The sequence below is a fragment of the Nocardiopsis sp. YSL2 genome (assembly GCF_030555055.1).
In the GTDB taxonomy this organism is placed as follows: domain Bacteria; phylum Actinomycetota; class Actinomycetes; order Streptosporangiales; family Streptosporangiaceae; genus Nocardiopsis.
The window spans coordinates 3545363-3660705 of record NZ_JAMOAO010000001.1 but is presented as its reverse complement, the minus strand read 5'-3'; the positions used below and the strand labels follow the sequence as shown (position 1 = coordinate 3660705).

General features: G+C 70.7%; 79 protein-coding genes, 1 tRNA gene and 3 rRNA genes (1 of these 83 cut by a window edge). 31 read left to right on the top strand and 52 right to left on the bottom strand.

From position 1 onward, the window contains the following. Positions 1–77: 77 nt before the first annotated feature. Entirely contained in the window at positions 78–1445 is a 1368-nt protein-coding gene (locus M1P99_RS16325; RefSeq protein ID WP_304453477.1) for a cystathionine beta-synthase, read from the bottom strand. A gap of 376 nt (positions 1446–1821) precedes the next feature. On the opposite strand from M1P99_RS16325, the gene M1P99_RS16320 reads away from it, so the two are divergent. The 3 genes from M1P99_RS16320 to M1P99_RS16310 all read left to right on the top strand — a co-directional run bounded on the left by M1P99_RS16320 (position 1822) and on the right by M1P99_RS16310 (position 4926). After that, positions 1822–3018: an SGNH/GDSL hydrolase family protein gene (locus M1P99_RS16320; protein ID WP_304453476.1), complete on the top strand. Its 1197-nt coding sequence runs from the start codon at positions 1822–1824 to the stop codon at positions 3016–3018. A 134-nt stretch (positions 3019–3152) separates the two neighbouring features. Further along, positions 3153–4373, top strand: a complete 1221-nt coding sequence (locus M1P99_RS16315; protein ID WP_304453475.1) for an acetyl-CoA C-acetyltransferase — start codon at positions 3153–3155, stop codon at positions 4371–4373. A 301-nt stretch (positions 4374–4674) separates the two neighbouring features. Beyond that, the gene (locus tag M1P99_RS16310) at positions 4675–4926 is read left to right on the top strand and encodes a DUF4287 domain-containing protein (protein WP_304453474.1); all 252 of its coding nucleotides are present in this window, start codon (positions 4675–4677) and stop codon (positions 4924–4926) included. A 114-nt stretch (positions 4927–5040) separates the two neighbouring features. Here the strand turns inward: M1P99_RS16310 and M1P99_RS16305 are convergent, their stop codons facing one another. From M1P99_RS16305 to pruA, 3 genes are all read right to left on the bottom strand, one after another. After that, positions 5041–5964, bottom strand: a complete 924-nt coding sequence (locus M1P99_RS16305; RefSeq protein ID WP_304453473.1) for a Bax inhibitor-1/YccA family protein — start codon at positions 5962–5964, stop codon at positions 5041–5043. A gap of 179 nt (positions 5965–6143) precedes the next feature. Further along, entirely contained in the window at positions 6144–7070 is a 927-nt protein-coding gene (locus M1P99_RS16300) for a proline dehydrogenase family protein (RefSeq protein WP_304453472.1), read from the bottom strand. Positions 7071–7219: 149 nt separating this feature from the next. Beyond that, the gene (gene pruA, locus M1P99_RS16295; protein WP_304453471.1) at positions 7220–8845 is read right to left on the bottom strand and encodes an L-glutamate gamma-semialdehyde dehydrogenase; all 1626 of its coding nucleotides are present in this window, start codon (positions 8843–8845) and stop codon (positions 7220–7222) included. Between the two features lie 141 nt (positions 8846–8986). Here pruA and M1P99_RS16290 point away from each other — a divergent pair, with 141 nt between their 5' ends. Then, on the top strand, positions 8987–10894 hold the full coding sequence (locus M1P99_RS16290; protein ID WP_304453470.1) for a helix-turn-helix domain-containing protein: 1908 nt from the start codon (positions 8987–8989) through the stop codon (positions 10892–10894). A gap of 308 nt (positions 10895–11202) precedes the next feature. Here M1P99_RS16290 and M1P99_RS16285 read toward each other — a convergent pair. The 7 genes from M1P99_RS16285 to M1P99_RS16255 form a co-directional block, all read right to left on the bottom strand. Next, positions 11203–11276: transfer RNA gene (locus tag M1P99_RS16285), tRNA-Leu, on the bottom strand. A gap of 125 nt (positions 11277–11401) precedes the next feature. Beyond that, on the bottom strand, positions 11402–12778 hold the full coding sequence (locus tag M1P99_RS16280) for an NAD(P)/FAD-dependent oxidoreductase (RefSeq protein ID WP_304453469.1): 1377 nt from the start codon (positions 12776–12778) through the stop codon (positions 11402–11404). A gap of 327 nt (positions 12779–13105) precedes the next feature. Continuing rightward, a complete protein-coding gene (locus M1P99_RS16275) occupies positions 13106–14092 on the bottom strand; it encodes a Ppx/GppA phosphatase family protein (protein WP_304453468.1) in 987 nt (328 codons plus the stop codon). Further along, positions 14089–14700, bottom strand: coding sequence for a DUF501 domain-containing protein (locus tag M1P99_RS16270; protein WP_304453467.1), 612 nt, complete (start codon positions 14698–14700; stop codon positions 14089–14091). Before M1P99_RS16270 ends, M1P99_RS16275 begins: the two co-directional genes overlap by 4 nt. 412 nt (positions 14701–15112) lie before the next feature. Further along, a complete protein-coding gene (locus M1P99_RS16265; RefSeq protein WP_304453466.1) occupies positions 15113–15523 on the bottom strand; it encodes a septum formation initiator family protein in 411 nt (136 codons plus the stop codon). Between the two features lie 111 nt (positions 15524–15634). Then, entirely contained in the window at positions 15635–16918 is a 1284-nt protein-coding gene (eno, locus tag M1P99_RS16260; RefSeq protein ID WP_304453465.1) for a phosphopyruvate hydratase, read from the bottom strand. 104 nt (positions 16919–17022) lie between these two features. Beyond that, on the bottom strand, positions 17023–17574 hold the full coding sequence (locus M1P99_RS16255; protein WP_304453464.1) for a TetR/AcrR family transcriptional regulator: 552 nt from the start codon (positions 17572–17574) through the stop codon (positions 17023–17025). A gap of 270 nt (positions 17575–17844) precedes the next feature. On the opposite strand from M1P99_RS16255, the gene M1P99_RS16250 reads away from it, so the two are divergent. Further along, on the top strand, positions 17845–19308 hold the full coding sequence (locus tag M1P99_RS16250) for an FtsW/RodA/SpoVE family cell cycle protein (RefSeq protein ID WP_304455716.1): 1464 nt from the start codon (positions 17845–17847) through the stop codon (positions 19306–19308). 126 nt (positions 19309–19434) lie between these two features. On the opposite strand, the gene M1P99_RS16245 is transcribed toward M1P99_RS16250, so the two are convergent. Together M1P99_RS16245 and cysC are read right to left on the bottom strand one after the other, a co-directional pair. Further along, positions 19435–20208 carry a MazG family protein gene (locus M1P99_RS16245; RefSeq protein WP_304453463.1) on the bottom strand — a complete coding sequence of 258 codons (774 nt, stop codon included), beginning with the start codon at positions 20206–20208 and terminating at the stop codon, positions 19435–19437. 87 nt (positions 20209–20295) lie between these two features. Then, positions 20296–21852 (bottom strand): adenylyl-sulfate kinase, encoded by a 1557-nt coding sequence (gene cysC, locus M1P99_RS16240; RefSeq protein WP_304455715.1) that lies wholly within the window; start codon positions 21850–21852, stop codon positions 20296–20298. Between the two features lie 648 nt (positions 21853–22500). Between cysC and mfd the strand changes: the two genes are divergently transcribed. Continuing rightward, on the top strand, positions 22501–26106 hold the full coding sequence (gene mfd, locus M1P99_RS16235; RefSeq protein ID WP_304453462.1) for a transcription-repair coupling factor: 3606 nt from the start codon (positions 22501–22503) through the stop codon (positions 26104–26106). Positions 26107–26183: 77 nt separating this feature from the next. On the opposite strand, the gene lon is transcribed toward mfd, so the two are convergent. Together lon and M1P99_RS16225 are read right to left on the bottom strand one after the other, a co-directional pair. After that, positions 26184–28589, bottom strand: a complete 2406-nt coding sequence (lon, locus tag M1P99_RS16230) for an endopeptidase La (protein ID WP_304453461.1) — start codon at positions 28587–28589, stop codon at positions 26184–26186. A gap of 253 nt (positions 28590–28842) precedes the next feature. After that, positions 28843–30399, bottom strand: coding sequence for a DUF6350 family protein (locus M1P99_RS16225; RefSeq protein WP_304455714.1), 1557 nt, complete (start codon positions 30397–30399; stop codon positions 28843–28845). A 237-nt stretch (positions 30400–30636) separates the two neighbouring features. Here M1P99_RS16225 and M1P99_RS16220 point away from each other — a divergent pair, with 237 nt between their 5' ends. Continuing rightward, positions 30637–31161 carry a DUF1707 domain-containing protein gene (locus tag M1P99_RS16220; protein ID WP_304453460.1) on the top strand — a complete coding sequence of 175 codons (525 nt, stop codon included), beginning with the start codon at positions 30637–30639 and terminating at the stop codon, positions 31159–31161. Between the two features lie 91 nt (positions 31162–31252). Here the strand turns inward: M1P99_RS16220 and sucD are convergent, their stop codons facing one another. The 3 genes from sucD to M1P99_RS16205 all read right to left on the bottom strand — a co-directional run bounded on the left by sucD (position 31253) and on the right by M1P99_RS16205 (position 34172). Next, a complete protein-coding gene (sucD, locus tag M1P99_RS16215; protein ID WP_304453459.1) occupies positions 31253–32131 on the bottom strand; it encodes a succinate--CoA ligase subunit alpha in 879 nt (292 codons plus the stop codon). Between the two features lie 14 nt (positions 32132–32145). Then, positions 32146–33327 carry an ADP-forming succinate--CoA ligase subunit beta gene (gene sucC / locus M1P99_RS16210; RefSeq protein ID WP_304453458.1) on the bottom strand — a complete coding sequence of 394 codons (1182 nt, stop codon included), beginning with the start codon at positions 33325–33327 and terminating at the stop codon, positions 32146–32148. Between the two features lie 434 nt (positions 33328–33761). Next, the gene (locus M1P99_RS16205; RefSeq protein ID WP_121187922.1) at positions 33762–34172 is read right to left on the bottom strand and encodes a cobalamin B12-binding domain-containing protein; all 411 of its coding nucleotides are present in this window, start codon (positions 34170–34172) and stop codon (positions 33762–33764) included. A gap of 146 nt (positions 34173–34318) precedes the next feature. Between M1P99_RS16205 and M1P99_RS16200 the strand changes: the two genes are divergently transcribed. The 4 genes from M1P99_RS16200 (at position 34319) to M1P99_RS16185 (ending at position 38025) form a co-directional block, all read left to right on the top strand. After that, a complete protein-coding gene (locus tag M1P99_RS16200; protein WP_304453457.1) occupies positions 34319–34669 on the top strand; it encodes a hypothetical protein in 351 nt (116 codons plus the stop codon). 100 nt (positions 34670–34769) lie between these two features. Then, complete coding sequence (locus tag M1P99_RS16195; protein WP_304453456.1) at positions 34770–36350, top strand: DNA-3-methyladenine glycosylase 2 family protein; 1581 nt, start codon at positions 34770–34772, stop codon at positions 36348–36350. 62 nt (positions 36351–36412) lie between these two features. After that, positions 36413–37003, top strand: a complete 591-nt coding sequence (locus M1P99_RS16190; RefSeq protein WP_304453455.1) for a methylated-DNA--[protein]-cysteine S-methyltransferase — start codon at positions 36413–36415, stop codon at positions 37001–37003. A 122-nt stretch (positions 37004–37125) separates the two neighbouring features. Next, complete coding sequence (locus M1P99_RS16185; RefSeq protein ID WP_304453454.1) at positions 37126–38025, top strand: hypothetical protein; 900 nt, start codon at positions 37126–37128, stop codon at positions 38023–38025. Positions 38026–38159: 134 nt separating this feature from the next. Here the strand turns inward: M1P99_RS16185 and rrf are convergent. From rrf to M1P99_RS16165, 4 genes are all read right to left on the bottom strand, one after another. Next, positions 38160–38275 (bottom strand): 5S ribosomal RNA (gene rrf, locus M1P99_RS16180). A gap of 118 nt (positions 38276–38393) precedes the next feature. Beyond that, positions 38394–41485 (bottom strand): 23S ribosomal RNA (locus tag M1P99_RS16175). A 323-nt stretch (positions 41486–41808) separates the two neighbouring features. Then, positions 41809–43341: ribosomal RNA gene (locus M1P99_RS16170) — 16S ribosomal RNA — on the bottom strand. Together the 16S, 23S and 5S rRNA genes form the textbook arrangement of a ribosomal RNA operon. Before the next feature lie 679 nt (positions 43342–44020). Next, positions 44021–46396 carry a UvrD-helicase domain-containing protein gene (locus M1P99_RS16165; protein ID WP_304453453.1) on the bottom strand — a complete coding sequence of 792 codons (2376 nt, stop codon included), beginning with the start codon at positions 46394–46396 and terminating at the stop codon, positions 44021–44023. A gap of 156 nt (positions 46397–46552) precedes the next feature. Here M1P99_RS16165 and M1P99_RS16160 point away from each other — a divergent pair, with 156 nt between their 5' ends. Beyond that, positions 46553–47482 carry a nucleoside hydrolase gene (locus M1P99_RS16160; protein WP_304453452.1) on the top strand — a complete coding sequence of 310 codons (930 nt, stop codon included), beginning with the start codon at positions 46553–46555 and terminating at the stop codon, positions 47480–47482. Between the two features lie 17 nt (positions 47483–47499). Here the strand turns inward: M1P99_RS16160 and M1P99_RS16155 are convergent, their stop codons facing one another. Beyond that, entirely contained in the window at positions 47500–48171 is a 672-nt protein-coding gene (locus M1P99_RS16155; protein WP_304453451.1) for a response regulator transcription factor, read from the bottom strand. Between the two features lie 82 nt (positions 48172–48253). Beyond that, positions 48254–49459: an ATP-binding protein gene (locus tag M1P99_RS16150; protein ID WP_304453450.1), complete on the bottom strand. Its 1206-nt coding sequence runs from the start codon at positions 49457–49459 to the stop codon at positions 48254–48256. A 184-nt stretch (positions 49460–49643) separates the two neighbouring features. Here M1P99_RS16150 and M1P99_RS16145 point away from each other — a divergent pair, with 184 nt between their 5' ends. Continuing rightward, the gene (locus tag M1P99_RS16145; RefSeq protein ID WP_304453449.1) at positions 49644–51110 is read left to right on the top strand and encodes a PspC domain-containing protein; all 1467 of its coding nucleotides are present in this window, start codon (positions 49644–49646) and stop codon (positions 51108–51110) included. Then, complete coding sequence (locus tag M1P99_RS16140) at positions 51097–51330, top strand: hypothetical protein (RefSeq protein ID WP_304453448.1); 234 nt, start codon at positions 51097–51099, stop codon at positions 51328–51330. Before M1P99_RS16145 ends, M1P99_RS16140 begins: the two co-directional genes overlap by 14 nt. 74 nt (positions 51331–51404) lie before the next feature. On the opposite strand, the gene rsmA is transcribed toward M1P99_RS16140, so the two are convergent. Together rsmA and M1P99_RS16130 are read right to left on the bottom strand one after the other, a co-directional pair. Then, on the bottom strand, positions 51405–52295 hold the full coding sequence (gene rsmA / locus M1P99_RS16135) for a 16S rRNA (adenine(1518)-N(6)/adenine(1519)-N(6))-dimethyltransferase RsmA (RefSeq protein ID WP_304453447.1): 891 nt from the start codon (positions 52293–52295) through the stop codon (positions 51405–51407). Between the two features lie 84 nt (positions 52296–52379). Then, positions 52380–53480 carry a resuscitation-promoting factor gene (locus M1P99_RS16130; RefSeq protein ID WP_304453446.1) on the bottom strand — a complete coding sequence of 367 codons (1101 nt, stop codon included), beginning with the start codon at positions 53478–53480 and terminating at the stop codon, positions 52380–52382. 383 nt (positions 53481–53863) lie between these two features. Here M1P99_RS16130 and M1P99_RS16125 point away from each other — a divergent pair, with 383 nt between their 5' ends. The 3 genes from M1P99_RS16125 (at position 53864) to M1P99_RS16115 (ending at position 58295) form a co-directional block, all read left to right on the top strand. After that, complete coding sequence (locus M1P99_RS16125) at positions 53864–54967, top strand: CaiB/BaiF CoA-transferase family protein (protein ID WP_304453445.1); 1104 nt, start codon at positions 53864–53866, stop codon at positions 54965–54967. Between the two features lie 170 nt (positions 54968–55137). Beyond that, entirely contained in the window at positions 55138–57396 is a 2259-nt protein-coding gene (locus M1P99_RS16120) for a hypothetical protein (RefSeq protein ID WP_304453444.1), read from the top strand. A 545-nt stretch (positions 57397–57941) separates the two neighbouring features. Next, positions 57942–58295, top strand: coding sequence for an STAS domain-containing protein (locus M1P99_RS16115; protein WP_304455713.1), 354 nt, complete (start codon positions 57942–57944; stop codon positions 58293–58295). Positions 58296–58316: 21 nt separating this feature from the next. Here M1P99_RS16115 and M1P99_RS16110 read toward each other — a convergent pair whose 3' ends face one another. Further along, positions 58317–59012: a M50 family metallopeptidase gene (locus tag M1P99_RS16110; protein WP_304455712.1), complete on the bottom strand. Its 696-nt coding sequence runs from the start codon at positions 59010–59012 to the stop codon at positions 58317–58319. Between the two features lie 260 nt (positions 59013–59272). On the opposite strand from M1P99_RS16110, the gene M1P99_RS16105 reads away from it, so the two are divergent. Further along, positions 59273–59533: a hypothetical protein gene (locus tag M1P99_RS16105; protein WP_304453443.1), complete on the top strand. Its 261-nt coding sequence runs from the start codon at positions 59273–59275 to the stop codon at positions 59531–59533. Positions 59534–59586: 53 nt separating this feature from the next. Here the strand turns inward: M1P99_RS16105 and M1P99_RS16100 are convergent, their stop codons facing one another. From M1P99_RS16100 to ectA, 11 genes are all read right to left on the bottom strand, one after another. Beyond that, positions 59587–60051, bottom strand: coding sequence for an SRPBCC family protein (locus M1P99_RS16100; protein ID WP_304453442.1), 465 nt, complete (start codon positions 60049–60051; stop codon positions 59587–59589). 67 nt (positions 60052–60118) lie between these two features. Next, positions 60119–61084: an NUDIX hydrolase gene (locus tag M1P99_RS16095; RefSeq protein WP_304453441.1), complete on the bottom strand. Its 966-nt coding sequence runs from the start codon at positions 61082–61084 to the stop codon at positions 60119–60121. Then, positions 61081–63186 (bottom strand): RNA degradosome polyphosphate kinase, encoded by a 2106-nt coding sequence (locus tag M1P99_RS16090; RefSeq protein ID WP_304453440.1) that lies wholly within the window; start codon positions 63184–63186, stop codon positions 61081–61083. Before M1P99_RS16090 ends, M1P99_RS16095 begins: the two co-directional genes overlap by 4 nt. Before the next feature lie 349 nt (positions 63187–63535). Then, complete coding sequence (locus M1P99_RS16085; protein WP_304453439.1) at positions 63536–64471, bottom strand: CPBP family intramembrane glutamic endopeptidase; 936 nt, start codon at positions 64469–64471, stop codon at positions 63536–63538. 164 nt (positions 64472–64635) lie between these two features. Continuing rightward, positions 64636–65460, bottom strand: a complete 825-nt coding sequence (gene ehuA / locus M1P99_RS16080; RefSeq protein ID WP_304453438.1) for an ectoine/hydroxyectoine ABC transporter ATP-binding protein EhuA — start codon at positions 65458–65460, stop codon at positions 64636–64638. Then, on the bottom strand, positions 65447–66082 hold the full coding sequence (ehuD, locus tag M1P99_RS16075; protein ID WP_304453437.1) for an ectoine/hydroxyectoine ABC transporter permease subunit EhuD: 636 nt from the start codon (positions 66080–66082) through the stop codon (positions 65447–65449). Before ehuD ends, ehuA begins: the two co-directional genes overlap by 14 nt. Beyond that, positions 66083–66811, bottom strand: a complete 729-nt coding sequence (gene ehuC / locus M1P99_RS16070; protein ID WP_304453436.1) for an ectoine/hydroxyectoine ABC transporter permease subunit EhuC — start codon at positions 66809–66811, stop codon at positions 66083–66085. It lies immediately after the preceding gene. Between the two features lie 7 nt (positions 66812–66818). Next, positions 66819–67670, bottom strand: coding sequence for an ectoine/hydroxyectoine ABC transporter substrate-binding protein EhuB (gene ehuB, locus M1P99_RS16065; protein WP_304455711.1), 852 nt, complete (start codon positions 67668–67670; stop codon positions 66819–66821). Positions 67671–68444: 774 nt separating this feature from the next. Then, positions 68445–68861 (bottom strand): ectoine synthase, encoded by a 417-nt coding sequence (locus tag M1P99_RS16060; RefSeq protein WP_304453435.1) that lies wholly within the window; start codon positions 68859–68861, stop codon positions 68445–68447. A 138-nt stretch (positions 68862–68999) separates the two neighbouring features. Then, the gene (gene ectB, locus M1P99_RS16055; RefSeq protein ID WP_304453434.1) at positions 69000–70265 is read right to left on the bottom strand and encodes a diaminobutyrate--2-oxoglutarate transaminase; all 1266 of its coding nucleotides are present in this window, start codon (positions 70263–70265) and stop codon (positions 69000–69002) included. An 89-nt stretch (positions 70266–70354) separates the two neighbouring features. Next, positions 70355–70864 (bottom strand): diaminobutyrate acetyltransferase, encoded by a 510-nt coding sequence (gene ectA / locus M1P99_RS16050; protein ID WP_304453433.1) that lies wholly within the window; start codon positions 70862–70864, stop codon positions 70355–70357. Positions 70865–71667: 803 nt separating this feature from the next. Between ectA and M1P99_RS16045 the strand changes: the two genes are divergently transcribed. From M1P99_RS16045 to M1P99_RS16035, 3 genes are all read left to right on the top strand, one after another. Next, complete coding sequence (locus tag M1P99_RS16045) at positions 71668–71931, top strand: WhiB family transcriptional regulator (RefSeq protein WP_053616404.1); 264 nt, start codon at positions 71668–71670, stop codon at positions 71929–71931. Positions 71932–72031: 100 nt separating this feature from the next. Beyond that, the gene (locus M1P99_RS16040) at positions 72032–72685 is read left to right on the top strand and encodes a copper resistance protein (RefSeq protein WP_369696561.1); all 654 of its coding nucleotides are present in this window, start codon (positions 72032–72034) and stop codon (positions 72683–72685) included. Between the two features lie 87 nt (positions 72686–72772). Then, a complete protein-coding gene (locus tag M1P99_RS16035; protein WP_304453432.1) occupies positions 72773–73387 on the top strand; it encodes a copper resistance protein CopC in 615 nt (204 codons plus the stop codon). 117 nt (positions 73388–73504) lie between these two features. Here the strand turns inward: M1P99_RS16035 and M1P99_RS16030 are convergent, their stop codons facing one another. Beyond that, positions 73505–74266, bottom strand: a complete 762-nt coding sequence (locus M1P99_RS16030) for a PP2C family serine/threonine-protein phosphatase (RefSeq protein WP_053616403.1) — start codon at positions 74264–74266, stop codon at positions 73505–73507. Between the two features lie 812 nt (positions 74267–75078). Here M1P99_RS16030 and M1P99_RS16025 point away from each other — a divergent pair. From M1P99_RS16025 to M1P99_RS16015, 3 genes are all read left to right on the top strand, one after another. Next, positions 75079–76356 (top strand): glycosyltransferase, encoded by a 1278-nt coding sequence (locus M1P99_RS16025; RefSeq protein WP_304453431.1) that lies wholly within the window; start codon positions 75079–75081, stop codon positions 76354–76356. Positions 76357–76505: 149 nt separating this feature from the next. Then, positions 76506–77426: an anti-sigma factor RsbA family regulatory protein gene (locus M1P99_RS16020; RefSeq protein ID WP_304453430.1), complete on the top strand. Its 921-nt coding sequence runs from the start codon at positions 76506–76508 to the stop codon at positions 77424–77426. A 257-nt stretch (positions 77427–77683) separates the two neighbouring features. Further along, positions 77684–78952 (top strand): aminotransferase class I/II-fold pyridoxal phosphate-dependent enzyme, encoded by a 1269-nt coding sequence (locus M1P99_RS16015; RefSeq protein ID WP_304453429.1) that lies wholly within the window; start codon positions 77684–77686, stop codon positions 78950–78952. A 73-nt stretch (positions 78953–79025) separates the two neighbouring features. Here the strand turns inward: M1P99_RS16015 and M1P99_RS16010 are convergent, their stop codons facing one another. Together M1P99_RS16010 and M1P99_RS16005 are read right to left on the bottom strand one after the other, a co-directional pair. After that, positions 79026–79388 (bottom strand): STAS domain-containing protein, encoded by a 363-nt coding sequence (locus M1P99_RS16010; RefSeq protein WP_304453428.1) that lies wholly within the window; start codon positions 79386–79388, stop codon positions 79026–79028. 92 nt (positions 79389–79480) lie between these two features. Continuing rightward, positions 79481–80242: an ANTAR domain-containing response regulator gene (locus tag M1P99_RS16005; protein WP_304453427.1), complete on the bottom strand. Its 762-nt coding sequence runs from the start codon at positions 80240–80242 to the stop codon at positions 79481–79483. A 164-nt stretch (positions 80243–80406) separates the two neighbouring features. Here M1P99_RS16005 and M1P99_RS16000 point away from each other — a divergent pair, with 164 nt between their 5' ends. Continuing rightward, positions 80407–81582 (top strand): GAF domain-containing protein, encoded by a 1176-nt coding sequence (locus tag M1P99_RS16000; protein ID WP_304453426.1) that lies wholly within the window; start codon positions 80407–80409, stop codon positions 81580–81582. 719 nt (positions 81583–82301) lie between these two features. Here the strand turns inward: M1P99_RS16000 and M1P99_RS15995 are convergent. Together M1P99_RS15995 and M1P99_RS15990 are read right to left on the bottom strand one after the other, a co-directional pair. Next, a complete protein-coding gene (locus tag M1P99_RS15995) occupies positions 82302–82949 on the bottom strand; it encodes a two-component system response regulator (protein WP_304453425.1) in 648 nt (215 codons plus the stop codon). 5 nt (positions 82950–82954) lie between these two features. Beyond that, positions 82955–87304 carry a HAMP domain-containing protein gene (locus M1P99_RS15990; protein WP_304453424.1) on the bottom strand — a complete coding sequence of 1450 codons (4350 nt, stop codon included), beginning with the start codon at positions 87302–87304 and terminating at the stop codon, positions 82955–82957. 166 nt (positions 87305–87470) lie between these two features. On the opposite strand from M1P99_RS15990, the gene M1P99_RS15985 reads away from it, so the two are divergent. Continuing rightward, positions 87471–89618 (top strand): SpoIIE family protein phosphatase, encoded by a 2148-nt coding sequence (locus M1P99_RS15985; RefSeq protein WP_304455709.1) that lies wholly within the window; start codon positions 87471–87473, stop codon positions 89616–89618. 24 nt (positions 89619–89642) lie between these two features. On the opposite strand, the gene M1P99_RS15980 is transcribed toward M1P99_RS15985, so the two are convergent. After that, positions 89643–90248 (bottom strand): response regulator transcription factor, encoded by a 606-nt coding sequence (locus M1P99_RS15980; protein WP_304453423.1) that lies wholly within the window; start codon positions 90246–90248, stop codon positions 89643–89645. 314 nt (positions 90249–90562) lie between these two features. Between M1P99_RS15980 and M1P99_RS15975 the strand changes: the two genes are divergently transcribed. The 3 genes from M1P99_RS15975 (at position 90563) to M1P99_RS15965 (ending at position 94630) form a co-directional block, all read left to right on the top strand. Continuing rightward, a complete protein-coding gene (locus M1P99_RS15975) occupies positions 90563–92113 on the top strand; it encodes a S1C family serine protease (RefSeq protein WP_304455708.1) in 1551 nt (516 codons plus the stop codon). 390 nt (positions 92114–92503) lie between these two features. Next, positions 92504–93817 carry a glycosyltransferase gene (locus M1P99_RS15970; RefSeq protein WP_304453422.1) on the top strand — a complete coding sequence of 438 codons (1314 nt, stop codon included), beginning with the start codon at positions 92504–92506 and terminating at the stop codon, positions 93815–93817. 120 nt (positions 93818–93937) lie between these two features. Next, the gene (locus M1P99_RS15965) at positions 93938–94630 is read left to right on the top strand and encodes a haloacid dehalogenase type II (RefSeq protein WP_304453421.1); all 693 of its coding nucleotides are present in this window, start codon (positions 93938–93940) and stop codon (positions 94628–94630) included. A gap of 56 nt (positions 94631–94686) precedes the next feature. Here the strand turns inward: M1P99_RS15965 and M1P99_RS15960 are convergent, their stop codons facing one another. The 3 genes from M1P99_RS15960 to M1P99_RS15950 form a co-directional block, all read right to left on the bottom strand. Beyond that, a complete protein-coding gene (locus M1P99_RS15960; protein WP_304453420.1) occupies positions 94687–96228 on the bottom strand; it encodes a HAMP domain-containing sensor histidine kinase in 1542 nt (513 codons plus the stop codon). Between the two features lies 1 nt (position 96229). Then, positions 96230–96928 (bottom strand): response regulator transcription factor, encoded by a 699-nt coding sequence (locus M1P99_RS15955; protein WP_304453419.1) that lies wholly within the window; start codon positions 96926–96928, stop codon positions 96230–96232. Between the two features lie 94 nt (positions 96929–97022). Continuing rightward, positions 97023–97982, bottom strand: coding sequence for a CoA ester lyase (locus tag M1P99_RS15950; RefSeq protein ID WP_304453418.1), 960 nt, complete (start codon positions 97980–97982; stop codon positions 97023–97025). Positions 97983–98119: 137 nt separating this feature from the next. Here M1P99_RS15950 and M1P99_RS15945 point away from each other — a divergent pair, with 137 nt between their 5' ends. Both M1P99_RS15945 and M1P99_RS15940 read left to right on the top strand, forming a co-directional pair. Beyond that, on the top strand, positions 98120–100441 hold the full coding sequence (locus tag M1P99_RS15945; RefSeq protein WP_304453417.1) for a molybdopterin-dependent oxidoreductase: 2322 nt from the start codon (positions 98120–98122) through the stop codon (positions 100439–100441). Positions 100442–100483: 42 nt separating this feature from the next. Next, the gene (locus M1P99_RS15940) at positions 100484–100765 is read left to right on the top strand and encodes a type II toxin-antitoxin system Phd/YefM family antitoxin (RefSeq protein ID WP_304453416.1); all 282 of its coding nucleotides are present in this window, start codon (positions 100484–100486) and stop codon (positions 100763–100765) included. Between the two features lie 460 nt (positions 100766–101225). On the opposite strand, the gene M1P99_RS15935 is transcribed toward M1P99_RS15940, so the two are convergent. The 5 genes from M1P99_RS15935 to M1P99_RS15915 form a co-directional block, all read right to left on the bottom strand. Beyond that, entirely contained in the window at positions 101226–101495 is a 270-nt protein-coding gene (locus M1P99_RS15935; protein ID WP_304453415.1) for a hypothetical protein, read from the bottom strand. Beyond that, positions 101483–108418 carry an RHS repeat-associated core domain-containing protein gene (locus M1P99_RS15930; protein ID WP_304453414.1) on the bottom strand — a complete coding sequence of 2312 codons (6936 nt, stop codon included), beginning with the start codon at positions 108416–108418 and terminating at the stop codon, positions 101483–101485. Before M1P99_RS15930 ends, M1P99_RS15935 begins: the two co-directional genes overlap by 13 nt. Positions 108419–108423: 5 nt before the next feature. After that, a complete protein-coding gene (locus M1P99_RS15925) occupies positions 108424–111999 on the bottom strand; it encodes a LamG domain-containing protein (RefSeq protein WP_304453413.1) in 3576 nt (1191 codons plus the stop codon). Between the two features lie 997 nt (positions 112000–112996). Next, positions 112997–115183 carry a PrsW family intramembrane metalloprotease gene (locus M1P99_RS15920; RefSeq protein ID WP_304453412.1) on the bottom strand — a complete coding sequence of 729 codons (2187 nt, stop codon included), beginning with the start codon at positions 115181–115183 and terminating at the stop codon, positions 112997–112999. Between the two features lie 122 nt (positions 115184–115305). Further along, positions 115306–115343: the 3' portion of an isoprenylcysteine carboxylmethyltransferase family protein gene (locus M1P99_RS15915; protein ID WP_304453411.1), read on the bottom strand. Its footprint extends 1249 nt past the window's final position; the window shows 38 of its 1287 coding nt (coding positions 1250–1287); the start codon falls outside the window, past its right edge; it ends in the stop codon at positions 115306–115308.

The window sequence follows — 115343 nt, the reverse complement described above, 5'->3', positions numbered from 1 at the left end:
GAGCACCGAGCGCGGGCGCAAGCGCGGGGCGCGGGGCGGGGGACCGCCGTCGTCCCCGGCCCCGCGCCCGGACACCTCTACCCCGACAGGTGCGCGAGCAGGTCCTGGCGGGTCAGGATGCCCGCCGGACGCCCGTCGCGCAGCACCACCAGGGCGCCCGACGAACGCAGCAGGCGCGCGCAGTCGCTGACCGGGGTCCCCGTACCGACCGTGGACAGCGGCGGCCCCATGTGGGTCTCCACGAGGTCGTCGAGCTCGGCGCGCCCGTCGAAGAGCGCGTCCAGCACATCGCGCTCGGCCACGGAGCCGACCACCTCGGCCGCCATGACCGGCGGCTCCTCCTTCATCACCGGAAGCTGCGAGACGCCGTACTCGCGCATGATCGCCACAGCGGTACCGACCGTCTCGTCCGGGTGGGAGTGCACGAAGTCGGGCATCTCCCCGCCCTTCTCGGCCAGCACCTGACCGGCCGTGGCCTCCTCCGTCGCGGTGGACAGGAACCCGTAGTCCGCCATCCACTCGTCGTTGAAGATCTTGCCGAGGTAGCCGCGACCGCCGTCCGGCAGCAGGACGACGATGACGTCGTCGGGCCCCGCGTCCTTGGCCACCTTGAGCGCGGCCTCCACCGCCAGGCCGCAGGAGCCGCCCACCAGCAGGGCCTCCTCGCGCGCCAGGCGCCGGGTCATCAGGAAGGAGTCCTTGTCGCTGACCGCCACGATGTCGTCGCACACGGACGTGTCGTAGGTTCCCGGCCAGATGTCCTCGCCCACACCCTCGACCAGGTACGGGCGGCCCGACCCGCCCGAGTACACCGAGCCCTCGGGGTCGGCGCCGATCACGCGCACCCGGCCCTCGGAGACCTCCTTCAGGTAGCGGCCGGTCCCGCTGATGGTGCCGCCGGTCCCGATCCCCGCCACGAAGTGCGTGATCCGGCCCTCGGTCTGCTCCCAGATCTCGGGGCCGGTGGAGTGGTAGTGCGACTCCGGGTTGTTCATGTTCTCGTACTGGTTGGGCTTCCACGCGCCGGGGATCTCCGCGGCCAACCGGTCCGAGACCGAGTAGTAGGAGTCGGGGTGGTCGGGAGCGACCGTGGTCGGACAGACCACGACCTCCGCGCCGTAGGCCCGCAGGACGGAGAGCTTGTCCGGCCCCACCTTGTCCGGGCAGATGAAGACGCAGCGGTAGCCCTTCTCCTGCGCGATCATCGCCAGCCCGATCCCGGTGTTGCCGGACGTGGGCTCGACGATCGTGCCGCCGGGCTTGAGCTTCCCGCTCTTCTCGGCCGCCTCGACCATGCGCAGCGCGATGCGGTCCTTGACCGAGCCGCCGGGGTTGAAGTACTCGACCTTGGCCAGGATCGTCGGCGCGAGCCCCTCCGTGACCTTCTTCAAACGGACAAGCGGGGTGTCCCCGACCAGATCGATCAGTGAATCGTGTACCCGCATGGTGGCTCCTCAACGTCGTGGCGACCGGGTCCTCGGCCCGCCGTTTCCGCGCCCCGGCGGTGCCCGGGGCCCTGGGCCGGTCCGGCCCATCCCAACCAGACTCTAACGCCACCACCAGGCGCTTTCAGGAACGTTCTCCCCACCCGTCTCCCACCGCTCTCCCTGGGGGGCGCTACGCCCGGGGAAGGGGCTTGCACTCCCGACCGGCAGCCTCCGGCTCCGGTCTCGCGCACCTGGTCCGGGTCGTTGGAATTTGCTCACTCAACGGACCCGATGGTGTGCCGCGAAGGTACGTGACCCCGGGGTTTCCCGCCGGTAACCTCGCTTCCAACCGGCTCGCCGAGAGCAGGCGGGTCCGACGCTCGGAGGTTGTCCGATGCTGCGAGCCGCTCGCGCACGGCGCATTGCCGCGGCCACCGCGTTCGGCGGGGGCGGGATCACCCTGGTCGGCGGCGGCACCCTGGCGCTCCTGTACCTGCAGGTCCGACTCGCCAGACGCGCGGTCGGCGTCACCGCGTGGCAGCGGCCGAAGGTCAACGGAGTCTACGGCGACGGCCCCGGCACTCCCCTGCGCATGCTGATGATCGGCGACTCGACCGCCGCGGGCTTCGCCGTCCCCGAGGCCGCTCAGACACCCGGTGTGCTGCTCGCCTCGGGCCTGGCGGCCGCGGCCGACCGGAGGGTCCGGCTCCGGTGCACGGCCTCCCCCGGCGCCACCTCGGCCAACCTCGCCGCGCAGATGGCGCACTCCGGTGCCCTGGACCCGGCCTCCCGCTACGACGTGGCCGTGATCTTCATCGGCGCCAACGACGTCATCCGCCGGGTACGGCCCAACGACGCCGTCGCCCAGCTGCGCGAGGCGACCGCCGCCCTCGTCGCGCACGGTACCGCCGTGGTGGTGGCGACCTGCCCCGACCTGGGCACGGTCCGCCCCATCGGCTGGCCGCTGCGCTCGGTGGCGCGCCGCGCCTCGCGCCAGCTCGCCGCCGCCCAGACCATCGCGGTCACCGAGGCCGGCGGCCGCACCGTCTCCCTGAGCGATCTGCTCGCCGACGACTTCCGGTCCGACCCCGCCGCCATGTTCGGACCGGACCGCTTCCATCCCTCTGCCCGCGGCTACGTCCAGGCGGCCTCCGCCGTGCTGCCCTCGGCCTGCGCCGCGCTGGGCCTGCTGCCGGAACTGGAGGAGGCCGAGCGCACCTCGGGCGTGCTGCCCGTGGACCAGGCCGCCGTCATGGCCGCCGAGACACCGGGCACCGAGGTCGCCCCGGCCGAACCGGCCGGACCGACCCGGACCGGCGGCCGTACCCGGTGGACCGCGCTCGTGCGCCTGCCCTTCCGCGGCCGCGAGCGCGACCCCCACCAGGGGGACGGGCCGGTGCCCGGGCCGCGGTCCGAGCGGGGCCCCGCCTCGGGAACCGACGCCTCCCCGGGCGATCCGCGGGCCGCAGGGGACGCGGCGGCGCACGCCGGCGCCACCGCCCCCACCGACACCGCACGCCATCCGGGAAACCACCGTACCGACACGCGAAGGCAGACCCCGGGTGGCGGCGGAAGCGAGCCAACAGGTTAACTGGGCAGTAACAAGACGTGCCGTGGCCAGTCACGCGAGGCACCAGCGTTCGGGACGGCCGGGGCACGCACAGACGTACGAGGCCGAACGTCCGCCCGGCGCGGCCGCACTCCACACCGACAGGGACCAAGACCATGCCCGAAGCAGTCATCGTCGCCACAGCACGCTCCCCGATCGGCCGCGCCTTCAAGGGCTCGCTCAAGGACCTGCGCCCGGACGACCTCACCGCGCAGATCGTCGGCGCCGCGCTGGCCAAGGTGCCCGAGCTCGACCCCAAGCAGATCGACGACCTCATGCTCGGCTGCGGTCTGCCCGGCGGCGAGCAGGGCTTCAACCTGGCCCGCATCGTCGCCGTCCAGCTCGGTCTGGACACCGTGCCCGGCACGACCGTCACCCGGTACTGCTCCTCCTCCCTCCAGACCACCCGGATGGCCTACCACGCGATCAAGGCGGGCGAGGGCGACGTGTTCGTCTCCGCCGGCGTGGAGACGGTCAGCCGCTTCGCCAACGGCAGCAGCGACAACCCGGAGAACGAGAACCCGCTCTTCGACGACGCCAAGGCCCGCACCGTCAAGCGCGCCGAGGGCGGCGCCGAGGCCTGGACCGACCCCCGCGAGAACGGCGCCCTGCCCGACGCCTACATCGCCATGGGCCAGACGGCGGAGAACGTCGCCCAGATCACCGGGATCTCGCGCCAGCGCCAGGACGAGTTCGCGGTCCGCTCCCAGAACCTCGCCGAGAAGTCCCTGGACAACGGCTTCTGGGAGCGCGAGATCACCCCGGTGACCCTCCCCGACGGCACCGTGGTCAGCACCGACGACGGCATCCGCCGCGGCACCACCTACGAGAAGGTCTCCGGCCTCAAGCCGGTGTTCCGCCCCGACGGCACGGTCACCGCGGGCAACGCCTGCCCGCTCAACGACGGCGCCTCCGCGGTCGTCATCATGAGCGACACCAAGGCCGCCCAGCTGGGCCTGACCCCGCTGGCCCGCATCGTCTCCACCGGCGTCACCGGACTGAGCCCCGAGATCATGGGCCTGGGCCCCGTCGAGGCCTCCAAGCAGGCCCTGGCGCGCGCCAACATGGCCATCGGCGACATCGACCTGGTCGAGATCAACGAGGCGTTCGCCGCCCAGGTGCTGCCCTCCGCCGACCAGCTGGGCATCGACATCGACGGCCAGCTCAACGTCAACGGCGGCGCCATCGCCGTCGGCCACCCGTTCGGCAGCACGGGCGCGCGCATCACCGGCACGCTCCTGAACGGCCTGCGTTTCCACGACAAGACCTTCGGTCTGGAGACCATGTGCGTGGGCGGCGGCCAGGGCATGGCGGCCGTCTTCGAGCGACTGAGCTAGTCCCGCTCGTCGGACACGGCACACGTCGGGGCCCGGTGCGCACTCGCGCGCCGGGCCCCGCGGCGCGTACGCGGCCGTTTCCGGGTCCGGCGCGCTCGGCATTCGCGTCCCGGTTCGATGCGGTTCGTCGCGCGACACACCGAACCCCCGGATCCGTGCCGCCGTGCGCCGCACTACACCGTCTGAACCAACGATCTCCCACCTGCAAGGTAAAAGCTGGTGGCCGGGGCTTGTCCAAACCGTGATCCTGATGCAGGGTCACAGATAAGTGCCATTCGCCAACGCACTGCCGGAGGTGCCTATGTCGGTTACCCACTCGCCGGAGATCCACGCAAAGCTCATCGAACGCATCCCGGCCGTCACCGGCCGAGGACTCCACGAGTGGTTCAACGCTCTCGACAAGGGCCCCGGGCTGGTCCGCTGCTCGGACCGGTCCACCTGGCTCGCCGACGAGTACGGTCTGCCCCAGTGGTACGCGCAGGCCATCGTCACGGAGCACGACCGCCGCCGCAGGAACCGATCCATCCCCGCCCCGCGTCCCGAAGGGGCCTGAGCGCGACCCGAACGTCACCGCAGCCGCACGGACGAAGGGCCACCCCCGGGGATGTGTCTCCCGGGGGCGGCCCTGTCCGTCCTCCGCCCGCACTCACGCGGGCCGACGGTGACGCTACTCGGCGAAGATCGTCTTGAGGATCCAGAGCAGGCGCAGGATCTCGATGTAGAGCCAGACCAGGGAGACGGTCAGACCGAAGGCGAACTGCCAGGCGAACTTGTCGGGGATGCCCGCCTGCACGCCCTCCTCGATCCCGCGGAACTCGATGGCCAGGGTCAGCGCCGCGATGACGACGAAGACCAGGCTGACCCCCAGGCCCAGGAAGCTGGGCTCACGCAGACCGAGGCCGCCGCTGATGAAGAAGCTGAGCACGAAGTTGACCAGCATCAGCGCGGCCGCGCCGAGCACGGCGAAGCTGACGGCCTTGACGAAGCCGTCCGTCACCTTGATGACGCGGAACTTGTACAGCGCGAGCATCACACCGAAGACCGCGACGGTACCGATGACCGCCTGCGTCACGAGCGAGCCGCCCGCGCCGGCCTCACCGGTGCTCGCCTCGAGCTGCCACGCCAGGAGGGCCGAGAAGCCGCCGACGAGCAGGCCCTCGAGACCCGCGTAGGTGAGGATCAGCCCCGGGTTGGTGCTCTGCTTGAACGCGATGACCAGGCCGAGGACCAGGCCGCCGAGCGCGCCCAACAGGGTCAGGCCGAGGGCGAGACCCGGGCTGCCCTGGAAGAGGAAGTAGTTGATGACGGCGAACAGGACGACGACGCCGAGCGTCATGCCCGTACGCATGACGACGTCGTCGATGGTCATGCGCCCGCCGCCGACCCCCTGCGCCGGAGCGGCCGGGTAGCCCTGCTGGGGAGAGGGCTGGCCGTATCCCTGCTGGGGGTAGCCGGACTGCGGGTACGGCTGTCCGTACCCCGGCTGCGCATAGCCCTGCTGACCGTAACCCGGCTGGCCGTAGCCCTGTCCGGCTCGGCCGGACTGCTGAAGAGCCCGCTTGAGGACGGGGTTGGAACTCCGCATCCGCATGTCTAGTAATGGCCTTTCACGCGTGGATTGCTGCCCACAAGGTAACGTACGGCCCCCACACGGGGGTTCCGGGCCCAGGGTCACCGTTGGGACACGGTGGGCCCGGGTCCATCCCCCTGGACCCGGGCCCACCCGTCTGTTGCCGCTGTCCGCCCTCGCCCGGCGGCGCCGTGCCGGTGTCAGTTCCGTGAGATGACCGACCGGGCCAGGAACAGCATGTTCGCCGGACGCTCGGCCAGGCGGCGCATGTAGTAGCCGTACCACTCGTCGCCGTAGGGCACGTAGACGCGCATGCGCTTGCCCTCCGCGGCGAGGCGGACCTGCTCGGCGTCCCGGATCCCGTAGAGCATCTGGTACTCGTAGTCGTCCGCGGAACGGCCGTTGGCCGCCGCCAGCTCACCGGCGATCGCGACCATGCGCGGGTCGTGGGTGGCCACCATCGGGTAGCCGTCGCCCTCCATGAGCACACGCAGCGCACGCACGTACGCCTTGTCCACCTCGGCCTTCTCGCGGAAGGCCACGGAGGCGGGCTCGTCGTAGGCGCCCTTGCACAGGCGCACGCGCGAACCGGCGCCGCTGAGGTCGCGGCAGTCCGCCTCGGTGCGGTGCAGGTAGGCCTGGAGCACCGCGCCCACGGACGGGAAGTCCTCGCGCAGCTCGCGCAGGATGCCCAGCGTGGAGTCGGTGGTGGTGTGGTCCTCCATGTCGAGGGTCACCGTGGTGCCGATCGCCGCCGCCGCCTCGGCGATGCGGCGCGCGTTGTCGAGGGCGATCTTCTCACCGTCGGCGCTGAGGAACTGGCCCACCGCCGAGAGCTTGACCGACACCTCGGCCCGGTCGCCCAGACCGGCCTCGCCCAAGGCGGCCAGCAGGTCCTGGTAGGCGGTCACCGTCGCCGTGGCCTGCGCCAGGTCGGTGGTGTCCTCGCCGAGGAAGTCCAGGGTGATGTAGCGGTCCTGCGCCAGGTTCGCGACGGCGGGCAGAGCCTCGTCGAGGGTGGATCCCGCCACGAACCGGTGGACCAGGCCACGGGTCAGGGGCGTGCGCTCGACGATGGTGCGGCAGGTCGCGGACCGGGCCGCGAGCAGCAGTGGCTTGCGAAGCATGGAGACCTCGAAGAAGACATGCGCGAACCGGTCGGTCAGCGCGGGCGGTGAAGTGGCGGGGCCGGGGATCTGCCCGGTCGCACCGGTGGATTCCTCGGGGGGTGATGTGGTGCGCCCCCTCAGTGGCCCGAGGGGGCGCGGACCGGGAGCTACCCCATGTGGGGGTAGGAGGAGTTCGTCGGCGCGACGAAGGTCTCCTTGATGGCGCGCGGGCTCGCCCAACGCGACAGGTTCTGCGCGGAACCGGCCTTGTCGTTGGTGCCGGAGGCGCGCCCGCCACCGAACGGCTGCTGGCCCACGATGGAGCCGGTCGGCCGGTCGTTGATGTAGAAGTTGCCCGCGGTGAAGCGCAGGGCCTCGGTCGCCTTGGCCACGGCGGCGCGGTCGTTGGCCAGGATCGCGCCGGTCAGGGCGTAGGCCGACCCCTGGTCGACGATGTCGAGGACCTCGTCGAACTTCTCGTCGTCGTAGACGTGGACGGCGACGATCGGACCGAAGTACTCGGTGCGGAACACGTCGTGTGTCGGGTCGGTGCCCTCGATGATGGTCGGGCGCACGAAGTAGCCCACCGAGTCGTCGGCGGTGCCGCCGGCGGCGATCGTCAGGGTCGGGTCGGACTTGGCGTCCTCCAGGACCTTGGCGAGTTTGTCGAACGCGCGGCGGTCGATGACCGCGCCCACGAAGTTCGACAGGTCGGTGACGTCGCCCATCTTGATGGCCTCGGTCTCGGCGACCAGGTCGTCGCGCATCTTCTCCCACACCGAGCGGGCGACGAAGGCACGCGAGACGGCCGAGCACTTCTGGCCCTGGTACTCGAAGGCGCCGCGGACGATCGCGGTGCGCAGGATCTCCGGGTCGGCCGACTTGTGGGCGACGATGAAGTCCTTGCCGCCGGTCTCGCCGACGATCCGCGGGTAGCTGCGGTAGTGGGAGATGTTCTCGCCGACGCTCTTCCACAGGTGCTGGAAGGTCCGGGTGGAACCGGTGAAGTGCACACCGGCCAGGTCCGGGTCGTTGAGCGCGACGTCGGAGACGGCCAGGCCGTCACCGGTGACCATGTTGATGACGCCGGCGGGCATGCCGGCCTCCTCCAGGAGGCGCATGGTCAGCTCGGCGGCGAACTGCTGGGTCGGGGACGGCTTCCACACGACCACGTTGCCCATCAGCGCCGGAGCGGTGGGCAGGTTCCCCGCGATGGCGGTGAAGTTGAAGGGCGTGATCGCGTAGACGAAGCCCTCCAGCGGGCGCTGCTCCATGCGGTTCCACACGCCGCGCACGCTCAGAGGCTGCTGCTCGATGAGCGTGCGGGCGTAGGAGACGTTGAAGCGCCAGAAGTCGATGAGCTCACAGGCCGAGTCGATCTCCGCCTGCTGCACCGTCTTGGACTGGCCGAGCATGGTGGCGGCGTTGATCGTGGCGCGCCAGGGGCCGGCCAGAAGCTCGGCGGCACGCAGGATGATGGCGGCGCGGTCGTCGAAGGACATCGCGCGCCAGGCCGGGGCGGCGGCCTTGGCGGCGGCGATCGCGTCGCGCGCGTCGTCGTGGGTGGCGTTGGCCATAGTCCCCAGGACGGCGGCGTGGCGGTGCGGCTGGACGACGTCGATGCGCTCGCCGCCGCCCATCCGGCTCTCGCCGTTGATGCGCATGGGCAGGTCGATGCTCTGGCTGCCGAGTTCCTCGAGCTTGGCGACGAGCTCGGCACGCTCGGCGCTGCCGGGCGCGTAGCTCAGAACGGGTTCGTTCTTGGGCTGCGGGACGTTGGTCACGGCGTCCATGGGCACCTCCCTGAAAAGAATGTCCCTGAGTGAAGCAGGGTTGGGCTGACTCAACGCTCTCAGACCAAGGCCGTGCGAACCTTGTGGGGCAGGCCACTCTTTGCCCGCCTTATTTGTTCGCTAGGACAAAATGGGACTCATATGAGTACTGATGCCCCACGACCCAGCCCGCATCACCCGCAGTCTGGCCCGTCACACACGTCCGACGCCGGGTCCGCCATCGTTCCTGGTCATTCGGAATCCGAGGACCAGGACAACCCGGGTCTACCGCTGCGCAGGCTGCTGCTGGCCCTCGGTGACCCGGTCGTCGACGTGGCCGCGGCACCGCTCGGTCTCGATGTTCAGGTGGACAACGTCGTCATCGTGGATCCGGAGGACCCCTCGGAGGCGCGGTCCGGGGACCTGGTGCTGCTGATCGGGGTGCGCGGAACGGCGGCGCGGCGGCCGATCCGGGCGCTGGCCGAGCAGGGGGCCACGGCCGTCGCGGTCAAGACGAGCGCCCACACGCCCCCCGAGGAGGTCCTGCCGCCTCCCACGCGTCGCCCTCCCTCGCCCCTGGGCCGCTTCGCGGAGGGTCGGGGGCCCGCCTCCGGGTCGGATGCCTACGGCGGTGGCCCCTCCTCCGGGGCCAGGGCCGGGCGCGCGATGCGGGCCAAGGCCGTCGATGAGATGCGCGCTCTGCGCACGGAGGCGCAGGAGGCGGGGATCGCGCTGCTGTCGGTGCGTCCCGAGGTGCGCTGGGACCAGCTGCAGTCGGTGTGCCAGAGCATCGTCGACGACGCCCGGCTGAACGTGACGGCCGACGTCGGCGAGTCCAGCGGCGACCTGTTCTCCATGGCGCAGACGATCGCCCAGATCACCCGCGGCCTGGTGGCCATCGAGGACTCGGCGAGCCGGGTGCTGGCCTACTCCTCGGGCTCGGAGGTCGACGAGCTGCGCCGCCTGTCGGTGCTGGGCCGCCAGGGCCCCGAACCCTATCTGGCGCTGCTGCGCGAGTGGGGGGTCTTCGCCAAGCTCCGCTCCGGCGAGGAGGTCGTCCGCATCGACGAGCACCCCGAGCTGGGTATCCGCCGCCGGCTCGCGGTCGGGATCCACGCCGGCCGGCAGCCGCTGGGCACGATCTGGGTGCAGGAGGGCTCCGAGCCGCTGGCCGAGCACGCCGAGGAGGCCCTGCTCGGCGCCGCCCGCACGACCGCGCTGCAGATGATCCGCCAGCGCACCCAAGCCAGCGCCGGCCTGCGCCTGCGCGAGGACCTGCTGTCGAGCCTGCTGGAGGGGCGCATCGATGCCAGTGCCCTGGCCGACACGGTGGAGGTGCACGCCGACCGGGGGGCGCTGGTGGTGGCGTTCCTGCTCACCGAGCGGGATGTCGAGGAGCGCCCGGACCGGCCCGAACGGGAGCTGCGCCGCCGCCAGCTCATCGACCTGGTGTCGGTGCACACCGCGGCCTATCGTCGCAGCGCGCTGGTCACGGAGCTGCAGGGACGGGTCTACGTCCTGCTGCCCGACCTGGCCCGCTCGCGCGAGGGGTGGCGCGGCGTGGAGCGGTCGGTGCTCGCGCTCACCCGCAAGACGGTGGCCGCGGCACGCGCCGCGCTCGGACTGGAGGTGCAGGCGGCCGTGGGTTCGCTCGTGGAGAGCCTCGCCGAGGTGCCCGACTCGCGCGCCGAGGCCGACCGTGTCCTCGACGCGATGAGCCGTGACCTGGACCGGGACGTGGCCACCATCTCCGACGTGCGCTCGCGTGTGCTCATCAGCGAGACACTCGCCCAGCTGCGCGCGGACCCGTCGCTGCGCGACCCCCGGGTGAGTCGCCTCGTCGAGCACGACCGCGCGGGCGGCGCCGACCTGGTCCACTCGCTGCTGGCCTACCTGGAGGCCTTCGGTGACGCCCGAGCCGCCGCCGAGCGGCTGCACATCCACCCCAACACCCTGCGCTACCGGGTCCGCCGCGCCGCCGCCGTCAGCGGGATCGACCTGGCCGACCCCGGAGAACGGCTGTTCACGCAACTCCAGCTCCTCATGGAGCAACAGCTCCCCGACCACTGACCCCACAACGAGTCTGCGGCGTTGCAGGCCGTTCCGCCCGCGGGTGTGCAGGGGTGGGAGGTGGACCGTCCAGGCTGCCCGGACCACAGGGGGGTTGGTCCGGGCCAAAGCAGGAAGGACCGCGCCGCAGGCGTCCGTTGAGGGTGGCGGCGGGCGACGGTGTGGGCACGAGCGGAGGCCCAAAGAGAACACAGGTGTGAGGGGCGCGCCGGTGCCTGCAGGAGGAGTCTCTGCCGCCGGCGAGCCTGCGAGCCAGGCAGTAGCGACGACGAAGGCCCCGGCATCAAGCGCCCCGATCACACCCCGAGTACCCCCGGTCGGACTCGAACCGACACTTGTGACCCTTTTAGGGGGCCTGCCTCTTCCATTGGGCTACGAGGGCGTGCCCATCATACCGGCCGGGTCGATTGCCCACTTTGGTTCGGCTTGGCCGGATGGGGACACGAAACGACCGGCTTCCCAAGGAAACCGGTCGTTTCTCGCGTGGCGCCGCGCGGCGGCCCCGGGTCAGCTGACCCGGCGCAGCTGCCCGTCCTCGACCTGCGGCTGGCTGGCCTCGGCGAAGGCCTGACGGGGCTCGGCCATCTCCGGCAGAGCGGCGAAGTCGCGGCGCAGGAAGAAGGCGAGCGTCCAGTCCGACAGGACGCGCATCTTGCGGTTGAAGGTCGGGACCGCGAACAGGTGGTAGGCGCGGTGCGCGTACCAGGCCAGACGGCCGTTCAGCTTGACCTTGCCGAAGAGCTGGGCGGCGCCCTTGTGCAGACCGAGCCCGGCGACCGCGCCGAGGTTCTTGTGCCGGTAGGCCTTGAGCTTGCCGTTGCGCAGGCTCGCGATCACGTTGTCGGCGAGCACGGGGGCCTGGCGGACCGCGTTCTGGGCGTTGGGCGGGTAGAAGCCGCCGTTGCCGTCGGGCACCTGGGCGTTGTCGCCGCCGGCGAAGGCGTTCTCCACACCGTTGACGGTGAGGAACTCACTGGTGTCGATGTGGCCCTTGGGTCCGAGGGGCAGGTCGCTGGCGGCGACGACCGGGCTGGGCTTGACGCCCGCGGTCCACACCAGGGTGCCCGCGTCGAACTCGGCGCCGTCGCTGAGCTTGATGCGCTGGTCGACCGCCGACTCCAGGAAGGTCTTGAGCCGGACGTCGATGCCGCGCTGGCGCAGCTGGTTCAGCGCCTTGGTGCCGACCTCCGGGCCGACCTCGGGCAGGATCTTGTCCGCGGCCTCGATGAGGTAGAACTGCACGTCCTCGAGCCCGATCGAGCTGTACATCCTGATCGCGTCGCGGACCAGGTCCTCCAGCTCGGCGATGGCCTCGGCACCGGCGAATCCGCCGCCGACGAACACGAAGTTCAGGGCCTTGGCGCGCACGGCCTCGTCGTCGGTGGAGTCGGCGATGGCGAGCTGGTTGAGCACGTGGTTGCGGAGGTAGGTGGCCTCCTCCACGGTCTTGATGCCGATGCCGCACTCGGCCAGGCCCGGGATGGGCAGGGTGCGCGAGACGGCGCCCGCCGCGAGCACGATGTGGTCGTAGTGGAGGGTCTCCGGCTCGCCGACGTTGGGCTCGTAGCGGACGGTGCGGTCGGCGTGGTCGATGCGGACGACCCGGCCGCCCAGGACGCGCACGCGGTTGAAGACCTTGCGCAGCGGGACGACGACGTGGCGGGGCGAGATGTTGCCGGACGCGGTCTCGGGCAGGAACGGCTGGTAGGTCATGTAGGAGTTCGGGTCGATGACGGTGATCCGCGCCTCGCCGGTCCCGAGCTTCTTCTCCAGTCGCCTCGCGGTGTACATCCCGAGGTACCCACCGCCGACGATGAGGATGTGCGGGATCTCCGCTTCGTCCCCGCCACCGTGCACCAGCCGGTAGTTCCTGCTCTCGGTCATCGCATATCCGCCCTTGGGGTTCTCCGCTTCCCCTACCGGGGTCGCTGCGTGTGTTCTTGGTCTTCGCTCGCCCTGCCGTGGTCCAGCCGGGGTCCCGTCCGAGCCGCGGTGGGTGACCGCGACTCTGCGGCGCCTGCTTGTGCATTCTTTCACAAGCCCCCGCCGACAGAGAAGGTTCACATCTGATCACCTTCGCACCACTTTCCCCTTAACCTGAACGACATATTCGCAGGTCAGAGGGGTTGTGAAAGCTTTCACAAGGGTGTTCCGCGGTGACGCGTCTCACCCGTGAGTCCTTGCTGCGAGGCCCGAAAGCCCCTAGCCCGACTACACGATGAGGCTCCAGGCGACACCGTCGAGGATGTCGTGCTCACTGGCGGTGAAGCGGTCGGCCCCCGTGCGGTCGAGCACACGGGAGAGCACCAGCGCGCCCGCGGCGATCACGTCCACCCGGCCCGGGTGCATGACGCCGATCTCCGCCCGCTCGGCCGAGGTGGACTTGAGCAGTTCCTCGGTGATCCGGGTCAGGTCGCCGACGCCCACGTCGGCGTGGTGGATCCGCTCGGGGTCGTACTCGGGCAGCTCCAGCGCCATCCCGGCGACCGTGGTCGCGGTGCCCGCGACGCACACCACCGAACCCGCCTCGCGCAGCGGCACCACCTTCTCGACCTGGTCGAGCGCGGCGTCGATGTCCGCCGTGGCCGCCGCGATCTGCTCGGCGGTGGGCGGGTCGTCCCGCAGGTGGCGCTCGGTCATCCGCACACAGCCCACGTCGACCGACAGGGACGCGCGGACCAGTGCGTCCTCCTCGCCTGAGCCGCCGCCCAGGACGAACTCGGTGGACCCGCCGCCGATGTCCACCACGAGGAAGGGCGGGGTCAGGCCGCTGTCGCCGCCCTCGGCCGCCTCGACCGCGAACTCGGCGGTCGCGCCCACGAAGGACAGCTCCGCCTCGTCCAGGCCCGTGACCACCTCGGGCTCCACCCCGATGATCTCGCGCACCCCGTCGATGAACACCTGCCGGTTGGCGGCGTCCCGCGTGGCGCTGGTGGCGACCATGCGGACCGTGTCCGGTCCCGGCTCGATGCCGTGGGCCCGGATCTCCTCGGCGTAGCCGCGCAGCGCCTCGAAGGTGCGCTCCAGGGCCTGGGGCGCGAACGACCCGGTCTCGTCGACGCCCTCGCCCAGGCGCACGACCTCCATACGGCGGTCGAGGTCGACCACCTGGACCTCGTCGTCGCCCACATGGACCACATCGGCGATCAGCAGCCTGATCGAGTTGGTTCCGCAGTCGATCGCCGCGACACCGCTCATGACCCGTTCCCTTCGTCGCCCTCACGGGCGTCCTCGTCGACGCACACGCACGCGCCCTTGTCCCACCAGTGCGGGAGTTCCTCCAACGCCTCGGCGCCGAAGGGATTGGTCCCCGGCGCGGCGAGCTCGTGGGCGACCAGCGCGTGCAGGCACTTGACCCTGGTCGGCATGCCCCCGGTGCTCTGCATGCCCTCGGGCAGCGGTTCGACACCGTCGATCCGCGCCTGTTCGGACCGCTCGGCGATGTAGGACTCGTGCGCCTTGGTGTAGGCGGCCCGCAGGTCGGGTTCCTCCTCCAGGCGCTCCTGCATGCGCCGCATCCGGCCCTCGTTCTCCATCCGGCCGATCGCCGACGCGGCGCGCGGGCACGTCAGGTAGTACAGCGTCGGGAAGGGCTCACCGCTTTCCAGACGCGGCGCGGTACGCACCACATCGGGCAGTCCGCAGGGGCACCGGTGGGCGATCCCCCGCACACCGCGCGGAGTGCGTCCGAGTTGGAGTTCGATGGCGGCGACGTCGCGGTCGGAGACCTGGCCGTCGGCGGCCCCGCCACTGGCGCGGGGGGCGTCGTCGTTGTGCCCCGGAACGGGCTGATCTGCGGAAGTCATGGCGCACCCAGGATATGCCCGCCCGTCACCCACCATCGCCGGTCCGGGGCGCTCCGCGCACCCACCGGCTACCACCCTCAACCGACACCTCCGGCGCACACCCCACGCCCGTCACCCACCATCGCCGGTCCGAGGCGCTCCGCGCACCCACCGGCTACCACCCTCAACCGACACCTCCGGCGCACACCCCACACCCGTCACCCACCATCGCCGGTCCGAGGCGCTCCGCGCACCCACCGGCTACCACCCTCAACCGACACCTCCGGCGCACACCCCACACCCGTCACCCACCATCGCCGGTCCGAGGCGCTCCGCGCACCCACCGGCTACCACCCTCAACCGACACCTCCGGCGCACACCCCACACCCGTCACCCACCATCGCCGGTCCGGCGCGCTCCGCGCACCCACCGGCTACGGCCGGGTCACCGACAGGTTCTCTTCGCTGGGGCTGTCCGCCCCGGCGACCGAGCGCCACAGCGCGGTGAACCACGGCTCGGTGGGAGCCGCCTCGGCGTGGGCGTCGGCGTCCGAGCCCGGGCGGATGACGATGTAGGCGGTCTCGTCCGGGTACTGGTAGTGCAGGCGGGTCCGGGCCTCCTGCTCGACGTACTCGTCATCGCCCAGGGCCGCCTCGCGCTCGCGCAGCTCGCTCACGGAGTCCTCCATGCGCGCCCGTTCCTCCTGGAGCTGGGCGATCTGGGCGCGCTGCAGGATGTACTCCCGCAGCGGGTAGGCCAGACTCAGCGCGATCACACAGACCACCAGGGCCAGGATCGCGGCCCGGCTGGTGAGGGTGGGCCGCACCCGTGAGGTGCGGCCCACACCCGGGCCTGCGGCCCCCCGCTTCCGCGCAGCACGGCCCGGCCTGTCGGCTTTGGTCGCCTTCCGGGCCTTTGTGGGTGGCTGTTTGGATTCGCGGGGCACTGGGGCAGACTAGCCGCGCGCGGTGAAGCGCGGGAAGGCCGACACGCCCGCGTACACGGCGGCGTCGTCGAGCTCCTCCTCGATCCCCAGGAGCCGGTTGTACTTGGCGACGCGCTCGCTGCGCGCCGGGGCACCCGTCTTGATCTGTCCGGCGTTGGTGGCCACCGCGATGTCGGCGATGGTCGTGTCCTCGGTCTCGCCGGACCGGTGGCTGATCATGACGGTGTAGCCGCTGCGCTGGGCGAGGCTGACCGCGTCCAGGGTCTCGCTGAGGGTGCCGATCTGGTTGACCTTGACCAGGAGCGAGTTGCCGGTGTCGGAGTCGATGCCGCGCTTGAGGCGCTCGGGGTTGGTGACGAACAGGTCGTCGCCGACCAGCTGCACCTTGTCGCCGATCTGCTCGGTGAGCTTCTTCCAGCCGTCCCAGTCCTCCTCGTCGAGGGGGTCCTCGATGGAGACCAGCGGGTAGGACTCGACCAGCTCGGCGTAGTAGGCGGCCATGTCCTCGGCCGAGCGCGTCTTGCCCTCGAAGGTGTAGACGCCCTCCGAGAACAGCTCGCTGGCGGCCACGTCCAGGGCGAGCGCGATGTCGGTGCCCGGGGTGTAGCCGGCCTTCTCGATGGCCTCGACGATCAGGTCCAGGGCGGCCCGGTTGCTGTCCAGGTTGGGCGCGAAACCGCCCTCGTCGCCGACGCCGGTGCCCAGGCCGTGCGCCTTGAGAACACCCTTGAGGGCGTGGTAGACCTCCGTGCCCCAGCGCAGCGCCTCGGAGAAGGTGGCCGCGCCGATGGGCGCGACCATGAACTCCTGGATGTCGACGTTGCTGTCCGCGTGCGCGCCGCCGTTGAGGATGTTCATCATCGGGACGGGCAGCACGTGGGCGTTGGGGCCGCCCATGTAGCGGTACAGGGGCAGCTCGGCCTCCAGCGCGGCGGCCTTGGCCACGGCCAGGGACGCGCCGAGGATGGCGTTGGCGCCGATGCGGGACTTGTCGGGCGTGCCGTCCAGGTCGATCAGCGCGCGGTCGATGAGCCGCTGCTCGTCGGGGTTGTGCCCGAGCAACTCGTCGGCGATCTCGTCGTTGACGGCGGTGACCGCCTTGGTCACGCCCTTGCCCCCGTAACGGTCGCCGCCGTCACGCAGTTCGACGGCCTCGAACTGGCCGGTGGAGGCGCCGCTGGGCACACCCGCGACAGCGCTGATGCCGTCGTCGAGGACGACCTCGACCTCGACGGTCGGGTTACCGCGGGAGTCAAGGATCTCCCTTGCGTGTACTGACTCGATGGACGCCACGGTGTCTCTCCGTCTCTAGGGGTGTTCGGTCCACAGATCCAGGACCATCCAAGAGACTAGCGACCCTGCGGTCCGACGTGGGGTGCCCACCCCGTCGAATTGGTCTAGTCCATACCGGAGGCCCCCGCCTCCAGCGCGGCGAGCGCGACACGCACGGCGCGGCCCCGGTAGGCCGCGGCCGTCTCGGCGTCGAGCACGACCGCGATGTCCTGCAGCCCCCCGAGGGCCATGACGGCGCCCATCCGCGCGGGCATGGGGGCGTCCCGCCCCACGAGCAGCGCGTCCAGGCGGTCGCGCCACCGCAGGAACGAGTCCATGAGTCCGATCTGTCCCAGGGCCCCCAGATCCGCGAGCACCGCCGGCAGCAGGCCGCTGTGCCGCACGCAGACGTCGAAGTAGGCGCCGAAGACCAGGGACGGCTCGACGGGCCCGTCGCCGAAACCCGCGACGAGCGCGTCCATGTCCTCGCGCAGCGGAGTGACCAGGGCCACCAGCAGGTCCTTCTTGGAGGGGTAGTGGTAGTAGAGCGCCGCCTTGGTCACGCCCAGGCGCTCGGCGATCTCACGCAGACTCGTCTTCTCGAAGCCCTGTCGAGCGAACAGCTCCAGGGCCACGCTCCGGATCTCCGCCTTGGTGTCGCTCTGCGGCCTCGGCACGCCCACCACTCCCGTCCTCGTGGTTCCCGTGGCCGCAGTGTATCCCCAACCAACCGACCGGTAAGTTACTTGCCGCACGGTCAGTGGCGCGCCTGTGAGGGATCCGGGCGGGGCCGCCCCGCCACGCCGACGGCGGTGCTCCGCGGCACGCCTGACACCGATCTGACACCGCCGCGCCTACAGTTGAACCCGATCTGCCCCTCACGATGAGCCGGACCGGACCCCGGGCCCGGTGACGGGTTACTCAGGCGGATGGTGGACGACAACGACATGGGCAGCCCTCAGAGCGATCCGGAGACCGCGGACGGCACCCTGGCACCGGTCCCCCAACGCGGCTCCGAGCTCCGCCTGCTCCTCGGCGCCCTCACGGTCGTCGCGGCCGCCCTGGCATCGGCGTCGCTGTCGGTGACCGGCGGCCTGGACCCCTCCGTGGTCTGGTACCTCGCCGTCCTCGGAGGCGGCGCCACCGCCCTCCACGTGCTGCTGCGCTTCGTCGCCCCCTACGCCGACCCCGTGGTCATGCCCCTGGCCATGGCGCTCACCGGCCTGGGCGTCACCATGATCTGGGCCCTGCAGATGACGCGGCCCGAGGACCCCGGCCACGGCGAGGCCGACCGCCAACTCCTGTGGGCGGTCGTCGGCGTGGTGCTGTGCGGGGCGTGCGTCGTCCTGGTCCGCCACCCCCGCCGACTCACCATGTACCCGTACCTGATCGCCGCGGGCGCCCTGTTCCTGCTCCTGCTCCCGCTGTCGCCGATCGGCCACGAGGTGCTCGGAGCCCGCCGCTGGATCCTCGTCGGCCCCTTCTCCATGCAGCCCTCGGAGTTCGCCAAGGTGCTGCTGGTCATCTTCCTGGCCTCCTACCTCGGGCGCCAGCGCGAAGTCATGCGCGTGGTCACGCGCACGATCCGGATCGGCCGGGTGAAGGTCTTCAGCGTGCCGCGCGCCCGGGACCTGGCCCCCATGGCGGTCGGCTGGGGTGTGGCGATCCTGCTGCTCGTGGGCACCCGGGACCTGGGTACGTCACTGCTGCTGTTCGGCACGTTCCTGGCGGTGCTGTACGCGGCCACCGCGCGCAAGTCCTGGGTCCTCATCGGTCTGGTCGCGTTCGCGGTCGGCGCCTACGCGGCCTACCTGCTCTTCGACCACGTCAAGAACCGGGTGGAGATCTGGCTCGACGCCTTCGATCCCGAGGTCTACGACCGCCCGGGAGGCAGCTTCCAGATCGTGGAAGGCATGTTCGCGCTGGCCGAGGGCGGGATCCTGGGCACCGGCTTCGGCGACGGCTTCGTCCAGGAGATCTTCGCCGCCGACAGCGACCTGATCCTGGTGTCGGTGGGCGAGAAGTGGGGCCTGACCGGGCTGTTCGCCGTCCTGGCGCTGCTCTTCCTGCTCGCCGAACGCGGATTCCGGATCGCCCTGGGCGCCCGGGAGGTCTTCCTCAAGCTGACCGCGCTGGGATACGCCTTCCTCATCGCCTTCGACGTGTTCATCGTGCTGGGCGGCGCCACGCTCATCATCCCGCTCACCGGCATGACCACACCGTTCCTGTCGGCGGGCGGGTCGGCGCTCATGGCCAACTGGCTGGTCATCGGCCTCTGGCTGACGATCAGCCAGACCGCCCGCCGCCCCCGCGACACCTTCAGCGAGGGGCAGGCCCCGGGCGACCCCGCCACCGAGGTCATCGACGTGCGCGGCGTGCACCGCGGCGGCGGGGCCGGCCGGAGCGCCTGACCGCGAACGGCGCCGGTCCGGACTACGGGTTCGGTCCCGGCCACGCGTTCTGTCAGACCCGCGACACGGAGCACCGGATGGCCGGACACGGGTCACCTCACCCCGGCACCGCGGCGGGAGGGACGGTCAGGGCCGCGTACCGGCCCAGTAGGCGCGCCACTGCTCGTCGGAGAGCTCCCGCGGCTCGTGCCCCTCGGCCCGCGCGGCCTCCTCGGCCGCGCGCACCCGGGCGTCGAAACGGCGCGCCGCCGACCGCAGGTCGGTCTCGGCGTCCCTGCCCTGGTCCCGCTCCGCGGCCACCGCGGCGAACAACGCGCCGCCGTCCCCGCCGTCGTCGCCCACCAGATCGGCGGGAACGCCGTTGCGCACCGCCCGCTTCTGCAGCTCGTAGGCGAGCAGCACCGCGGGCTGGGCGAAGGGCACACCGTCCAGGACGGAGGTCGCGCCGTCGCCGCCGTCGCGCCGGGCCTTGGCCGACCGCTCCGCCGCCTTGATCGCCTCCCAGTTCGACCACACCTCGTCGGTGCCCGACACCTCCACCCCTCCGAACACGTGCGGGTGGCGGCGCGTCATCTTGTCGACGATGGCGTCGGCGACGTCGTCGACGGTGAAGTGCGCCGGGTCGTCCTCCGACCGCTCGGCGGCGATCGCCGCGTGGAAGACGACCTGCAACAGCACGTCGCCCAGCTCCTCGCGCAGCAGCGCGACATCACCCTCCTCGATCGTCTCCAGCGTCTCGTAGGCCTCCTGGATGAGGTACTTGGCCAGGGACTCGTGCGTCTGGGAGCTGTCCCAGGGGCACTCCCGCCGCAGCGTCTCCATCACCTCGACCAGACGCAGGATCCGGTGGCCCTGCGGCCGCTCCTGGTCGCGCTCGTCGGACGGTGGGGTCTGGGTCATCGGGGCCTTCGCTTCCTGCTCCGGTCGGTCGTGGGTGCACACTCGTCGGCGCCGGCGGGCGCTCGGCCCCGCCGGCGCGGGCCAGGGTCAGTGGTCCTGGTCGGGCAGCCAGCCGCCCTCGCGCAGGGCCGCCAGCACCTGGGCCACCGAATCGGCCGGGTCCGACCCGACCGTGTCGACCACCAGGTCGGCGTCGACCGGCTCCTCGTAGGGGTCGGAGATACCGGTGAACTCCGGGATCTGCCCCGCCCGCGCCTTGGCGTACAGGCCCTTGCGGTCGCGAGCCTCGCACACCTCCAAGGGGGTCGCCACGTGCACGAGGAAGAAGTCGCCGAACTCCTCCACCATCGCCCGCACCTCGGCTCGGCCCACCGCGTAGGGAGCGATCGGCGCGCACACCGCCACACCGCCGTGCCTGGTGATCTCGGAGGCCACGTAGCCGATCCGGCGGATGTTGAGCTCGCGGTCCGCGCGGGAGAAGGTCAGCCCGCTGGAGAGCATCCGGCGCACCACGTCGCCGTCGAGCAGCGTCACCGTCCGCCCCGCCCTGCGCACGCCGTCGCACACCCCGCGCGCGATCGTGGACTTGCCCGAGCCCGACAGGCCGGTGAACAGCAGCGTCAGCCCGCGACGCGTGCGGGCCGGGCGCAGCCGCGCCAGCTCGGCCCCCACCCGCGCCGGCGTGAACCAGGCGGGCAGCTCGCGCCCGTGCGCCAGCTCGGCGGCCAGCTCGGCGTCGGTGGGCTCGCCGCGCCGGAGATCCTCGGCCACCTCGGCGGCGGGCCGCCACAGGCCCTCCTCGGTGTCGAAGGCCCACGGCTTGGGGTCCACGACCGGCAGCGGCGAGAGGCCCTCACCGGTCTCCGCCGCCGGGGCGCCCGCCGGGCCCGCCTCGACCATCAGGTGGCTCGCCCCGTAGGCGGCGGCCACGTGCGCGGCCAGCGCCACGTCCGAGGGACTCCAGCGGCCGCCCACCGCGCCGTGCGTACGCGCGGCGGCCCGCGGCAGCGTGCACACCAGGAACCGGGTCCGCGCGGGCAGCAGGGGCTCGGCCGCCAGGACCGCGGTGGCCAGCCCTTCGTCCTCCAGCCCGGCGTCGACCAGGATCAGCAGCTCGGCCCGGCCCAGCGCGTCGGCCTCGGCCCGGATCTGGTGCAGGGCGCGATGGTGCAGCGGGCGGTCGGTGACCACGGCCAGCAGCGGACGGTCGGTGAAGGGGTCGAGTTCGCGCTGGCCCCGGACCTCGGCCGGCGACGGGCGCAGCTTGCGCAGCACCCCGTAGGTCGGCGGCCGCAGCAGCGTCACGACACCGGCCAGGTGGTGGCGCGGGGCCTCGCCGGGCTCCTCCCCCTCCTCCGACCACCGCTCGCTGACCGCCAACTCGGCCAGCGGCGCGCCCTCGGGGTCGGTCAGCACGACCCGCTCGGCGTCGGCCAGACCCGGGGGAACGTCCAGCGTGACCGGAACCGGCCACGCCCGCCCGTCGGGGAGGCGCCCCTCACGCCGTACCGACGCGGCCTCGTCGCGCGTCATGAAACCGGTCAGCGGATACGTGCCGTTGAGGATCAGCTCCAGGTGGGCCAGCCCGTCCGGCCCCGGGGCGAAGACCGGGGCGTCCGGCCGGGGCCGCGCCCCCTCCGCCACGCCTCCATGCCTGTTGGCACTCACCGCGCACGTCCTTCCTCTGTGGAGCCCGCCAAACGCCCCTAGCGTATGCCGCTCCCACCCGTCACCCACCACCGCCCGCGGGCCGCTCCGCGGAAACACGGGCCACCCTCAACCGACGCCTCCAGCGCAGCCCCCTCCCACGTCACCCACCACCGCCCGCGGGCCGCTCCGCGGAAACACGGGCCACCCTCAACCGACGCCTCCAGCGCAGCCCCCTCCCACGTCACCCACCACCGCCCGCGGGCCGCTCCGCGGAAACACGGGCCACCCTCAACCGACGCCTCCAGCGCAGCCCCCTCCCGTGACCGGCACCCGGCTCCGATGCTGGAATACCCCCAGCTCAGAGCAGGTTCTACTGACGTTGTACCAGGTCGAGGCCGCTCAGCTCCGACCGAGGCCGACGAGGAGGACGAACAGGGACACCGACGCGTCCGGCCACCCGGCCGTGCCCACCCGCCCGGCGGATCGCCTTTTCTTGCCGACACCTTGCCGACGCGGGCCCGGCGGACTCGATAGTCTGAAGGGTGCCGGGCGGCCACTCCCGCAGCCGCCGCTCCACCGTGCAGGCCGCGACAGGCCGCGATCATCCGCCTGAATTCGGACCACTCCCACTTTCTGGTGCTCATGAGCCTCATTGGACTTCTCGCCGACGTCGCCAAGGACCCGGCACTGCACAGCGCGATCGAGACCGCCCGCGGCGGCCGCGATCCCCATCTCGACCTCGTCGCCCCAGCGGCGCTACGCCCCTTCATGGTGGGGGCGCTGGCCGCCGACGCCCCGGTGGGAGCGAACCGCCCGGTCCTGGCCATCACCGCCACCGAGCGGGAGGCCGCCGACCTCACCGACGCCCTGGGCTCACTCCTGCCCCAGGACTCGGTCGCGCTCTTCCCCGCCTGGGAGACCCTGCCGCACGAGCGGCTCTCCCCCCGATCGGACACCGTCGGCCAGCGGCTCGCGGTCCTGCGCCGCCTGGCCCACCCCGACCCCGCCGACCCCCTCACCACCCCCCTGCGGGTCGTCGTCGCTCCCGTGCGCAGCGTCCTACAGCCGCTCGTGGGCGGACTCGGGGACCTGGAGCCCGTCCGCATCCGACCGGGCGACGAGATCGCCCTGGAGGACGTGGTCTCCGCCCTGGCCAACACCGGCTACGCGCGGGTGGACCTGGTCGAGAAGCGCGGCGACATGGCCGTGCGCGGCGGCATCCTGGACGTGTTCCCGCCCACGGAGGAGCACCCGCTCCGCCTGGAGTTCTGGGGCGACACCGTCGAGGACATGCGCTACTTCCAGGTCGCCGACCAGCGCTCCATCTCCCCCGACGAGGGCGGCGAGCACCAGCGCACCAGTGCCGCCTCCGGCCTGTTCGCGCCCCCCTGCCGCGAGCTCCTGCTCACCGACACCGTGCGCGAGCGGGCCCGCGCGCTGGCCGAGGAACACCCGTCCCTGGCCGAGGTGCTGCACAAGATCGCCGACGGCGTCTCGGTCGAGGGCATGGAGGCCTTCGCCCCGGTTCTCGCCGACCGCATGGAGCCGTTCTTCACCTACCTGCCCGAGAACGCTCTCGTCCTGGGCTGCGACCCCGAGCGGATCCGCACCCGCGCCGTCGAACTGGAGGCGACCAGCGCCGAGTTCCTCGACGCCTCGTGGATCAACGCCGCCTCCGGCGGCGAGGCCCCCATCGACCTGGGCGAGTCCGCCTACATGTCGATCTCCGAACTGCGCTCCACGGCGACGGGGCTGGGCCTGCCCTGGTGGGGCCTGACCCCCTTCAGCCCCGGCGACGAGGGCTCACGCGGCCCCGGCGAGGAGGAGGACGCGGTCGTGGTCGGCGCCGTGCCCGCCGAGTCCTACCGCGGGGACACCGAACGCGCCCTGGCCGACGTCAAGAGCTGGCTGCACGACAGCTGGAGCGTCGTGCTGGTCACCCAGGGGCACGGGCCGGCCGAACGGCTCGTGGCCATGCTCCGCGACGCCGGACTGGGGGCCTCCCTGGCCACCGACCTCGACGCACCGCCCGAACCCGCCGTCGCCACGGTCACCACCGGCCTGGTCGACCACGGCTTCCTGCTCCGCTCGGTCCACACGGTGGTGCTCACCGAGACGGACCTGGTGGGCCAGAAGTCCTCCACCCGCGACATGCGCCGGATGCCCAGCCGGCGCCGGGGCACCGTCGACCCCCTCCAGCTCAAGCCCGGCGACTACGTCGTCCACGAGCAGCACGGCGTGGGCCGCTACCTGGAGATGGTCAGCCGCCAGGTCCAGGGAGCCACGCGCGAGTACCTGCTCATCGAGTACGCGCCCTCCAAGCGCGGCCAGCCCGGCGACCGGCTGTTCGTGCCCACCGAGCAGCTCGGCGAGGTCACCCGGTACGTGGGCGGCGAGGCGCCGACCCTGTCCAAGATGGGCGGCGCCGAGTGGAGCAAGGCCAAGAGCCGCGCCCGCAAGGTCGTCCGGGAGATCGCCGGGGACCTCATCCGGCTCTACTCCGCACGCCAGGCCTCGCCCGGCCACGCGTTCGGGCCCGACACCCCGTGGCAGCACGAACTGGAGGACGCCTTCCCCTACGTCGAGACGCCCGACCAGCTCGCGGCCATCGACGAGGTCAAGAAGGACATGGCGCGGTCGGTCCCCATGGACCGACTGATCTGCGGCGACGTCGGCTACGGCAAGACCGAGGTGGCCGTGCGCGCCGCGTTCAAGGCGGTGCAGGACGGCAAGCAGGTCGCGCTCCTGGTCCCCACCACCCTCCTGGTGCAGCAGCACCTGTCCACGTTCACCGAGCGGTACGCGTCCTTCCCCGTCACCGTCCGGCCGATGTCGCGGTTCCAGACCGACGCCGAGGTGGAGGCCACCCGCGAGGGGCTGCGCAACGGCGAGATCGACGTGGTCATCGGCACGCACCGGCTGCTGTCGGCCGAGACCCGTTTCAAGGACCTGGGCCTCATCATCATCGACGAGGAACAGCGCTTCGGAGTGGAGCACAAAGAAGCGCTCAAGCGGCTGCGCACCCAGGTCGACGTCCTCGCCATGTCCGCCACACCCATCCCCCGCACCCTGGAGATGGGCCTGACGGGCATCCGCGAGATGACCACGATCCTCACCCCGCCGGAGGAGCGCCACCCGGTGCTCACGTTCGTGGGGCCCTACGAGGACAAGCAGATCACCGCGGCGATCCGCCGCGAGCTGATGCGCGAGGGCCAGGTGTTCTTCGTGCACAACCGGGTGGCGTCGATCGACAAGGTGGCCGCCGCCATCAAGCGCCTGGTCCCCGAGGCCCGGGTCGCCTACGCGCACGGCCAGATGAACGAGCAGCAGCTCGAACGGGTGATGGTCGACTTCTGGGAGAAGAACTACGACGTCCTGGTCTCCACGACCATCGTCGAGTCCGGCCTGGACGTGCCCAACGCCAACACCCTCATCATCGACCGCGCCGACACCTACGGCCTCTCCCAACTGCACCAGCTGCGCGGCCGGGTGGGCCGCGGCCGCGACCGCGCCTACGCGTACTTCCTCTACCCGCCGGAGAAGCCGCTCACCGAGACCGCCTACGAGCGGCTGGCCACCGTCGCCCAGCACACCGAGATGGGCGCGGGCATGTACGTGGCGATGAAGGACCTGGAGATCCGCGGCGCGGGCAACATCCTGGGCGCGGAACAGTCCGGCACCATCGCCGGCGTGGGCTTCGACCTGTACGTGCGCATGGTCGGCGAGGCCGTGGCCGAGCTCAAGGGCGACCCGGAGGCCGCCGAGGAGGTCGAGACCAAGGTCGAGCTGCCGATCAACGCCCACATCCCGCACGACTACGTCCCCGGGGAGCGGCTGCGCCTGCAGGCCTACAAGCGGATCGCGAGTGTGAACCGCGAGGAGGACGTGCTGGCCGCCTACGAGGAGCTCAACGACCGGTACGGGACGCCTCCGCAGCCGGTCGACAACCTCATGGCGGTCGCGCGCTTCCGGGTGCTGGCCAAGTCGGCCGGACTGTCCGACGTGGTCATGCAGGGCAACCAGATCCGGTTCGCCCCGGTGGAACTGCGCGAGTCGCAGGAACTGCGGCTGCGCCGGATGTACCCCAAGTCGATCCGCAAGGAGGCGGCCAAGACGCTGCTGGTCCCCGTCCCCAAGGCGGGGGGCATGGGCGCCAAGCCGCTCCGCGACCTCGAACTCCTCAAGTGGTGCACGGACCTGGTCAACTCGATCTTCGAACCGGCGAAGAAGGCGGCGGCGGAGGCCTGACGCCCGCGCCGCGGCCTCAGGACGACGCACCGCCCCCGGCGGCCCGAGGAGGGCCGCCGGGGGCGGTTCCGTGCGGCTCAGACGGCGGTGGGCACCCCGCCCGCCACCCGCTGGGGCGCCTCCAGCGCCAGCTCCAGCACCTGGCGTACGTCGCTCACCGCGTGCACGGTCAGCTGCCCCAGCACCTCCTCGGGCACGTCGTCCAGGTCCGGCTCGTTGCGCTCGGGAATGAGCACCGTGGTGACCCCCGCCCGGTGCGCCGCCAGCAGCTTCTGCTTGACGCCGCCGATCGGCAGCACCCGGCCGGTCAGGGACACCTCGCCCGTCATCGCCACGTCCGCGCGGGCCGCACGCCCCGACAGCAGCGACGCCAGGGCCGTCGTCATCGTGATACCCGCGCTCGGCCCGTCCTTGGGCACCGCGCCCGCCGGAACGTGCAGGTGGACGCCGCGCTCCTTGAGGTCGCCGACCGGCAGCTCCAGTTCGGCGCCCCGGGCCCGCAGGTAGGACAGGGCGATCTGCGCCGACTCGCGCATGACGTCGCCGAGCTGGCCGGTGATCGTCAATCCGCTCGCCCCCGACTCCGGATCGGCCAGCGACGCCTCGACGAACAGGACGTCACCGCCGGCCCCGGTCACCGCCAGACCGGTCGCCACGCCCGGCACCGACGTACGGCCCGCCGTCTCCGGCGTGTGCCGGGGCCGTCCCAGGTAGCCGCTCAGGTCGCCGGTGTCCACCCTGACCGGCGGTGACACCTCGCCCAGGGCCGCCGCCGCGGCGATCTTGCGCAGGATGCGGGCGATCGTGCGCTCCAGGCCGCGCACCCCGGCCTCGCGCGTGTACTCCGCGGCGAGCGTGCGCAGGGCGTCGTCGGTGATCTCCACCTCCGGATCGCCCCCGGCGGTGACCAGCCCGGCACGCTCGACCTGCCTGCGCAGGAGGTGGTCACGGGCGATCGCGACCTTCTCGTCCTCGGTGTAGCCGTCCAGCTCCACCAGTTCCATCCGGTCCAGCAGCGGCCCGGGGATCGTGTCCAGGGCGTTGGCCGTGGCCAGGAACACCACGTCGGACAGATCGAGGTCGACCTCCAGGTAGTGGTCGCGGAACGTGTGGTTCTGGGCGGGGTCGAGCACCTCCAGCAGCGCCGCCGTCGGGTCGCCGCGGAAGTCGGAGCCCACCTTGTCGATCTCGTCGAGCAGGACGACCGGGTTCATCGACCCGGACTCCTTGACCGCCCGGACGATACGGCCGGGAAGGGCGCCCACGTAGGTGCGCCGGTGCCCGCGGATCTCCGCCTCGTCACGGACACCGCCGAGCGCGACCCGGGTGAAGCTCCGGCCCATGGCGCGGGCCACCGACTCGCCCAGCGAGGTCTTGCCGACCCCGGGCGGTCCGACCAGCGCGAGCACCGCACCGCTGCGGCGCCCGCCGACCACGCCCAGCCCCTGGTCCGCGCGTCGCTTGCGGACCGCCAGGTACTCGGTGATCCGCTCCTTGACGTCGTCCAGTCCGGTGTGGTCGGCGTCCAGGACCTCGCGCGCCCCGGCGATGTCGTAGGCGTCCTCGGTGCGCTCGTTCCAGGGCATCCCCAGGACCGTGTCCAGCCAGGTGCGGATCCACCCGGACTCGGGAGAGGAGTCCCCGGCCCGCTCCAGCTTGTCCACCTCGGCCAGCGCGGCCTCACGGACGTGCTCGGGCAGGTCGGCCCCCTCCACGCGCACACGGTAGTCGTCCTCCTCACTGGAGGAGCGGCCGTCGAGCTCGTTGAGCTCCTTGCGGATCGCCTCCATCTGCCGGCGCAGCAGGAACTCACGCTGCTGCTTCTCCACACCCTCCTCGACGTCGCGGTCGATGGTCTCGGCGACGTCGAGCTCGGCGAGGTGCTCCCGGGTCCACTCGCTGAGCAGGTGCAGGCGCTCCAGGACATCGTGCGTGTGGAGGAGTTCGAGCTTGCGCTCGACGGTCAGGAAGGGGGAGTACCCGCCCCGGTCGGCGAGCAGGCCGGGGTCGCTGACCTGCTGTACGCCGTCCAGCACCTGCCAGGCGCCGCGCTTGTGCAGGTAGGTGGTGAGCAGTGCCTTGTACTCGCGGGCCGCCTCCTGGACGCGGCCCGGCTGGTCCTTGGGATCGCGGTGGACGGTGGCCAGGACCCACAGGGCGGCGCCCGGCCCGGTGGTACCGCTGCCGACACTGGCCCGCGCGGTGCCGCGCAGCACGGCGGCCGGCTTGCCGTCGGGGGTGCGGCCCACCTGCTCGACCACGCCGACGGTGCCCATGGCGGCGTAGGAGCCGTCGACGCGCGGCACGATCAGGACCTCGGGCCCCTTGGCGGAGTCGCCCGAGCTCGCGACCGCCTGAGCGGCCTCCACGGCCGCGCGAACGTCGGAGTTGGACATGTCGACCGGCACGACCATGCCCGGGAGGACGACGTCGTCGTCGAGGGGCAGCACCGGGAAGGTCACGCTGGCGGAAGTCTCACTCATGAATCCTCCTAGTTGAGTCAAACAGACTCAATAAAAAGGAGCCGAGTTTTCTTCCCGCCCGGTTGTTCGCCGACAGCGATCAGGCCGTGACCTGCGTGTCAGCCGCACCCGCCACCGAGCCACAGGGACCGGAGCAGCGCCGCGCACGCGCCGGCGGGCCCATCCGGACCGGTCGGCGGCTCGGCGTCCCGCGGCCCCGCGCCCGTACGGTGGGCCCCGACCTACGGGCGCGGCCCCTGACGGCCGTCGAGGATCAGGTCCTGGGGGTGTCCACCTCGTCCGCAGCCGCCTCATAGGTGATCCCGTACATCTCCTCCTCGGCGTCCTTCTTCCGCCGCCACCAACGCGACCTTTCTCGCCCGGACGCGCCCCCGGCCTCGAGCTTCGCCTGGCGCCTGGCCTCCTTGCGGGCGGCTCGCAACTCCCGGCGGGCCTCGGCACGGGCCGCGCGTTCGGCGGCCCGGTCCGCTCGCGCCTGCTCGCGCGCGCTGCTCGCCTGGGCGTGGCGTTCGGCGAGCGTCGGCTCGGCACGCTTCGGCTCGGCGGGCGACTCCTCCTCGCGGGTCCGCAGCGGCGTGACCGTGGCCAGCCCCTCGCCGACCGGGACGTCGGCGGGCAGGTCGGCCTCCGGGCGCTCGCGCTCCGCGGCGGTCGGGCCCTCGGGCACCGGAGCCGACAGGAGCAGACGGCGCGAGTACCACCAGTTGGCGATCCACGCGGCGATCGCGGCGGCCACCCCCACCTCCAGCGCGGCGACGAGACCGACCTGCCACGCCGACGGGCCCACCTGGGTGAGGCGCTGCGCACCGAGCGACCCGCCGGCCAGTTCGGCCAGCGCCGCGCACAGCAGCCCCGTCGTCACACCGCACACGAACCCCCACAGCGGCGCGGCCTCCCGGACCACGTCCGGGGCGCTGCGCTGGGTCAGCACGCCCCCGATCCCGCCCGCCACGAACGGCAGGGCCAGCGACACCAGGGACACCGCCGGAGCCGCCCCGTTGTCCGGAAGGGCCGCCAGCATCGGGAACAGGGGCAGCTGCCCCACCGACACCCCCGTCGGGGCGACCACGGTCAGCTCCCCCACCGCGAACCCCGGGCCGAGCGCGTAGCAGACGGCGAACACCACGGCGTTGGGCAGGTACGCCAGTTGGATGACGATCAGGAGCGCCCCGCCCACGACCCCCGGAGACAGCAGGCGGGTGGTCTCGACGACCTCGGGCAGGCTCACGGCGAGCGCGACCACGAACAGCAGGAGCCCGCCGAGGAGCAGGCCGGAGGTGGAGGCGAGCATGCCCACCAGGAGCGAGCGCGAACGGGCCGGCATCAGCGCCAACAGGTCGCGGACGGGCACGCCCTTGTCGCGCATCAGCTGGCGCAGCGCGCCGAGCCCGCCCGCCAGGAACGCGATCACGAAGCCCATGACCAGCGCGCGCGGCATGCTGGGTTCGATGGCCTCGGTGCGGGCCACCAGCGCCAGGGTGCCCGCGATGGCCGCGTAGGGGCCCGCGATGGCCAGGGCGGCCCGGTACACGTGCCGCAGCCGGGCGATCTCGCAGGCGCGGGCCAGCCAGCGGCCCGAACGGTACAGCAGCAGCCCCGGGAGCAGGACCAGGCCGAGCGGAAGGAGCCCGATCTGGCCGTCCGGGATCGCGAAGGACACGTGGTGCCCGACCAGCCAGGCCAGGACGGCGCCCTGGAGGAGGTCGACGATCTCCTCACCGAAGGAGGCGTGGGGTGCGGCCACCCAGCCGATGATCGTCAGCGTGACGATCACGGCCAGTCCGCTGCCCGCCGCGGTCGCCGCGGCGATCCCACCGGTCGCGTAGATCGGCCGCGACCCGCCGGGGACGGTGTCACTGGTGGGGCGGGTCCGCTCCGGGGCGCGGCCGCGGTCGGGGGGAGATCCTGGCGTACTCACCCGACTTATGCTGCCAGGCACCGGAATGCTCCGTGGCATCCCGGCCGCGCGTGTCGTGTCCCGGCGCCCGGAACCGGCTCGCCGTGGCACGCGTCATACCATGAACACTCCTGCTCGATTGGATGACGCATGGCAGGTCCCGGACCCGACCACTCGTACCGCCTCTCCGACGACGAGCGCGACGAGGCGCTCGTCCACCTGCGCACGGCCCTGGCGGAGGGGCGGCTGGACTTCGACGAGCACGAGAACCGGTCCGACGCGGTACTGCACGCGGTCACCAACACCGAGCTCGTGCCGCTCTTCGAGGACCTACCGCTACGCCTGCGACCAGGCGCGATCAGCGCGCCCCACACCGGAACAGCCCCCGCGGTACCCGGCCCCCGCCATCAGGCCCCGGTCGAGCACGGCACCGGGGACAGGCGGCCCGACCGCGCCGGACACGGGGGGAACATGGGCGGCCTGATCGCCTGGGGCGGGTTCCTGTTCTTCGTGTGGGGGCTGCCGACGCTGGTCTCGGGCAACGTCACGGGATTCCTGGTCTTCCTCGGCTTGTTCTGCATGCTCGTGATCGGTCCGGGCGTCGGACGCCACCGCCGGCACCGCCGCCGGATGGGCCGTGGCCGCCCGGGCGGTCGGGACGGGATCGAGGACTGAGGACACACGACACGGCTCCGCCCCACCGACCGGGAGGCCAGCGGGGCGGAGCCGTGTGAGTGAACGGACCCAGCGGGTCCGGCGCGGGTCCCTAGAAGAGGTCGCGCACCAGCTTCGCCGTCTCACTCGGGGTCTTGCCGACCTTGACTCCGGCGGCCTCCAGGGCCTCCTTCTTCGCCGCGGCCGTACCCGAGGAACCCGACACGATCGCCCCCGCGTGACCCATCGTCTTGCCCTCGGGAGCGGTGAACCCCGCCACGTACCCCACCACGGGCTTGGTCACGTTCGCCTTGACGAACTCCGCCGCGCGCTCCTCCGCGTCACCACCGATCTCACCGATCATCACGATCACATCGGTGTCCGGGTCCGCCTCGAACGCCGCCAGAGCATCGATGTGCGTGGTCCCGATGATCGGGTCCCCGCCGATACCCACCGCCGAGGAGAAACCGATGTCGCGCAGCTCGTACATCATCTGGTACGTCAGCGTGCCCGACTTCGACACCAGACCGATCCGGCCCGGCTTGGTGATGTCGGCCGGGATGATGCCCGCGTTGGACTGGCCCGGCGTGATCAGACCCGGGCAGTTCGGACCGATGATCCGCGTCTTATTGCCCTTGGCCTGGGCGTGCGCCCAGAACGCCGCGGTGTCGTGCACCGGAATGCCCTCGGTGATCACCACCGCCAGGCCGATCCCGGCGTCGATGGCCTCGAACACCGCGTCCTTGCAGAACTTGGGCGGCACGAAGATGACCGTGACGTCGGCGCCGGTGGCGGCCATGCCCTCGGCCACCGATCCGAAGACCGGGACCTCGGTGCCGTCGAAGTCGACCTTCTGGCCGGCCTTGCGCGGGTTGACCCCGCCCACGATGCTGGTGCCCGAGGCGAGCATGCGGCGGGTGTGCTTGGTGCCCTCAGAGCCGGTCATGCCCTGGACCAGCACCTTGCTGTCCTTGTTCAGGAAGATAGCCATGGTGTGTCAGTCCCCTACTTCGCCGCGAGCTCGGCGGCCTGTGCGGCGGCGCCGTCCATCGTGTCCACCTGTCGCACCGCGGGATGGGCGCGCTCGGTCAGGATCCGGCGGCCCAGTTCGGCGTTGTTGCCGTCCAGGCGCACGACGAGCGGCTTGGAGACGTCGTCGCCGCGCGACTCCAGCAGCTCCAGCGCCTGCACGATGCCGTTGGCCACCGCGTCGCACGCGGTGATGCCGCCGAACACGTTCACGAACACGCTCTTGACCGCCGGGTCGCCCAGGATGATGTCCAGACCGTTGGCCATCACCTCGGCCGAGGCGCCTCCGCCGATGTCCAGGAAGTTGGCGGGCTTGACCCCGCCGTGGTTCTCACCCGCGTAGGCGACCACGTCCAGCGTGGACATGACCAGGCCCGCGCCGTTGCCGATGATCCCGACCTCACCGTCGAGCTTCACGTAGTTCAGACCCTTGGCCTTGGCCTGAACCTCCAGCGGGTCGCCCTCCTCCGCGAAGGTGAGGCTCTCCAGGTCCTGGCGGAACTCGGCGTTCTCGTCCAGCGTGACCTTGCCGTCGAGCGCGACGACGCGGCCGTCCTTGGTGAGGATGAGGGGGTTGACCTCGACGAGCGTGGCGTCCTTGCCGACGAAGGCGTCCCACAGCTTCGTGATGAGCTCGGCCGCGCCCTCGGCGGCGGCCTGCGGCAGCTTGCCCGCCTTGACGATCTCCGCGGCGACGTCCTTGGGGGCGCCGGTCAGCGGGTCGACGGCGACCTTGGCGACCGCCTCGGGGTTGGTGACCGCGACCTCCTCGATCTCGACACCGCCCTCGGCGGAGCAGATCGACAGGAAGGTGCGGTTGGCCCGGTCCAGCAGGAAGGAGAAGTAGTACTCCTCCGCGATGTCGGAGGCCTCTTCGACCAGGACACGGTGGACCGTGTGGCCCTTGATGTCCATGCCGAGGATCTGCTCGGCCTTGGCCTGCGCGTCCTCGGGGCCGTCGGCCACCTTCACACCGCCGGCCTTACCGCGACCGCCCGTCTTGACCTGCGCCTTGACGACGACTCGGGGCTTTCCGGCGGCGGCGAACTCATCAGCGATGGCACGTGCCTCAGCGGCCGTGCTCGCCACCTTTCCCTGGGGTACGGGAACCCCGTACTCTGCGAAGAGTTGCTTCGCCTGGTATTCGAACAGGTCCACGAGGGTCCGTCCTTGTAACTCGCTGGCTCAGGATGTCTACCGGGGTGGCCTCGTCCGGATCGGCGGTGACGTTCTGAGTAGGTGTCACACAACGCGCAGCCCACTGGGCTGAGCCGTCTACAGAGATCGAGATCGCCGCGGCGTTGCCACCCGCGACATGCGCAAAGCTTAGTCGCCCGCGATCCGGCCGCCGGACACCGGGGGCGTGTTGCCCCCGCCGATCCGGCTCCGAAAGCCGCTCACGCGGCATCCCAGGCGCCCTCGGATGGGAATTCGTGTGACCAGAGACACGATCCATAACAGGGCAAAAGCCCGATTCGCCCCACGATGCGCCTGTCGGTGGGTGCGACGAACGTCACGGGCGGACCGGGCGCCCTGGCCGGTCTCACTGCGGCGACAGCACCGCGGTGAACTGTGCGAACGCCGAACCGGGCTCAGGCGGCGTGGGCCGGGCGGATGTTCTCGCGCACCCAGTCGGCGATCTCCGAGGTCGGTGCTCCCGGCGTGAAGACGCGGGCGACACCCATGCGTTCGAGCTCCTCGATGTCGGCATCGGGGATGATGCCCCCGCCGAACACCCGGATGTCCGTGGCGTCGTTCTCCCGCAGCAGCTCCATGACCCGGCCGAACATGGTCATGTGCGCCCCGGACAGCACCGACAGCCCGATCGCGTCGGCGTCCTCCTGCAGCGCGGCGGCGACGATCATCTCCGGGGTCTGCCGCAGACCGGTGTAGATGACCTCCACACCCGCGTCGCGCAGCACACGGGCCACGATCTTGACCCCGCGGTCATGCCCGTCCAGGCCCGGTTTGGCGACGACGACCCGTGCGGCACCCTTTGACATGGCGAAACCCCTCAGTGCGTTTCCCCGGCCTCCCGAGCTCCTTGTGAGAGCGCCGCCGGTCGGACGGGGCGGAGATGATGAACTCGTCAGCAGCGTAACGCAGGTCACTGGGGGATGGCGGGCACGGGTGCGGGTATCTTCCGACCATGGGGGAAAACAGCACCGATTTCGACCAGACCAGTACAGAGGACCTACGGGAACGCGCCGCCGAGCTGGCGCGCAAGCGCTGGGACGTGCGGTTCTTCTGGCGGCTGTTGCGGATGATCCCGGCCGCCGAGGCGGCGGCGGGCAACGAGGAGGGCAGCAGGGCGAGCATCGCCCAGGCCTCCGGCTTCCTGTACGAGGCCCTGTCCGCCGAGTCCGACCCGAAGGTGCACGAGGCCCTGCGCCCCGTCTACATCGACTACCTGCGTGAGCACGGCGGTGAAGAAGACGCCGGCGACGAACGGAACGGTGACGGGGACGCATCCGAGGCCCCGGACCGGTCGGAAGGCTGACGCCCTCAGGACCGCCGTCCGACCGCCCCGCCGCCCCTCGGACACCATGTCCGAAAACCGCCAGCACCGGTGGCCGGCGTCGGCGAACATAGGTCCCGTGATGGACGACGACCAGCGCTACCGCGCCGTACACAGCCGTGACGCCCGCTTCGACGGAGTGTTCTACACCGCTGTGCGGACCACGGGCATCTACTGCCGCCCGAGCTGCCCCGCGGTCACCCCCAAGCGGGTGAACACGCGGTTCTTCCCGTCCGCGGCCGCGGCGCAGGAGGCCGGTTTCCGCGCCTGCAAGCGGTGCCGCCCCGACCTCACACCGGGCTCACCGCAGTGGAACATCCGAGCCGACGTCGTCGGCCGCGCGATGCGGCTCATCCAGGACGGCGCCGTCGACCGGGGCGGCGTCAGCGGCCTCGCCGCGGCCGTCGGCTACAGCGAGCGCCAGCTCAACCGGCTGCTCGCGGCCGAGGTCGGCGCCGGCCCGCTGGCCCTGGCTCGCACCGAGCGCGCCCAGACGGCCAGGATCCTGGTCGAGACCACGGACATGCCGATGACGGACGTGGCCTTCGCGGCCGGCTTCGCCAGCGTGCGCCAGTTCAACGAGACGATGCGCGCGGTGTTCGACCGCTCTCCCACGCAGATGCGCGAAGCGGGACACCGCGCCACCTCCGTGGCTCCGACCGGTGCGATCACGCTCCGCCTGCCCTACCGGGCACCCATCGAACTCGGCTCGATGCTGGCCTTCCTGGGAGCCAGGGCCGTTCCCGGCGTCGAGGAGTTCGTCGAGGCCGGGGGCGTGGGCGCCGGGTCCGACGCGACCGCATCACCGACGCGGGGCGGCCGCTCCTCCCGGTGGGTGTACCGGCGGACACTGCCGTTGCCCCACGGCCCGGGCCTGGTGGAGCTGTCGGAGGGCGAGGGCCACGTGCTCTGCCGCCTCCGCCTGACCGAGCCCCGCGACCTGTCCAGCGCCGTGCGCCGCTGCCGCCAACTCCTCGACCTCGACGCGGACCCCGCGGCGGTACGGGAGGTCCTGGGCGCGGACCCGCTCCTGGGACCCATGGCCCGGGCCCGACCGGGCCTGCGGTCCCCGGGACACGTCGACCCGGCGGAGCTGGGCGTGCGCGCCGTGCTCGGCCAACAGGTGTCCGTGCCCGCCGCCCGTACGCTCGCGGGCCGCCTGGTCGAACGCTTCGGCCGGCCTCTGCCCCCGTGCCTGGCGGTTTCCGGCAGCGGACTGACCCACGTGTTCCCCTCAGCGGAGACCCTGGCCGAGGCCGATCCCGCCGCCCTGTCGATCCCGGTCGCCCGCGGGCGCGCCCTGGTCGGCCTGGCCGAGGCGGTCGTGGTCGGCAAGGTCGACCTGGGACCGGGATGCGATCGGGAGGAGACCGAACGGGCGCTCCTCGGGCTCCGGGGTATCGGACCCTGGACCGCGGGCTACATCCGGATGCGCGGTCTCGGCGACCCGGACGTGTTCCTGCACGGCGACCTGGGCGTCAGGCTCGCGCTGGAGGCCCAGGGCCGCACGGCCACTCCGGGGGCGGCTGCCCGAGCCGCCCTCGACTGGAGCCCGTGGCGCTCCTACGCCAACCATCTGCTGTGGGCGTCCCTGGCCGACGCCCCGGCCGACCACGCCCCGGTGAACGGCACCCCGGTGGGCCACGCCCGGAGCGCGGGATGACACGGGGGCCGGCGACCACGGCGCCGAACACGACAGACTCGCATCAGACGAAGGGGACCGGTATGAGCATCGAACAGGACGCACTCCCACTGGACATGGCGATCGAGCGGTCGGCTCCCCGCAGGATCGCGGTGGAGGAGTTCCGGGCCCCGCTCCCGGGGCCCACGCGCTACACCGTCATGGACTCCCCCGTCGGTGAACTGACCCTGTACGGCGACGGAGAGGCCCTCTGCGGCGTGACGACCCCCGCCAAGGACGGCGTGCCGAAACCGGTCCCCGAGGGCTGGGTGCCGGACCCCGCACCCTTCCGCGAGGCGGTGCGCCAGTTGGACGCCTACTTCGCGGGTGAGCTGACCACCTTCGACCTACCCCTGGCCCCGGCGGGCACTCCGTGGCAGCTGCGGGTGTGGGCCGGGTTGACGACGATCCCGTACGGGGAGACCTCCAGCTACGGCCAGCTCGCCGAGGAGCTGGGCCGACCGACCGCCTCGCGCGCGGTGGGCATGGCCAACGGCCGCAACCCGATCAGCATCATCGTGCCCTGCCATCGCGTGATCGGGGCGGACGGCACCCTGACGGGCTACGCCGGCGGGCTGGAGCGCAAGAAGTTCTTCCTCGCGCTGGAGGCCAGGACCGCCGCCGCACACCGCTGACCCCCGCCCCGGTCCGTGCACCCGGCCCGGGGCGGCCTGGAGCGGGAGAGACCTTCCTCGCTTCGGAGGGCCGATTTTCTCGTTCTCCGACACGGGACGCTGACTCTCTGTAGCGTTCAGCTATGCCCGGTTTCGATCACGAACTCAAGGTGCGGCTGTTCCAGAACAACCCGGAGCTGGCTCCGGTCATGCTCCGCGACACCATCGGCTTCCCTGTCCCGGACTACGCCCGGGTCGAGTTGGGTTGCACCGATCACACCAAGCTCAAACCCGTCCCCTTCAAGTCGGACAGCGTCGTCGTCCTCTACGACGAGCACGGAGCCAAACAGATGGCCATCATCGCGGAGGTCCAGCACAAGAAGGATCCGGACAAGCCCTACTCCTGGCCCCTGTACGTAGCCACCGTCTGGGAGATCATCCGCTGCCCGGTCCGACTCATGGTGGTCTGCCCGGACAGCAGTACCGAGCGGTGGGCCCGCGAACCCATCCGCTTCGAGGCCGGCGGGACCGCTCTGGCGCCCGCCGTGATGGGGCCGAGCAACACACCGGTCATCGACGACATCGAGCGAGCTCAGGCTCTTCCCGAACTGGCCGTACTGTCTGCCGCCGCGCATGGTGACGATCCTGCCGTCCTCAAGGCGGCGGAGGCGGCGCTCGATCCACTGCCCGATCACACACGTCTTATCTACAATGACTTCATCGAGTCGAAGCTCAGCGAGTCGGCTCGGCTCATGTGGGAGGAACTCATGGCGACCGGCACCTACGAGTGGCAGAGCGACTTCGCCCGCAAGTACGTCGGCCAAGGCCGCGCGGAAGGCCGTGAAGTAGGCCGTGAAGAAGGCCGTGAAGAAGGCCGACTCCTGGCCACGCATGACGCGCTCCTGCGACTGTTGGAGCGGCGGGGCATCCCCGTGAGCGAACACGAACGCTCACGGATCAACGCCTGCGACGACCTCGACCAGCTCGACACCTGGTTCGACCGTGCCATCACAGCGACCTCAACTGCAGAGCTCTTCGACTGACAACGCTACGACGGTGAAGGCCCTGGCGATACGCCCGCTGGGGCCTTTGGTCGACCTCGCCGTTCACAAACGCACGAACCCAGACACAAAAAAGGGGAGGAACCGTCAAAAGACGACCCCTCCCCCAAGAAAAACCGTGGCAGCAACCTACTCTCCCACCCCACCACAGGGCAGTACCATCAGCGCAAGGAGACTTAACGACCGGGTTCGGAATGAGACCGGGTGTGACCCTCCCACCATAACCACCACGGAAACCAACACCCATCCACGACCACGACCCACACCCCACCAACCGGCAAGGGGATCACAGCCACAACGGGAAAACCGTAGATCATGTGAAAAATATGCGCGAGCACCCAATTATCTGCAGCGGACAAGCCCTCGGCCTATTAGTACCGGTCAGCTCCACCCCTCACAGGGCTTCCACACCCGGCCTATCAACCCCGTCGTCTACAGGGAGCCTTACCCTCTCAAAGGAGGCAGGAGACCTCATCTCGAAGCAAGCTTCCCGCTTAGATGCTTTCAGCGGTTATCCCTCCCGAACGTAGCCAACCAGCCATGCCCTTGGCAGGACAACTGGCACACCAGAGGTTCGTCCGTCCCGGTCCTCTCGTACTAGGGACAGCCCTTCTCAAGTCTCCAACGCGCACAGCGGATAGGGACCGAACTGTCTCACGACGTTCTAAACCCAGCTCGCGTGCCGCTTTAATGGGCGAACAGCCCAACCCTTGGGACCAACTCCAGCCCCAGGATGCGACGAGCCGACATCGAGGTGCCAAACCATCCCGTCGATATGGACTCTTGGGGAAGATCAGCCTGTTATCCCCGGGGTACCTTTTAGCCGTTGAGCGACACCGCTTCCACACGCCGGTGCCGGATCACTAGTCCCAGCTTTCGCTCCTGCTCGACACGTCCGTCTCACAGTCAAGCTCCCTTGTGCACTTACACTCAACACCTGATTACCAACCAGGCTGAGGGAACCTTTGGGCGCCTCCGTTACTCTTTGGGAGGCAACCGCCCCAGTTAAACTACCCACCAGACACTGTCCCCGAACCGGATCACGGTCCAAAGTTAGATGCCCGAAACAGTCAGAGTGGTATTTCACCAACGCCTCCACCGCCACTAGCGTGACAGTCTCACAGGCTCCCACCTATCCTACACAAACCATCCCAAACACCAATGTCAAGCTATAGTGAAGGTCCCGGGGTCTTTCCGTCCTGCTGCGCGAAACGAGCATCTTTACTCGTAGTGCAATTTCACCGGGCCCATGGTTGAGACAGTGGGGAAGTCGTTACGCCATTCGTGCAGGTCGGAACTTACCCGACAAGGAATTTCGCTACCTTAGGATGGTTATAGTTACCACCGCCGTTTACTGGCGCTTAGATTCCTAGCTTCGCGGGCCGAAACCCACTAACCAGTCCTCTTAACGTTCCAGCACCGGGCAGGCGTCAGTCCGTATACAGCGTCTTACGACTTCGCACGGACCTGTGTTTTTAATAAACAGTCGCTTCCCCCCGCTATCTGCGACCCCACCCAGCTCAAGACGCAAAGGTCCATCACCAGACAGGGCTCCCCTTCTCCCAAAGTTACGGGGACAATTTGCCGAGTTCCTTAACCATGGTTCACCCGAACGCCTCGGTATTCTCTACCTGACCACCTGCGTCGGTTTAGGGTACTGGCCACACACGAACTCGCTAGAGGCTTTTCTCGACAGCATGGGATCACTCACTTCACCAAAAACGGCTCGGCATCACGTCTCAGCCACACGGTGTGCGGATTTGCCAACACACCGGCCTACACGCTTACCCCCGGACAACCACCGCCGGGTAGAGCTACCCTCCTGCGTCACCCCATCACTTACCTACTACAACATCGGTTCCCAGACCAGCCACCAACCTCGACCCGAAGGTCTCAGAAGGAGCCAGCGTGGTTAGCATCCGTCGCCTCGATACTGGACGCTCGTGCACGGGTACGGGAATATCAACCCGTTATCCATCGACTACGCCTGTCGGCCTCGCCTTAGGTCCAGACTCACCCTGGGCGGATTAACCTGCCCCAGGAACCCTTAGTCAATCGGCGGCAACGTTTCTCACGTTGCTTTCGCTACTCATGCCTGCATTCTCACTCGCACACCCTCCACCACACGATCACTCGGCAGCTTCTCCGGATGCACGACGCTCCCCTACCAACCCAGGCAGAACCTGGGCTTCACAGCTTCGGCGGTGTACTTAAGCCCCGCTACATTATCGGCGCAGAACCACTTGACCAGTGAGCTATTACGCACTCTTTAAAGGATGGCTGCTTCTAAGCCAACCTCCTGGTTGTCTCAGCAACTCCACAACCTTTCCCACTTAGCACACGCTTAGGGGCCTTAGCTGATGATCTGGGCTGTTTCCCTCTCGACTACGAAGCTTATCCCCCGCAGTCTCACTGCCACGCTTCACTTAACCGGCATTCGGAGTTTGTCTGACGTCAGTAACCTTGTCGGGCCCATCAGCCAAACAGTAGCTCTACCTCCAGCAAGAAACACGTGACGCTGCACCTAAATGCATTTCGGGGAGAACCAGCTATCACGGAGTTTGATTGGCCTTTCACCCCTACCCACACCTCATCCCCCAGGTTTTCAACCCTGGTGGGTTCGGGCCTCCACGAGGTCTTACCCCCGCTTCACCCTGGACATGGGTAGATCACTCCGCTTCGGGTCCACAGCATGCGACTCAGATCGCCCTATTCAGACTCGGTTTCCCTACGGCTACCCCACCCGGGTTAACCTCGCCACACACCATGACTCGCAGGCTCATTCTTCAAAAGGCACGCCATCACCAAAGACAAGCTTCAGCTCTGACGGCTTGACAGCACACGGTTTCAGGTACTATTTCACGACCCCTCACCGGGGCACTTTTCACCTTTCCCTCACGGTACTAGTGCACTATCGGTCATCAGGACGTATTTTGGCTTAGCAGGTGGTCCTGCCAGATTCACACGGAATTTCACGGGCTCCGCGCTACTCGGGAACACACCAACACCTAGCCGGAAACTTCGTCTACGGGACTCTCACCCACTACGGTACCGCTTCCCAACGGATTCAACTATCTCCGGCATCAGCGCTCCGGGCCGGCAGGCCCGAACAGATGCGCCCCACAACCCCGCACACGCAACGACTGCCGTCTATCACACGCATGCGGTTTAGCCTCTTCCCCGTTCGCTCACCACTACTAGGGGAATCACTGTTGTTTACTCTTCCTACGGGTACTGAGATGTTTCACTTCCCCGCGTCACCACCAACCACCCTATACATTCAGGTGGCGGCAACCCGACACAACTCGGGCTAGGTTTCCCCATTCGGACACCCACGGATCAAAGCTCGGTTGACAGCTCCCCGTGGCCTATCGCGGCCTCCCACGTCCTTCATCGGCGCCTGATGCCAAGGCATCCACCGTGTGCCACTATCACTTGGCCACTACAGATAATAAGATGCTCGCGCACACTATTCACAAATCAAAACACCAACCGCAGGCCCTCATACCACTCCAACACAACACGGAGAGTTCTTCGGGGCGGTCCGCGGGAGACAACTCGACCGCCCAACCCTGAGGGTCAAGGCGGTCAGAGGTTGCTTCCTCAGACACCCAACAGCGCGCCCCCCAGCGCTTCTAGTCGCTGGAGGTGAAGTTCGTTTTCTTCAAGCCACTCCCGACCACCCATCCGCTAGGGGATGGTGCCGGGTCCACTTTCGAGTCCGACCAACCATAGGAAAGAGTTGGTCTGAATAAGACTCCTTAGAAAGGAGGTGATCCAGCCGCACCTTCCGGTACGGCTACCTTGTTACGACTTCGTCCCAATCGCCAGCCCCACCTTCACTCATTCCCTCCCCGAAGGGTTAGGCCACAAGTTTCGGGTGTTGCCGACTTTCATGACGTGACGGGCGGTGTGTACAAGGCCCGGGAACGTATTCACCGCGGCGTTGCTGATCCGCGATTACTAGCGACTCCACCTTCATGGGGTCGAGTTGCAGACCCCAATCCGAACTGAGACCGGCTTTTAGGGATTCGCTCCACCTTACGGTATCGCACGCCCATTGTACCGGCCATTGTAGCATGTTTGCAGCCCAAGACATAAGGGGCATGATGACTTGACGTCGTCCCCACCTTCCTCCGAGTTGACCCCGGCAGTCTCCCATGAGTCCCCACCATTACGTGCTGGCAACATGGAATAAGGGTTGCGCTCGTTGCGGGACTTAACCCAACATCTCACGACACGAGCTGACGACAGCCATGCACCACCTGTCACCCACCAACTAAATGACCCCACATCTCTGCAGGTCCACGGGTGATGTCAAACCTTGGTAAGGTTCTTCGCGTTGCGTCGAATTAAGCAACATGCTCCGCCGCTTGTGCGGGCCCCCGTCAATTCCTTTGAGTTTTAGCCTTGCGGCCGTACTCCCCAGGCGGGGCGCTTAATGCGTTAGCTACGGCGCGGAAACCGTGGAAAGTCCCCACACCTAGCGCCCAACGTTTACGGCATGGACTACCAGGGTATCTAATCCTGTTCGCTCCCCATGCTTTCGCTCCTCAGCGTCAGGTAAGGCCCAGAGACCCGCCTTCGCCACCGGTGTTCCTCCTGATATCTGCGCATTTCACCGCTACACCAGGAATTCCAGTCTCCCCTACCTACCTCTAGCATGCCCGTATCCACTGCAGAACCGGAGTTAAGCCCCGGTCTTTCACAGCAGACGCGACACGCCGCCTACGAGCTCTTTACGCCCAATAATTCCGGACAACGCTCGGACCCTACGTATTACCGCGGCTGCTGGCACGTAGTTAGCCGGTCCTTATTCCCCACCTACCGTCAACCCCCAGAGAACTGGGAGCCTGCGTTGGTGGTAAAAGAGGTTTACAACCCGAAGGCCGTCATCCCCCACGCGGCGTCGCTGCGTCAGGCTTTCGCCCATTGCGCAATATTCCCCACTGCTGCCTCCCGCAGGAGTCTGGGCCGTGTCTCAGTCCCAGTGTGGCCGGTCGCCCTCTCAGGCCGGCTACCCGTAATCGCCTTGGTAGGCCTTTACCCCACCAACTAGCTGATAGGCCGCGAGCCCATCCCCAACCGAGAAAACTTTCCACCGGCCGCCATGAGGTGGCCGGTCGTATCCGGTATTAGACGGCGTTTCCACCGCTTATCCCGGAGTCGGGGGCAGGTTGCTCACGTGTTACTCACCCGTTCGCCGCTCGTGTACCCCGAAGGGCCTTACCGCTCGACTTGCATGTGTTAAGCACGCCGCCAGCGTTCGTCCTGAGCCAGGATCAAACTCTCCATAAAGGTCATACAACCCTGTCCCGGCCACCGTGAACGGGGCCTGGGCGGGTAAACCTAGAAGTAATCCTGACCGACCATCTTCCGATGGTCAATCAAAGGAACCCTTCACACCGAAGTGTGACGGGGCCAAAACAAACATGGCTTAAAGAAAATCAAACACGCGCTGTTGAGTTCTCAAGAAACAACCGCTCATCCCGTACAAGCTGCGAACCTCTCGGTTCGTTCGCTCTTCCGTGGAAGGCTGTCTGCGTTTCCGCTTCGTTGTGTCTTTACTTTATCAGGTGTTCCGTGTTCCGCCAACTCGGCGGTTTCGGAGCAATTGATCGGGGTAAAGCCCGTTCTGCTTCGTTGGCCCGGCGAATTCGCCTGGTTTGTGAAGCAGCTCCCCGAGCCTACCGGAACCGAATCAGTGCTCGGACCAGAAGCTCGGACCCCTACCTCGCCCCACCGTCGGGTCGTGCGAGCACGCCGAACCAGGGGTCGTGGTCTGGAAGTTCAGGGAGTGACCGGCACGCCCGCCGCTCCTGTGGAGCCGCGTTCGCCTCGCTCGGTCTTGACCAACTGTACCCCCGTGAGGGAGTGCATCGGACGCGTTTCGGTGAACTCCCGGGTGTCGTGGCCGACACACCTGGCACAACACGGGACGAACATCCACGTCACGGCCCGGCCGTACGGGGCTCCGTCAGAGCTTCTCGATCGGCGCGTACTTCACCAGGAAGTCCTTCTCGCCGATGTCGGCACCGAAGTCGATGCGGGCCTTGGTCTTGTCCCCCGCACCTTCGACCAGCTCGACCCGCCCCATGCCGAAGGAGTCGTGGTTCACCAGGTCGCCCACGCTCAGCGTCGGGGCCTCCTTGGTCGGCCTGGCCGTGCCCCCGCGCGCACGCGATCCGCCACCGAAGCCCCCGCCGAAGCCGGTGGCCGATCCCCCGCCGCCCCATCCGCCGGACAGGCCCCGGCTGGGCGGCGGCGCCAGCGTGGACTCCGCTCGCCGCCAGTCCACCAGCGGGGAGGGGATCTCGTCGAGGAAGCGCGACGCCGGGTTGTAGGACGGAGTCCCCCAGGCACTGCGCACGGCGGCCCGGCTCAGGTAGAGCAGTTTCTGGGCACGCGTGATGCCGACGTAGGCCAGCCGCCGCTCCTCCTCCAGCTCCGTCTTGTCCCCCAGCGTCCGGGTGTGCGGGAAGACCCCGTCCTCCAGGCCGGTCAGGAACACCGCCGGGAACTCCAGCCCCTTGGCCGCGTGCAGCGTCATCAGCGTGACCACCCCGCCCTCGTCGTCCGCGTCGGGGATCTGGTCGGTGTCGGCGACCAGGGCGATGCGCTCCAGGAAGTCGACGAGCGTCGGATCGCCCGGGTCGAGCGCCGATCCGGCCCCGCCGGACTCCCCGCCCGCGCCGGCCTCGCCGTCCTCCTCGTCGGAGGGCTCCTCCTCCAGCAGTGTCGCGAAGGTGTGCTCGAACTCCCGCGCCACGTCCACGAACTCCTCCAGGTTCTCCACCCGGCTCTCGTCCTGGAGGTCCTTGGACTCGGCGAGCTCGGACAGGTACCCGGTCTTGCTCAGCACCGCCTCGACGATCTCGGCCGGCGTGCCGGTCGGCACCATCTCGCCGAGTTCCTCCAGCAGCGCCACGAAGGACTGGATCGCCTTGGCCGAGCGGGTGGCGATACCGGGCGCCTCGTCCACCCGGCGCAGTGCCTGGGAGAACGTGATCCGCTCCCGGGCGGCGAAGAGCTCCACTGCCTCCTCGGCCCGCGCGCCGATGCCGCGCTTGGGCACGTTGAGGATGCGGCGCAGGCTGACCGTGTCCTCGGGGTTGGCCAGCACCCGCAGGTAGGCGAGGATGTCGCGGATCTCCTTGCGCTCGTAGAAGCGCACGCCCCCGACGATCTTGTACGGGAGCCCGGTCCGGATGAACACGTCCTCGAACACCCGGGACTGCGCGTTGGTCCGGTAGAACACCGCCACCTGGCCGGGACGGAGTGTCCCGTCGTCGGTGAGGCGGTCGATCTCCCCCACCACGAACGCGGCCTCGTCGTGCTCGTTGTCGGCGACGTAGCCGGTGATCGCGGGCCCCTCGCCCTGCTCCGACCACAGGCTCTTGGCCGGGCGGCCCTCGTTGCGGTCGATCACGGCGTTGGCCGCCGACAGGATGTTCTGGGTGGAGCGGTAGTTCTGCTCCAGCAGGATCGTGCGCGCGTCGGGGAAGTCGCGCTCGAACTCCAGGATGTTGCGGATGGTGGCGCCACGGAAGGCGTAGATCGACTGGTCGGCGTCGCCCACCACGCACAGCTCGGCGGGCGGGACGACGCTGGTGTCGGAGTCCTCGGCCGCGCCCACCAGTTCGCGGACGAACACGTACTGGGCGTGGTTGGTGTCCTGGTACTCGTCGACCATGACGTGTCGGAACCGCCGCCGGTAGTGCTCGACGACGTCCGGGAACATCTGGAACAGGTTGACCGTGATCATGATCAGGTCGTCGAAGTCCATCGCGCCGGCCTCGTGCAGGCGGCGCTGGTAGAGCTGGTAGGCCTCGGCGAGCTTCTTCTCCTGCTCGGTCTGGGCCTGCTCGGCGAACGTGTCGTAGTCGACCAGCTCGTTCTTGAGGTTGGACACCTGCGCGGAGAACGCCTTGGGCGGGAACCGCTTGGGGTCCAGGTCCATCTCCTTGCACACCAGCTGCATCAGGCGCGCGGAGTCGTTGGAGTCGTAGATCGTGAAGCTGCTCGGATAGCCGAGCCGGTGGCCCTCCCTGCGCAGCACGCGCACACACGCGGAGTGGAAGGTCATGGTCCACATGGTGTTCGCGGCGCGGGTCCCGAGCAGGGCCTCGATGCGCTCCTTCATCTCGGCCGCGGCCTTGTTCGTGAAGGTGATGGCGAGGATCTCGCCGGGGCGCACACCGCGTTCGGCCATGAGGTAGGCGATGCGGTGGGTGAGGACGCGGGTCTTGCCCGACCCGGCACCCGCCACGATCAGGAGCGGTGCGCCACTGTGGGTGACGGCGTCGCGCTGGGGACCGTTCAGACCTTCGAGAAGCTGCTCTTGGGAGGACACCGTTACAGGTTACGGGCGACGTCGGACGGGCGCCGACGCCGTAGCCGTACGGGGTCCGTCCGAGCGGTCACAACAGGGCGAATCGGGCGCCTACCCTGGTGGGTATCAAGGCCCCGGTCCGGGGCCGTGCCGTCTTTCGGGGGAGCTTCCTTGTCCATGCGCGTGTTCGTTGACTGCGACCCGGGGATCGACGACGCCGTCGCCCTCGCCTACCTCGCCGCCCGCGGCGACGTGGAGATCGCCGGTGTCGGTGCGGTGTTCGGCAACAACAGCGTCGACGTCACGGCGGACAACGCCCTGCGGTTGCTCGACCTGTACGGGCGCCCGGACGTCCCGGTCGCCGTCGGCGCCGACCGCCCGCTGGTGCAGGAGCCCCGCCTGGCCGAGCACGTCCACGGCGGCAACGGGCTGGGCGACGTCGAGCTGCCCGCGCCCTCGGGCAAGCCCGTTCGCGAGTCGGCCGCCGAACTGCTGCTGAACCTGGTGCGCGCCAACCCGGGCGAGATCGACGTGCTCGCGGTGGGCCCGCTGACCAACCTCGCGATCGCGCTGGGCCTGGAGCCGGAGCTGCCGCGCCTGGTACGCCGCCTCGTCGTCATGGGCGGCGCCGTCAGGGCGCCGGGCAACGTCACCTCGCACGCCGAGGCCAACATCAACAACGACCCCGAGGCCGCGGAGGCCGTGTTCGCGGCCGGGTTCGACCTCGACCTGGTGGCGCTGGACATCACCATGGAGACCGTGGCCACGCCGGAGTGGTTGGCGAGGCTGAAGGAGGTTCCGGGCGAGCGCGCCGAGCGCACCTCGGCCTTCCTGGACTTCTACTCGGACTTCTACGCCGGGCTCTTCGGGGTCCGCCAGTGCGCGATGCACGACCCCCTGGCCGCCGCCGTCCTCGTCGACCCGCACCTGGTGACCGGTGCGTACGAGGCGCCGCTGCGCGTGGAGCTCGCCGGAGGCCTGACCCGCGGCATGACCGTCGCCGACCTGCGTCCGCGCCCGGCGCGCGACGAGCGCCGCCCGGCCCGGGTCATCACCGGTGTGGCGGAGGCCGAGTTCCTGGGTCGGATGCTCGACGCCCTGCGCTAGGGCGTGTTCCGGGAGCGTCAGACCAGGCGGCGGGCGGTCGCCCAGCGGCTGAGCTCGTGGCGGTTGGACAACTGGAGCTTGCGCAGAACCGAGGACACGTGCGTCTCCACCGTCTTGACGGAGATGAACAGCTCCTTGGCCACTTCCTTGTACGCGTAGCCGCGGGCGATGTGTCGCAGCACCTCGCGCTCGCGCTGGGTGAGGCGGTCCAGTTCGGGGTCGACCGGCGGGGCGTCGGTGGCGGAGAAGGCGTCGAGCACGAACCCCGCCAGGCGGGGCGAGAACACCGCGTCGCCGTCGGCGACGCGGACGATGGCCCGCGCGAGCTCCGTGCCGGAGATGGTCTTGGTGACGTAACCGCGCGCGCCGCCGCGCACCACGCCGATGACGTCCTCGGCGGCGTCGGACACCGACAGCGCCAGGAAGCGGATCTGCGGGTGCTGTGCCAGGACGCGGCGCAGCACCTCCACGCCCCCGCCGCCGGGAAGGTGGACGTCGAGCAGGACCAGGTCGGGGCGCTGTTCACCGATGACGTGCACCGCGCTGTCGACGTCGTCGGCCTCGCCGACCACCTCGACCGCGTCGCCGAGCTCACCGCGGACGCCGCTGCGGAACAGCCGGTGGTCGTCCACGATCACGACGCGGGGTACCGCGTCTCCGTCGCTGAAGGTCGTGCTCTCGTCTCCCACACCGGTGACTCTACCGTTTCCGGGGTCTTCGGTCAGTGCCGACCGAACCACCGCAGACCGGTGCGGGCGCTCCCCGGACGGCTCAGGACTCCGGGGCACGGGGCATGCGCAACTGGACCTCCGTGCCCTCGCCGGGGGCGGTGCGGATGCGCGCCGAGCCGCCGTGGCGGTCCATACGGCCGAGGATGGAGCCGCGCACGCCCATCCGGTCCTCCGGGACGGACTCCAGGTCGAACCCGGCGCCGCGGTCGCGGACGAACACCAGTACCTCCTCCGGCTCGACCTCGCCGAACACCGAGATCGAGGAGGTCTCGGCGTACTTGGCGGCGTTGACCATGGCCTCGCGGGCCGCCCGCAGGACCGCGCCCAGGGAGTCGTCCATGGGGCAGTCGCCCACGCACACGACCTCGATGGGGACGCCGTGCTCCTCCTCCACCTCGGCCGCCACGCGTTCGAGTGCGGGCGAGACGGTGGTGTCGGCGTCGGCCGGCCGCCGGTAGAGCCAGGTGCGCAGGGCGCGCTCCTGGACGCGGGCGAGCCGCTGCACCTCGCGCGGGTCCTCGGCACGGCGCTGGATCAGGGTCAGGGTGTGCAGGACGGAGTCGTGGATGTGCGCGGCGAGTTCGGCGCGCTCGGCGTTGCGGATGCGTTCGCGCCGTTCCAGGTCGCGGTCGCGGATGAGGCCGATGATCCACGGCGCGACGACCAGGGACACGCCCGCGATGAGGGTGAAGGCGAAGGTCAGGCCGGCGCGGGCGTCCTGGAGCTGCTGTTGGAAGGCCAGGAAGCCGATGACGCCGACGACGATGAGGAGGACTCCGGCGCCGGCGCGCATCAGGCCCTTGCCGCCGACGCGGTGGACCGTGCTCGACATCCACTCGTCGCGCTGGGCGGGGTTGGCCTGCTGCCACAGGATGGCGGCGCCCAGGGCGCCGAAGACCACGAACCACAGCAGGGGGTCGAACACGCCGCCGAAGAGCAGGAACAGGGTTCCCAGCCCGGCGGCGAGGCCGGTGTAGGCGACCAGTTGCGACACGTCGCGGCCCTTGCGCGCGGTGGGGTCGTCGAGGGTCGCCGTGTCCTGTTTCGTCGGCTCGTTGGGGACGAAGAAGTACAGGGCGATGTAGACGGCGATGCCCATACCGCCGATCGACAGGCACATGAAGGCGAGGCGCACGACCAGGGGGTCGACGCCCAGGTGCCTGGCCAGGCCCGACGCGACGCCGAGGAGGAGTCTGCCGTCCACCGCGCGGGTCAGCCGCGGGGTGTCCGGGGCCGTTGCTGCCACCGGCTGATCACCGCTCTCTTCCGTTCCTTGGTGTCTCCAGCATGCCCTCTGGTCCCCCCGACGGGCATCGGGGGCGCGTCCCTGGTCGTGCCCTGGTCCCGGTCAGGGTGTGGTCAGGGTCGTCCCGGATTCCCCTGACCGGCGCTTTCGGGTGACCATGGTCGTGTCGAGGAAAGTGCGGTGAATGACGATGACGGACACACCGTCGCCTGCCGGGGCGGGCGAGGGCGCCCCTCCGCCGGAGACGCCCGGCGCTTCGGGGACCGGAGCGGAGGGCGGGGCGCCCGGGGCGGCGCCCGGGCGTGAACTCCGCAAGTCCGACGACCGTGTGCTGGCGGGTGTGTGCGGCGGGCTGGGCCGGTACACGGACATCGACCCGGTCGTGTGGCGGACCGGCTTCGTGCTGACCGCGTTCGCCGGCGGCGCGGGACTTCTGCTGTACGTCGCCGCGTGGATGCTGATGCGGGACTCCCAGGGCGGTCCCGCGACCATCGAGCAGATGCTCGACCGCGGCATCCCGTCCCGGGCGATCGTGAAGCTGCTCGCGGTGGGTCTGGCCGTCATGACGGCGTTCAGCCTGTTGGGCGGCTTCAGCTGGGGAACCCTGCTGCTGGCGGTACCCCTGGTGCTGGGGGTGCTGGCCGCGCGCAACCGGGGCATCGACCTGCGGGGATCGTTCACGGGCCTGCGCGAGGACCTGCGCACGCACGCTCCGCCGCCGACGCCCGCGTCGCCGGAGCCGGCCGCGGCGTACTACAACCCGGCGCAGCCGTGGGCGACCGCGCCGCACGGCCCGGTGGACCTGGCCGTGGTCTCCGAGCGCACCTCCCGGCCCGGCGGGGCGCCGAGCAGCCATGAGGACGAGGACGAGGGTGGCCCTGACGCGTACGGGGGCCCCGGCGGTGCGCCGACGAAGAACGGGAGGGGCAAGCGGCGGCGCTGCGGCGCTCCGTTGGGCACGCTCGCCCTGTGGACGGTCGTCGCCATGGCGATCGCCGTGCCGATCTCGGTGTACGGCTGGGGCTCCTCCCTGTGGAGCGCGGACACGGCCAGGCTGCTGTTCGGTCCGGAGAGCGGAGTGTACTTCCTCGCCGCCGCCCTCGCCGTGATCGGGCTCTACTCCCTGGTCGGGACGTGGGTCGGCAATCCGTCCGGGCTGATGTTCCTGGGACTGACGGTCGCCCTGGCGCTGACGGCCGCGTCGATGACCGATCTGACGCGGGTCCGGGTCGGCGGTTACTCCTGGGATCCGACCACGGTCGCCGAACTGGAGGCGGGTGACCACCGGGTGACCGTCGGCGGCGGGTTCCTGGACCTGACCGGGCTGACGGATCTGGAGCCCGGGGAGTCCGCCGACGTGGACGTGCGCGTGGGCGTGGGTGTCACGGAGGTCGCCGTGCCCGACGACGTCCGGGTCGAGTTGACGTCGCGGATCGGGTTCGGGGCGGTGGACCTCGACCCGGAGAGCAAGGAGACCCACGTGATCGGCCCCGGCATCGAGGACGAGTCCGTGATCGAGCCGGTGCCGACCGGCACGGAGAGCGAGGACGGCGGGAGCAGCGGGGGCGGCGACGGGGCCGCGCCACCGACGATCAGGATCAGCGCCGACATGGGTTTCGGGGTTGTGGAGGTACAGCATGGCGAGGCGTAGGACTGACTGGGGTTCGCTGGTCGCCGCGGTGTTGTTCATCGGCCTGGCGGTGGCGTTCGCGGTGCGTGGGTCCGGCGGCTGGGACTTCAACGTCGCGTGGGTCCTGCCCGTGCTCGCCGTGGGCCTGGGGGTGGCCGGGGTGGCGCGGGCGCTGGCCCGCTCCCGCAGGTCGAACCGGCACGACGGGGAGGTGCCCGGGCACGGGTCCGCCCCCCGCTGAGCCCTTCGTCCGGGCCGCCCCCGGCGGCTCGTCCGCCGGTGTCCGCGGCCGGGCCCTCCCTCCGGCGCGTCAGGTCACTCCGCTTGGCGCGCCGGCCGGTGTTCGGCGATGGCGGCGAACTCCTCGATGCCCAGGGACTCCCCGCGGGCGGAGGGGTCGACCCCGGCGGCGCGCAGCGCGGTCTCCGCGGCGGGAGCCGAGCCCGCCCAGCCGGCCAGGGCCGCGCGCAGTGTCTTGCGGCGCTGGGCGAAGGCGGCGTCGATCACCGCGAAGACCTCCTGGCGGGGGGCCTTGGTGTCGGGTTCGGGGCGGCGGACCAGTTCGACGAGCCCTGAGTCGACATTGGGCGCCGGCCAGAACACGCTGCGGCCGACCGCGCCCGCCCGGCGTGCCCGCGCGTACCAGGCGACCTTGGCGGAGGGGACGCCGTAGATCCGGCCGCCGGGGGTGGCGGTGATCCGGTCGGCCACCTCGGACTGGACCATGACGAGCACGCGCCGCAGCGACGGCAGGAGTTCGAGCAGGTGCAGCAGGACGGGCACGGAGACGTTGTAGGGCAGGTTGGCGACCAGCGCCGTGGGGGCGGGGCCGGGGAGTCCGGCGATGCGCATGGCGTCGCCGGGGACGACCGTGAGCCGGTCGGTGAGCTCGGGGGCGTGCTCGGCGACGGTGCCCGCCAGGGCTTCGGCCAGGGCCGGGTCGATCTCGATCGCGGTCACGTGGCGTACGTGCGGGAGCAGGGCCAGGGTGAGCGAGCCGAGTCCGGGACCGACTTCCACCACGACGTCGTCGTCGGTGACGCCCGCGACCCTGACGATCCGCCGGACCGTGCCGTGGTCGATGACGAAGTTCTGGCCCAGGGTCTTGGTGGGCCGGATTCCGAGGCGTCCGGCCAGCTCGCGCACGTCGGCGGGGGTGAGCAGGCGGGACCGGTCGGCGGGGTCGTTGGCGGGTGTCTGTGTCACCTACACATCTTGCCATCACCGAGCGACCCCTCCGGGGCGTGCCCGCGGAGGGGTGCCCGTGGGTGGACGGGTGCGGGTCCCGGTTCAGTCGAACAGGCGGGCGCCGCAGTGGGGCCACTGGCTCTGCCAGTTGCCTCCCACGGCGTTGTAGAGCTGCTGGGCCCGCTGGGTCTGCTCGCCCGCGCCGGCCTCCGACGGCAGGCCGGTGCCGCCGACCGACCGCCAGCTCGCGGTGCTGAACTGGTAGAGGCCGTAGTAGCCGCCGGCGGAGTTGACCGCGGTGGGGTCGCCGCCCGACTCGCATTCGGCGAGGGCGGACCAGTTGAGTCCCGCGGCGTCTCCGCCGCCGACCGGCGGTGAGCCGCTCTCTGGCGCCTTGGCTCCGACCTTGACGAGCCCGTCGACGGGTTCGGTGACGATCTCCTCCGACAGCCGGTGCTCGACCTCCTCGCCGTCGCGCAGGACGGTGGCGGTGACGACCTCCTTGAGTCCGTCCTCGGGTTCGGTGACCACCTCGCGCTCCCCCTGGAGCAGGTCGGGGTCGTCGCGCTCCACGGTCTCGGCCTCGATGACGACCTCTTCGGTCTCCGGTGCGGTGAGCACGGGCAGGACCTCGACGACCATGTCGGGCACGGCGGGCTCGTCCGGCCCGGGGGTGACGACGTCGTGCTCGCCCGGTGTGACCCCGGCGGCGTCGAGGACGTCCGCGACGGTCGCGCCGGTGGTGCGGGTCTCGGTGCGGACGGTGTCGTACAGGACGACCATGCGCGGGGCGCGTTCGGCGGACACCGAGAGCCCCTCGTCCGGGATGGCGGTGCTCCGGGGCGCGGAGAGCTCCACCGACTCGGGGTCGAGGCCGATCTGGTGCAGGGCCTCGCCGAGGTCGGCGGCGATGACGCTGTGGGAGAGCTCGTGCCCGTCGAGTTCGACGGTGAGGTCGCGGGGGGACCGGACGAGGACGTGGTCGCCGTCGCCGACGGGCGTGTCCGGGGGCGGCGCGACGACGTCCCCCTCCGCGGGGTCGATGCCCGCGGCGTCCAGGACGTCGGCGACGGTTCCGCCGAAGGTGTGCACGGTCCGCTCGTCGCCGTTGGCGTCGAGGACGACGCCCTTGTCCATGGCGAAGGCGGTCCCTCCGGCGGTCGCGGCCAGGACCCCGGCGACGGTGGCGGCCAGGACGGGCATCGGGAGGGGAATGCGGCGTCCGGCGCGCCTGCGCCGAAAACGCTTCCTCTGGGTACGGGGCATGACGGTCTCGCCCTTCTCGGCGCGTGTTTCCGTGGGTCGTCCTCGCTGGTGGCGGTGGTGCCTCGGCGGGGTGGCGCGGGCAGGGGGCGCGATCGGACCAGCGAGCACGGACACATTAACACTCATTCTTGAATGGCTTTTTGACCTTGACCGAAAAACCGTTGGGCGATGATTCCCTTTCGCATTTCTTGTGGCGTTTCGGGCTGGAACGCGCGCGACGGCGCCGTTCCCTCGGACCGAACGGCGTTCTAGCATGAGCGTGGTCGTCCGCCGACGGCAGACCCGCACGCTCGCACCACCGCCCCCACTGGAGGCCACCCATGGGACCCCTGCACGGCATCCGCGTCGTCGAGTTCACCGGGATCGGCCCGGCACCGATGGCCGGCATGCTCTTCGCCGACCTCGGCGCCAGCGTCATCCGCCTGGACCGGCCGGCGGCGGCCGAGGCCATGACCGCCGGCACCGCCGGGCCCCACATGAGCGAGGGGCGCACCGTCCTGGGCGCCGACCTCAAGTCGGACGAGGGCCTGGCCCTGGCCCGCGACCTCGTCGCCCGTGCGGACGTCCTGGTGGAGGGCTTCCGCCCCGGCGTGATGGAGCGCCTCGGGCTCGGCCCCGACACGTGCCTCGACCTCAATCCGCGCCTGGTCTACACGCGTGTGACCGGCTGGGGGCAGGACGGCCCGCTCGCCCGCACCGCCGGGCACGACATGAACTACGTCTCCGTCAACGGCGCGCTGCACTCGATCGGCCGCGAGGGCGGCCCGCCCGTTCCCCCGGTCAACCTCCTGGGCGACTTCGGCGGGGGCACCATGTTCGCCGTCACCGGGGCGCTCGCCGCCCTGGTCGAGCGCCAGGGCTCCGGCCGCGGACAGGTCGTCGACGCCGCCATGGTCGACGGCAGCGCCCTGCTGATGTCGATGGTCTACGAGGACCGCGCCCGCGGGGCGTGGACCGACGAGCGCGGCACCAACTACCTCGACACCGGGGCGCCCTGGTACGACGTCTACGAGTGCTCCGACGGCCGCCACGTGGCCGTCGGCTGCATCGAACCGCAGTTCTACGCCGCCTTCCTGTCCGGCGCAGGCCTGGACGGCGAGGACCTCCCCGGCCAGTGGGACCGCGACGGCTGGCCCCGGCTGCGGGCGCGGTTCGCCGAGGTGCTGCGCACCCGCACCCGCGATGAGTGGGCCGCGGTGTTCGAGGGACAGGACGCCTGCGTGACGGCGGTCCTGGCACCGGGAGAGGCCCCGGAACACCCCCACGTCCGCGCCCGCGGGACCGTCACGGACGAGGACGGCCGTCTCGTGCCCGGACCGGCCCCGCGCTTCGACCGCACGCCCGGCGGCGTCACGCGGGGGCGCCCCCTGCCCGATCCGCGCGCGACCCTGAAGGACTGGGGTGTGCCGGACCGGCTGCACTGACCGCGGCGGCGGGAGCGCGTGAGGCGAGGGTGCCGCCGGGCGTGGCCCGGCGGGTCGGGTGTCCGCGGACCGCGTCCTGGACCGGGAGGGAGGCCCGGCGCGTGGCGTCCACCGCCGGGGTGGGGGTCCTCACTAGGGTGATCACCCTCCGAACCCGAGGAGGTTGCGCCATGCCACTCAGCCCGGCGACCGTGGGCCGTACGGTCTCGGCCCTGGTCGTCCTGGTACTGGCGACCATCCTGCTGAGCGCCGCCCCCGCGGCGCCCGAGACCGCCCGCGCGCCGGGCGCCCCTCCCGAGGACTCCGCCCCGACGGTGCTCGTGGGCGTGCCCGGGTTGCTGTGGAGGGACGTGACGCCCGAGAACACGCCGACGCTGTGGGACATGGCGGCCGGGACCGCCATCGGCAACGTCTCGATCCGCACCGCGACCTCCCGCACCTGCCCCACCGACGGCTGGCTGACGGTGTCGGCCGGGGAGCGCGCCCTGTCCCTGCGGGAGAGCTTCACTGTGTGCGAGGCCGTGCCGGAGCCCGTGCGCGACGGCTCCGGCGCGGTCCTGGAGGAGCACGGGGCCTACGCCGCCCCCAACCGGGAATCGGTCTTCCAGGCCCCGGTGGGCCTGCTCGGCCAGAGCGTGCGCGACGCCGGCGGCACCACGCTGGCGGTCGGCCCCGGTGCCGCCCTGGGGGTCGCCGACAGGTCCGGGCGGGTCGACCACTACCTCGGTTCGGTCCACGACCTGACCCGCGATCGGCTGTCCGGCGTGACGCTGGCCGCCGTGGAGCTGCCGGACCTGACCCGGCTCTACCCGGATCCGCCGCACCCCGCCGACGCGGAGGCCACCGAGGAGGCCGAGGCGAACGAGCCCGATCCCGAGGACGTCCCCACGTGGGCCCGCGAGGAGGCGCTGGCCGACCTCGACGGCCGGCTGCGGTCCCTGGTGGACCTGCTGCCGGCCGGATCGTCCCTGATGGTCGTCGGCGTGTCCATGGACACCGGGCCCTCGGAGCTCACCGTGGCCGCGTCCGGGCGGGTCACCGATGGCGACGTGACCGGCACACCCGGGTTCCTCGCCTCGGACTCCACCCGCCGCCCGGGGCTGGTCGCCCTCACCGACACCACGCCCACGCTCCTGGCGCGGGCCGGGGTCTCCCCGAACGAACCCGTCGGCGGACGCGTGTGGCACCGGACCGAACGGCCGCCGACCACGGAGGCGGCCGTGCAGTGGCTGGTGGACTTCAACACCGCGGCGGTGGTGGTCGGCGGGGCCATCCCCGGGTTCTTCAGCGGGCTGGTCGCCTTCCAGCTCCTCATCTACGCGGCCGCGGCCTACTCCCTGCACCGCTACGCCAAGGGCCGGCACGTCAAGCGCGCCGTGGTCCTGACGGTGACGCGGGTGGTGGCGCTGGCGGGCGCCTCCTTCCCCGTGGCCAGCTACCTCGCCAACCTGGTCCCGTGGTGGGCCTCGCCCCAGCCGTTCCCGGCCCTGCTCGCCTGCGTGCTGACCGCGGACGCGCTCGTGGTGGCCCTGGCCATGGCGGGGCCGTGGCGCCGCACGATCCTGGGGCCCATGACGGTGGTGGCGGCCACGACCACGGTGGTGCTCTTCGTCGACCTGGCCTTCGGAGCCAACCTGCAGATGAACTCACCGACGGGCTACTCCCCGATCGTGGCCGGCCGCTTCTACGGCATCGGCAACATCGCGTTCGCCACGTTCGCCACCGGCATGCTGATGACGGTGGCCGGGGTGTCCCACGAGTTGATCTCCCGTGGCCGGCGCGGGGTGGCGGTCGCCTCGACCCTGGTGATCGGCGCGGCGTCGGTGGTGATCATCGGGTGGCCGGGTCTGGGCACCGACTTCGGGGGCGTCATCGCCCTCGTGCCCGGACTGGCGGTGACGACCATGATGATCGCCGGGGTGCGCGTCACACCGGTGCGCCTGGGCGCGGCCGGACTGGGGGCCGTGACTCTCATCACGCTGTTGGCGTGGATGGACTACCTGCGCCCGCCGCGGGAGCGCAGCCACTTCGGAGAGTTCACCGCCCAGGTGTTGAGCGGCGAGGCCGGGCCGGTCGTCGCGCGCAAACTGGGCGCGATGCTGGGGACCCTGGGCAACTGGCAGCTGACGCTGCTGGCCGCGGGGGCTCTGCTGTTCCTGTTCGCGGTGCTGAATCGGCCGACCAACTGGCGGATCGGGGCCCTGCAGCGCGCCTACGAGGACGCGCCCACGCTGCGGGCCGGTCTGACGGGTTCGCTGGTGACCGCGTTGGTGGGGTTCGCGGCCAACGACTCGGGGATCGCCATCCCGGCGATCGCTCTGACGGTAGCGGTACCGCTCACACTTTCAGCGTGTGCTTGGGCACTCCAGAAGGGACCCGAGAACCCCCCAAACAATCAGAAAACACCTGAATCGGCGCAGAAAATGTGATACGAACCTCACGTGCCGGCGACAGGACACTCCACACGGGCACGACCTTGCGTCGCTCACGTCACGAAACGGCCACAGCCCTATGGTAAAGTCCGTGGCTGTGCCGCCGGACCCCTCGGGACAGGGCCGGTCCGCCCGCGAGCACGACCCCGCGGAGCCGGTCGCCACCCCACCGGGGAATGACCGCCCGCTCCCGCGGGTTGATCGGTCTGACAAGGTCTTCGCGACCCGGAGTCGACGCACGGCGCGTGTCCGCGACGCGCCGCCCACCACCGCAGTAGCGGCGGCGGTTCCACGCCGCCCCACGGAACCCACGGTCCGGCCCCGGGCGTTAGACGGGGCAGCAGCGCCTGATCCACGAGCACTCGGTGGACGGGGCGTCTCATCTCCGGCCCAGCCCGGGGAACCACACGAGGACATTGATGAACCATCAGTTTGGCCACCGCGGCAACGCGAAGAACGCACCGGTCCGCACGCGCTCATGGAGCGCCGTACGGCCTGTCTCGCCGACCCCTCGGGCCCGGCCCGACTACGCCGGAGTCGCCATGCCCGACCTGACCATCCTCTCCACGCTGCACGACACCGGGCGGGTGCTCGCGCTCAACGGAGAGATCGACATGGCCACCGAGCACCGCTTCCAGGACGCGGTCACCGAGGCGCTCACCACACAGCCCCACGGCCGCGTGGTCCTGGACTGCTCCGACCTGCGCTTCATCGACTCCAGCGGCCTGCGCGTGCTGATCCGCGCGCACAAGACCGCCAGGGAGCAGCAGGCCGTCCTGGCGATCGCGGCCCCGGTCCACCGGGTGCTGCAGACCCTGCGCGTCACCTCGCTCGACACGCGCATCCCCGTCTTCACGACGGTCACCGAGGCCCTGTCCGCGCCGCAGATGCGCTGACCGCCTCCCGCCGACGGCCGCCTAGAAGAGCAGCAGCCAGACGCCCAGGCCCGTCACCGCGAGGTTGACCAGGCCGAACACCACGACCCACAGCGTGCCCGGCAGACCGGTCAGCCGGGCCAGTTGGTCGGCGTCGGAGTGCGGGGAGGGCTGGCGCATCCGCTGCCTCTGGAGTTCGAACACGGGCCTGATCCCCGCGAACAGCAGGAACCAGATGAACAGGTAGGCGAAGGCCGCCTGGACCTCGGCCGGGGTGAACCAGCTCACCCCGAACACCACCGCCCCGGTGCCCACGACCGACACCACGCCGTAGACGTTGCGGATCATCAGCAGCATCGCGGCGAGGACCACGATGCTCAGCCACAGCAGCGCGGTGATGCGGTCGGACATCAGCATCAGGATGCCCAGCAGCCCGATCACCGACGACGAGACGTACCCGGCGAAGACGGTCAGGATCATGCCGATACCGGTGGGCCTGCCCCTGGAGACGGTCACGCCCGAGGTGTCCGAGTGCAGCCGGATCGCGGTGAGCTGGCGTCCGCTGAGCAGTGCGACCAGGGCGTGCCCGCCCTCGTGGGCGATCGTGACGACGTTGCGGCCGATCCGCCACGGCGGCCCCAGCAGGACGGCCGCCAGGCCCAGGACCGCGGCCGTGACGATGATCCACCGCTCCGGTTCGGGCTGGACGGACAGCACTTCCTGCCAGACGTCACCCAAGGTTGTTCCCACCACTGCTCCCGAATCGTCGACGGAGGGGGCGGGGCCCGCCCACGAAGCGCCGCGGTGGCCGGGAGGCGCTGCCCCGTGCGGGCCCTTGCCGAACTTTAGGCCATTTGTGGGGACACCGCTCCTGACCGTCACCGAGGGGTTCGCCGACCGATCGGCACGCGCGCTCCGATGGACTGGCCAAAGGGCACCGGCGAACCTAAAGTCAGCACTTGCAGTACACAGTCGATCACTCAAAGCTAGGAACGCACGTGAAACGCATTGCCGCTCTCGCTCTGCTGACCATGTCCACCGGTGCCGCTCTGGCTCTGGCCGCCGGGCCGGCCTCGGCCGCCGGACACCACGGCTACGACGGCTACTACGGCTACTGCGCGGACCGCCATGACAGCATGGTCATGCCGCAGAGCCACTACGACGACTGCGACCGCGCCTACTCCGACTACATGCCGGAGCGGGGCCACACCCTGCCGATGGCCGGCGCCACCGGCGAGGGCTACTACGGCTACTACTAGCCCGTACGGCCCGGGCCCCGGGCTCCCGGAGGCCCGGGCCGTGACCCGTCCTCTCAGGCCGCCTCGGACTTCTCCGCGACGTCCTTCAGGCGCAGCAGCGACTGCTCGATGCCCGCCGCGTTGCGCGCCGGGAGGCCCGCCAGCACGTAGTAGGCGGAGAAGGCGGAGAAGGGGGAGAAGCCGATCGAGTAGTCGAACGTCTCGGTGACCCGCGTCCGGCCCTCGGCCAGTTCCTCCAGCTCGTACCGCCACCGGTGGGGGCCGATGTGCCGCCAGGCGATGAGCCGGTCCGGCTCGAACTCCACCACCCGGTTGGTCATCCGGTAGGGGATGCCGAACATGCGCATGTCCATGTCGAACTCCGAGCCCGACTCCAGGCGCTCCGGACCGGACACCGCGTTCTGGACCGTGCCGGACCCGTCGACCTCGCTGTGTCGCGACGGTGTGGCGATGATGTCGAAGATCCGCTCGGCGGGAGCGCCGATGACGATGCTCCGCGAGACCTTGTGTCTACCCATACCGCGATGATGCCAGCGCCGCGGGCCGTGCCCGCGTGCACCCCCTCGCGCGGTGCCCCGCCCCTGGTCAGCCCCGGACCGCGTGCCGCTCCACGCCCGCCAGGGCGCCCTCGCGCGACACGTGCACGACCCAGAACGACCCCTTGCGCAGCCCCGACTGCTGGGTGTTGGGCGCCCCCAGCCACCCCAGGGCCTCCGCCATCAGCTGCGGGACGAGTTCGCCGTGTGTGCACACCACCGTCGGGGCCCCCTCGGCGAGCAGGCCCCGGAAGGCGTCCCGCGCGTCGTCGGCGTCGTAGGAGCCGTTCCACACCGTCACGGCCCGCTCGGTGCGGATGGGGGCGTCGCACTCCAGCGAGTAGGGCAGCATCGACTCCGTGCACCGCGCCGCCGCCGAGGACACCACGCGGGGCCGCCCGAAGGCGCTGAGCACGCGCGGCAGGGCCAGTGCGTCGGCCCGTCCCGTCTCGTCCAGCGGTCGCAGCAGGTCATTGTCGGTCCAGCTCCGCTTCTCACCCGCCGACAGGTGCCTGAGCAGGATGACGGGGAAGGTGTGGTGGGGCCCGGCGCGGAAGTTGTCCAGCACGTGGACGTCGTGGTCATAGGTGAGCCGCTCGCGGGCCTCCTCGACCGGGACCCACTCGACGCTGTCCACCTCGTCGTTGGGCTTGTAGTCGATCAGCCCGCCGGGCTCGGCCGGTGTCGCGGCCCACCACTCCACCTGCTTGGGCCACCCGTCCTTGAGGTAGCGCTGCGGCGGGAGCCGGCGCCCGAGCACGGGCGTGAGCCCGGTCTCCTCCTGGACCTCGCGGACGGCGCCGATGATCGCGTGCTCACCGTTCTTGAGCTTGCCCTTGGGCAGGGTCCAGTCGTCGCGCAGGGGCCGCCGGATCAGGACGACCTCGGTGCGCCCGTCCGTCCCGGTCCGCCACAGGACCGCTCCCCCGGCCCGGATGGGTTCGAGGTAGCCGCCCACCGCGGTGTCCCGGGGAGGGAAGGCACTGGTCACCTGGATCTCGCCGCCGTCGCTCATCCGCTCTCCACCACTCGCAGGTGGCGGTCGCCTCGCAGCGCGTCCTGCAGGTCCATCAGTCGTCGCCCCTCCTGGTCGTGCGTGTGGCGGGTCCACGAGCCGTCCGGCTCCAGGTGCCACGACGAGGTGCCGTCGGCCATCGCCAGGTCCATGAGGCCGACGAGGCGGCGGCACTGCTCGGCGTCGGACACCCGGACGAGGGCCTCGACCCGCCGGTCCAGGTTACGGGGCATGAGGTCGGCGCTGCCCAGCCACACCTGGGGACGCCATCCGTTGGCGAAGATGAAGACGCGGGAGTGCTCCAGGAAGCGGCCGAGGATGCTGCGCACCCGGATGTGGTCGGACAGGCCGGGGACGCCCGCGCGCAGGACGCAGCTGCCGCGCACCCAGAGGTCGACGTTCACTCCGGCCTGGGAGGCCCGGTAGAGGGCGTCGATGATCTCCTCGTCGACCAGTGAGTTGACCTTGATGCGGATCCGGGCGGGCTCGCCCTTGAGGCTGTTCTCGATCTCGGCGGCGATCTGGGCGAGCAGTCCCTCGCGCAGCGCCGCGGGCGCCACGAGCAGGCGCCGGTAGTGCTTCTTGCGAGAGAAGCCGGTGAGGCTGTTGAAGAGGTCGCTGACGTCCTCTCCGACCTCGGCGGCCGCGCTGAACAGGCCGAAGTCCTCGTACACGCGCGCGGTGCTGGGGTTGTAGTTGCCCGTGCCGACGTGGCAGTAGCGGCGCAGGTGGCCGTCACCGTCCTGGCGGATCACCATGGACAGCTTGCAGTGCGTCTTGAGTCCGACGACCCCGTAGACCACGTGGCAGCCGGCGTCCTCCAGCTTGCGGGCCCACTGGATGTTGTTCTGCTCGTCGAAGCGCGCCTTGACCTCGACGAGGACCACGACCTCCTTGCCCGCCCGGGCGGCCTCGATGAGGGACTCCACGATGGGCGAGTCGCCGCTGGTGCGGTACAGGGTCTGCTTGATGGCCACGACCTTGGGGTCGGTCGCGGCCAGGGAGAGGAAGCGCTCGGTGGTGGTGGCGAAGGACTCGTACGGGTGGTGGACGAGGATCTCGCGCTCGCGGATGGCGGCGAAGAGGCCGCCGGAGGTCAGGGCGCGGGGCTCGACCGGGACCATCGGCGGGTAGCACAGCTCGGGCCGGTCGGCGTCGGCGATCTGGCCCAGGCCGGCGAGGTTGAGGGGGCCCGGAACCCGGTAGATCTCCTCCTCCTCGGCACCGAGCTCCTCGGTGAGGATGCTCAGGACCTCGTCGGTGATGGACTGCTCGACCTCCAGCCGCACGAGCGGGCCGAAGCGGCGCCGGAGGAGTTCGTTCTCCAGGGACTGGACGAGGTCGTCGGTCTCGTCCTCGTCCACCTCCAGGTCCGCGTTGCGGGTGACGCGGAAGGCGTGGTGCTCCACGACCTGCATGCCCTCGAACAGCTGCGGGAGGTGGGCGGCGATGACGTCCTCGACCGGGACGTACCGGGCGTTGCCCCGGGTGCCGAGGTCGATGAAGCGCGGCAGGGAGCTGGGCACCTTGACGCGGGCGAACATGCGGCGCTCGTCGCGGGGGTCGCGGACGGTGACGGCGAGGTTGAGCGACCGGCCGGAGATGTAGGGGAACGGATGGGCCGAGTCGACGGCGAAGGGGGTCACCAGCGGGTAGATGGAGCGGCGGAAGTAGCCGTGCAGGTACTCGCGCTCGGACTCCTCCAGCTCCTTCCAGCGCAGGATGCGGATGCCGACCTCGCGCAGCGCGGGGGCGACGCTGTTCTCGAAGCAGGCGCTCTGCCGGATCATCAGCTCATGTGTGAACGCGGAGATCCGCTCCAGCAGGTCCCGGGGGTGGTGGCCGCTGGCGGAGGCCACGGCGAGCCCGGTCGCCAGGCGGCGCTTGAGCCCGGCCACGCGCACCATGAAGAACTCGTCGAGGTTGCTGGAGAAGATCGCCAGGAAGCGTGCGCGCTCCAGCAGCGGGATGTCCTCGTCCTCGGCGAGTTCGAGAACCCGCTGGTTGAAGCGCAGCCATCCCTCCTCGCGGTCCATGAAGCGGTCGGCGGGCAACTCGGCGGCGGTGGGTACCGCGGGCGTAGGCGCTGATTCCGTGCTCACAGTGGGCAGACTCCCCCTTTTTCATGACCACACGGTGACAACCCCATGAGGGGGAAATGACCGCAACACGACTGCTATGAACCATCTCTACCCATCTCACCCCCCATGCGTCTTCCGGACTGGCATTGTTTCCACAGGTTTCACACCCGACGGGCGAAAATGACCGGTTGAGCCGCCGTGGTCGGGTGGGCGCGCCGAGGACCGCCCCGCCGGGGTTGCGGCCCTCGCGGGCGGGGCGGACGGAGCGCACGGGAGCCGCGGTCGCGGGGCGGCGGGACGGGCCGCGTGAGCCGCGGCGCGCGGGAGGGGGACGAGGAACCGGGCGGGCCGTAGCGCGGTGGCCGCTTGGTCAGGTGGTGATGCCGATGTCGAGGTCCAGCGGCATGAGCACGATGAACATGCCGATCCGGATGATGACGTTCAGCCACAGGTTGCGGTAGCAGGACCAGAGGTAGCCGTACAGCAGGCCCGCCGGCCCGTAGCTCAGCAGTGAGAGCGCGATGACGTAGCCGGCGTCGTCACCGGGCAGCTGGGAGACCTCGTCGAAGGGCTGCACGATGGCGTAGGTGAGCGCGAAGACCACCGTCGCGGCGACGATGCCGCCCCACCGGCCCATGAGGACCTCCAGACGCGTCTGGAGCATGGCGCGGAAGAAGATCTCCTCGCACAGGGCGATCAGCGCGAACGCCAGCACGAACCCGATCAGGCTCAGACTGAGCGGCGGCAGGCCGACGCGGGGGATCAGGGAGTAGCCGGCCAGGACCAGGACCACGGCCGCGGGGATCAGGCCCAGCCACCGCCACGGCGTACTCACCTTCAGGGCGACGGCGGGCATGGCGGTGCCCTTGCCGTCCACGGTGATCCCCGACCGGTCCATCACCAGAATGGGCAGCGTGAACAGGAACAACAGGCGTGAGACCAGGGACGCGGACATGTTGAGGTCGGCGCCGGTATGGGCTCCGTAGAGCTGGAACACCTGCGACAGGAGGATGATCAGCAGCACGAAGCACGCCAGGAACACCCCGAGCCAGACGAGCTCCCGGGTGAGCGGGTGCCCGTCGAGAGCCTGGCGGACGCGCCGGTCCAGGCGATCACGGTCCCCGAAGCCCCGGACCACCGCCCAGGCCATGATGCCGCCGATCAGCAACGGCGCCCAGCCCGCGAACAGCAGGAGGCCGGTCTCCTCCGCGAGGTCGGCGCGCAGCACCGGGTGGAGGGCGATCGGCAGGGCGATGACGAGCGCGGCCACCGCGAGCCCCACGACGAGACCCCATCTTCGCACCATGGTCACAAGCGTCCCCCCTGTCTCAGAACACTCATTCTGCCCAAGGGGAAACTAAAAGCTACGCAATGACTACGGTATGTCGTCAGTGCAGTTCCGCGCGCTCCGAAACACGAAACCCCGCGTACCGGACTCACCGGTACGCGGGGTCGGAGAACGGCGCAGGGTCAGTCGCCGTTGTTCAGGACCGATCTGAGGAAGGACTTGGTCCGCTCCTCCTGCGGGTCACCGAAGATCTGGTCCGGGTGGCCCGCCTCGGCGATCCGGCCCTGGTCGAACATCAGGACGCGGTGTGACACGTCCCGCGCGAAGCCCATCTCGTGGGTCACGCACAGCATCGTGATGTCGGTCGTCTCGGCGACCTCCCGCAGCACGTCCAGGACGCCGGCCACCAGCTCCGGGTCCAGCGCCGAGGTGACCTCGTCCAGGAGCAGGATCTCCGGCCGCATCGCCAGCGCGCGGGCGATCGCCACGCGCTGCTGCTGGCCGCCGGAGAGCTGCGTCGGGTGGGCGTCGATCTTCTCCCCCAGCCCGACCAGGTCGAGCAGGTCGCTCGCGCGCTGGTTGGCCTCGTCCTTGGACAGGCCGAGGACGTGCACGGGGGCCTCGGTGATGTTCTGCCGCACGGTCATGTTCGGGAACAGGTTGAACTGCTGGAACACCATGCCCACACGCTTGCGCTTGGAGCGCAGGTAGCTCTCGCTGGCGGGGGCCAGGTGGGAACCGCGGGGCATGTGGCTGAACGGCTCGCCGTCCACCCAGATGTGCCCCTCGGTGACCTTCTCCAGCGTCATCAGGAGCCGCAGGATGGTCGTCTTGCCCGAACCGCTCGGCCCGATCAGCGTGACGCGCTCTCCCGGGTCGACCTGGAAGTCCAGGTGGTCGAGCACGGTGAGGTCGCCGAAGCGCTTGACCACCTGGTCGAAGACGATCAGCGGCTGGCCCTCGACGCCCTGGGGTTCATCTTTCTGCGGGGTCTCAGACGGCGGCATAGCGTCGCTCCAGTCGTCGGATCAGGATCGCGGAAGGGATGCTCACGATGAGGAAGAGGAAGCCGACGATGGTGTACATCTCGACCACTCGGAAGTTCGCCGCACCGAGCCTCTGCGCCTGGGTGAGCAGCTCGGTCACGCCGATCGCGAAGAGCAGCGGCGTGTCCTTGAACATCGCGATCAGGTAGTTGCCCAGGGCAGGGATGACCTTGCGGATGGCCTGGGGCAGCACGATCGCACCCCAGGTCCGGCTCGCGGGCAGGCTCAGGGCCCGCGCGGCCTCCCACTGGCCCTTGGCGACGCCCTCGATACCCGAGCGGTACACCTCAGCGGTGTAGGCCGAGTAGTGGATGCCCAGCACCACGACACCGATCGTCATGGCGGAGATGGTGTTGGGCGCGATGAGGAAGACGAAGACCAACTGGACGAGGAGGGGTGTGGTGCGGATGAACTCCATCACCCCGTGCAGGATGCTGCCCACGTAGGGCACCCGCCGGACCATGGCGATGGCCAGGCCCAGGGCGAGCGCGATGAGATAGCCCATCACGGTGGCCTGGACGGTGACCCACAGGCCCTCCAGGAGGTCGGGCATGACCTCGTAGGTGAACTCGAGATCCCACATCTAGCCCACCCCCGCGCTTCCGCCGCCGACGGCCGGATGCTTGAGCAGGGCGGACAGCCCGGTACCGCCGGGCGGCGTCCGGCCGAGCTTGCGGTTGGCACGGCGTTCGAGCAGTCGCATCCCGGAGATCAGCACCTGCGCGATCAGGTAGTAGAGGATGAGGGCGCCGATGAACGCCACGATGGTCTCACCGGTGCCCTGGCGCATCTGCTGCGCCACGGCGGTCAGGTCGGCCACCCCGATGAGGTAGGCGACGGCGGTCGCCTTCATCAGCTCGATGACGAGGTTGCCGAAGGTGGGCAGCATCTGTGCCCACGCCTGGGGGAGCACCACCAGGCGTGTGCGCTGGAACCAGGACAGGTTCAGTGCGACCGTCGCCTCGACCTGCGCCTTGGGCACGGCGTTGATGGCCGCCCGGACGACCTCGGCGCCGTAGGCGCCGATGTTCAGGCCCAGTGCGAGGATCGCCGCGAACCTGTTCTCCAACTGGAAACCGGTCGCCAGCGGCAGCGCGTAGGCCATCCAGAACATCAGCACCAGGGCGGCGATGCCCCGGAACACCTCGACGTAGACCGTGGAGACGGCCCTCGGCAGCCAGTGCTTCATGCTGCCGAGGACGCCGAAGACCATGGCCAGGACGAAGGCCAGGGCACAGCCGCCGATGGTGAGCTGAATGGTGACCCACGCGCCGTCGAGATAGAGCGGAAGCCGCTCGATCAGGAACTCCACGGCTGGATCAGCCCTCGCAGAGCTGGGCGGTGGTGGTGTCGTCGGGCAGGTCGGCCTCGGTGAAGCCCCACTCCTCGCCCAGTTCCAGCAGGCGGCCGTTCTCCTTGAACTCGGCGATCACGCGGTTGACCTCCTCGAGGAGCTCGGTGTCCTCCTGGCGGAAGGCCAGGCCGCCCCAGCCGCGCTCCTCCTTGCCGTCGATCTCCGGGAAGAAGGCCTCGGTGACCTCGAAGGGGCCGCCGCGGTCCAGGAGCAGGTACGTGTGCGACACGCTCAGCATGGACATCGCGTCGGCACGGCCGGACTCCAGCAGCTCGTACCCGGCGGTCTGGTTGGAGATGAGCTCCATCTGGTCCTCGGGGACGCCGAAGTGCTCGGCGTAGGTCTGCTCGACCGAGCCGTTGAGGACCGCCAGCGTGAGGTCGGGGTTGTCCGCGAAGTCGGTGAAGTGCTGGATGTTCTCCGGGTTCCCCTCCTTCACCATGAACGCCTCGGGCGAGGTGGCGGTGGGCTCGGAGAAGGCGACCTGCTCGCAACGCTCCGGTGTGATGAACATGCCGGCCGCGATGACGTCGAACCGGTTGGCCTGCAGGCCGGGGATCAGACCGTCCCAGGCCACCGGGGAGGCCTGGATCTCGGGAACGCCCAGCTCCTCGAAGACGGCCTGGGCGACGGCCGGCGACTGCCCGGCCGGCTCACCCGAGCCGTCGATGAAGCCGAACGGGATCTCGTTGGCCAGTCCGACCGCGACGAAGCCCTGCTCGCGCAGGCGCTCCAGAAGGCTCGGCCCGCCTTCCTCCCCGCCTCCGCCGCTGTCGACCCGGCTACAAGCGGCGAGGCCGGCCGTGGCGAGCCCCACTCCCCCCAGTCGGAGTGCGTCTCGGCGGCCCCAGGTTCCTCGCTTGACCGCTGGTACCTGCTTCTTCACGACTGCTCCTCGAAAAGTTCGCGGGAGCGACGCCGCTGCCCGAGGTCAGGGCGACGACGCCGCGCATTCGGATGGTGGGACGCCGGATGCCGGCGAACCGCGGCGCGGTGCCGCAGGTGCCGACCGTCGACCGGAACACGGGCCGACGGCACTGGTACGGGGTGTCCCTCCCCTACCGCATCCTGCGCTAACAGGACATGTTTGGTCCGTTATGCACTGGTTATGCATGGCTGACCATCGGGTAACCCCCCTTTTGCCCAGCTCCATGCGCACCACCTGCACCTTGTGACCCTGGGTTCCAGCGCTCGTCACCCAGGGGTCCGTGACCCCGGACACGCGCGTGGGCGGGGTGGATCATGCATACCCCCTCCCACCCGTCTCCCACCACCGTCCGGTCGGGTGCTGCACAGAGTGACCGGACTACCACCCTCAACCGAGGCCTCCGGCCCAGCACCACCCGCCCGTCTCCCACCACCGTCCGGTCGGGTGCTGCACAGAGTGACCGGACTACCACCCTCAACCGAGGCCTCCGGCCCAGCACCACCCGCCCGTCTCCCACCACCGTCCGGTCGGGTGCTGCACAGAGTGACCGGACTACCACCCTCAACCGAGGCCTCCGGCCCAGCACCACCCGCCCGTCTCCCACACACGAGAACCGGGCCGACACCCTCGGTGAGGGTGTCGGCCCGGCCCAGCAGAGCGTGATCAGGCGACCGGCGTGGACTCGCCTTCGGGCTCCTCGACGATGAGCGGGTAGACACCGTTCTCGTCGTGGACCTCGCGCCCCGTCACGGGCGGGTTGAACACGCACAGAACCCGGAAGTCCTTCTTGATCCGGAGCGTGTGCTTCTCGTGACCGTCGAGCAGGTAGAGGGTGCCCGGGGTGATGGTGTGCTTCTCCCCGGTCTCCTCGTTGGTCAGCTCGGCCTCACCCTCGATGCAGTGCACGAGCTCGACGTGGTTGGCGTACCACATCGACGTCTCGGTCCCCGCGTACAGAACGGTCTCGTGGAACGAGAACCCCACACCCTCCTTGGCGAGGATGACCCGGCGGCTGCGCCAGTTGCCGTGCTTGACGTCGCGCTCGGTGTCGTTGACGTCGTCCAGGCTGCGAACGATCACTGCTGTCTCCTTCTGCGCGGGTGCGCCGTAAGTCCGAATCTGTGCTGGTGTAACACGGGGAGGGGCCGATCAGCATCCCGTTCCACGGTGTGCCGACCGGCCCCGCCACCCGGAGGTGGAGCGGTCCCCTCGTACGTCCTAGGCGGGCGCCGACACCTTGACCGCCGCACGAGCGGCGTCGGCCATGATGTCGAGTCCGGCCGTGAGCTCCTCCTCGGTCGTGGTCAGCGCCGGCAGGAGCTTGGCGACCTCGTCCTCGGGACCGGAGGTCTCGACGAGCAGCCCCCGGTCGAAGGACTCGGCGGCGAGCCGCTTGGCGATCCCAGTGTCCTCGAAAGCCAGACCGCGTGCCAGTCCGCGACCGCGGACGTGCGCGCCGGCCTCGGGGAACTCCGCCGCGATCTCGCCGAGGCGGGCGGCGACCAGGTCGCCCTTGGCCTTGGTGGCACTGGCGAACTCGTCGTTGCTCCAGAACTGGCGCAGCGCCTCGGAGCCGGTGATCATGGCGGGGTTGAAGCCCCGGAAGGTGCCGTTGTGCTCACCGGGCTCCCACACGTCCAGCTCGCGCTTGAACAGGGTGAGCGCCATGGGCAGGCCGTAGCCGCTGATGGACTTCGACAGCGTGACGATGTCCGGGGTGATCCCGGCCTCCTCGAAGCTGAAGAAGTCGCCGGTGCGGCCGCAGCCCATCTGGATGTCGTCGACGATCAGGAGCATGTCGTACTCGCGGCAGACCTCGGAGAGGCCGCGCAGCCAGCTCGCGCTGGCGACGTTGATGCCGCCCTCGCCCTGGATCGCCTCGACGATCACGGCGGCGGGCTTGTCCAGACCGGACCCGCTGTCCTCCAGCATGGCGCGCAGCCAGAGGAAGTCCGGCGTCTGGCCGTCCAGGTAGTTGTCGAACGGCATCGTGGCGACGTGGTCCAGCGGAACGCCGGCGCCGCCGCGCTTCATCGAGTTGCCGGTGACGGCCAGGGCGCCCAGCGTCATGCCGTGGAAGCCGTTGGTGAAGTTGATGATGGTCTCGCGACCGGTGTACTTGCGAGCCAGCTTCAGCGCGGCCTCGACGGCGTTGTTGCCCGCCGGTCCGGGGAACTGGACCTTGTAGTCCAGGCCACGCGGTTTGAGGACGATCTCCTCGAAGGTTTTCAGGAAGTCGCGTTTAGCGACGCTGTAGGCATCGAGGCTGTGGACGATGCGGTCGTCGGTCAGGTACTCGATGAGCTTGGTCTTCAGCTGCGGGTTGTTGTGCCCGTAGTTGAGCGAGCCCGCACCGGCGAAGAAGTCGAGGTAGGGCTTACCGGCCTCGTCGTAGACGTGGCTGCCGACAGCCTTGTCGAAGACGACCGGCCAGTTGCGGCAGTATCCGCGGACTTCGGATTCGAGGCGCTCGAAAGTCTCCATCGTGTGTTCCTTGGTTCCTTTCCCCAGGTTCGTGGGCTCGTGGCTTTGACGACGGGGTGGGTCAGGATCGATCGATCCGGTGCGGATGTTCAGTCACGCTCTTGGCTCGGCCTCGGCCCGAACGGGCCGATCCGAACAAGGTCCTCGGGCTCGTGTGGCGCGTCCCCTCCGGCGGGGAAGTGCTCCGCGCCGAAGAGGGGACTCCACACGGCTTCGACGCCGCGGTCACGGGCGAACGACGCGAACAGCGCACGGGATGCGGCGTTGTCCGGTGTAACGGTCGCTTCGAGGTGAGTCATACCCCGTTCGGTGATGCGGTCGCCGATGAAATCGAGCATCCGGCGGGCCAGCCGCTGTCCGCGGTACGCGGAGTCGACGGCGACCTGCCAGAGGAAGTAGGTGTCCGGGTCGTCGGGACGGACATAGCCGGTGACGTAGGCGGCGAGACGGCCGTCGGCGTCCTTGGCCACGACACTGCTCTTGGCGAAGTCCCTGCACCAGAGCGTGTAGGCGTACGGGGAGTTGACGTCCATTCCCGTCGCCCCCGCCAGCCGCCACATGTGCGGACCGTCCTCCACGGACGGGTGCGACAGGCGCACGCCTCCATGGCCCGCGGCCCCTGTGGTCTCGGAGCGCTCGGCTCCGGCGTCAGTGTGATCGCGTGCTTGGAGATTCGTTCGTTGATGTGGCACGTCGATCGAACATAGCGAACGAACGTCAATGGGATTTCAGGGAGATTCCGTGCAGATGTTTCGGGCCGCCCACATCGGGTATGGCTTGTTCATTTAACAGCGGAGCGTGCCTCTGACCTGGGCATTCGCGCGGGGCCAGATCCCCGCCCACACACCGGCTGACGCCGCCCCGATCAGGCGCTTCGGCATCCTCGCCGAGGGTCGCCGACGCCCCGTGGCACCGGGGTCCCCTGCGGGCGCCCGATGGCCCTCAGGGTCAAACATAGAGCCTGAACGAGCAATATTAAGCGTGCGTTAAGTCACATCAACTCGGTGGAAACCTCGCGACATAACGGGCAAGTGGGGCCGATCCACACATCACGCGACACATCGCACCCACCGATCGCGCCGCCGTGCACTGCGAAACCCCCGCAGTGGAGGCGCTCCGCGGGGTTGCCGACTCCAGAACAACGCATGGCCCTCAATTGACGCACGTGTGGGCAGAACGGGTCCAACGACCGCCGACGCCCTTGATGATTCGGAGATTTTCGCGCAGACTCTGCGTAGTACGACCCCATGTAGTACTACACTTGGTCGCATCGCGTCGCCGCAGTCCAGCCGGGTCGATCACCTCTGGCCGGTGACGGGAGCGCGAGCTTCGCTGACCCCGCCGTGGGAGACACGGTGCGGGCCACTGGCCACGGACCACAAGCCACGGATCGGAGGCGCCCGTGAACCGCCTGTACCACGAGAGCGAGGACTGGGTCGAGCAGGGCAACTGCCGTTCGTACGACCCGGAGATCTTCTTTCCGGTGAGCAGCACCGGGATCGGGCGCGTCGACACCGAGCAGGCCGTCGCCGTCTGCCGCAGTTGTACTGTTCGCCAAGAGTGCCTGCGGTGGGCACTGAGAGCCGGAGAGGCGCATGGCGTCTGGGGTGGCACCACCCCCGAGCAGCGCCGCTACATGCGGCGTGAGCTGGTTCCGGCTTCCTGAGGCGTCGCCCGGGGCCGCCGGGATCGCGGACGACCGCGCCCGGCGGCCCTTCCGCGTCCGCGTCTTGCGACCGGTCGCGGCACCGCTTAGGTTCGGTCACGTGCACCCGTCGCCCGCCGCCCGCGCCCGCCGGGAGTGCTCCGCGCGGGGACCGGCCGCCCAGGGCACCCCTCCCGTGATCGCACCGGCGCACGGACTGCTCCGGTGGGTGCGCACGGCGTTCCTCGCCGGGGCGTGCACCGGTTTGAGCTGGGCCGGGCACCAACTGTGGGCGGACACGGCCGCGAGCGGCGGCGGGTTCCTGCTCGCCACGGCGGTCCTCACACCCGTGCTGTGGCACTTCACCCGGATCATGCGAGGTTTCGGCGACCTCTTCGCCGTGCTGGCCTCGGTCCAGATCGTGCTGCACCTGGTTCTGCAGGGGTCGGGCGGCGCGGGCTCGGCCTTCGCCGGCACCGGGCACGCCGCGCACGGGCTGCTCACCCACACGCTCGGTCTCTCCCCCGGCATGCTCCTGGCCCATCTGTGGGCCGCACTGCTCGCCTCGGCGCTGCTCGCGCACGGCGAGGCGGCCCTGTGGTTCCTGGCCGTGCTCCTGGGACGCGCGCTGCCGCCCCTGCTGCGTGTGCCCCGTCTGGCCCTGGGCGCGGGGGCTCCGGTACCGAACGCGCCGACCGCCTCCGATCCGCGTTGGGCCACGGTCCGGGCGCACGGTCCGCGGGGACCTCCCGTCTCGCCTCTCACCACCCCTTGAGGCCCCGGACGCGCGCGCCGACGCCGCGGACCGGGCGCGAACCGCGTCCCGCCCTTCCCGGGCCGCCCACCAACCCACGGAGAGACCATGACCATCCTGCGCAGTGCGGCGTCGGCCGCCCTGATCCCCTTCACCGCGGCCGCCCTCGTCCTGGTGCCCGCCCCCGCCATGGCCCACGACGTGCTCACCGGCTCCTCGCCGGAGGACGGCGACACCCTGGACACGGTCCCGGAGGAGATCGTGCTGAGCTTCAACAACCCGCCGTTGGAGAGCGCCGAGGCCAGTGCCATCGTGGTGACCGGCCCCGACGGCGAGGAGTACCAGGACGGCGCCCTGGTCTTCGACGGCACCGACGTGTCGGTCCCGCTGCGGCCGATCATCGAGAGCGGCGACTACACCTTCGCCTTCCAGGTCGTCTCCTCCGACGGCCACCCCATCCAGGACTCGCTGGAGTTCACGGTCTCCGAGGAGGCGGCCGCGGCCGCGGCTCCGGAGGAGACCGGTGAGCCGGCCGAGGACGGGGCCCCCGCGGCCGAGGGCGACGAGGAGTCCGCCGACCCGTCACCCGCCGCGTCGACCGAGGCGGACGAGGGCGGCCCGTCCATGGCCGCGCTGGTGGTCGTCGGCGTGGTCGCGCTGGCCGGGATCGGCGCGGTCGTGCTGGTGGCGGTCCGCCTGCGCAACCGCCCCGGACAGTCCTGACGAGCGGACCCCGGCTGATGGCTGAGCCCCGAAACGGCGCTGAGGCCCGGACACGTCACCGTGTCCGGGCCTCAGCGCCGATCGCCGTACCCGGGGCGGGCATCCACGGAACACGCCCTAGACGCGCCGGGCCAGCAGGATGCTGATGTTGTCCTTGCCCCCCGCCTCCATGGCGGCCTGCCACAGGGCGTGGACGGCGGCCTCGTCGCTGCCCGCCTCGGCGATCATCCGTTCCATCTCCTCCGGCAGCACGAGGTCCGACAGCCCGTCGCTGCACATGAGCCACGCGCTGGGGTCGGCGGCCTCGTCGCGGCCCACGTGCGGGACCATCGAGCCGCCGGAGCTGCCGCCCAGGGACTGGGTGATGAAGTTCGTGGTGACGGGGCGCCCGTCCTCCGAGGGCGGGAGGGCCGGGGAGTCGTCCTCGGAGAGCTGGCGCAGGCGCCGGCCCTCCAGGCGGTAGGTGCGCGAGTCGCCGACGTTGAACCAGAAGTTGCCGTCGTTGTTGAGCAGGACCCCGGCGACCGTGGTCCCCATTCCGGAGAACTCGGTGTGCTGGGTGGCGTGGTCCTTGATCTCCTCGTCGATGTTGCTCAGCAGTTGGGCGATCTCCTCGGGACCGTTCAGTCTCGGGCCCATCTCGGCCATCCGGTGCACCGCGTGCTCCGAGGCGATCTCGCCCGCGGCCTGGCCGCCGATGCCGTCGGCGACGGCGAGGATGACGGGCTCGCCCACAGGCAGGACACAGCGCACCGGCGACGTCATGTTCGCACTGGCCACGGTCAGGGCACCCATGACGACGGCGTCCTCGTTGGCGGGGCGGATAGCGCCCCGGTGCGTGAGGGCCGTGACAATGACTTCCCCACCAGCGACACCCATACGCCCTTCCTCCCGTTTCGTCGGCCGTGGCCGGTCGCCCGGCACGTAAGGCCGGACCTTGGTCGAGTCCCGTTCAACGCCTGGATTCTGTCACCGTACCGAGCCACCGCAGGAGTCGGTCAAAATCCGCGTACATCATGGCGGAAAACACCCGGATACGCAGTTCCAGGCCCGCCTCCGGCCGCCGAAAGCGCTACGTCGGGCATGTGCGGCGCACACCCGTGACGGTCCCGCGTTCGGGTCCGACACTAGCGGTGTTGGAACCGGGCCGACAGTGCCCGCCGCAAGGTGGGACGAACGCGCGGGCCCCGGGGTTCTCGGGTCATTTCGGACGACACTGAAGGGACCTTAGGCCCGTGTCGCTCACCCGCATGGCGTTGTCGCGCCCCGAACCGTCTGGCAGAATGGTTCCCGTTGGGTGTCTAAGACGCAGACACACACGACCGCCCCCGCGCGCGGCCCTCAGGCCCAGCGGTGGTCTCGGCTCTCTCCTCGACCGGTCGTTTGGTGTGGTCTCCTTGCGTCTTCCCCTTCCTTCCCGATTCATTCCGCCTCCGGGCCACCGTGTGTGCTGTGTACGCACGGTGCTCAGTGCTGCCCGGCGTTCCCCGCCCGGCACCGCGTCCGGCCCGTGGGGCCCCGCATCCCCTTCCTGACCGCGACCCGCCCTCTCCTCCCTCCGCGCCCCGTGGCGTTCCCGCGCCGGTCGGCGCCGCTTCCCAGTACCGCCCGCAAGGATTCCGTCCCCGCTCAGGAGTCCCTTCGGGCCCGCCCACGACGGACACCGTGATGTGTCCAAGGAGTCCAGTCCAGTGAAGATCGCCATGGTCGCCGAACACGCCAATCCCCTCCCCGCGCACCGCGGTGAGCCGGCCTGCCCCGCGAGCCTGCACGTGTGCGCGCTGTCCCGACAGCTCGCCAAACGCGGCCACAAGGTCACCGTGTACGCCCGGCGCAGCTCTCCGGAACAGCCGGAGGGCAGGACACGCATGGCACGCGGCGTCTCCGTCATCTACCTCGACGCGGGACCGGGACGGCCGCTCACGGACGACGAGAAGGCCGAGCACACCGGTGCCTTCGGCACGGCCCTCGCCCGCGCCCTGGACGAGGACGCCCCCGACGTGCTGCACGCCGTCGGGTGGACCAGCGGCCTGGCCGCCCTGCACGCGCAGGCGCGCACCGGCCATGACAGGGGCACCACGCCCATCGTCCAGACCTTCCACTCGCTCAACGCCAGCGAGCAGCGCTCCGGGCTGGCCCACCGCCCCGACCGCGCGCGCATGGAGTCGGTCCTGGCCCAGCGCGTGGACCACGTCCTGGTCAACTCCACCGACCAGCAGGGCGAGCTCGCCCGGCTCGGGATTCCGCGCCAGCAGGTCAGCGTCGTCCCCTTCGGTGTGGACACCGACCACTTCAGCGTGGAGGGCAGCGCCTCCACCGATCCCTGGCAGTCGCGCCGTGAGGAGCGGCCCCGCCTGGTGTCGGTGACGTCCCTGACCGAGGCGGGCGGCGCCGACCGCCTCGTGGAGGCCATGACCCGGCTGCCCGAGGCCGAACTCCTGCTCGTCTCCACCGCCGACGACCTGGACGTCGCCCTGGACGAGAACGCCCGGCGCGTGGAGCTGCTGGCCAAGGAGGCCGGGGTGGACGACCGCGTCCACCTGACCGGCCCCGTGGACCGCAAGGAGCTGCCCCGCCTGCTCCGGTCCGCGGACGTCTACGTCTCCGCCGCGTCCTACGACCCCTACGGCGGCGCCGTGCTGGAGGCCATGGCCTGCGGGCTGCCCGTCGTGGCGACCGCCACCGGCGCGGTCCCCGGCGCCGTCCTGCACCGCACCAGCGGGGTGCTGATCCGCTTCGGGCGCCCTGAGGAGGTCGCGCGCGCCGTCCGTGCGGTGCTGCACACGCCGACCATGAGCTCCGCCTACGGCATCGCCGGCGTGGACCGCGCCCGCTCGCGGTTCACCTGGCAGCGCATCGCCATCGAGACGGAGATCGCCTACCAGCGGTCCCGGCCCCAGCAGGTCGAGCACGAGGACGACGAGGAGGACGAGGTGGACGGCCTCCTGCTGTCCGGAGCCTCGCACTGAACCGTGTCAGCGCCGCATCCGCGCACGCGTTCCCGGTCCCGGGGCATCCTTTCCCCGGGACCGGGAACAGTACCGTTACACCCCGGACGCCGGAGGGGCCGCCGAGCCGCCCCGGCGCCCCCGTGCACAGCGCAGCTCATCACCGAACGATGACCTTCGATCACCAGGGACTGCTCTTCCGCCGCGACCGGCAGTTCCACGAGGTGGCCCGAGAGCGGCTCCGCTCCGCGCTACGCGAAAACGCCCACGCCGTCCTGGCGGTGGACGACCGGCGCGCCGCCGAGGTGACCGCCGGTCTGAGGCCGCAGGAGCGCGCGAGGGTGCACGTCACGGCCCCCGGTCGGCTCTACGACGCCCCGGGCCGGACCCTGGCGGCACTGCACCGCTTGGCTTTCGCGCACGAACCCGCGCCGGTGGTCGTGGTCACCGAGCCCCCGCTGCCGTCGGGAGCGTCCATGGAGTTCCGCGAGTGGATGCGCCTGGAGTCCGTGCTGTGCACCGCTCTGGCCCCGATGCGGCTACGGCTGCTGTGCGCGCACGACGACCGCGGCCTGGCGCCGCGCGTCAGGACCGCGCTCCGGGCCACCCATCCGGTGCTGGTCGGTCCGGACGGCCCCGCCGCCAATCCGGGCTACCTGGGCACGCAGGCCTTCGGCTCCCGCCCGGCCGAGCCCGAGCCGCTGCCCGTCACCGGCCCCGTGCACCGCCTGGACATCGGGATGTCCCTGCCGAGGCTGCGGCGTGAGCTGACGTCGCTGGGCGCGGCCGTCGGCCTTGCGGAGAGCCGCGTGGACAGCCTGGTCGTGGCCGTGAACGAACTGGCCGCCAACGTGCTGGAGCACGGGGCGGGCAAGGGCACGGTGAGCGTCTGGCGGGCTCCGGGACGGTGGGTGTGCGACGTGTTCGACGAGGGCGGCGGGCTCTCGGACCCGCTCACCGGCTACCGCCCGGCCGACACCATGCGCCCGCGCGGCTACGGCCTGTGGATCACCCGCCAGAGCTGCGACTTCCTGGAGATCTGCGGGGACGCCGACGGTTCGCTGGTGCGCCTGCACTTCCTGGACCGCTGAGCCTTCGGGCCCCGCGGTGCCCGAAGGCCGACCCGCCGGGCCACGCCACCCCGCGGCCCTCGGTATCCTCGGCAAACGTCCGCCGAACCGCTTCCAGGACCCGAAGAGTCCTGCGAGGGGCGCACAGGGTTGCGCGGGAGGAGCCGTGGCCGCGCTGAGGAACGAGCAAGGCGCGGCGACGACGATGAACCCTGTACTCCGCGCCCCGACCCCCGTCGCGAGCTTGCGAGCGCGCGAAGAACACAGGAGGAAACACGATGACCACCCCGTTGAGCGATGACTCCCTGCCCGGGCTCCTCGACCTGGCTCGGCGCGACTACAAGGACCTCGCCGGCCAGGGCCTCAAGCTCGACCTGACCCGCGGCAAGCCCGCGCCCGAGCAGCTCGACCTGTCCGAGGGGCTGCTCGACCTGCCCGGCGGCCACACGGCCGCCGACGGCACCGACGTGCGCAACTACGGCGGCCTGCGCGGCCTGCCCGAGCTCCGTGCGATCTTCGCCGACGTGCTGCAGGTACCGGCCGACCAGCTCCTGGCCGGGGGCAACTCCAGCCTGGAGATGATGCACGACTGCCTGGTCCACGCGCTGCTGAGCGTGATGCCGGGCGCCGAGTCGCGCTGGGTCGACCAGGAGCGGATCGTGTTCCTGTGCCCGGTGCCCGGCTACGACCGGCACTTCGCGCTGTGCGAGCGGTTCGGCATCGAGATGGTCGCGGTCCCCATGGACGGGTCCGGCCCGGACATGGACGTCGTGGAGCGCCTGGTCGCCGAGGACGCGGCGGTCAAGGGCATCTGGTGCGTGCCCAAGTACAGCAACCCGAGCGGCGTCAGCTACAGCGACGAGACCGTGGCCCGGCTGGCGCGGATGGAGACGGCCGCTCCCGACTTCCGGATCTTCTGGGACAACGCCTACGCCGCGCACCACCTCACCGACGAGCCGGTCGAGATCGCCGACCTCCTCACCGCGTGCGCCGAGAGCGGTAACCCGGACCGCGCGTTCGTGTTCGGCTCCACCTCCAAGGTCACCTTCGCCGGTGCCGGTGTGGGCTTCTTCGGCTCCTCCGCCGCCAACGTGGACTGGCTGACGGCCAACAACTCCAAGCGTTCGATCGGCCCCGACAAGGTGAACCAGCTGCGCCACCTGGAGTTCCTGCGGGACGCCGAGGGCGTGCGCGCGCACATGGAGCGGCAGCGCGAGCTGCTGGCACCCAAGTTCGCCGCCGTCCAGCGGATCCTGTCCGAGGAGCTCGGCGGCACCGGCCTGGCCACGTGGACCGACCCCGAAGGCGGGTACTTCGTCACCCTGGAGGTCGTCGAGGGCTGCGCCAAGGAGGTCGTGCGCCGCGCGGCCGAGGCGGGCATCGTGCTGACTCCGGCCGGGGCGACGCACCCCTACGGTGACGACCCGCGCGACGCCACGATCCGCATCGCGCCGAGCTTCCCCGGCCTGGCCGAGCTGGAGCGGGCGATGCACGGTCTCACGGTGTGCGTGCGCCTGGTCGGCTATGAGAAGGCCGCCGGCGCCTGATCCGCCGCGAAGCGGGGGCGCGTACGGGTAACACCCGGTGCGCGCCCCCAGGGCGTGTTCGGCCGCACACGCCCTAGTCCTCGGTGCCGCCCTGGTCCTGGAACGAGCCCACGGCGGCGCCGGTGCTCGGCAGGATCGGGATGACCTGGTCGATGCCGGCGATCACGAACAACCGGTTCACCTGCTGCTGGGGTTCGGCGACGACCAGGCCCAGGCCCTGGTCGCGCGCGTGGCGGTAGGCCGCGACGAGCACACCGATACAGCGGGAGTCGCAGAAGGCGACCTTGGCGAGGTCGACGACCACGCCCACGGGAACCTCCTGCAGGACGACCTCCAGGACGTCGGCCAGGGCGGGGGAGGTCACCGCGTCCATCTCCCCCACGGGGGTGACCACGACGACGCCATCCTCGCGGCGGGTCGAGATGTCTGTCGTCACGCTCGGTTCTCCTTGTCGACGGACGGCCCCTGATCACATCATGGCGGCCAAGGGTCACGCTCGGGACTCGTCACGCAGGGTTCGCGGAGCCTTCACCGGCCGTCCGCCCCGGGGCGGCGCATCCTCTGCTGCGGTCCGGTGTTCTCGGCCAGGAGGTCGCGGGCCACGTCCACGACCTTCTTCCGGTTGCGCTGGGCCACCTCCCGCAGCGCGGCGAAGGCGGCGTCGGCGTCGCAGCCGCGGGCGTGCATGATGATCCCCTTGGCCTGGTCGATCACAGTACGCGCCGACATGGCCCGGCGCATGTGCGCGGTCTCGCGCGCGGCGTCGGCCTGTCGGCCCACGTTGTGCAGGGCCGCCGCGGCGTGTTCGGCGAGCAGCGCGGTCAGCGGCACGACGACGTCCTCGTCGAAGGCGTCGGCCCGCGACGAGTGGACGCCGAAAGTGAGGACGCGTTCGTCGCCCGGCCCCTCGCTCGGCACCGTGACGGAGGAGCGGTCACCGCACTGGACCGCCATGCTCGTGTACCGCGGCCAGCGGTGCTCGCGCAGGACGTCGCCGACCCGGACCTGGTGCATCTCGCGCACGGCCTCCACGGTCGGCCCCTGGTCACTCGTGTACTGGTGCTCCAGGGCGGTGGACAGGTCGGCGTGCGAGGCCCCGTAGTCGGCCACCACGTGCCGTACGGAGCCGTCGGGCCCCTCGACCTCGCGCCAGACGACCACGAGCGCGGCCGAGCACCCGGGCACGCCCAGGGCGGCGGCACGGCTCATCTGGTCCAGGGCGCGTTCGAGGGTGGTGCCCTCGTTCTGCCCCAACGCACCGATGTCGCGGGCCAGGCGTTCGATCCACACCGTACGGCCTCCTTCCGCGTCGGGGCCCCCTATACCGTAACCTCGGACGTCAGCCCGTCCCGACATCCACTAGCGTCGGGGGCGGGCACCGGAGACAACGGTGTCGTGGCCCCCGGAGCGGGAACCGCCGAAGACGCCGTCGACGAAGACCGGGAGACCCGAGCGTGTCCGAGAACCTCGCCGGACTGCAGCGTGAGACCAATGCGCTCAGTGAACGCGTCGCCGCCCTGCGCAGTACCCACGCGATGTACCCCGACGACGCCCGGGGCACGGCCGAGGCCGCGCTCACCGAACTGGAGTACGCCGAGCGCCTGCTCGCCGACGCGGGCGCGGAACTGGCACGGTCCTACAGCGAGCAGCCGGAGCCGCGGCGCCAGGGCGACGACGGCGACCGGGTCCTCCTCCGCGCCATGTTCGCCGAGCTCAGCGTCCCGGTGGTGCTCCTGGACCACGAGGGCTACATCCGCAGGATCAACAACGCCGGCGCCACCCAGCTGGGCAGCGCACCCGGCTACCTCACGGGCAAGCCGTTCACGCACTTCGTCGACCTGCGCACACGCGCGGCGCTGCAGTCGTGGCTGGCGTCCGTCCTCCGCGGCGGCGGGTCCACGACCGTGCAGGCACGGCTGGCCCAGCGCGGCTGGGCCGAGGACGTGCACCTGACGCTGACGCGCCTGGAACTGCCCACCGAGCCGCATCCGCTCGTCCTGGTGGCGATGTCGCCGCCGATGGGCGGGGCCGACGAGGAGGGCCCCTCTCCGCTGGCGCCGGAGGTGGAGGACCAGGTGGTCGTGCTGGCGGCCCGTCGGCTGGACGTGCTCACCCGGATGACGCGCCTGCTGCTGCGCAGCGCCGGCCCCAGCGGCGCCGGTGAACCGCTGGCACTGGCCGACGCAGCCGACCTTCTGGCCGACTCCTACGCCGACTGGGTGGTCGTGGACGTGTGCGATCTTCCGGGCGACCCCGAGGCGGCGCGCCGGGCGGAGGTCGCGGGGCCGACGGACGCGCCCGCGGTGCTGCGCGAGGCGGTGGCGGCGGCCGCGCCGGGCGAGGGCGCCGTGCTCGGCGAGGTGCTGGTGCGGGGCCAGTCGCTGCTCTTCCCGCTGATCGAGGACGAGGGCGTGTTCGGCCACACCGCGTCCGGTGTGCCGCTGCTCGCGGCCCTGGGCGCGGGTTCGCTGCTGTCGGTGCCGCTGCGGGGCAGCCGGGGCGTGCGCGGCGCCCTCACACTGATCCGGCGCAGCGCCCGGGGCAGCTTCCGGCTGGCCGACCTGGGCCTCATCGAGGAGATCGGCGAGCACATCGGCCTGGCGCTCCCACCTCGGGTTCGGGGCGCTTGACGCCGGGTCCTTCGTCGTCGCCTGCGCCTGCGCTCGTTCCTCGCTCCGGCTTGGCTCCTCCTGCAGGCACCGGCGCGCCCCTCACCCCTGTGCTTTCTTTGGGCCTCCGCTCGTTCCTCGCTTTGGCCCGGATCAACCCCCCTGGGGTTTGCGCAGGCTGATGTGTGCACGCCCGACCCCATGGGGCCGAGGCGGCTTGAACGGCCTCCCTCTCACCCCCTGCACACCTGTTGGCTGGACGGCCTACGTCCGGCCCCCTGGGCGCAGGCGGCTGCACTCTTTCCGAAACCCGAAGAGATCGGACGTGTACATACCGGCTCTCGGCGCTACCGGGGGACGAGCACGCTTGTGCCCACGTGACCCCAGGGGGTTAGAGGTGCACGTTTGTACTCACAGGACCCCTGGGGGTTGGAGGTGGCCGTTCGGCCTGCCCGAGCCACAGGGGGGTTGCGAGGGGTGCCCAGGATTCTGCGGGAGGAGTCAAGCCGAAGCGAGGCACGAGCGCAGGCGCAGGCGACGACAAAGAACCCTGAGCACCCCTCGCACGGGCCAAAGCGAGGAACGAGCGGAGGCCCAAAGAAAGCACAGGGGTGAGGGGCGCGCCGGAGCCTGCAGGAGGAGACGGGGCCGCAGCGAGGAACGAGCAAGGCAAGTCGACGACGAAGGACCCGGCATGAAGCGCCCCGAACCCAACCCGAACCCAACCCGAACCCAACCCGTCACAGGGCGCCCGAGGGACCGTGGACGGTGTCGACGAGGGTGGAGAGCCGCGACACCGAGCTGTCCATCCGTCGCACGCTCTCCACCAGGGGCTGGTCGGTGTCCTGGTAGTGGGTCATGACGTGCTCGCGCAGCTCGGCGAGGTCGGACTGCACCTGCCGGGAGCGCTGCGAGAGCTGTTCGGCCAGGACCCGGCCGGGCTCGCCGGTCTCCTGCCCCAGGTCGCGCTGCAGGGCTCGGGCCTGCTCGCGCATCTGCGACTTGAGCTGGTGGAGTTCGACGAACACCTCGACCTTCGAGCGCAGCACCCAGGGGTCGAAGGGCTTGAGCAGGAAGTCCACGGCGCGTGAGGCGTAGCCCCGGAAGACCTGGTGCCGGTCGATCTCCTGCGCGGTGAGGAAGATGATCGGCACGTCCTTGGTCTTGTCCCGCTGCTTGATGTGCGCGGCCGTCTCGAAGCCGTCCATGCCGGGCATGACCACGTCCAGCAGGATGACGGCGAAGTCCGTGCCGAGCAGGTGCTTGAGCGCCTCCTCGCCGGAGTTGGCCCGGACCAGGTTCTGGTCGAGGGACGTGAGCGCCGCCTCCAGCGCGATCAGGTTCTCGTCGCGGTCGTCGACGAGAAGGATGTTGGCCTTCTGGGTCATGTTGATTAGTCCAGGTCTTCGGTCGGGGCGTCCGTTGCGCCATTGTGCCCGTTCGCGTCGGCCGGTGACGCATCGGATCGGGCCTCGTCCGCCGCCGCACCGGCGATGGTCTCCTCCCGGCCCGCGGTGAGCCAGCGTCGCATGACGTCCAGCAGGTGGTCCAGGTCGACCGGTTTGGTCACGTAGTCGGTGGCGCCCGAGGCCAGGCTCCGCTCGCGGTCGCCCTGCATCGCCTTGGCCGTGAGGGAGATGATGGGCAGGTCGGCGAACTGCGGCATGTCCCGGATCTTGCGGGTGGTCTCGTTGCCGTCGAGTTCGGGCATCATCACGTCCATCAGGACGAGGGAGATGTCCTCGTTGGCCTCCAGGCGCTCGATGCCCGAGCGCCCGTTGTCGGCGTAGAGCACCTCCAGGCCCTGTGCCTCCAACGCGCTGGTGAGCGCGAAGACGTTGCGCACGTCGTCGTCGACGATGAGGACGCGCCGGCCCGTCAGAACGGCTCTGCGCTCGGGGTCGGGCCTGGCCTCGACGGTGTCGTGCTCCTCTTCGGCGTCGGCCGAGCCCGGGGCCGTCTCGGGTGCCTTGAGCACCGGCACCGTGGGCAGCGGCTCGTTGCCGAGGTCGGTGAGCGCGGCCACGGCGGCGTCGAAGTCCTCGTCCTGCAGGTCGAAGCCGTCGCCGGCCGGTGCGCGCTCGACGGCGCGCGTCTGCGGCGTGTCGGCGACCTGGACGGGTTCGAGGCCGCTGGGCTCCTCGGCGCGCTCCGCCGCGTCCTCGGGCAGGCGCACCGGCAGCAGGAGCGTGAACGTCGATCCCTGGTTGGCGACGCTCTGGACGCGGATCTCGCCGCCCAGCAGGCGCGCGAAGTTGCGGCTGATGGACAGCCCCAGCCCGGTGCCGCCGAAGCGGCGGGAGGTGCCGCCGTCGCCCTGGTGGAAGGCCTCGAAGATCACCTGGAGCTTGTCCTCGGCGATCCCGATGCCGGTGTCGGCGACGGTGAACGCGATGACCTCCTCGTTCTCCACGAACATGTCGAGGTCGGCGTCGTCCAGCGCCCAGGCGGGCTCGATCAGCAGCCGCACCTCGCCCTGCGGCGTGAACTTGACCGCGTTCGAGAGCAGGTTGCGCAGTATCTGCTGGAGGCGCTGCTCGTCGGTCCACAGGGTGCCGGGGATGTCCGGGGACACGTCCACGGCGAAGGCCAGGCCCTGTTCGCCGGTGACCGGCCGGAACGTGGCCTCCACGTAGTCGACGAGCTGGGCGATGGACACCTCGCTGGGCTGTACCTCGGCGCGCCCGGCCTCCACCTTGGACAGGTCGAGGATCTCGTCGATGAGCAGCAGCAGGTCGCTGCCGGCCTTGTGGATGGTCTGGGCGAACTCGACCTGCTTCGGGGACAGGTTCTGTTCGCCGTTGTCGGCCAGGAGCCGGGCCAGGATCAGCAGGCTGTTGAGCGGCGTGCGCAGCTCGTGCGACATGTTCGCCAGGAACTCCGACTTGTACTTGGAGGAGACCTGGAGCTGGTGGGCGCGCTCCTCCAGCGCGTTCCTGGAGCGCTGGATCTGCTGGTTCTGGAGCTCGATGGCCCGGTTCTGGTTGGCGAGCTGGGTGGCCTTCTGGCGGAGCTCGGCGTTCTTGCCCCGCAGCTCCTCCTGCTGGCGCTGGAGCTCGTTGGACCGCTCGCGCAGCTGGCTGGCCAGCTGCTGGGACTGTTCGAGCAGGTGCTCGGTGCGGTTGTTGGCCAGGATGGTGTTGATCGTGGTGCCCAGGAGCGCCACGAGCTGGCGCAGGAAGTTCTTGTGGATCTCCCGGAACTCGCTGTAGGAGGCGAACTCGATGACGCCGAGCGAGCGCTCCTCGGAGACGATCGGCAGGATGTACAGGTTGCGGGGTTCGGCCTCGCCCAGTCCCGACTCGACGGTGACGTAGCCCGAGGGGATGTTGCGGATGTGCTGCTCGACCTGTTGCTGCAGCGCCTCGCCCGCGACGCCGACACCCTTGCGGATCCGGCGGCGGCCGTCCTCGGGCTCGAAGCCGAACCCGGCGTAGAGGCGGAAGATGTCCTGGTCGTCCTGGTCCTCGGGCAGGTAGCAGGCCCCGTGCTGGGCCTCCATGAGCGGTGTCACCTCGGTCATGATGAGGCGGGCCAGCTCGTGGAGGTCGCGGTGCCCCTGGATGTGGCCGGAGATGCGGGCCAGGTTGGACTTGAGCCAGTCGGCGTCGCGCTGGTCGGCGGTGGTCTCGCGCAGGTTGGACACCATCAGGTTGATGTTGTCCTTGAGCTGTTCCATCTCGCCGCGGGTGTCGACCTGGATGTTGCGTGTCAGGTCGCCCTTGGCGACGGCGTTGGCGACCTCGGCGATGGCGCGGACCTGTGTGGTGAGGTTGCCCGCCAGGCCGTTCACGCTGTCGGTGAGCTGCTTCCAGGTGCCGGAGACGCCCTCGACCTTGGCCTGGCCGCCCAGCTGGCCCTGGCTGCCCACCTCGTGGGCCACGCGGGTGACCTCGGTGGCGAAGGCCGACAGCTGGTCGACCATCGTGTTGACCGTCGTCTTGACCTCCAGGATCTCGCCCTGCGCGTTGACGTCGATCTTCTTGGTCAGGTCGCCCGCGGCGACCGCGGTCGTCACCTCGGAGATGTTGCGCACCTGCGTGGTGAGGTTGTGCGACATCGAGTTGACGTTCTCGGTGAGGTCGTTCCAGATGCCGGAGACGCCCTTGACGTTGGCGCGCCCGCCGAGCTTGCCCTCGGTACCCACCTCGCGGGCCACCCGCGTCACTTCGTCGGCGAACGCGGAGAGCTGGTCCACCATGACGTTGATGGTGTCCTTCAGCTCCAGGATCTCGCCCTTGGCGTTGATCGTGACCTTCTTGGTCAGGTCGCCGGCCGCCACCGCGCGCGTGACCATGGAGATCTGCCGCACCTGGTAGGTGAGGTTGTTGGCCATGGAGTTGACGTTGTCGGTCAGGTCCTTCCACACGCCCGACACGTCGCGGACGTGGGCCTGTCCGGCCAGTTTGCCCTCGGTGCCGACCTCACGGGCGACCCTGGTCACCTCGCTGGCGAAGGAGTCCAGCTGGTCGACCATCTTGTTGATGGTGTCCTTGAGGTCGAGCATCTCGCCCTGGGCGTCCACGGTGATCTTCTTGCTCAGGTCGCCCTTGGCGATCGCCGTCGTCACCTGCGAGATGTTGCGGACCTGGTAGGTGAGGCTGTTGGCCATCGAGTTGACGTTGTCGGTCAGGTCCTTCCAGATCCCCGACACGCCCTTGACGTTGGCGCGCCCGCCGAGCTTGCCCTCGGTACCCACCTCGCGCGCGACCCGCGTCACCTCGTCGGCGAAGGAGTCCAGTTGGTCCACCATCGTGTTGACGGTGTTCTTCAGGGCGAGCATCTCGCCCTGGACGTCGACCTCGACCTTGCGGGTGAGCTCACCGCGGGCCACCGCGGTCGTCACCTGCGAGATGTCGCGCACCTGGTTGGTCAGGTTGTCGGCCATCGAGTTGACGTTCTCGGTGAGGTCCTTCCAGATGCCCTGGACCCCTCGCACGTTCGCGCGCCCGCCGAGCTTGCCCTCGGTGCCCACCTCGCGCGCGACCCGCGTCACCTCGTCACCGAAGGTGGAGAGCTGGTCCACCATCGTGTTGACGGTGTCCTTGAGGTTGAGCATCTCGCCCTGGACGTCGATCATGATCTTCTTGCTCAGGTCGCCCTGGGCGATCGCCGTCGTCACCGCGGAGATGTCGCGCACCTGGTTGGTGAGGTTGTCCGCCATCGAGTTGACGTTCTCGGTGACCTCGCGCCAGGCGCCGGAGACGCCCTCGACCTTGGCGCTGCCGCCGAGCTTGCCCTCGGTGCCGACCTCGCGGGCCACCCGGGTGACCTCCTCGGTGAAGCCGCTCATCTGGTCGGCCATCCGGTTCACCGTCGTGGCCAGGCGCAGCAGGTCCCCGTTGAGCTCGCCCCGGCGCCCCTCGGTGGAGGCCCTGCGGTTCAGCTGGCCCTCGGCGACGGAGTCGAGGACCCGGGCGACGTCGGTGACGGGATCGGCGACCTCGTCGAGGAGGTCGTTCAGGGCCTGCGCGCTCTTGCCCCAGGCGCCGCGTGCGGGGTTGACGCTGACGCGCTCGTTGAGCCGGCCCTCGTCGCGCACCACGTCGCCGACCCGCTGCAGGCCGCTGCTCAACTGCTCGCTGTGGTCGACCACCTCGTTGAACACCGAGGCGATCTCCCTGATGGTGCCGCTGCCCCGCTTGCGCAGGCGGACGCTGAAGTCGCCGTCCCGCATGCGGTACAGGGCGCGCAGAATCTCGTCGAGCTGTTCTTCGGCCACTTCCTGGACCGCCTCGGGCATCGAATCCCTCCACTGAAAGGTGTCGCTGCCTTACACTAACCGCCCACGAGGTCGGGCACAGGTGGGTTGACCAAGCAGTCCTGGTCGCACACCACGCGTATCGTGGCAGTGACCGCGCCCCCGCCCAGTGACGAAGGACACATACGGCTTGCCAGCACACGATGCGTTGAAGGTCGCCCGGCACGAGTTCCCTCCGGCTCCGGAGACCGCCGCGGCTGCCCGCGAGTTCGTCCACGACACCTTGCTGTCCTGGGGCGTCGAGCCAACCGACGATGTCATTCTCCTGGTCAGTGAACTGGTGACCAACGCGGTCATCCACGCCAAGTCGACCTTGGAGGTGACCGTCCGCCGCGGTGAGGGATCGACCGAGGTGATGGTCACGGACGCCGCACCCGAGAGGGCGGTCCCCCAGGCCGGCCCGCTCTCCGTCGACACCTCCTCCTCGGGGGACGACGCCCGTACCGGGGGCCTCGGCCTGGCGCTCGCCTCGGCCATCGCCTCCAGTTGGGGCGTGAGCTACGGGCGGGCGGACAAGGCCGTGTGGTTCCGGGTGGACGACGTGCCCGAACGGGCGTCCCTGGAGTCCCCGCCGGTACGCGGCGGGGTGCGCCGCGCCTCGCGTCCCACGACGTGGTCCGCGCTCGACGCCGCCCTGAGGGCGCGGCTGAGCCTGCCCCAGCTCCTGGAGCGCACGGTGGAGCACGCGGCGACCGCGCTCGGCGGGGACGCCGCCTACATCGCCCTGGCCACCTCGGACGAGACCATGTGGGAGGTGCGCTCCGCGGTCGGCCTCAACGATCCCTGGCGCCCGCTGCGGGTCCGCACCGAGGAGGTCTTCCCGTCCGCGGCGCCGGAACCGGGCGCGGTGATCAACGACGACCTGATGATCGCCCGGGCCAACCGGGGCCGCCTGGCGCGCAGCGGCATGCGGTCGCTGGTGACGGCCCCGCTCATCGTGGACGGCCGCGTCACCGGGCTCCTCGGGGTGGCCTCCGGCCGCCCGCGCCACTTCGGCCCCACGGCGGCCAAGCGCCTACAGGAGGGCGCCGACCTCATCGCCCTGCCGGTGGAGCGGGCCCGCCTGGCGGAGGTCGAGCTCAACCGGCGCGCCTCCCTGAGCTTCCTGGCCGAGGCCAGCGACCTGCTCGCGGGCACGCTGGACGAGCGGATGACCGGGGCCCTGGCCGCACAGCTGATCACCTCCCGTCTGGGCCAGTGGTGCGCCATCCACACGATCAACGAGCTGGGGACCTTCGAGCTGACCCACGTGGTCCACGGGGACGAGAACTACAACGACGTCCTGCGCGACCTGCTCACGAGCCTGCCCCCGCGCGAGGAGCGCGACCCGCAGCCGCTGTGGTCGCCCTCGGACCTGGCGGAGGTCGACGAGCACCTCGCCCGTGAACTGGCGCGCGGTTCGGCGATCAGCATCCCGCTGGTCGCGCACGGACGCCCGCTCGGCCGGATGACGATCGGCAAGGGCGAGTCCGACGACTTCACCCGGGACGAGGTGGACGTCGCCGACGACCTCAGCCGCCGGGTGGCCTCGGCCATGGAGAACGCCCGGCTGCACGAGAAGCAGTCCGCGATGAGCGAGGCGCTCCAGCGCAGCCTGCTGCCGGCCCGGGAGAAGGAGCCCACCATCCCGGGCGTGGACCACGCGGTGTTCTACCGTCCGGCCGACGAGAAGAACGTGGTGGGCGGGGACTTCTACGACGTGTTCGCGGCCAGCGGCCGGTGGTGCTTCGCCATCGGCGACGTCTGCGGGACCGGCCCCGAGGCGGCCGCGGTCACCGGGCTGGCCCGCCACACCCTGCGTGCCCTGGCCAAGGAGGGCTTCACCCCGTCGCACATCATGCAGCGGCTGAACATGGCGATCCTGGACGAGAACACCTCGACCCGCTTCCTGACCATGCTGTACGGGGAGATGACCCCGGCCACCGACGAGTCCGGCGGTATGCGCCTGCGCATGGTCTCCGCCGGCCACCCCCTCCCGCTGCGGCTCAACCAGAAGGGCGAGGTGGAGTCGTTCGGCTCCTCCCAGCCGCTCCTGGGCGCGTTCGAGGACGTGGGCTTCTCGACGGAGAACGTGGACATCCGCCCCGGGGAGGTCGTCCTGGCGGTCACCGACGGCGTGACCGAGCGCCGCAGCAACTCCGACATGCTCGGCGACGAGGGCCTGATGGAGATCTTCTCCGGCTGCGCCGGCCTGACCGCCCAGGCGGTGATCAGCCGCATCGACCGCGAGCTGGAGGAGTACGCCCCGGGCGGCCACACCGACGACACGGCCATGCTGGTCCTGCGCTTCCTCTGAGCCGGGGCCGCCGGACCCGCGGACTCACAGCCAGCCCATGTCCTGGGCCGTGCGGATCGCCGACATCCGGTTGTCCGAGCCGGTCTTGCCGATGGCGTTGGACATGTAGTTGCGCACGGTCCCCTCGGTCAGGTGCAGGGACGCGGCGATGCGAGCGACCGTGGCACCGTCCGACGCCGCTCTGAGCACCTCGGCCTCACGGTCGGTCAGCGGACTCTCCCCGCCCACCATGGCGGCCGCGGCCAGGTCGGTGTCGATGTAGCGGCCGCCCTCGTGGACGCGGCGGATCGCGCCGGCCAGCTGGTCCACCGGCGCGTCCTTGGCGAGGAAGCCGCGAGCCCCGGAGGCAAGCGCGCGGCGCAGGTACCCGGGTCGGCCGAAGCTGGTGAGGATGACCACGCCGCAGTCGGGCGTCCGCTGCCTGAGCCGTCCCGCGACCTCGAGCCCGGTCGCGCCGGGCATCTCGATGTCCAGCACGGCGACGGCGGCGCCGTGCTCCAGGACGGCGTCGACCACCTGGTCGCCCCGCCCGACCTGGGCGACGACGTCGAGGTCCTCCTCCAGGCCGAGGAGGGCGGCGATGGCTCCACGGACCAGGTGTTCGTCATCCGCCAGCACGATCTTGATCAAGGTCGTTCCTTCCCCGGTGTCCGTTTTGCGCGGGCACGGTATCGTTCCGGACATCGTGGTGTGCTCGTCACTCGCGGTCGCCGCCAGGGGGCGACGGCACCGCGCACATCCGGCCCACAACGTGGGAGCGGACTCGAAACCCTGGTATATCGCGCTCTCACCCTGTTCTAACCCATGCGGCTCAAGATGATGAGTGTCAGCAGGCATCGTCCCGCCAGCCGGAGGATGAGTTGAACCCCAACGAACCGAACGAAGACACCGCGCCCGCCCCCGGCGAGCCGACCCCGCCCGAGGGGCCCTCCTCCGAGAACCAGGTGGACGACCCCTCCGAGAGCCGGTCCCCGCGCTTCTCGCCGCCCTCCGGACCGCACTGGGCCACCGGACCCGAGAAGTACCAGGGCGCGGCCTACACCTACGCCGCGCAGGACACCTCCGGTGAGGGGCCCGGCCTGGGAGCGGGTGCGGCCCAGGCCCAGGCCCAGGCCCAGGCATCCGAGCCGTTCTCCCACCACCCCAGCTCCTCCGTACCGCCGCACGGCGGCGGATACTCGAGCGCACCCCAGACCGCGGCCTTCGCGTCGGGCGGGTACGGCGGCCACCCCGGACAGGGCGGCCACCCCGGCCAACCCGGACAGGGCGGGTACCCCGGGCACCCCGGACAGGGCGGCTACGGCGGCCAGCAGCCCCCGCCCCCCGGTGGGACGCCCCCGGAGCACCCGCACTACGGCGGTATGCCCCCGGGCGCCCAGCCCCCGCCCGCCCCGAAGCGCGGCTCGGGCAAGATCATCGCCATCGCCGCCGCGACCGCCCTGGTCACCAGCCTCATCGTGGGACCGGCCACCGCCCTGGGCACGGCCTACCTGCTGCCCGGTGGCGGGCTCGGCTCCCCCAGCAGCTCGCTCGACGGCGAGCAGGGCAGCACGCCCACCGAGGGCGAGGTCGGAGAGGTCGCCGACACCGTCCTGCCGAGCGTGGTGTCCATCCAGACCACCGACGGCAGCGGCAGTGGCGTGATCCTGTCCTCCGACGGCCAGATCCTCACCAACGCCCACGTGGTGGCCTCGGCCCGCAACGGCGAACTCCAGGTCCTGTTCAACGACGGCTCGACCGCCCGGGCCGAGGTCCTGGGCGCGGACACGGTCTCCGACATCGCGGTGATCCAGGCCGAGGGCCGCACCGACCTGACCCCGGCCGTGCTGGGCGACTCCGACCAGATCGGGGTGGGGGGCGACGTCGTCGCCATCGGCTCCCCGCTGGGGCTGCAGGGTACGGTCACCACGGGTGTGGTGAGCGCGCTCAACCGGCCGGTCAACACCGGTGCGACCGAGAGCGGCAACGGCTTCACCTCCACCGTGATCAACGCGATCCAGACCGACGCCGCCATCAACCCCGGCAACTCGGGCGGTCCGCTCGTCAACATGAGCGGCGAGGTGATCGGCATCAACACCGCGATCGCCGGGATCTCGGAGGAGAGCGGGTCGGTGGGCCTCGGCTTCTCCATCCCGATCAACCAGGCCCGGCCCATCGCCGAGCAGCTGATCGAGACCGGGAGCGCGAGCTACCCCGCGATCGAGGCGACCATCTCCGGCAACCCGCGGGGCGGGGCGACGATCGTGGACGTCATCGAGGGCGGTGCCGCCGAGCAGGCGGGGCTGGAGCCCGACGACGTGGTGGTCGCGGTCGACGGCGAGGCGATCAGCAGCCCGGACCAGCTCATCGCCTCGATCCGCTCCCACCAGGCGGGCGAGGAGATCACGCTCGGCGTCCGCAAGGGCGGCAGCGGATCACCCGAGGACGTCACGGTGACGCTCGGCGAGCAGAGCTCGACCTCCGTCGAGCAGGGGGAGGAGTCGGAGGGCGACTGACGCGCGCGTCCGCCCGCGGACGCCCTCTCCACACTCACGCCAGGGGCGGCTCGGACCACCGGTCCGGGCCGCCCCTGGCGTGGAGGACGCCCGCCCCCAGGGCACCCCGGGCGACTGGACCCGGGCCGCGTGCGCTCCGTACCGCCGCCCCGGCGCTCGTCCCGCCCGCCCACGCCTGACCAGGCACGATCCGCGCCAGGTCACCGATCGACAACACGCAGGTGTGTCGGAGTGCGCACGCGGACCCGAGGAGTATCGTCTCCCGGGCCGCGTGCTCCCTGACCGGTCGCCCTGCCGTTACCGAGAGGTCGGCGACGGTCAACTGTGGTCGGTCACACTCGTGCGTACGCGGCGACCGACGCCGCACCGGCCGCCCAGGAGATCCGACCCATGTCCACGTCGTTCGCCTCCCCCGCCGCCGCTCCCGTCGGTGCGCCCCCCGACGCCCTCACCGGCCCGCGGCCCCCGCGGCCGAGGCTCGCGGGCCCGGGCGGACCCCGGGGCACGCGGGTACTGATCGGCTCCGACACCTATCCGCCCGACGTCAACGGCGCCGCCTACTTCACCGCTCGACTGGCCCGGGGCCTGGTCGAGCGCGGCGTGCGCGTGCACGTGGTGTGCCCCTCCGCGGAGGGGCCGCCGGGCGTGGTGGAGCGGGACGGTGTCGTCGAGCACCGGCTCCGGTCGATGCCCTCGCTGGCCCACGAGAGCGTGCGCCTGGCACTGCCGCCGGGCGTGCGCGGGCACATGGACCGCCTCCTGGAGCGCCTGCGGCCGGACGCCGTGCACATCCAGAACCACTTCGTGGTCGGCCGGATCCTGGCTCCGGCCGCCCGCCGCCGGGGCGTTCCGGTGGTGGCGACGAACCACTTCATGCCGGAGAACCTGTTCGACTACCTGCGCGTACCGGCCCCGCTGCGCCCGCACGTCGCCCGCATGGCCTGGTGGGACCTGCGCGAGGTCCTCTCCGGTGTGGAGCACGTGACCACCCCGACCCCGGCGGCGGCGCGCCTGCTGCGCGAGCAGGGGTTCGGCCGCGCCGTCGAACCCGTCTCCTGCGGGATCGACCTCGCCCGCTTCCGGCCCTTCGAGGGGAGTGCGGCCGATCGGCGTCGGCTGCGCGCCCGGCTGGGGGTGCCCGACCGCAGGACTCTCGTGTTCGTGGGGCGGTTGGACGAGGAGAAGCGCACCGACGAACTGATCCGTGCCGTGGCCCTGACCCCGGACACGCAGCTCGTGCTCGCCGGGCACGGGTCCCACCGCCGCCGTCTGGAGGAGCTGGCCAGGGAGGAGGGCGTGGCGGAGCGCGTCGTCTTCCTGGGTTTCGTCGCGCACGCCGACCTGCCGGACGTCTACCGGTGCGCGGACGTGTTCGCCATCGCGGGTGTCGCCGAGCTGCAGAGCATCGCCACCCTGGAGGCGATGGCGAGCGGGCTGCCGGTCGTGGCGGCGGACGCGATGGCGCTTCCGCACCTGGTGGAGGAGGGCCGCAACGGGTACCTGTTCCCGCCGGGGCGGCCGGCGGAGATCGCCGCGCGCGTGGCGGAGGTGGTCTCCGACGAGGACCGCCGCGTCCGGATGGGCGCGTACAGCCGGGCGATGGCCGAGCGGCACCGCCTGGAGGACTCACTGGAACGGTTCGAGCGCATCTACCTGGAGGCGGCGGTCGGAGCCCTGTCGGGCGCGGGCCGCGGCCGTGCCTAGGCCGTTCGGGGGAGAACACCCTAGGCTCGGCGTCGAGCCCGGCACGGGTTCCCCACCACCCGGGCTCCCGGGTCCGCGGACGGACCGGGCGGCGCGGGCCGAGGCACCAGGAGTGCTCCCGTGAACGCACACCCCGACTTCGACGTGATCGTCTTCGACATCCTCGGAACCATGGTCGACGAGCCGGGCGGGATCCGGCGCGGCATCCGCTCGCTGCTCCCGGACCTCGACGACGACGGGACGGAGGCGCTCGTCCGAACGTGGTACGGGCACGTCGAGGAGCAGCAGCGGGAGATCAACGGGGGCCGCCGGCCCTACGCCGACAGCACACTGGTCGACCTGGAGGCGGCCGCCCGTGTGGCGGCCGAGGCCGGTGTCGACGACGAGGACGCCGTCCGGTCCCTGGCGGGCGCCGGGCAGCGGCTGGACCCGTGGCCGGACTCGGTCCCGGCCCTGGCCCGGCTGGCCTCGCTCCTGCCGGTGGTCGGCCTGTCGAACGCCAGCCGCGCGGCGCTGACCCGGGTCAACGCGCACGCCGGCCTGCGCTGGCACCTGGTGTGCTCGGCCGAGGACGTGCGCGGCTACAAGCCCGACCCCGAGGTCTACCGGCTGGCGATCGCCGCCACTGGCCGCGCACCGGACCGCCTGCTCATGGTCGCGACCCACGCCTGGGACCTGCGGGGCGCGCAGGCCGTGGGCATGCGGACCGCCTATGTCGAGCGCCCCGTCGGCGATCCGCCCCGGGCCGCCGACGCCTTCGACCTCACAGCGGCGAGCTTGGACCACCTGGCCACGCTCCTCGGAGCGGGCTGACGTCCCCGGTCCGGGACGTGACCGGCTCCAGGGATGGGATCCGGGTCCGGCCGCACCTACCCGTCCGCGCCCCCGGGCGGCGTCGGGGCGCCGGGCGCCGGAGTGCCGGCCGGCGGGGCACCGGGGGGCGGAGCCAGCGGGAGCTCGAACCCGATGACGACTCCGCCCCCGACCCTGTTGTGGGCGAAGACCCGTCCGCCGTGTGCCTGGGCGATGTCGCGGACCATCGACAGGCCGAGCCCCGAGCCCGGCAGACCGCGGGCGACGGTGGCCCGGTAGAAGCGGTCGAAGACGTGGCCGAGCTCGGCGGGATCGATCCCGGGCCCGCGGTCGCTGACCTCCACGGCCCCGGAGCGGATCCGGATCTCGATGGGCTCGGTGCCCTCGGAGTCGAACTTCGCCGAGTTCTCCACCGGGTTGACCACGGCCCGCTCCAGGGCCTTGGGGCGGCCCCACACCGTGCTGTCGTCGGCGTCCACGACGATCTCGCGCCCGGTTCGGCGCCGGACCCGGGCGGCGACCGACTCCGCGACGTCGCGCAGGCGGACCGTGGTCGGGGTCTCGGTCTCGTGGTCGCCCGTGGCCAGGCCGACGAGCTCGTTCACCAGCGCGGTGAGCTCGCGCGCCTCGCCCCGCAGGTCGTCGATGAGGCGTTCGCGTGCCTCCGGGGTGAGGCGGTCCACCCGTCCCAGCACCTGCACGTTCGTGTACAGGCTGGTGAGCGGGGTGCGCAGTTCGTGCGCGGCGTCCTGGACGAGGCGGCGCTGCTCGTCCTGGGACTGGGTCAACCGCGCGAGCATGGCGGTGAAGGCCGTACCGAGCCGCCCGACCTCGTCCCGGCCGACCTCCTCGGTCCCGAGCGGGTCCCGGGAGCCGTGCTCGCCGTTGCGATCGACGGTGGCGGGATCCAGGCGACCGGTGGAGCTGACGTACTCGGCGGCGTCGGTGAGCCGGGCCAGGCGTCCGGTGACGCGGTGGCCGACCAGCCATCCGGCCGACGCCGCGGCGATGGCGACGAACAGCCCCACCCACAGGATCTGGGTGGCCAGGCGGTCGATGGTGCTCTCCGTGGGAGACAGGCGCTGCACGACCAGGAAGGCGCCCACGCCGTCGCCCACCGACACCGTGGCCACCCGGTAGGTCTGCCCCCCGACCTCCTTCTCCCGCGCCTCCACCACTCCGGGCTCGTCGTAGGCGGCGACCTCGAGATCCCGGGCGTCGGGTTCCAGGTCCACGGCCCCGCCGGGGTCGGCGATGGGCTGCGTGCGGGCGCCGTCGGGCCGCATGAACTGGACCTGGACGTGCTTGCCCGCCAGGAACATCACGCTGCCCGCGGAGGTGCCCGATTCGTCGTCGTGCAGGCTGACCAGCTCCTCGGAGAGCGAGGAGACGCTGCGCTCGAACTCGTCCCTGGCGTCGCTCCGGATGAGCGTGGCGGCGGTCGAGTAGGCGAGGGTCCCGACGAGGGCGACGGTGACGCCCACGACGACGGCGAAGAGCACCGCGAAGCGCGTGCCCAGGCGCCAGCCGCTGGGTGTGAACAGCGAACGGAACCGGTGCGGCACGGAGTCTGCGGCGGAGTCGCGCACGGTGGTCAACTCATCCCCGGAGTGTGTACCCGACACCGCGCACGGTCTGGATCAGCGGTGGCCCGCCGTCCTCGAGCTTGCGGCGCAGGTAGCTGATGTAGACGGCGAGGTTCTTGGACTCGGGACCGAAGTCGTAGCCCCAGATGCGGTCGTAGATGGTGGCGTGGTCCAGGACGATGCCGTGGTTGCGCACCAGCAGTTCCAGGAGGTCGAACTCGGTCTTGGACAGGTCGATCTCCCGTTGGCCGCGCCACACCCGGCGGGCCGCCGGGTCCAGGCGCAGTTCGCCGACCCGCAGCGGGCCCTCCTCGACGCCCTCCTCCGTCACGTGGGCGGACCGGCGCAGGAGTGCGCGCAGCCGGGCCAGGAGTTCCTCCAGCTCGAAGGGTTTGGCGAGGTAGTCGTCGGCACCGGCGTCGAGTCCGGCCACCCGGTCGGGGGTCTCCACACGGGCGGTGAGCATGAGGATGGGGGTGCGGTCGTTCTCCGCGCGCAGGACGCGGGCCACGCCCAGGCCGTCGACGCCGGGCATCATCACGTCGAGGATCAGCAGGTCGACGGGGTCGGCGTGCACGGCGGCCAGGGCCTGGACACCGTCGGCGGCCGTGCGCACGGTGTAGCCCTCCAGTTGGAGGGCGCGTTCCAGTGACTCCCGGATCGCCCGGTCGTCGTCGGCGATCAACACCGTGGAGGTGGAGGTGGCTTCCATGCCCACATGCTGCATCACCGGGGTGAGAGCCCGGTAAGAGCCCGGTGGCCGTGTCGTCGCAGCCCCGGGCGGGGGTCGGGCGTCCGGCAGCGGGTCAGGCTCCGGCGCCGTGGTCCGGGTCGAACTCACTGGTGCGCTTCAGTCCGGCCGCGCGGCCCTTGCCCGCCACGACCAGCGCCATCTTGCGCGAGGCCTCGTCCAGCATCTCCGAACCGAGCATGACGGCGCCGCGGCGGTCGACGGTCGTGGCGTGCGCGTAGGCGTCGAGGATCAGCTCGGCCTTGTCGTAGTCCTCCTGGGAGGGCGCGAACACCTCGTTGGCGGCCTCGACCTGGAGCGGGTGCAGGACCCACTTGCCGTCGAAGCCCAGGGCGGCGGTGCGGGCGGCGGAGCGGCGGAAGGCGTCGACGTCGCGGATCTGCAGGTAGGGACCGTCGATCGCCTGGAGCCCGTGGGCCCTGGCGGCGGTGAGGATGCGCATCAGGACGTAGTGGTAGGCGTCCCCCGTGTCGTAGCCGGGCGGCTGCTCGCCCACGACCAGGCTCTTCATGTTCAGCGAGGCCATGAAGTCGGCGGGCCCGTAGACCAGCGACTCCAGCCGGGGCGAGGCGGCGGCGATCGCGTCGACCTCGGTCAGGCCGCGGGCGTCCTCGATCTGCGCCTCGATGCCGATGCGGCCCACCTCCAGCCCCGTGGCGCGCTCGATCTGCGTGAGCAGGGCGTCCAGCCAGTGGACGTCGCGCGCGGAGGTCACCTTGGGGAGCACGAGGGCGTCGAGTTCGGCCCCGGCGCCCTCCACGACCGTGATGACGTCGCGGTAGGCCCACTCGGTGGTGACGTCGTTGACGCGGACGGTGCGCACGCGGCCGTCCCAGCCGCCCTCGCGCAGCGCCCGCACGACGGTCTCGCGGGCGTCGGCCTTCTCCAGCGGTGCGCAGGCGTCCTCCAGGTCGAGGAAGAAGGCGTCGGTGTCCAGGCCGCGGGCCTTCTCGACGAACCGGGGGTTGGACGCCGGCACCGCCAGCACCGACCGCCGTGACCTGAGTTCGCCCATCGTCCTACCGCCCGTTCCGCTCGACTGCCGATCGCGTGCCCCATTTTGGCACCGTCTGGTGCGTAGAGTGTGGTCCGGGCCCGGAGGGGAGCGCCTGGGCGCTTCCGCGTGGGGAAACGGGGAGACGGGAGAACGGCATGTCGCGCGCGGTGTATCCGACCAGCGCCCACTGGGGCGGTTACCAGGTGGTCGTGGAGGACGGGCGCGTGGTGGGTGCGCTCCCCGACCCCGACGACCCCGCGCCCTCCCCCATCATCGCCAACACGCCGGACGCCCAGCACGACCCCTCGCGCGTGGCGCGCCCGGCGGTGCGGCGCCGCTGGCTGGAGCACGGTCCCGGCCCGGATCCGCGCCGGGGCGACCCGGAGGACGAGTACGTCGAGGTCGGGTGGGACACCGTGCTGGACCTGCTCGCCCGTGAGTTGGACCGGGTGCGCTCGCGGCACGGCAACGCGGCGATCTACGGCGGCTCCTACGGCTGGGGCAGCGCGGGCCGGATCCACCACGCGCAGAGCCAGCTGCACCGGTTCCTCAACACCATCGGCGGCTACACGCGGTCCCGGACGACCTACAGCCACGGCGCGGTGGAGGTGCTGATGCCGCGGATCCTGGGGACCCCGGCGGCCAACCGGCTGCTGCACCGGGCTCCGGCGTGGACGGCGATCCGCGAGCACACCGATCTGTTGGTGACCTTCGGCGGCCTGCGGGTGTCGAACACGTGGACCTCCTCCGGTGGGCGGGCCGTGCAGACCGCGGGCCCGGCCATGCGCGAGGCCGCGGAGTCCGGGGTGGAGTTCGTGTCCGTGTCCCCGCTGCGCGACGACACACCCGACAACGTCAAGGCCGACTGGGTGTCCATCGAGCCGGGGACGGACACCGCGGTGATGCTGGCCCTGATGCACGTGCTGTTCACCGAGGGGCTGGCCGACACCGATTTCCTGGACCGGTACACGGTGGGCGCGGCGACCGTGCGCTCCTACGTGCTGGGCGAGGACGGGTCGGGGCCGGCGCGCGACCCGGAGTGGGCCGAGTCCGTGAGCGGCGTCCCGGCCGGTGACCTCCGGGCGCTGGCCCGGCGGATGGCCGGTCGGCGCACGCTGGTGAACGTGGGCTGGTCGGTCCAGCGGGCCCGCTACGGCGAGCAGCCGCTGTGGGCCGGGCTGGCACTGGCGTGCTGCCTGGGGCAGGTGGGTCTGCCGGGCGGCGGTTTCGCGTCGGGGTACGGGTCCATGGGCAACTACGGCGGCGGGGCGACCCCGCTGGGGCTGCCGCGCATGCCGCAGGGCAACAACCCGGTTGACTCGTTCATCCCGGTGGCGCGGATCGCGGACATGCTGCTGCACCCGGGCGAGCGCTACGAATTCGACGGCGAGGAGCGCCGCTACCCGCACGCGCGCCTCGTGTACTGGGCGGGCGGCAACCCCTTCCACCACCATCAGGACCTGGCGCGGCTGACCGAGGCGTTCGGGCGGCCGGACACGGTGGTGGTGCACGAGACGCACTGGACCGCGACGGCGCGCCACGCCGACATCGTCATCCCGGCCACGACCGTGCTGGAGCGCGACGACCTCACCGCGAGCCAGGGCGACCTGACCGTGCGGGCGATGCCGCGCGCGGTACCGCCGCACGGGCAGGCGCGGGACGAGTACGACACCTACGCCGACCTGGCCGAGCGGCTGGGGCTGCGCGAGGAGTTCACCGAGGGCCGCACCAGCGCCCAGTGGATGCGTGTGGTCTACGAGCGCTGGCGGTCGCTGGTCGCGCGGCGGGGGCTGGAAGTGCCCGCCTTCGACGAGTTCTGGTCGCTGGGCCGGGTGGAGATCCCGGGCCGGGTCGAGGACGAGGCGTTCCTGGGCGAGTTCCGGGCCGACCCCGAGGGCAGCGCGCTGCGCACCCCGAGCGGGCGGATCGAGCTGTTCTCGGAGACTATTCGCTCCTTCGGGTACGGGGACTGCCCGGGGCACCCGGTGTGGCTGCCCGGTCCGACGGTGACCGGTGGGGGCGGTGGCGACGGCGAGCGGCCGTTCACGCTGGTCGCGAACCAGCCGAGCGGACGGCTGCACAGCCAGCAGGACATGGGGGCGCACAGCATGTCGCAGAAGGTCCAGGGGCGGGCGCCGCTGCGGATGCACCCGGCGGACGCCCGGGCCGGGGGCCTGGCCGACGGCACGGTGGTACGGGTGGTCGGCCCGCGCGGATCGTGCCTGGCGGGCCTGGTGCTGAGCGAGTCCGTGCGGCCGGGCGTGGTGCAGCTGTCGACGGGCGCCTGGTACGACCCGACCGCGCCGGGAGTGACCTGCGCGCACGGCAACCCGAACGCGCTGACCGAGGACACGGGCACGTCGTCCCTGAGCCAGGCGTGCACGGGCCAGTTGACGCGGGTCCGCGTGGAGCCGTGCACCGGCCCGGTCCCGCCGGTGCGCGCCTTCGACCCCCCGAGGGGCGTCGACGTCGGCTAGCCGCTATGGCCAGAATTCGAACCGGTCGCGATAGTGGTCATCATGGAGACCATTCCGATCACTGAGGCCAAGGCCAGAATCGCCGAACTCGCCGACCGTGCCCAGCGCGAGCACGCCAACTACACGTTCACCAAGAACGGCCGTCCCGCCGTCGTGATGATGTCCGTGGACCAGTACGAGTCCTCGATGGAGACATTGAGCATCCTCGATGCCCCGGAGACGCGTGCGGACCTCACCGACTCCGCCGAATCCGAGGAGTTCACGAGCGAGGAGGAGATGGCCGAGCTGATGAACGCGCGACTCGGCAAGGACCCCGCCGCATGAGGATCGTCTACAAGGCGCCCGCACGTCCTGTCCTGACCGAGGACCTCCCCGAAGCGGTCGCCTCCGCGGCGTACGAGTTCGTCAACGGACCGCTGAAGGAAAACCCCTGGCGTGTGGACAAGCCGCTCGCCGAACCCTGCGCAGACTGTCAGGTTGTGCACCGTGGCGGGTTGCGTGTCCACCTCGACCGCGGAGACCTGCACCCACGTACCGGACGAGGTCTGCAACCACATCCCCGGCGCCAGATCAACCGCATCCACCCAGGCATCCAGCTCCGGAACCCAGAACGGATGCCCCTCGGTCGCCGTCAACACATCCCCGATTGCCACCGGACCCGGAGCCGGAGCCTCCGACGCACTCTGCGCACCCGCCGACCAGGCCGGTACGGGGTCTGGGACCTACATCCTCAGAATGGAAAATGTTCAGGGTAGATTATTTGACACCCCCGACTCGCAGAGGGTCACTCGTATATGAGCGCAGCCCGAAAAATCGCCGCAACCATCGACCAGTCAGGATTTTCGGGAACAGGCTCTTGGATGATGTTTTCAAAGAACCCATCCATAGAGCATGTCCAACGCCCAGCAGCATCGACAAGTCCTTCTGCAGTCAAATTTTCTACAGGTATTTCACCTCTTTCCATCTTCCCGGAAAGTTCAATCAGGAAACGAGCAAGATCTTCCCTGCTTCTGACCTCGTTCAAAGACTCATCCGGCCACTTCATGGCATCCACTCGGTAGGATTGTCAAAATACCTGACCAGGATAGATCTACCCCTGTTCTGAGTTGTGAACTTCCATGCTTCGCTGGCAGCTTCTTGCGGCGTGGCCATCCGGAAAGGCATCGGAACACCAGACTTCTGGAAAGCCACAAGCCTCCTGTTGTCAAGGGTGTAGAGATCGCCGTTTCTGGCGGTCAGACGCACAGTAGGCAATTCGCTCGGCTTGAGGTAACCAGATCTCAATGCCGCAGCAGTCTGCTCGATCGTTTCCCCGCTACCAAAGCGAGGACTCACCGAATCCTGCGAAAATCTCACCAACTTCGGATCGATGGACCCCCCGCAGTTGTGGTTGAGGAGATCCAGGTCTCCTGCCACCACATGGTAGGTGTGCAGGCCCTCCACCGTCAGGTTGTGCACCGTGGCGGGTTGGGTGTCCACCTCGACCGCCGAGACCTGCACCCAGGTGCCGGACGAGGTCTGCAACCACATCCCCGGCGCCAGATCGATCGCATCCACCCAGGCGTCCAGCTCCGGAACCCAGAACGGATGCCCCTCGGTCGCCGTCACCACATCCCCGACCGCCACCGGGCCCGGTACCTCCGACGCACTCTCCGCACCCGCCGACTCACCCTCCGGCGGAGCCTCCTGCTCGGTGGTCGCATCCACCCGGATCTGGACCAGGGTTCTGGCACCCTCACCGTCGATGGTCGCCACCACCGTCCGCGCACCCTGCTCGCCGGTCTCGGGGTCGGTGGCCAGCACCTTCTCGCCGACCTCGACGGCCTCGATCGCCTTCGTCGACCCGTCGGCCATCACCACACCCGTACCGGGCACGAAACTGTTACACGAACCGCGCCCCGCATTGGTGGGCGCCGACAAGGTCGGCGCCGGCCGAGGAGTGGACGCCGTCGGCGTCGGACGGGGCGGCTTCGGCGGAGGCGGCGGCTGCGGCGTCCGCGGCTTGACGGCCGAGCGCACCGTACTGGCCGCACCCGACCGCACGCCGCTGGAACCGGCACCGCCCACCCAGGACGACACACGGCTGCCCACAGCGCCCGCGATACGGCCACCGATCGCACCGCCGGCCGCACCCAGCGCACCGCCCACCACCGTCGAGGTGGCCGCGCCCGTGAAGGACCAGTCGTTGCGCGGAGTGTCCATCCCGTACTGGACCAGCCCGCTGACCGCACCGCCCAGAGCCGCGCACCCGATCGCGCCCGCACCGGCGGTCAACGCCGTACAGCCGGCACCGACCGCGATGCCCGCACCGACCGAGACGATGGTGCTCTTGTTCTCACTCGCCCAGTTCTTGGCCGAGTTGTAGCCGGACTTGACCGCGCTACCGACCTTGCTGGCCCCGGATTTGACGCTGTTCCACGCACTGCTGAGCCACAGCCCCGTCGGATCGGAGTAGGTCAGCGGACTGTTGTTGGCGTAGGCGTAGCCGTTGAGCTGCAACGGGTCAGAGGAATCCGCGATCGGATCCGCCGAGAGGAACCGCCCCAGGGCCGGGTCGTACTCACGTGCACCGACCAGGGTCAGGCCGGTGGAGGTGTCCACCGTCTTGCCGAGGAAGCCCTTGTCGTCGGGCCAGGCCCAACCGTCACCGCCGCGGTCCTCCCCGAAGGGCGTCAGATAGCGGCGCACCGACTGCTCGGAGTCGGCGTTCATGGACACCTGGCCGGTGCCCTGGTGGTCGGCGGCCAGCAGGTCCAGGCTGTCGGGGGTGCGCACCGCCACGGTCTGGCCGGCGTGCTCGTAGTAGCGGGTGGCCTTCACCTCGCCGGTGAACCGGTCCGCCCGCACCTCCATACCCGGCAGGTACAGGACCTCCTCGTAGGGGGTGGAGCGGACGAGGCGTTCACCGTCGGCGGTGTAGGTGTAGGCGGTCTCGCCCACGTCGTTGGTGACCGTGTCGAGCCTGCCCTCGGCGGTCCACTCCAGTTCCTGCCGTTCACCCGCCTGCTCGCGGACCACGGTGTTGCCCGCGTCGTCGTAGTCGAAGGAGGAGAGGGTGTCGCCCTGCGGGGTCTGTTCGACGACCTCCCGGACGGTGTTGGGCTGGCCCTGCCCGGCGTCCGGGTAGGTGTAGTCGCGCACCGCGTCGTCGCCGGACCCGGTGGTGTCGTGCAGGGTCTCGCTGACCCGGTTGCCGGCGTCGTCGTAGGTGTAGGAGTGCCAGTAGGCGGCGGGCCCGCCCACCGAAGCGGCCGCGGGTTCCTCGGCACAGGCGTCCGTGTCCTCGTGCGGCAGCGTCCAGGCCTCGGTGAGCTGCAACAGCGGATCGTAGGTGAAGCACTGGGTCTCGGTGGCGCCGCCCTCGGGGGCGTCGGTGATGGCACGGACGTTTCCGGCGTCGTCGTAGGTGTAGCCGGTGTCCATCAGCGGCGCCTCGCCGCCCTGCCGGTCGACGCGGGTGCCGAGCAGGCGTTGGGTGCCCTTCTCGTATTCGTTGGTGATCCACGCCTTGGGGCCCGATCCGGCGGCGAGTTCGGTCTGGAGCACCTGGCCGAGCTGGTTGTACTCGGTGCGGGTGACATAGGAGCCGTCGCCGGACAGGCTGGTGGGCCGCCCGATGTCGTCGTAGCCGATCGTGGTCGACTCGGCGGGCAGTCCGCCGGCGGCGGGCAGGCCCATGCCCTGGACGGTGCCGTCGATGTTGTAGCTGATGGAGAACTCGTAGTCCCCGGCGAGCTCTCCCTGGGACTCGGGGATCCTGTAGAGGATGTTGGTGGGCCGGTCGAGCCGGTCCTGGCCCACGATCCCGATGCGGAAGTCGCCTTCGGGAGTGTGCCGGGTCTGGATGAACAGCTGGCCCTTGAGGACGGTGTCGTACTCGTGGCTGGTGAGCTTGGTGCCCGACCCGGGCTCCCCCTCCCAGCTCTCCACGCGCCGCCCGAGTTCGTCGTAGACGTAGGAGACCGTGGCTCCGCTGGCGTCGGTGGTGGACACCAGTTGGTCGAGGTCGTCGTAGACGCTGGTGGTGGTCCCGGTGTCGGGGTCGGTCACGGCCACCTGGCGGCCGCGGTGGTCGTACTCGTAGCTCCACTCGTCCCCGGAGGGGGTGGTCATCGTGGCGATCTCGCCGCGGGGCGTGTAGGTGTAGCTCGTCGAGACGTGGTCGCCCTCGGGGGTGCCCCCGGTGTACTGGCGCTGCTCCACCTTCCGGCCGCGGGCGTCGGTGACGACCGTGGTGGGCACCCCGCCCTCGGGTGGTGTGACGTGGACGCGGTCGCCGTCGTGGACGGCACTGGTGCGCCACACCTCGTCCCCGGACACCCGCTGGACGGTGTCGGTGAGCCGCTCGGCGCCGTCGTAGATGTAGACGGTCTGGCCCTGGACGTCGCCGTTGCGGACCTCCAGCAGGTCACCGCTGGGCTCGTCCGATGCGTAGTAGGTGTCGTTGGTCTTGGCGACCCGGCCGATGCCGTTGTGGAAGGTGTCGGAGACCAGTCGGCCACCGTCCGGACCGGGTGCCTGGGTCTGGCGGGGCCGCAGGAACCCGTCGTAGATCTCGTAGGAGGTCTCGTAGGAGCCGTCGTTGAGGATGGTGCTGGTGGAGACGGCCGCGGGGGCGTTCTCGGTGATGCTGTACCCGAACTTCATGTTCGGGGTCATGTCGTTGCTCTTGGGCCGGTCGGGCAGCCAGACCTCGGTGAGGCGTCCCAGGGGGTCGTAGGCGGTGTCGGTGCGCCGGTCGTTGGCGTCGATCTCGGCGTGGACGATGCCGCGCGCGGGGTCGACGTGGTTCTCCACCGTGTGACCGAGTGCGTTGGTGACGGTGAACCCGGTGATCAGGCCGTTGTCGTAGGAGTACTCGACGGTCTCGTTGACCTGGCCCTCGGCGTCGGTGACCTCGACCTGCTGACCGTACTCGTCGTAGGCGGCCTCCCTGACGGTCGTGTAGACCGGAGCGCCGTCGCCGTCGCGGCCGTCGAACTCCTCGGTGAGGGTGACGTCGCCCTTGACGGGTTCGTCTCCGTAGCCCCCGCCGTCGTAGTGACGGCGCACGTCGGAGACCAGGTCCCCGGGACCGGCCTCCTCCGAGCAGGCCACGGACACGCTCTCCACCCGGGCGATGTGGACGTAGACGTGCGCGCCCTCGTTGTCGGCGTAGGTGGTGCGCGTGCACATGTCGTCGCCGTCGGTCGAGACGTCGCCGAGGTCCTCGACCCGTTCGGAGCGCCCGGTGTCGGTGTCGAACGTGGTGGTGGTCTTCGTCTCGCGCCATCCGCCGTCGGCCAGCGCGGTGAACCCGCGCTCCACACCGGTGTTGGTGAAGGCGGCCCTGGAGGTGCCCCAGTCCTCGGTGCGGGTCGCGCTCACGTGCCGCCAGGGTTCGGAGACCGACTTCGCAACGATCTCGTCGCCGTCGTAGACGACCTCCTCCAGTTGATGCCCGGCGAGTTCGTCGTGGTCGGTGTACTCGCCGCCGGTGGAGTCGGTGACCTTCACCGATGCGGTCCCGCCGCCGGGCTCCTCACCGCCGTGCAGGCCGCGCAGGAAGGTGTAGTCGGTGCGGGTGGGCATGTCCTGGCCGTCGCCGGTGCGCACCCGAACGGTCTCGTAGCCGCGCCACTGGCCCCAGGTCTGGTACTTCTCGTCGGTGATGCCGTTGGGCTCGTCGTGGCGCCATCCGGCGTCGCCGACGTACTCGTACCGGGTCACCTGGTCCGGTGAGCCGCCGGTGCGGTCGGACTCGATGACCTCCTCGACCACGTACTTGTGGAACCAGTCGGTGATGGGCTCCTCTTCACCGGGCGGACTCCACTTGACCGGATAGCAGCGACCGGTCTGCTCGCCCTCCTCGGGCAGGTCGCCGGGGTCGCAGTCGCCGCCGGAGTAGTTGACGTCGATCTGCCCGCCGGTCTCGGTGTAGACGGCGGCGAGGCGGAAGCGCACCAACGGCTGGATGTTGTCGTCGGGGCCGTCGACCCGGTTGGGCAACTGGATGCCGTCCAACTGGACCGGGGGCAGGCTCTCGGTCTCGTCACCGTCGTGGCCGGTGCGGGTGATCTCTGACAGCCACAGGGTGCGTGAGCCGTCACCGTTGTCGGTGAACAGGTGGTCCAGCTTCCAGGAGTCCACCGTCTCGTAGCCGTCACCGGTGCTGTACTGGGTGCGGATCTCCTCCAGGCGCTTGCGCGTCCAGAACGAGGGTGCGCTCTGCGAGAAGCCGCACTCGGTGCCCTGCTCGCAGAACCGGTCGTAGGGCACGTCCGGCCAGTGCTCTGCGGTGTCCTCGTCCAGTTCCTCCGGGGCGCAGTCGAAGTCGTCGTCGGGCAGGCAGCGCTCGGTGGTGTCGAAGACCACGCGCGCGGGGGCGTCCCCGTCGTAGACCTCTCCCTCGCGCTGGCCGTAGTCGACCCGCTTGAGGTAGCCGCCCCGGGTGTAGGGGGTGCCGTCGGTGCCGGTGTCGGCGTCCAGGGCGTAGTGGTTGGTCTCCTTGCCGTAGAAGTAGGTCATCACGTTGCCGCGCGGATCCTCGACGTAGTCGAGGTTCCAGCGCCAGCCCTGCTGGCACCAGGAGTCGGCGAAGGAGTCGTCGTGGCAGGGCTCGCCGTCGTCGTCCCCGAAGACGGGCACGGTCCAGGTCGAGTCGGTGGTCTCGTCGCCGCTGCTCCAGCCGGGCAGGCGGTGGCGGCCGAAGTAGTAGCGGGTGCCGTCGGTCGTGGTGACCCGCCAGTACTCACCGTCGTCGTCGCCGTTCTCGGCGCCGGTGAGGTGCTCCACCTTGGATCCGTCGTCGGATTCCAGGTGCCACTCGCCGGTGTCGTCGTCCTTGACCAGGCTCCCCGATGCGCCGTTGAGCATGAGGGTGGCGTTGTCCGTGCCCCAGCACTGGTCGCCCTTGTACTCGTGGCCGTCGTCGGCGCAGGCCTTGTAGGAGCGCTCGATGTAGCCGGGTTCGTAGGAGAAGCCCTCGCCGATCCAGGAGCCCTGGTTGTTGGTGGCACTGGTGCGTCCGTCCACGGTCTGCGAGGAGTAGTCCAGGGCCAGGTGCGGCATGAGACTCGAGGGCACCGGCACCGGTTCCAGGGGGTAGGACCAGGAGAAGACGCCCGAGGAGGCGGACACGCTCCACTCGGAGGAGGGCTCGAGCGGGGTGGCCGAGTAGTCGCCGCCGGAGGAGGAGGCCGAGGCCGTCAGGGCGAAGACGCCGGTGGAGACGGTACCCGGTTCCGCGGGCGCGGAGGCAGGCGGAGCCGCGGTGCCGGGCGCAGCGGGGGCACGGGCCTCGTCTGCGGGGGCCGGGGTGCCCTGTTCGGGGTCGAACAGGGCGGCCACGGTGCCGGAGGCTCCCGTCACGGGCTCGCTCTCCACAGGGGTGCGACACTCCGGATCCTGCGGGTCGGAGACGAAGCAGTCGGGCAGTTGGACGAGCGTCAGCCGCTCGCCGTAGGAGCCGCCGTAGGCATCGGCGAAGTCGGAGGGGTCGACGTGCAGTTCGAGCTCTTCGGCGGCCTCCACCCGCAGCAGCAGGCCGTCGACACCGGCCTCGCGGGCGGCGCCGAGGTCCAGGACCTCCACCTCGGCGCTGCCACCGCCCTCGGCGGAAACCGCCTGGACGGGCAGACCGCCCACCGACGTCATGGCCTCCGGATCGGCCGCATCGGACACGGGCACGGTCTCTGCGGCGTCCGTCGGCCATGAGGCGTCAGGGTCACCACTGGACGCTTCGGCCAGTTCCTCGCTCAGCTCTCGGGGCTCGACCTCGCCGGTGGTACCGGTGACCGTGTCGGGCATGCCCTGGCTCTCGGGAACCGAGTCGTCGGTGAACCAGTCGGGCAGGTCCGGAAGCACCTCGATGAGGGTGGCGGCCACGGCCACGGCCGTGGCCGCCGCACCCGCGGCGAGAAGGGCACGGCGTAGGCGTCCGTCCCTGCCGTCACGGACGTCGCCTCGGGGCTCTTTGGTGTCGGGCGTGGGGGACATACCGGTCACAGCTCCGGGTTCTCGGTGGTCCGGTTGAGTGCGGAGATCAGGGCGTCGTCGGCGGCTCCGGAATAGACGCGGACGTCGTCGACGGCACCGGAGAAGTGCTGATCCCAGTCGTTGCCGTCCTTGGCCCGTCCGACGTTCAGCAACGGCCACGGCGCGTACTCGTCCTCGTCCAGGGCCTCCGGGGTCGGCCACAGCGGGTGGAAGGCCCGGGTCGAGGCGCGCGTGCCGTTGACGTAGAACCGGACTTCCTGGGTGAAGGAGTCGAAGACCAGCGCGAGGTGGTCGCCTCGCTGCTCCGAACTCGGGGAGACATCGGTGGCCTCGAGCACAGTGGTGTCGGCGCCGCCCTCGTCCCAGTTCGAGAGGACGGCCTCCCAGCGACCGCTGTCGGCGTTGTAGCGGATGTCGACGAGGGAGGAGTAGGCGTTCTGGGAGAGCACCGTCATCGTCTCCCCGGGTTCGGCCGCGGCCAGGCGGCTCCGTGCGCTGACCGTGAAGCTGCCGCCCAGGTGCTCGTCCACCAGGGCGCCCGCGGAGTCTGCGTCACCGTCGAGCCGCAAGTGGCCGGGCCCCATCAGAGCGCTGTCGCCCTGCAGGGGGTCGGCGGTGTAGATGCTCGCGTCGCCGTTCAGGGCCATCGGGCTCAAGCCGTCGGCGTCGGGGCTGGTGCCGTCGTCGGCGACGTCGTTGAAGGGCCAGTAGCCCCGGCGGTCGACCGGCAGCATCCGGAGCCGGTCGAACTCGTATCCGTGGACGAGCCGGTCGAAGACGCGTACGTCGGCCAGGGCGCCGTCCAAGTGGCGGTCGAAGACGCCGCCGCCGGCGAGCGCGCGGCCGATCTGCACGTCACCGGGCGCGTGCCACGTGGTGCCGCGCTCGACGTCTCCTTCCTGGATCCCGTTGACGAAGAGGCGGGCGGTGTTCGCGTGGCCGTCGTAGGCGAAGGCGACATGGACCCATTCCCCTTCCATCACCGCCGTGTCCGCGGAGACCGCCGTCTCCCCGGCGGCGGTCGCGTCGGCCTCCGGGAAAGCCAGACGCCAGGCCCGGTCGGAGGCGTCGTAGCCGAGGGTGAAGCCGGGACCCTCGTTACCGTCCTGGGACACGACCACCTGGTCCCGGTCCAGGTCGTCCAGGCGGACCCAGGCCGCGGCCGAGTACAGGCCGGTGGTGTCCACCAGATGCGCGGAGGGTGCGAGGTAGGCCCCGTCCGATCCGTCGAGGGCGACGGCACGGCTCGGGTCTTCGCCCGGTCCCTGCACTCCGAAGGTGGCTCCGTCACCGGCGAGTGCGGTATGGCCTCCACCGGAGGCGTCGGCGGCCCCGTCGGATCCCGTGTCGTCGTTCATGGACCACTGCCCGACCGCGGGCCTGCCGCCGTCGACCAGGAACAGGTGGCCGGCGCGGACACTGGTCTTGCCCGCCCGGTCCACGGCCTCGACGTAGAGGCTGTGCGGACCCTCGAACCACGGGCTGGTGGTGAGGGTCGCCGTGCCGTCGGTGTCAGGGGTCAGCGTGTTGTCGGGAGAGGGGTCCTCGTTGATGCCGTAGCGGTACTCGACGATGTCGTCGGAGGGCGAGGAGATGGTGAAGTCGCCGTAGACCCCCACGCCGTCGTGCCAGGAGTCGTCGGCGGGGAAGTCGTCGGAGGAGATCTCCGGTGCCTCCGGGGCCGCGGAGTCGTAGACGAACTGGCACCGGGTCTGGGATCCGGCCCAGCTCCAGGGGCCCCAGGCATGCCCGTCGGAGGCCCGCACGATCCAGGCGATGACGGTGTTCTCGGGGATGTCGTCGGGGACCTGGTAGTGGAAGAAGGAGCCCGCCGCCTTCTCCGAGGTGGTGTACGTGTGCTCCTGTTCCACACCGTCCTCGTCGGTCCAGAACACCCGGAACTGGGCTTTGAGCTTCTCCGTGGCGCTACTGAACTCGTCGCCGTCGGACAGGTACGCCGACAGGCGCGGCGGCTCGTCGACGTAGGGGCGGTCGGAGCCGTAGACGCAGCCGCCGCCCGGGGACATCCCCATCCAGGCTTGGTCCGGAGTGTCGGGGACCGTGTTGTAGTGCACCTCCAGATGGGCGTTGTCGCAGAAGCGCTTCCACTGGGTGTAGGTGGACTCGTCACCCGCGCGGAGCCCGAAGGAGGTCGTCGACCAGCCGCCGGACGAGGCGCTGGAGACCGCGTCGGAGACGTCGAAGCGTACGTTCTGGTTGGTCGGTGTGCAGGAACTCGCGGGATTGGAGGGGCTCTTGGTGTCCTGGTGCCGCACCCACGAGGGCTGGCTGTTCCAGTTCGTGGACGTGGTGAACATTCCGGTCCGGTACGCCTTCACGGGGTGGGACCCGGAGTCATAGGTGTGCCGCAGGGTGACCGCGAGCTCGGCGGACAGGATCTGCTTGTCGGCGTAGGCGCCGGTGGGGATGCGGTACAGGAGCCGCTTGGTCCCCGAGTTGTTGCAGTAGTACGGGTCGCCGGCCAGCTGCGGGCATCGGCCCGCGCCCTCGTTGTCCTCGCCGGAGAACTTCCAGTAGGAGGTCCCCGGATAGCCGGAGGAGACCATCGCCCAGGCCGTGCGGGTGGCGGTCTTCCACACCGGGTCGATGTAGAGGGGGTAGGAGGTCTCCTCGTCTGCGATCATCTCCGGCTCAGGACGCAGGACCAGGTCGTCGCCGTCGATCTCGACGTCGACGGAGGAGACCCGGGAGGACTCCAGGGGGCCGTCCTGCGGGTGTGCTCCCTCGACGTCGGCACCCCTGGGCGGCTCCTCGGCGGAGCGGCTCCGGGGTACGGCCGCCTCCCCGCCTTCCTCGCCTCGGCCCGAGTCCCACATGAGGGGCTCGGCGGCCTCGAACACCGCGCCGCCGGCTCCGCTGTCGACGGCGGTGAGGCCCTCGCCGTCCTGGGTGAGCTCGACTCCGTCCACCCCGGTGCCCAGTCGCAGCTCGGACAGCTCGGGGCTCCGCGCGGCCTCGGGTGTGTGAACCACGAGCACGTGGGAGAAGCCGTCCACCTCCGCGCGGACGACGAGGTCGACATCCTCGGCCACCGAGGGGTAGAGGGCCTCGTTGCCGTTCAGTTCGGGTTCGGGGAGGGGCTCGGGCCACTCCAGGGACATCTCCTGACCCGCGCGGGTCAGGACCGCCAACGGCACGTCCCCGCCCGGGGAGAGGGAGAGTCCGATGGTGGCGGCTTCGGGCGTGATGCTTCCGTCGTCGTGGCGGACCAGGGTGGCGTCCGGTTCGACCCACTCCCCGCCTTTCAGGACGCGGACCGGGTTGGCGTACTCCCGGGCGGTGAAGCTGCCATCCGGTTCGGCGTAGACGGTGCGGCGCTCCTCGCGCTTCCCGGTGACCTCCACCGGCTCGTCGAGTTCGGCGGCGAGCTCGACCGCCTCCGCTTCGGTGGCCGCGGCGGCCTCCCCATCGGCCAGGGCGACGTCCCCGGGGGTCCCGGTGACGGGCAGCGCCACGGACAGGGCGGTGAGGAGGGCGGTGGCGGACAGGGCCGCGGCGGTTCGGCGGACCGCGGCGGGGAAGCGGGTGCTCGACGACTCGGGGACACCGTGTGAGGGCACGGAGGATCCTTCCGGGGACAGAGGGATGCTGTGGGGCCGGTGAAAAGGTGGGGTCAGCTCACTGCGACGCCCCGGACGCGGCCGTTGCCGGAGACGCCGCCCTGCCCCGGTCGGGGGTGTGCCGGTCGCGCTCGCCGTCGCCATTCGTTTCGTGCCGGGACATGCTGTGCACGGCAGCGGAACCGCCCGGAGCGACGGGGGTGGCGGGCGCGGTGGGATGGCTGTCGCCGATGCTGTCAGTGCCCGCGGACGGGATGTCGGCGTAGGCGGTCGGAGGCGGGGCGGGAATCGCGCGGATGACCGTGCCGGAAGGCGGTGTGGTCGCACGCCGGAGGGCTGCGGCTCGGAAGGCCATGTGGGGGATGTCCTAGCGGGTGGGGCACACGATGCGAAGCGGCGGTGACGCTACGAATCCAGGAAAACAGACATATAACGCGAATGGTTTCTCTGCTCCTACAGACCGCCTCAGAGGAGCGGAGAAGGATCCGACCGGCCCGATCCGGCCTGTGCACCCGGTGTGGGGGTACGGCACTCTCCGAACCCGCTGACAGCACTATGAGCAGTGTGAACATGAGGACACCTGTCGGCGTCGCCGATGACACCGCCGCGCGGCCATGCTCCGCACCGGCCGCCCAGCCGACCGGCCACGGACTATATGGAAACGTAATGCCGATCCCGCGCCGAACGCGGGATCTCCTTTTTCTTGCCGAAAGGCGACCATGAGCGGAAGGGGAGCAACAGCTCTCAGAGCTGTTCCCGATCCGGCCGCCCACGGCGGCAACGGTGCTCACGAGCTCGTTGCAACCGTGAACCCCGCCGGAAGCGGACGTGTCGGCCTCCTGCGGGTTCTCAACGGATCACCCGCGCCGGACCGTGGTGTGCGGGCGGTCCGACCGGCGGAATCGCTCTCCTGGCCACGCACCGGATCCGCCCGGACCAGGACGTGATCGAGATCCACTCGATCCGCCACCGTCGGGACGCGTACCGGGCCTGACGGTCAGCGGACCAGGAGGCGGTCCACGCGGCGCGGAAGGGCCAGGCCGATCAGGCCCGGCAGCGCGTAGCCGACCTGCCCGGGGGCGAGCATGCCCAGGATCGCGCCCGTGTTGGCGGTGGGCGCGCGCAGGAACTCGCGCATCCTCGGGTGGGCGTACGGCACCGCGTTGCCGGTCGTCAGCAGGCTCAGCACCGCCACCAGCGCCACCGCCGCCCACACGGCGGTGCCCTGACCGCCCAGCCAGTCCTGGAGGCGGGCCACGGCCACCAGGGCGTAGGCCGGGGTGTCGGCGCCGACGCCGGTGACCGGAAGCGGGACCGCCGCGGCCGGGAGGGCGGCCAGCATGAGCGCGGCGGCCGCGGCCGCGGTGATCCCCCCGGTCGCGGCCAGGCCCAGGCGGATCGCCAGCGCCCGCGCGTCGCGGGTCAGGGCGTCCTGGGCCGGGTAGGGGCGCCAGGGCCGTCCCTCGGACCGGGCCTCGCCCATGGCGCTGGCCCTCCGGTGCCGCACGAAGCGCCAGGTGTCGCACAGGACGCCCGGTCCGCGGCGGGCCGCGATCGTGGCGGCGGCCAGCTCGTGCGCGATCGAGGACAGCGTGGTCGCCAGGGTGACCGGGAGGTCGATCCACGACAGCGCGATCCGGCGGAACAGCGGCGCGATGTCGGCGGGCACCCGCACACGCATCGCGATCGAGCGGCCCCACGCCCAGCGGCGCAGGCGGGCCAGGGGCGGCTGCCCGGGCAGCGGCGGTGTGCTCTCGGCGGCGGTGCCGATCATCCGGTAGTCCATGGCGACCGCGCACAGCAGGAGCAGGAGCAGCAGCCACGGCGTGAGGACGCCGCCGCCGAGGACGGCGAAGACCGCGTCGGTGGCCCAGTGCAGGCTCGCCCCGGCGAACACCGCGTTGAGGTTGAGGTGCTCCAGGACGGCCGTGGTCAGTGCGAGCGGGGGCAGCAGCCAGAGCCAGGCGCCGTAGCGGCGGCCGACGATCGCCAGGCCGAAGGCCGCGCCGACCAGTCCGGTCGTCAGGGCGTGCCCGGAGAAGGCGGCGAGCACGCCGCCGTCCGGGGCGTGCACGACCGATCCGCCGGGCAGCAGGAGGCCGCTTCCGCCGGTGTGGCCGCCCTCCATGAGCGACACCTCGGTCAGCAGGCGTTCCGCGAGCTGGAACCCGGCCCCGGAGGCCGCCGCCACCAGCAGGAAGTCGGTGGCGGCCATGCGGCGCGCCCGGCGCCGGGCGAGGAGCGGCAGGAGCAGCAGGGGCGCGAGCTTGCCGAGTTCCTCCACGGGCACCGCGACGTAGGTGTAGGCGAGGACGCCGTAGGGGTCGGCGCCCAGGAAGCGCACGAGGGCGGACTCGGCGAGCGCGATCGGCCAGAGCAGAACAGCGCCGAGCGCGACCACCCGCAGCAGGGTCGCGAAGGAGACGGTGCGCGAGCGCGAGAGCCAGGCGAGCTGGAAGAGCAGCAGGTAGGTGAGGGCCATCGTGGGCAGGACGGCCCCCAGCGCGGGTTCGGCCAGGGGCACGGCGAGCAGGGCGACGAGCATGAGCCACCCCCAGGAGCCGCGGAGGACCCGCACGACGCGCACGGCCCGCGGGGAGCGCTCGCGGGCGCGCTCGGCGGTGCGGGCCAGGCGTTCGGCGAGGTCCGGTCCGGGACCTCGCGGAGTGCGCGCGTGACGGGCTCCGTGCTCGACGCAGTGGTAGAGCTGCGCCGCGCGGGTGAGGGCCGCGCCGCCCTCCGCGCGTGCCCGGGCCGCGAAGTGGGCGCGGGCCTGGGGGATGTCGGCGCCGACGAGTTCGCGGACGAAGTCGGGCGGGCCGGCCGCCACGGTGAGTTCGTCGGCGTTGACCAGGACCGCCGCGGAGAAGTCCTCGACGCAGACGAGGAAGTCGGTGGGTGTGGGTCCCCATCCGCGGATGAGGTCGACCAGGGTGCCGGTGTCGAGGGGGACCTCGGTGACGGGTTCGTAGGAGAACTCGGGTCGGGTCCGGCAGACCAGGAGGCGGTCCACCCCCATCGACCGTCCCGCCGCGATGATCGCGCGGACGAGGTTGCGGTCGCGGGGCACGAGGAAGGGGGTGGTGACCTTGCCGCCGGCCCGGATCCACTGGGGGTCGAGCTCGGTCGCACCGGCGCAGACGCGCAGGACGAGGTCCCGCGCGAGCATGGCCTGTTCTTCCATGGAATCCCTCGTGCCGTCCGGGGGGTGAAGGCGTCGGGGGCCGGTGGTCGGCCCCCGACCGAGCATAACGGCGCGGGACGCGGCCGCGGCGGGCGGTGTCCGGGCCCGCCCGCGGCGGTGCCTCAGACGCGCTCCCCCGTTCCGGATGCCTCGCCCTCGG

Excerpts from the sequence above, each read along its gene's own strand:
- M1P99_RS16020 (WP_304453430.1), top strand. The coding sequence starts at position 76,506 with ATGACCTTCGATCACCAGGGACTGCTCTTCCGCCGCGACCGGCAGTTC.
- M1P99_RS16245 (WP_304453463.1), bottom strand. The coding sequence starts at position 20,208 with ATGACCCAGACCCCACCGTCCGACGAGCGCGACCAGGAGCGGCCGCAG.
- M1P99_RS16085 (WP_304453439.1), bottom strand. The coding sequence starts at position 64,471 with ATGGTGCGAAGATGGGGTCTCGTCGTGGGGCTCGCGGTGGCCGCGCTC.
- M1P99_RS16300 (WP_304453472.1), bottom strand. The coding sequence starts at position 7,070 with ATGCTTCGCAAGCCACTGCTGCTCGCGGCCCGGTCCGCGACCTGCCGC.
- M1P99_RS15920 (WP_304453412.1), bottom strand. The coding sequence starts at position 115,183 with ATGGAAGAACAGGCCATGCTCGCGCGGGACCTCGTCCTGCGCGTCTGC.
- M1P99_RS16030 (WP_053616403.1), bottom strand. The coding sequence starts at position 74,266 with ATGGGTGTCGCTGGTGGGGAAGTCATTGTCACGGCCCTCACGCACCGG.
- M1P99_RS16130 (WP_304453446.1), bottom strand. The coding sequence starts at position 53,480 with ATGCCCGTCCTGGCCGCCACCGTCGCCGGGGTCCTGGCCGCGACCGCC.
- M1P99_RS16120 (WP_304453444.1), top strand. The coding sequence starts at position 55,138 with ATGCCACTCAGCCCGGCGACCGTGGGCCGTACGGTCTCGGCCCTGGTC.
- M1P99_RS16125 (WP_304453445.1), top strand. The coding sequence starts at position 53,864 with ATGGGACCCCTGCACGGCATCCGCGTCGTCGAGTTCACCGGGATCGGC.
- M1P99_RS16325 (WP_304453477.1), bottom strand. The coding sequence starts at position 1,445 with ATGCGGGTACACGATTCACTGATCGATCTGGTCGGGGACACCCCGCTT.
- M1P99_RS16100 (WP_304453442.1), bottom strand. The coding sequence starts at position 60,051 with ATGGGTAGACACAAGGTCTCGCGGAGCATCGTCATCGGCGCTCCCGCC.
- ehuA (WP_304453438.1), bottom strand. The coding sequence starts at position 65,460 with ATGCCGCCGTCTGAGACCCCGCAGAAAGATGAACCCCAGGGCGTCGAG.
- sucD (WP_304453459.1), bottom strand. The coding sequence starts at position 32,131 with ATGGCTATCTTCCTGAACAAGGACAGCAAGGTGCTGGTCCAGGGCATG.
- M1P99_RS15930 (WP_304453414.1), bottom strand. The coding sequence starts at position 108,418 with ATGTCCCCCACGCCCGACACCAAAGAGCCCCGAGGCGACGTCCGTGAC.
- M1P99_RS16140 (WP_304453448.1), top strand. The coding sequence starts at position 51,097 with ATGGCGAGGCGTAGGACTGACTGGGGTTCGCTGGTCGCCGCGGTGTTG.
- M1P99_RS15970 (WP_304453422.1), top strand. The coding sequence starts at position 92,504 with ATGTCCACGTCGTTCGCCTCCCCCGCCGCCGCTCCCGTCGGTGCGCCC.
- M1P99_RS16280 (WP_304453469.1), bottom strand. The coding sequence starts at position 12,778 with ATGACCGAGAGCAGGAACTACCGGCTGGTGCACGGTGGCGGGGACGAA.
- M1P99_RS16270 (WP_304453467.1), bottom strand. The coding sequence starts at position 14,700 with ATGACTTCCGCAGATCAGCCCGTTCCGGGGCACAACGACGACGCCCCC.
- M1P99_RS16035 (WP_304453432.1), top strand. The coding sequence starts at position 72,773 with ATGACCATCCTGCGCAGTGCGGCGTCGGCCGCCCTGATCCCCTTCACC.
- M1P99_RS16315 (WP_304453475.1), top strand. The coding sequence starts at position 3,153 with ATGCCCGAAGCAGTCATCGTCGCCACAGCACGCTCCCCGATCGGCCGC.
- M1P99_RS16190 (WP_304453455.1), top strand. The coding sequence starts at position 36,413 with ATGAGCATCGAACAGGACGCACTCCCACTGGACATGGCGATCGAGCGG.
- M1P99_RS16310 (WP_304453474.1), top strand. The coding sequence starts at position 4,675 with ATGTCGGTTACCCACTCGCCGGAGATCCACGCAAAGCTCATCGAACGC.
- M1P99_RS15995 (WP_304453425.1), bottom strand. The coding sequence starts at position 82,949 with ATGACCCAGAAGGCCAACATCCTTCTCGTCGACGACCGCGACGAGAAC.
- M1P99_RS16250 (WP_304455716.1), top strand. The coding sequence starts at position 17,845 with ATGGGCAGCCCTCAGAGCGATCCGGAGACCGCGGACGGCACCCTGGCA.
- M1P99_RS15945 (WP_304453417.1), top strand. The coding sequence starts at position 98,120 with ATGTCGCGCGCGGTGTATCCGACCAGCGCCCACTGGGGCGGTTACCAG.
- M1P99_RS15940 (WP_304453416.1), top strand. The coding sequence starts at position 100,484 with ATGGAGACCATTCCGATCACTGAGGCCAAGGCCAGAATCGCCGAACTC.
- M1P99_RS16185 (WP_304453454.1), top strand. The coding sequence starts at position 37,126 with ATGCCCGGTTTCGATCACGAACTCAAGGTGCGGCTGTTCCAGAACAAC.
- M1P99_RS15955 (WP_304453419.1), bottom strand. The coding sequence starts at position 96,928 with ATGGAAGCCACCTCCACCTCCACGGTGTTGATCGCCGACGACGACCGG.
- M1P99_RS16275 (WP_304453468.1), bottom strand. The coding sequence starts at position 14,092 with ATGAGCGGTGTCGCGGCGATCGACTGCGGAACCAACTCGATCAGGCTG.
- M1P99_RS16095 (WP_304453441.1), bottom strand. The coding sequence starts at position 61,084 with ATGAGCGACGGCGGCGAGATCCAGGTGACCAGTGCCTTCCCTCCCCGG.
- mfd (WP_304453462.1), top strand. The coding sequence starts at position 22,501 with ATGAGCCTCATTGGACTTCTCGCCGACGTCGCCAAGGACCCGGCACTG.
- M1P99_RS16200 (WP_304453457.1), top strand. The coding sequence starts at position 34,319 with ATGGGGGAAAACAGCACCGATTTCGACCAGACCAGTACAGAGGACCTA.
- M1P99_RS16220 (WP_304453460.1), top strand. The coding sequence starts at position 30,637 with ATGGCAGGTCCCGGACCCGACCACTCGTACCGCCTCTCCGACGACGAG.
- M1P99_RS16205 (WP_121187922.1), bottom strand. The coding sequence starts at position 34,172 with ATGTCAAAGGGTGCCGCACGGGTCGTCGTCGCCAAACCGGGCCTGGAC.
- M1P99_RS16305 (WP_304453473.1), bottom strand. The coding sequence starts at position 5,964 with ATGCGGATGCGGAGTTCCAACCCCGTCCTCAAGCGGGCTCTTCAGCAG.
- M1P99_RS16195 (WP_304453456.1), top strand. The coding sequence starts at position 34,770 with ATGGACGACGACCAGCGCTACCGCGCCGTACACAGCCGTGACGCCCGC.
- lon (WP_304453461.1), bottom strand. The coding sequence starts at position 28,589 with ATGAGTGAGACTTCCGCCAGCGTGACCTTCCCGGTGCTGCCCCTCGAC.
- ectB (WP_304453434.1), bottom strand. The coding sequence starts at position 70,265 with ATGGAGACTTTCGAGCGCCTCGAATCCGAAGTCCGCGGATACTGCCGC.
- M1P99_RS16290 (WP_304453470.1), top strand. The coding sequence starts at position 8,987 with ATGAGTACTGATGCCCCACGACCCAGCCCGCATCACCCGCAGTCTGGC.
- M1P99_RS15950 (WP_304453418.1), bottom strand. The coding sequence starts at position 97,982 with ATGGGCGAACTCAGGTCACGGCGGTCGGTGCTGGCGGTGCCGGCGTCC.
- M1P99_RS16115 (WP_304455713.1), top strand. The coding sequence starts at position 57,942 with ATGCCCGACCTGACCATCCTCTCCACGCTGCACGACACCGGGCGGGTG.
- pruA (WP_304453471.1), bottom strand. The coding sequence starts at position 8,845 with ATGGACGCCGTGACCAACGTCCCGCAGCCCAAGAACGAACCCGTTCTG.
- M1P99_RS16160 (WP_304453452.1), top strand. The coding sequence starts at position 46,553 with ATGCGCGTGTTCGTTGACTGCGACCCGGGGATCGACGACGCCGTCGCC.
- M1P99_RS16015 (WP_304453429.1), top strand. The coding sequence starts at position 77,684 with ATGACCACCCCGTTGAGCGATGACTCCCTGCCCGGGCTCCTCGACCTG.
- ehuD (WP_304453437.1), bottom strand. The coding sequence starts at position 66,082 with ATGTGGGATCTCGAGTTCACCTACGAGGTCATGCCCGACCTCCTGGAG.
- M1P99_RS15990 (WP_304453424.1), bottom strand. The coding sequence starts at position 87,304 with ATGCCCGAGGCGGTCCAGGAAGTGGCCGAAGAACAGCTCGACGAGATT.
- M1P99_RS16145 (WP_304453449.1), top strand. The coding sequence starts at position 49,644 with ATGACGATGACGGACACACCGTCGCCTGCCGGGGCGGGCGAGGGCGCC.
- M1P99_RS16320 (WP_304453476.1), top strand. The coding sequence starts at position 1,822 with ATGCTGCGAGCCGCTCGCGCACGGCGCATTGCCGCGGCCACCGCGTTC.